Raw genomic sequence first — 115,343 nt, 5'->3', positions numbered from 1 at the left:
GCGTTGGTGCCAAACAGCCAGCCGAAATGCTCGGCCGGTACGCCATAGAGCTTGATGAAAACGAACGGCGAACCGGCGATGTAGGCAAACATGCCGGCGATGGCGATGCCGCCCGTCAAGGCATGACCGAGAAAGATCCGATCCGACAACAGGCGACCGTACTGCCGAAAAGCCCCGGACAACGGCTGACGCGGCATGTGTGCGGGCAGGCTTTCCGGCAACCCGAGCGCCACGGCCAGCGCAGCCAAGGCACTGAAACCGGTCAACGCCAGGAAAATCGACTGCCAGCCCGTGGTGTTGACCAGCAAGCCGCCGAGCATCGGCGCGAGGATCGGCGCCAGGCCCATGACCAGCATGAGTTGCGAATAGACTTTCGCCGAACCCACCGCATCGCATTTATCGCTGACCACCGCACGGGATATCACCATGCCCGCACAACCGCCCAACGCCTGGACAAATCGTGCGCCGATCAGCCATTCCAGGCTCGGTGCATAGGCACAGGCCAGCGACGCAAGGGTGAACAAACCAACCCCGGCCAGCAATGGAATGCGCCGACCGAAACGATCGGCCACCGGGCCGTAAGCCAGTTGGCCAATCGACAAGCCGAGGAAATACGCCGCCAGTGTCAGTTGAACGTGTTGTTCATCGGTGCCGAAGGCGAGTGCCATCGCCGGGAAGGCCGGCAGATAGAAGTCGATCGCCAGCGGACCGAAAGCGCTGAGGGCGCCAAGAATCAAAATGGTACGAAAGTTCATCAGGCATCCAGTTGGGCATGAGTCAGCAGGCCGACAGTCTAGCCTTGCATGAACGCCTTGAACATTCCGATAGCTCGCTAACTATTAAAAAACACTGAATGCCTTGTGTCAGGCGACTTTGACCTCGTAGCCTTCTTCGCTGATCGCGGCGATCACTTGCTCGACCGTCAACGCGCTTTCAACGCCGACTTCCTTGGCCGCCAGATCGACCCGCACGCTGGCCGCCGGATCCATGGCTTGCAGTGCCTGAGTGATGGCTTTGACACAGTGACCGCAAGACATGCCTTGAACGTTGAACACTTGCATGGTGTGGCTCCTTTGTTGAGATTGCGTGCAGTCTCGAGCTTGCCACCATGGCAAGGTCAAGTTCTTGAACAAACTGCCGGGCTGGCAATCGGCGTCGCGCTCGGCCAAGCTGCGTGCATCAATGACTCGACTTCAGGAGATTCAGCCATGCGCTGGTCAGCTCTCAGCCTGTTTGGCTTCCTCAGCCTCTTTGCCGCGACACCTTCGGTTCAAGCCGCCGGGGAGGACTATGGCGTACTGATCATTTCCCGCGAGCGCCTGGAAGTCGCCACCTCCTGCGAAATCGGTGTGTACATCCTGGATCAACTGTCCGCACGACTGTTCCAGGAACAAAGCACCTCGTTCAACCTGCCGCCGGGCAATGTGTCCTTGCGCCTCAAGCTGCTGCCGGGCCAGGCGCCGGGTTGCAACCCGGGCATGCTCGCGCCGGGTTCGCAGATCATCAATCTTAAGGCCGGCGATGTATTGAAATTCCGGATTGCGATGACGCAAGAAGGGATGTACCTCAAACCTGCTGCTCTCGAATACTGAGCAAATCCAACGTGCCCCCCTGTGGGAGCGAGCTTGCTCGCGATGGCGGTGTGTCAGTTACATAGATATTGACTGATACGCCGCCATCGCGAGCAAGCTCGCTCCCACATTGGTCTGCGGCGATTTGCAGATTGGTGCTTGACCTTGCCAACATGGCAAGGTTGATCCTGTAGGTCTCTACTACAGGGAGCGTGACCGATGTCCGAATCCACCACTTTCGATTTGCCGATTGCCGGCATGACGTGCGCCAGTTGCGCTGGGCGTGTCGAGCGAGCCTTGAGCAAAGTCATCGGCGCCTCCGCCGTCAGCGTCAACCTGGCCACTGAACAGGCCCGAGTCCAGGCGCCCAGCGACAGCTTGCCGGCGTTGATGGCGGCGGTTGAACAGGCCGGTTACAGCGTGCCCCGGCACACTCTGGAACTGAGCATCGACGGCATGACCTGCGCCTCGTGCGTGGGCCGGGTCGAACGTGCGCTGGCCAAGGTGCCGGGCGTGAAGAGCGTCAGCGTCAACCTGGCCAACGAGCGCGCCCACCTCGAACTGCTCGGCCACGTCGATCCGCAAACCCTGATCGCGGCGGTGACCAAAGCGGGTTACTCCGCCAGCGTCTGGGAAGTCGAACACCCGCAAACCGACACTCAACAACAGCGCCTGCACCGTGAGCGTTGGGCGTTGATCATGGCCATCGTCCTCGCCTTGCCGCTGGTGTTGCCGATGCTGCTGCAGCCGTTCGGCGTGCACTGGATGCTGCCGGCCTGGGTGCAATTCGCGTTGGCAACGCCTGTGCAATTCATCTTCGGTGCGCGCTTTTATGTCGCGGCCTGGAAAGCCGTGCGCGCCGGGGCCGGCAACATGGATTTGCTGGTCGCACTGGGCACCAGCGCCGGATACGGCTTGAGTGTCTACGAATGGGCCACCGCTGCCGGGCGCATGCCACACCTGTATTTCGAAGCCTCAGCGGTCGTCATCGCCCTCGTACTGCTGGGCAAATACCTGGAAAGCCGCGCCAAACGCCAGACCGCCAGCGCCATTCGTGCCCTCGAAGCCTTGCGCCCGGAACGGGCGATTCAGGTCATCGATGGCCGCGAACAGGAGGTCGCCATCAGTGCCTTGCGTCTCAACGACCTGGTCATGGTCAAACCCGGTGAACGCTTCCCGGTGGACGGCGAAGTGGTCGACGGCCAGAGCCACGCCGACGAAGCACTGATCAGCGGCGAAAGCCTGCCGGTGCCCAAGCAACCGGGCGACAAGGTCACCGGTGGCGCAATCAATGGTGAAGGTCGATTGCTGGTTCGCACCCAGGCCTTGGGGGCGGAAACCGTGCTGGCGCGAATCATTCGCCTGGTCGAAGACGCCCAGGCCGCCAAGGCTCCGATCCAGAAACTGGTGGATAAAGTCAGCCAGGTGTTTGTGCCCACGGTGCTGTTGATCGCGTTGGCCACCTTCATCGGTTGGTGGCTGTATGGCGCGCCGATTGAAACCGCCGTGATTAATGCCGTCGCGGTATTGGTGATCGCCTGCCCATGTGCGCTGGGGTTGGCCACACCGACCGCCATCATGGCCGGAACCGGCGTGGCGGCGCGCTACGGGATTCTGATCAAGGATGCCGAAGCGCTGGAACGCGCACATGAAGTCAGCGCCGTGGTGTTCGACAAGACCGGTACGCTGACCTCGGGAGCCCCGCGTATTGCTCATCTGACCGCTGTCGACGGTGACGAGGCCGCCCTGCTGCAAATGGCAGGCGCCCTGCAACAGGGCAGCGAACATCCGCTGGCCAAGGCTGTGCTGGATGCGTGCAGCGAACGCGGACTGATCGTCGCCGATATCAGTGACAGTCAATCACTGACGGGGCGAGGCATCGCCGGCACGCTGGAGGGTCGTCGACTGGCATTGGGCAATCGTCGTCTATTGGAAGAAAGTGGTTTAAACGCAGGATCATTGGCTGACTCGGCAACCGCCTGGGAAACCGAAGGCCGGACGCTGTCCTGGCTGATCGAACAAAGCCCCGAATCGAAAGTGCTCGGCCTCTTCGCCTTTGGCGACACGCTCAAACCCGGCGCCCTGCAGGCGGTGCAACAACTCAGCGCAAGGAACATCAGCAGCCACCTGCTCACCGGTGACAATCGCGGCAGTGCCAACGTTGTCGCCCAGGCGCTGGGCATCAATGACGTCCACGCCGAAGTGCTGCCCGCCGACAAAGCGGCCACCGTCGCCACCCTGAAACAAACCGGCGTGGTCGCGATGGTCGGCGATGGCATCAACGACGCCCCGGCCCTGGCGGCCGCGGACATCGGCATCGCCATGGGCGGCGGCACTGACGTGGCCATGCACGCGGCCGGGATTACCTTGATGCGCGGTGACCCTCGGCTGGTGCCGGCGGCGCTGGAGATCAGCCGCAAGACCTACGCGAAGATCCGGCAGAACCTGTTCTGGGCCTTCGTCTATAACCTGATCGGCATTCCGCTGGCGGCGTTCGGCTTCCTCAACCCGGTGCTGGCCGGTGCGGCCATGGCATTGTCGAGCGTCAGCGTGGTGAGCAATGCGTTACTGTTGAAAACCTGGAAACCCAAGGACCTGGAGGACAATCGATGAACATCGGTCAAGCAGCCCGCCAAAGCGGCCTGAGCGCGAAGATGATTCGTTACTACGAGTCCATCGGCCTGCTCAAGGCCGCCCATCGTACCGAGAGCGGCTACCGCGTTTACGGTGACGACGACCTGCACACCCTGGCCTTCATCAAGCGTTCCCGGGACCTGGGGTTTTCGCTGGAAGAGGTCGGCAAGTTACTGACCCTCTGGCAGGACCGCCAAAGAGCCAGCGCCGATGTGAAGGCCCTGGCCCGTCAGCACATCGACGAACTGAACCAGAAGATCCGCGAACTCGGCCAACTGCGCGATACCCTGCAAGACCTGGTTGAGCACTGCCAGGGCGACCATCGTCCCGACTGCCCGATCCTCAAGAATCTCGCGTCGGGCTGCTGCGCCGAACCAGTTCGTCCCTGATCGCCAGCCCCTTCACCACCAACAACGTGGTGAGCGGAATGCCGTGGAACAGCAGCACCACGGCCCCCGGCGTCCACCATGAGTAAAACGGCGCGGCGATCAGCATGCCGACGCCGAACCCGGTCATTTGCAGCAGGGTCAGTAAGCTGAAAATCGGCAGACGCAGGCTGTCCGGTTCACGCTGCAGGCGCGACATCAGCCCCACCTCAGAGAAACCGTCGCCCAACCCCGCGGGCAGGGAAAACAGGAGCAAGCCGTACAGGGTCTGCTGCTGAAACATCAGGATGAAGCCGCAGGACATCAGCAACACCCCGAGAAAAAATCGCCGCTCCAGGTGGGCGTTGTCCGAGCCTTTCAGGCGACTGGCAATGCGCGCACCGATGAATTTCCCAAAGGCCCATACCGCCAGCATCAGGCCCAGCGTGGTGCTGGCCGATTCTGGGGTCAGCAGTTTGGAAATTATTGGCAAACCCACGTTGTGCGCGGCGCTGCCCAAGGTGTCGGCCATGGTGACGGCGAGCATCGCGGCCACCACCGGTGCATTGCGCAGCCCTTGGCGCAGCGCCGACCATTCGCCCCGTGGGTGGACGGGTTCGTCACAGGCCGCAGGCGTGGAAAAGCGCAGCGGCAGGATGAACAACGCGGCCAACAGATACGTCACCACGTTCAGCGCAAACACCGTTTCAAAACCAAACGCCGCGACCAGCAGCCCCGCCACCAGACTGCCGCCGACCATCGCGGCCGAGGAGGCAGAGGTGATCCAGGCATTGGTCTTGAGCAGGTGTTCGCCATCGATCAAGTGCGGTAGCTGACTGTTCAGGCCGATGGCGAACATCGAGTTGCCGACTCCAAGGCCGAACGCGATTAACGGCAACAGCAAAGCTTGTTGCGGGACCGGCAGCACCAGCAGCAACCCGAGCAATCCTGCACGCAGCAGGTCGAAGGCGATCAGCGGCATGCGCCCGACCCAGCGGCGATAAAACGCGGTGCTGATGAGGCTGGCGAAAATCCCCCCCGCCCACACGACTGGCGAGGAAGATGCCGACACTCATGGCGCTGTTGCTGAGCAGGTAAACGTAGGTGGCCAGGGCGACCATGTTGAGAAAGGCGCCGAAATCCGAAACCAGACGGGCGGCAATGATCAGTCGGGCGTTGCGGGCGGAGGTGTTCACATTCAATCCTTGAGTGTGGGGAGTATGGCTGTTGTGGATTGTCTGGTCTGACGCCATCGCGGGCAAGCCACGCTCCCACAGGTTTTGTGTCGACCATGGCGTTCGGGACCGACACTAAACTTGTGGGAGCGTGGCTTGCCCGCGATTGAGGCGACGCGGTTACAACAAATGGCACCCACAAAAAACCCGGCCGAAGCCGGGTTTTTGTTTAGCGCATCACTGCATCCAGGGCGGAGGCGGTTCTTCGGCTTTACTCGGTGGCGCATCGTCAGCAGCACGGATCGCTTGCTTGCGCTCTTCGTCCAGCCGTGCGGCCTCGATTTCGCGCATGATCCCGCCCACGTCGGCCAACTCTTCCGGCTCGTCGAACTCGCCGGTGAGGACACTGGCCGGGTGCAAGGTGCCGGCTTCGTACAACGCCCACATTTCCTTGGCGTACTTGGTCTTCTTCAACTCCGGCGCAAAACGTCCGAAGTAGGACGCCATGTTGCCAACATCCCGCTCCAGCATGTTGAACGCATGGTTGTTACCCGCAGCGTCCACCGCCTGAGGCAGGTCGATGATGACCGGGCCGTCCGGGGTCAACAGCACATTGAACTCCGACAGGTCACCGTGCACCAGACCGGTACACAGCATCAGCACGATCTGCGAAATCAGGAACGCGTGATATTCACGGGCCTGGTCCGGCTCCAGCACCACATCGTTCAGACGCGGCGCGGCATCACCGTATTCATCGGCCACCAGTTCCATGAGCAGTACGCCTTCGAGGAAGTCATACGGCTTGGGCACCCGTACACCGGCACCGGCCAGTCGGAACAGGGCCGCCACTTCGGCGTTCTGCCAGGCATCTTCGGTTTCTTTCTTGCCGAACTTGGAGCCCTTGGCCATCGCCCGAGCCTGACGGCTGTTGCGCACCTTGCGGCCTTCCTGGTACTCGGCCGCCTGACGGAAACTGCGTTTATTCGCCTCCTTGTAGACCTTCGCGCAACGTAACTCGTTGCCGCAGCGCACCACATAAACAGCTGCTTCTTTACCACTCATGAGTGGGCGCAGCACCTCGTCGACCAGACCGTCCTCGATCAGGGGTTCAATGCGTTTGGAGTCTTCATCAGCTTTTATTGTGGGTCCTTTATTACCAAACACGCGAAAGTCATTCGTTATACGGCAATCCACCCGTTCGGGGGAGGGGTTGCCGACCTATGAACGTCGTGAAGCACACAATGTGCCGGATTAATCGCTCATCCATCGCCGGTCGTCAATGACCGGCCGAGATCATAGCTGAGCCAGCGAACTTTGTTGGCGAAGGGATTTGAAGGCATTTGCGACAGAAGCTGACATCTTGCGCAAACCCCTGCGTAGGATTTTTCCAATATGGACTCAATTTCTCCCATCAGCAGCCGAAGTCCTCAGGACAAAGGAATTTGTCCGACAATCGTTCTGACAGAAAAACGACGACGCTTCAGGGACCGAAGTACACCAACAACGTTTTCGGCTACCAATATTCCGCGAGTCATCTGCACTGCGTGGGCCTACAAGAAAATCTGGAGCGCGGATGAACATCAAACAGAAGTTGACCTGGGCGTTTGCAATCATCGCCTGCGTGCCCGTGGTGCTGGTCGCCACCCTGGTTGTGATGAACTTGCGCAGTGATGCCAAGGACAGTTTTGTCGATGGCAGTGGCCGTGAGATTCGTCAGGTCAGCAACGCCATGCAATTGTTTTTCGACGGCATCAGCCAGAACGTCGACTACCTGGCCAAACAGCCCCTGATCAAGGACTCCGACGACAGCCTCAAGACCTACATGAGCGCCAACGCCGAGAGCATTCCCCAGGGTGAAGCAGACAAAAAAGTCTTCAGCCTCCTCCAGGACCTGGGCAACAGCCATCCGTCCTACGCCTATGCCATTCTCGGCACTGCGGCCGGCGGTTATGTGTCCTGGCCGGACGATGCGAAGTTGAACAACTACGATCCACGCCAGCGTCCGTGGTACAAAGCGGCCCAGGCCAAACCGGGCAAGCCGTTTCGCACCGAGGCCTATTACTGGGCACAGGACGACGCGACTTACGTCAGTACCGTGCGTACCATCGACAACAAGTTGGGCACTAACGGCGGCGTGGTCAGCATCGACGTGACGCTCAAGCAGCTCACCGAAATCGTCAAGCAGATCAAGCTGGGTGAAACCGGCTACCTGATGCTGCTGGAAAACACCGGCATGGTCCTGGTGGACCCGAAACAACCAGAGCACAACTTCAAGCCACTGAACAGCCTCGGCGAGGGTTACGCGCAACTGGCCAAGGCCGGCAAAGGCCTGGTGGAAGTCGAGCTGAACGGCGAACGCTACATGGCCAACGTCTGGCCGTCGGAGCAACTGGGCTGGACCTTCATCGGCCTGATCAAGCAAAACGACGTGATGAGCTCGGCCACCCAACTGACCTGGCTGATCGCAATCATCGCCGCCGTGCTGGCCGTGTTCTTCGCCATCCTCGGTGCCAGCTTCGCCAGCGTTATCGTGCGCCCGATCCGCAGCGTGGCCAGCGGTCTGGAAGGCATCGCCCAAGGCGAAGGCGACCTGACCAAAAACCTGGAAATCCGTGGCAGCGACGAAACCGCGCAACTGGCCAGTTGGTTCAACCAGTTTTTGACGGCGATCCGCAACCTGATTCAAAGCATCGGCGGCGCGGCGACGAAAATTCTCGCCACCTCCAAAGCTCGACCCAAGTTTCCAGCGACATGGCCGAAGCCGCCGGACGCCAGCGTGAAGCCGTAGACATGGTGTCCACGGCGTTCCACGAAATGGTCGCCACCGCCAACGAAGTCGCGCGCTCCTGCAGCCAGGCGGCGGAGTCGGCCGACAGTGGCCAGCGTCAGGCCCGTGAAGGTCAGCAGCAGATTGATGCGGCGGTGAGCAGCGTTGATCGCTTGAGCCAGGAAATCGAACAGTCGGCGCAATCGATGCAACAGCTGGAACGCGACAGCAACGATATCCAGTCGATCCTGGGGACCATTCGCTCGATCGCCGAGCAGACCAACCTGCTGGCGCTGAACGCGGCCATCGAAGCGGCACGGGCCGGCGAGCAAGGTCGCGGGTTCGCGGTCGTGGCTGACGAAGTACGGGCGCTGGCCAAACGCACGGCGGACTCCACGGCGGAAATCGACGGGCTGCTCGGCAACCTCGCCAAGCGCACCAGCCAGGTGACCCAACAGATGCACGCCAGCCTGGAAGTGTCGCAACAGTCGGTGAGCCGAATCGGCGAAGCGCGTAACAGCTTCGGGCAGATTCGCGAGTCGGTGGACGTGATCCGTGACATGAACACGCAGATTGCGACGGCGGCCGAAGAACAGCATCACGTGGCCGAAGACATCAACCGCCACATCAGCCAGATTCATGGGGATGCGCAATTGGTCGCGGAACTGGCGAACTCCGCGCGCCTGGATTCGCAGAGCCTGGCCGGGCTTTCGAATGAGCTGGACGGGTTGGTTCGACGGTTCAGAACCTGATCCCCGAAACACCGCACATCACTAGGAGTGAGCCTGCTCGCGATAGCTGACTGACATTCAACATCAATGTTGACTGACATGGCCTCATCGCGGGCAAGCCCGCTCCCACAGGGTCATGTGGTGTTACCGCTTGAAGAGTTCGCCGGGGGTAAACCCGAACAGGCTTTTGAAGGCGGCAATGAACGCCGAAGTCGAGTCATACCCACATGCCAGCGCGGTGTTGGTCACGCTGTCGCCCTCCTCCAGCAGACTCAATGACGACAGCAGTCGCATCCGCTGTCGCCAGCCGCGAAAGCTCAACCCGGTCTCGCGCTGAAACAGGCGCATCAGGGTTTTTTCCGACAGGCCCAAGCGCTCCGCCCAGGCCTGCAATGTCACGTTTTGCTCAGGGCTTTCAATCAGTTCGTTGCACAATCCCAGCAACCGTTCATGCCGGGGCAACGGCAGGGAAACCCCACCTCGGGCAAACTCGCCAACTGATCGAGCAACACGCTCACCAGCCGCGCTTCCTGGCTGTCGCCCTGTGGATACTCCACCGCCAGCAGGCAAAAACTCTTGATCAGTTCCCGCGCCAGCGGCGTGACTTCCAGCACCCGGCAACGTCCATCCGCCCACGCACAATCCTTGCGGCGCACATACAAACTGCGCATTTCAGCGCGCATCGAGGTAACGACTTGATGCTCAAGGTCCGCCGGAATCCAGATGCCCCACTGCGGCGGCGCAAAAAAACTGCCCTCGGCGGTATGCACCCCGAGCACGCCACTGATCGCGTAGGAAAACTGCACCCAATCGTGACGATGCGGCGGCGTCCATGAACCGGCATTCAGGCTTTCTACCCGGGCAAACAGCGGACGGGGCAGAGCCGTCAGCGTCGGTATCGTCCGTTCGAGGGAAATTTGTCCGTTAGTCGGCATCAACTAGCCTTATATCGCAAGAGGGTTGATGGAGCCGACGTTAGGCCAAGTAGCAGATCCCTACAAATCTATTTGATGCCGAGATTCCCTGTAGGAGTTCTTCAGCGCTCGATAATCGCGGTGACGCCTTGACCGCCAGCCGCACAGATCGAGATCAGGCCTCGGCCCTTACCGGCCGCGTCCAGCAACTTCGCCAGATTGGCGACGATACGCCCGCCGGTGGCTGCAAACGGATGCCCGGCCGCCAGTGAACTGCCTTTGACGTTGAGGCGGCTGCGGTCGATGGAGCCCAACGGCGCATCAAGCCCCAAGCGGGTTTTGCAATATTGCGGATCTTCCCAGGCCTTCAGCGTGCAGAGCACCTGTGCGGCGAAGGCTTCGTGGATTTCGTAGTAATCGAAGTCTTGCAAGGTCAGGCCATTGCGCGCCAGCAAACGTGGCACCGCGTACAACGGCGCCATCAACAGGCCTTCGGCACCGTTGACGAAATCCACCGCCGCTGCTTCCCCATCACGCAGATAAGCAAGGATCGGCAAGCCACGCGCCCTGGCCCATTCTTCACTGCCCAACAGCACCAGCGAGGCACCGTCTGTGAGTGGCGTCGAGTTGCCGGCGGTCATCGTGCCCTTGGCGCTTTTCTCGAAGGCCGGTTTCAGCTTGGCGAGTTGTTCCAGGGTCAGGTCCAGACGCAAGTTGTTGTCGCGGGTCAGACCGAGGAACGGCGTCATCAGGTCGTTGTGCCAGCCCTCGGCGTAGGCGGCGGTCAGGTTGCGGTGGCTTTGCAGCGCCAGTTGATCCTGTTCTTCGCGGGGGATGTTCCAGGTCTGCGCCATCAGCTCGCAATGTTGCCCCATGGACAAACCGGTGCGGGGTTCGCCATTGCGCGGGAACTCGGGAATGAGATGCCGGGGCCGTAATTGCAGGAATGTTTTCAGTTTGTCGGCGGTGGTCTTGGCGCGATTGGCTTGCAGCAGGATCCGGCGCAGGCCTTCACTGACACTGATTGGCGCATCCGAGGTGGTATCGACGCCGCCGGCAATGCCGCAATCGATCTGCCCCAGGGCGATCTTGTTCGCCACCAGCAACGCCGCTTCCAGCCCGGTGCCGCACGCTTGCTGGATGTCGTAGGCCGGCGTTTCCGGCGACAGCCGCGAACCGAGCACGCACTCGCGGGTCAGGTTCATATCCCGCGACAGTTTGAGCACGGCCCCCGCGACCACTTCGCCCAAGCGCAGGCCGTGCAGGTTGAAGCGTTCGATCAAGCCTTCGAGCGCTGCGGTGAGCATCGCCTGGTTACTGGCAGTGGCATACGCCCCGTTGGAGCGAGCGAAAGGAATTCGGTTACCGCCGATAATCGCGACGCGGCGCAGCTGAGTCATGAAAAGCTCCTTGTGAAATATTCGAACATCAAACCTGAACCCACAGGCTCTGCATTCCCCCGCAAGTCCTGCAGAACCCAGGTTCAACTACTCTGCAATGTTCAAGCGTAGGCCTTATCTCGTGGATCGAACGACTGATTGCCAATCGTGGTCCACACTTTGAACCCCAGCCGCCGGAGCACGTTCCATGTCTGACCGTTATATCGACTTCGCCAATTCGTCCATCGGCCATCGCCTGGTCGGGGCCTTGGGTCTGCCGTCGCCGGTACGCCTGGAGCGCTGGCAGGCCGGCCGATTGCGGCCGGTCGAAGGGGCGTTGTTGATCGGCGGTGGTCCGCTGGCGGAGAAAGTCGGCGCGCTCGCCAATCGCCTGACCGACGCGATTTACAGCTACGGCACCGAGCCCTCGCTGGCCACCGCGTGGATTCCCGGTCACGGCCCGAAACTCAAAGCGGTGGTCTTCGACGCCAGTCATCTGGTGCAGACCGATCAACTCAAACAGTTGCGCGAGTTCTTCCAGCCCTTGATGAAAAACCTCGACCACAGCGCGCACCTGGTCATTCTGGGGCGCGCGCCAGAGACCTTGAGCGACCCGTTTGCCGCCAGCGCCCAGCGTGCCCTGGAAGGGTTCAGCCGTTCTCTGGCCAAGGAACTGCGCAGCGGTGGCACGTTGCAGTTGATCTATGTCGGTGAAGGCGCCGAGGAACAACTGGAAGGTCCGTTGCGGTTTTCCTTTCGCCCAAAAGCGCGTTTGTGTCCGGGCAAGTGATTCGGTTGAAAGCCTGCGACACGCCCGTTCAGGACTGGACGCGGCCGCTGGCAGGGCGCAAGGCGTTGGTGACCGGCGCGGCGCGCGGCATCGGCGCGTCCATCGCCGAAACCCTGGCCCGTGATGGCGCCGAGGTGATTCTGCTGGACGTACCACCGGCCAAAACCGATCTCGAGGCGCTCGCCGCACGGCTTGCCGGGCGCAGCATCACCCTGGATATTTGCGCCGAAGACGCTGCCGCGCAGTTGATCGAACACTTGCCCGACGGGGTCGACATCGTGGTGCACAACGCCGGTATCACCCGGGACAAAACCCTGGCCAACATGACGCCGGAATTCTGGGACGCGGTGTTGGCCGTCAACCTCAATGCGCCGCAGGTGCTGACCAAGGCCCTGCTCGACAGCGCCACCCTGCACGACAACGGTCGCGTGATTTTGCTAGCCTCCATCAGTGGCATCGCCGGCAATCGCGGGCAAACCAATTACGCTGCCAGCAAAGCCGGGCTGATCGGCCTGGCTCAAGCCTGGGCGCCGTTGCTGGGTCAACGCGGCATCAGCATCAATGCCGTGGCGCCAGGATTTATTGAAACGCAAATGACCGCGCACATTCCATTCGGCTTGCGCGAAGCCGGCCGACGCATGAGTTCACTCGGCCAGGGCGGCTTGCCGCAGGACGTCGCCGAAGCCGTGGCATGGTTGGCGCAACCGGGGACGGGTGCGTTTACCGGGCAAGCACTGCGGGTCTGTGGACAAAGTGTTTTGGGGGCCTAGTGATGATGACCCATTGGCACACGCTCAACCGTGAACCGAGCCTGCCGGCGTTGTACGTGCGAGCGGCGACGCGACGCAAGATTACCGGCACCACGTTGCCTCCCACGGGCTTGCACTGTTGGGTCGAGGTCGACCACAAACGCCTGGCGGCTTATCGCAAGGTCTGCGGGTTTGCCGACAACGGGTTGCTGCCGCCGACCTATCCGCACATCCTCGCGTTTGCCTTGCAGATGCAATGGCTCACCGCCAAGGAATTCCCGTTCCCCCTGTTGGGGTTGATTCACCTGAGCAACCGCATTCGCGTCTTGCGTCCCTTGGGCGGGGTGAGTCGTGTACGCGTCAGCGTGCAGGTGCAGAATCTGCAACCGCATGCCAAGGGTGCGACGTTCGACCTGGTGACCTCGCTGAACGATCAATTGGGGCCGCTCTGGGAAGCGCAGAGCCAGATGCTGTGCCGGGGCGTCACACTTGACGGTGATCCGATCGAAGACGTTTTGGCCCCAAGCCTGGAGATGATCGAAGTGAGCCGCTGGCAAGCGCCCGCCGACATTGGTCGCCAGTACGCCAAGGTGTCCGGCGATTACAACCCGATTCACCTGAGTGCCTTCAGCGCCAGGATGTTTGGTTTTCCCGCGGCGATCGCCCACGGGTTGTGGAACAAGGCACGTACCTTGGCGGCGCTGGCCGATCACCTGCCGACGGCGAATATCGAGATTGCCGTGCAGTTTCGCAAACCGGTGCGCTTGCCCAGTGAAGTGACATTGCTGGCGAGCGTGGCGGGGAGCAGTGGTGATTTTCAGCTGGTCGGTGCCGGGGATCTTGAGCACATGGTCGGACATTGGCGGCCGGTGGCCTGATGGTTTGGCAACGCAAAAACCGGAGTCGAAAAAAACCGCTGATGCGTTCACGTCAGCGGTTTTTTATTGACTGGCAACTCGCCAGTTAACATCAGACATCCCATGCAGTGTCAGTGGGTCAATTTGGGTGGGTAGTTGGCCAGGATGCGTACGACGGTTTCATGAATCGCATTGCTGCGATCGGTCGGGTTCGGCGAGCCGCTGAGCAGTTGCTCGTCACTGCCACGCCACACCAGTTTGCCGTCCTTGCCGTCGAGCAGATCGATCTGGATGGTCGCCACTTTGTAGCTGACGTTGCGGGTTTCGTTGTACATCGGCGCGCCCCAGTAACCGTTCCAGGGGTTGCCATAACCGCCGCCATAATTGGTGGTCACTTGTTGCTGGCGCTCTTCGACGATCAAGTAAGTCTGCACACTCAAGTCACCCTTGGTGCCGGCAGCGGCCGGACGCAAGCCTCGCTGGTCCAGTTGATCGGCAACGGATTGGCGGATGCGTTGCTCGGTCAGATCACTCTTGATCCGCGGATCATCGGGACGGTACTGCAGAGCGGGTTCTTTCCAGCTCCAACTGCGGTAGGCGGCAAAATCACGGCTGGCGTCAAAGTCATGATTGACCTGGTTGGCGGCGCAGGCACTGAGCAGCGCGGCCATAGCCAGTACAACGAGACGGCGGAACATGATGGTTCTCCGGTTGAAGGCATAACTCTGCGAAATGCTTCTTATCTACAGAAGCTAACTAGGAGGATACGCCGACATTGCCTTTTCTACAGCCTTTCGCAGGGCATCGGCTTGCTCGCTCTGGCTACCGTTATGGCCGGTTTCGGCGCTGGCACTCCACACCGGTTGACCGGTGCCCGCATCGAACATGTCTACCTGCACCACCAAGACTTGTTCCTGATAGGTACGGATGATCGGCACGCTGCCGTACATCCCGTAACCGTTACCGTAGTGGTTGTACCCGCCATAACCGCCGCCGTAATAACCGTAGTCGTCCTGAACCTGACGCAAGCGGGTTTCCAGGTGCAAGTTGGCGCTGACAAACAGGTCGGCTGGACGGTTATCGTGCAACGGTCGCAGGCCGCGCTGATCCAGGGCATTGCTGACCACTTCGGCCACCTGCGCCGAGTCAGCCCAAGTGGTACCCGGCGGCAGTTGACCATCGAGCCAGGCCCAGCTGCGATAACGCCCGTAGTCACGGGGTGGCGCGGGGTAGGCGCTGCGATCGAAGGTGTTGGCCGCGCCGGGTGGCGCCGGCGGGATAGGGTTGGACGATGCCACATACGGATTGCTGCCCTGACAGGCCGCCAGCCCGAGACAGATCACCAGCAACCCTGAACGACTTTTCATTTCGTGCTCCGATCAGACCGGTCGACAGATCCAGTGCAAATAGCGCCCAAGCCCGGCAAAGCTTGGGTGACGTCGATGGGCCAGTTCCATTTCGAGCAAGTCCACCAGCTCGGCGCGGGCCTGGAATTCCACAGGCATATAGTCGTGAAAAACCCGCACTCCACTCTGGGTTTCGACCTGCCACAGGCCTTCAAGTTGCGCCGCCAGTTCGCGTGGATCAAGGGGCTGTTGCGGGGTCAGGCTCTGCTTCTCGCCGGCCATGTCGTTCTTGCGCATCTTGCGAAAGTGGCCCTTGAGCAGGTTGCGGTAAATCAGCGCATCGCGGTTATAGAAGGCCAGGGACAACCAGCCACCGGGCTTGGTCAATTGATGCAGCACCGGCAGAATCGCGTGAGGCTCCGCCAGCCATTCGAGCACGGCATGGCACAGCACCAGGTCGTAGGGTTCGGTGAGCTGACCGAGCAGATCCTGCCACGGCGCCTGAATGAACGTTGCGCTCTGCCCGGCCTCGGCAAAGCGCTGGCGCGCCCCTTCGAGCATCGGCTCGGCGGGCTCGGCCAGGGTGACGTCATGGCCGCGCTCGGCCAGCCACAACGACATGTGGCCCAGACCGGCGCCGATGTCGAGTACGCGCAATGGTCGGTCCGGCAGGGTTTCGGCCAGGTCGGCCTGAAGCACCGCCAGGCGGATCGCGCCTTTGGCCCCGCCGTAGATTTTTTCGGCGAAGCGGGTCGCCAGTTGATCGAAATGACGATCGCTCATCAGCTGAACCTCTTTTCGCTGTCTGCGAGTTTGCTGCGCACGACTTCATTCATGTCCAGTCCCAACTCGCTGCACAGCAGCAATAGATAGAGCACGATATCGCCGACTTCCTGCCCGGCATGGGCGAGTTTGTCGGCCGGCAACTGACGTGACTGGTCTTCGGTCAACCACTGGAAAATCTCCACCAGCTCGGACATTTCCACACTGGCGGCCATGGCCAGGTTTTTCGGGCTGTGAAATGGCCGCCAGTCGTTGCGGTCACGGATGGCGTGCAGGCGTTCGGTCAGTTCAACAAGGTTCATCGGGCTCTCCTGAAGGCGTATAGCTTCGGGGGGATGCTGCGTGAAGGCAAGCGGCAAGCGCCGCAAAACCACTATGCTTGCAGGGAACTCGCCACCGCGATCAATGGCCCAAGGCTCAACCACTTTCATCAGGACGTTAACGACATGCAGGTAGAAGGTTTTTTCGACTGGCTTGGCCAGGCGCTCGGTTCGGTCATCCGCTTTATCGTTGACGGCCTCAGTGGCTTGTTCAATCTGTTGAGCCACGCCGGCGCAAACTTTGTCGAGGGCTTGTCCCGCACGCTTGGGATGGATACGTCGATCATCAGCATCGTGGCGCTGATTGTGGGGTTGATGTTGTTGTGGTCGGCGATTCGGGCGTTTATGAATGCGTCGGTCATTGCAGGGATTATCTGGTTACTGCTGGGGCTTTGGTTGTTGAGCTGGATCATTCACTAACCCCCCTGTTGCTGATCGTTCCCACGCTCCGCGTGGGAATGCAGCCCTGGACGCTCCGCGTCCCTGATGCCGTGACGCAGAGCGTCACAGGAGTCATTCCCACGCAGAGCGAGGGAACGATCATCACCAACTGTCGCTACAATGCCGGCTTCGCCAAGGAGCCTGCATGTCCAACCTGATTACCGACTGGCGCGACCGCCCGACCCATCGTCGGGTCTGGGCGCTGGCTGCGCCGATGATCCTGTCGAATATTTCCGTACCGCTGGTGGCATTGGTCGACGGTACGGTCATCGGCCACCTGCCCCACGCTCATCAGCTGGGCGCCGTCGCGGTCGGGTCCAGCTTGTATACCTTCCTGGCCTGGGCCATGGGTTTTCTGCGCATGGGCTCAACCGGCTTCGCGGCGCAGGCCGCCGGACGCGGGGATGGTGCGGCTTTGCGGCAGATTTTGCTGCAAGGCCTGTTGTTGGCCTTGGGCCTGTCGATTGTGCTGGGTGCTGCGGGCGTTCCTTTGAGCGGCGTCGCGCTGCACTTCATGCAGCCGTCGGCAGAACTGGATCAACTGACCCGCGAATTTTTCCACACACGTTTGTTCGGCCTGCCGGCGGCACTGGCCAGTTATGCCTTGGTGGGCTGGTTCCTGGGCACCCAGAATGCCCGGGCACCGCTGGCGATTTTGCTGAGCACCAACCTGGTGAACATCGCACTGAACCTGTGGTTTGTCCTCGGTCTGGAATGGGGGGTGGTCGGTGCGGCGCGGGCCTCGGTGATTGCCGAATGGACCGGTGCGCTGATCGGCCTGCTGCTGACGCGCAAAGCCTTGCGTGCCTACCCCGGTCACATCGTTTGGGCCGCGCTGGCGCTGTGGCAGAGTTGGCGGCCATTGCTGGCGGTCAATCGCGACATTTTCATCCGTAGCCTGGCGCTGCAATCGGTGTTTTTCCTGATCACCGTACAGGGTGCTCGCCTCGGCGATGCCACCGTTGCCGCAAACGCGCTGCTGCTTAACGGCTTGCTGCTGACGGCGCACGCACTGGACGGTTTGGCGCATGCCGTTGAAGCCCTGTGCGGGCACGCCATCGGGGCGCGTGATCGAGAGGCATTGCGGCGTTCATTGGTGGTCGCCTGCGGTTGGTCATTGCTGGCGAGCCTGGGCTTTGCCGTGCTGTTTGCATTCGCCGGGCATTTGTTTATCCAGATGCAGACCGACATTCAGAGTGTGCGTGACACCGCCTTCATCTACCTGCCCTACCTCGCCGCGCTGCCGTTGATCGCGGTGTGGAGTTACTTGCTCGACGGGCTGTTCATTGGCGCCACTCGCGCCCGGGAAATGCGCAACGGCATGCTGTTGACCGTGATCCTGCTGCTGCCCTTCGCCTGGGCCCTGCAAGGCTTGGGCAACCATGGGCTGTGGATCACCTTTTTGCTGTTCATGTTATTACGCAGCCTGACCCTGGGTACTTTTGCCTGGTACTTGCGCAAGAACGATGGCTGGTTCACCGGATGATAGGGGCCGGGGCTTCAGGGTTGATCGCCCTGCCACAGATTGCGCAGTCTATCGAGACGTTCCTGCTGAGTGATCCCCGGCAGCGGCAGTTCAGGTACAGCGCCGGGGTATTGCAAGCGTAACCATAACCATCCATCGAGCACCGGCCGCTCGCTGAAACCCAGCGCCAACCCCTCCAGCAGTTGGGACCACAGGTCGGTGTAATCGCTCCCGGTGGATTGGCTCCAGCGCCAGGCGTGCTGTTCCAGCAGGCAGGTTTGCAATGAGTCACGCTGACGTGCACTGAGGGCTTCCTCTATGCCCAGCGGCTCGACGGCAAGCCCCGGATTGAACAACTGCTGCCAGCCCTGACAGCCAATTGCCCGATCAGCCCAGGTTCCACCGAACCAGCGTAACCGGCTGATCGGACCGAGCCAGCGACTCAACTCCCGGGCATCGCACGCATCGAAAAAATAGCTGGCCGTCTGGGGGTTGTAGTAGCTCAGCAAGGCGCGGTGATGCAGGCCAACGGTGACGGTGAGCATGCGTTGCAAATGTTCGAGCAACTGCGACGGTGACGCGTCACTGGCCAGCCACAACCCGTTCCAGAGGTGGGGTTCACGCTGACAACGTTCGGTCAGTGCCGAGTGTCCCTTGAGGTCGATCAACACCGGGCCGTGCTCCCTCAACGGCTGCCATTCGCAGTGGTTGAACAGCCAGAACTGCCGGACCTGGGCAAACTGCTCCCGCAGCGCCTCTGCGGCCCCGGGCTCGCCCGGCACATCGAGCAACAGCCATTGCGGGGTGACGTCGGGAGCCTGGACGGCAATCATGCCGCACCGCTCCGGCCAAGCTGTGTCGCGGCCCGGCACGTGCAAAGGGTTTGCGTGCAATGAAGAAAACTGCCCCCGCCGGGCAACAGGCACAGCAACACCAACGGTTCACTGGACCGCAACAAACGCAACAATCCATCGGCCGACACGGCGTCATCGACCACCGCAGTGGGTTGTCGCTCGGCCGGGACCGGGGCGGCGGAAGGACCGGGGAGAAATCCGGTAATCAACGGTTGATCCGGATCGCCTTCGATAAAGCTCACGAGCACTTCCACGCCCTCAGTCAACGACTTGACGGGCGCATAGCTCAATTCAGGTGAAATCGACAACCAGCAGTGGCTGGGGGCCGCGCCTTCGCCCTGATAGAGCCAGTCAAATTGCACGGCAACGGGTCTGGACGCTTCGGGTTGCGGCTCATCGACCTCGACCACCCAGGCCCGTTGCAGGCCATGCATCCTGGGGCCAACGGCCGAACTCTGCGGTATAGGAGACAACTCTGCGGCCACCGCACGGATTTGGTTGCCATACGTCAATGCAGGGGCTTGTCCCGCGTGATGCTCGACATGGGTCAGCCACCAGAGACGACTCCCGTCGGCATACGGGTGGCCGGACAGCCGGACACGCTGGCCGCTGCGCAGCGTCGCCAGGTTCGAATGACCATCGCTGGCCTGTGTTCGGTCGTGAAGCGTGAACTGATGCACACCCGAGTGTCCGGTGTCGGGCGTAAAGGCCATCGTTGCGTCACACCGAACGCGCCCCGCCCCGTCTCTAATGACCAGGCAGTGACCGCGCCTGTGATGCTCGAAGTGGTAATGCAGGCGTTCCTGCGCGCACAGCCGCTGGAAAAATTGCAGGTCTGATTCCTGATACTGCGTACAGAAATCACGCGGGGGGTAATCGCCACTCACCTCAAAACGCCGATCCGTGCCGGCAATGCCATGCTCCTTGAGCACCTGAGCGAGGATCTGTGGTACCGAACGGTTACTGAACATACGCTGGCTGAACCGCTGGGCCAGGCACGCCAGTTTCGGCCGCAGGCGCACACGACAAAGCCTGGGGGTGGCGTCATGTCCGCCCTGGACCAGTTCATGCAACTGCCCGTGAATCCCGTTCCCCGCAGGCCCGAAATGCAAAAAAACCGGGCGATACATCAGGCTGGCCAAGTCCAAAGCCGGATCATCGACCAACAGATCGACATTGAACTCAAAGGGCTCGCTGATCGCTTCACTGCCGGTAAAGGCCAAGACCTCAAAGGGATCTGGCAGACCCTCTACATCCAGACGAAATGGCGGCTCGTTGACTGGATCGAACATCGGCGATTCTCTACAGGAGGGGCGGCCGGGGATTCTCGCCGAGAGACATGGCCGAGTAGAGAGGCGAAGTACAACTTAGGAAATGACCTACGCGAAAAGAAGACCACATCACGTGGATAGATGTGGTTGTGAGTCATTTCGCTTAAGAAAAAAGAAGCGTCGCACCAGGTCATCTGAAATTTCCGCAGCATGCGGAATATTTTCAGACAACCTGATGAGAGCAGTGACCTACCTTACGAAGACAGGTAAGACGAACGGGTCAGGCCCAGGCGCAGAGCGTCGAGGAACTGGGTGCGCTCGGCAGCGGTGATGCGGGCACTGGCGCACTTGTCGCGGTAGTGGGTCATCAACTCTTCCGGCGACAAGTGCACATAACGCAGCATGTCTTCGATGGTGTCGTGGGTTTCGATACCCGCGTGGTACACGCTGCCGTCGGCGTTCTGGTAGATGTTCACCGAATCGGTGTCACCGAACAGATTGTGCATGTCGCCGAGGATTTCCTGGTAAGCGCCGACCAGGAAGATACCCAGCAGGTAGTCTTCACCGTCATTCAGCGCATGCACCGGCAGGCTGGTTTCGATGCTCTGCTCGTCGACGTATTGCTTGATCTTGCCGTCAGAGTCGCAGGTCAGGTCTTGCAGCACGGCGCGGCGCAGCGGCTCTTCGTCGAGACGGTGCAGCGGCAGGATCGGCAGCACCTGGCCGATGGCCCAGGTGTCCGGCAGGCTCTGGAACACCGAGAAGTTGCAGATGTACTTGTCGGCCAGCTTGTCGTTGAGTTCGTCGAGCACCTGACGGTGCGAACGCTGACGGGCTTTCAACGAGTTGTGCAGGCGACGGCACACGGCGAAGTAGCATTGCTCGGCCAGGGCTTTTTGCGCCAGGGTCAGCTTGCCATCGGCGTACTGGGTGGCCACGTCGCTCATGTAGTGCGTCGCGCGCCAGTAGGTTTCGGTGACCATCTCGATGTCGGTCGGCCCCAGCAGGTCAACCAGCCACTGCACGGTTTCCGGCAGTTCTTCCTTGCTGTCGATCTGCGGTACGTCGTCGTTGTGTTTCTCGACGTCGGTCACCTGCACCACCAGCATGGCGTGGTGAGCGGTCAGGGAGCGGCCGCTTTCAGAGAAGATGTTCGGGTGCGGCAGGTTCTGCGCGTCGCAGAACTCCTTGAGCATCCCGACCACGACACCGGCGTAATCGTCCATGTCGTAGTTGATCGAACTGGCGTTACGCGAGTGCGTACCGTCGTAGTCCACGCCCAGACCACCGCCCACGTCGATGTGATCCACCGGCAGGCCGAGGTTGCGCAGTTCGCCGTAGTAACGGATCGCTTCCTTGAAACCGTGCTGGTAGTCCGCCAGGTTGGCGATCTGCGAGCCCATGTGGAAGTGCAGCAGGCGAATGCCCTGATCCAGGCCAGCGGCACGGAAACGCTCGACCACCGACAGCAACTGCGCCGCCGACAGACCGAATTTGGATTTCTCGCCGCCGGTGTCCGCCCATTTGGACGAGGCCAGGGACGACAGACGCACGCGCAGGCCGACCTGAGGCTTGACCTTCAGCGACGCCGCTTCTTCGATCACCAGGCCGACTTCGGATTCTTTCTCGATCACGATAAACACGTTGTGACCCAGCTTCTGGCCCATCAGCGCCAGACGAATGAACTCGCGGTCCTTGTAACCGTTGCAAACGATGGTGCCGCCCTTCGGCGCCAGCGCCAGCACGGCCAGCAGCTCTGGCTTGGAGCCGGCTTCCAGACCGATGGAGACATCTTGGGTAGCGATGATGTTTTCGATCACCGCTTCTTGCTGGTTAACCTTGATCGGGTACAGCGCGGTGTACTTGCTCTGGTATTCCAGACGCTCGATGTTTGCATCGAAGGCGCCAGTCAACTGACGCACGCGGTCTTGCAGGATATCCGGGAAACGCACCAGCAATGGCAAGGACAAACCGCTTTGGCGCAGTTGGTCGACTTGCTCGAACAGATCAATAGGCGAACTGGTCGGACCGTTCGGACGAACTTCGACGCGACCGGCGTCATTGATCGCGAAATACCCGGCCCCCCAATGGCGAATCCCGTAAACACTGCGGCTGTCCGCAACTGTCCATTGGCTGCCATCGTCTTTGCGTGTGCGTCGTACGGACATTGAAGTCCCCTATAAAGAAGTCATAGAGCGTCGCCTGGGTTCAGGCCGGCGCAGTCTAAAGAATGAAAATGACGATTAGCCTGCATGCAAGGGCGATAGACCGCACATTCAGGTTTGAGTTTAGAAACCGGTCAGAACAGGCTCTGTGAAAACCATGTAGACGACGCCAGCACCGTTGTCAGGACTGGATCAAGCCGAGGGTGGTTTTCACAGAGGCTGCTAGCCGCCGGACTTCTTCGCTTTGAAACCGAGTTTGATCAGTTCGCCCAAGAGTAGCTCGACATGATCGCCCTGGATTTCGATGATCCCGTCTTTCAACGCCCCGCCGGTCCCGCAACGTTTCTTCAACGTGGTGGCCAGCTCCTTGAGCGCGTCTTCGGCCAACGGCACGCCGGTGATGGTCGTCACCGTCTTGCCGCCACGGCCCTTGCTTTCGCGACGCACGCGAGCGATGCCGTCGCCGGCCGGGATAACGGTCTGTTTGCAGATGCAGGCGTCCACCGGTTTACTGCATTCCGGGCAATGACGACCTGCGTCGGTGGAAAATACCAAGCCACCAAGGGCGGCGAAGGATGCGGCTTTTTTGGCCACCGGCAATCCTCTTGGGAGGACAAAGACTGGTCGCAGCACTTGGGAAGGCTATCGACCGCGAAGCCCCACTCAGGCAGGGGCAGCGCTACTGAAACGGTACAGACTTGTAGGAGCAGAGCTTGCTCGCGATGCACGTCAACGATAACGCGCGGCATCAGACAGCACGTGTCGCTCACTCGTCCTTCGCGAGCAAGCTCTGCTCTTACAAAAGGTCGCGCAGTGTAACGGCAAAAAGCCGACTTGCTAAGAGCCAATCAGCGCCAATTTATGCCTTGTTTGCGACGTCGCTTTGCTGAGCCTTCAAATAGCGCTTCAACGCCGCCAAAGAGTCCGGGCAATAAGGCTTTTGCTCGATTTCCAGCATCACCTGTTCGATGGGGATAAAGCGCGCTTCAAGCACCTCTTCCGGCTGCAGGATCAACGGGCCGTCCCACACCGCCGAAAACGCCGAACACCAGAGTCGGTTACCGGTGTCTTCAAAGAAGAAGTGATCGTGGGCGGTCAGCTCCACGCCACTGACACCCAGTTCTTCTTCGAGTTCACGGGCGGCCGACTCGGCGTAGGTTTCGCTGGCGAGCACCATCCCCCCTGCCGCCACATCCCAATACCCCGGATAAATGGCTTTGCTGAAGGTTCGGCGGTGCACGCACAGTTCACCGTCCGAATTGAACAGCATGATGTAGGTACCGCGCCCGATCAGCCCGCGCTCGCGCAAGTCTGACCGGACCAGGGCGCCGAGCAGGTTGTCCTGCTCGTCGACCCAGGCGATCTGTTCGGCATCCGAGGCCGCGCGATGGGCGGCCTCTTTTGAACTATCGACCATGACTCAGCCCTGATTGAGCAATTGACGCAAATCGATCACTGCCGCGTTGGCCCGGGAGATGTAATTGGCCATGACCAGCGAGTGGTTGGCCAGCACGCCGAAGCCGCTGCCATTGAGGATCATCGGGCTCCAGACCGGCTCTTGCGACGCCTCCAGCTCCCGAATGATCTGGCGCACGCTGACCGTGGCGTTTTTCTTGGCCAGGACATCGGCGAAGTCGACTTCAATGGCACGCAACAAGTGGGACAGGGCCCAGGCTTGGCCGCGGGCTTCGTAGAACACGTTGTCGATCTGCAGCCATGGGGTTTCGACGATTTCTTCGTCAACCTGTGGCACTTCGCCGGGCGCGATGACTTCGGTTTTCAGCGCAGTGTTGAGTTTGACCCGGCCGACACTGGCCGACAGGCGTTGCGACAGCGAACCCAGGCGAGTGCCCACGTCACCCAGCCAGTTGTTCAGGTTGTCGGCGCGAGCATAGAACAGCGCGCTTTTCTGGTTCGGATCAGACAAACGCGCCTGATAACGGCTCAGGGAATTGATGCCTTCCTGGTACTCGGACTCACTGGAAGGCAGCACCCAGCTCTTGTTGTCAAAGTTGAAACGCGGCTCGGCCTTGGCCAGATCGGCGTCTTCGGCGGACTGCGACTGGGAGCGGGCGAAGTCTTTACGCAGCGCACGGCTCAGGTCGCGGACCTGGACCAGCACGCCGTATTCCCAGCTCGGCATGTTGTCCATCCACAGGCCCGGCGGAAAACGGTCATTGGAAATATAGCCACCCGGTTTTGTCAGCAACGTACCGGCGACGGTCTTGAGGGTTTCCACCGTGGTGTAGCCGACCACCATCTGCTTGCCTTCTTTCTCGGCGGCAACCTGGGCCGTTTGCTGAACCGGGAACAGTGCAGGCTCCTCGCTCCAATACCAACCCAGCGCAATGGTAACCAGCAGGTAAAGACCGACCAGCGTGGCCAGCGCCCGGCTGAACAGCAGGCCGCCGAAATAACTGCGGGTGGCCGACTTCGGTTCAGCGGCACGTTCAGGCGCGCTGCCCGCGCGGTTCTTCCAGTCCAGCATGGCGATATCCTTTCAATCACTTGAGTTCATCGGTTCGACCACAACCCTACGCCATCGTGCCTCGTTTTGCCGCGTATTAATCGGCGCGCTGCGGTGAGCCAGGATTGCATCGTCGAGGCGCCACTATAAAGGAAGCACATACCTTGTAGCAGCTGGCGAAGCCTGCGTTCGGCTGCGCAGCAGTCGTAAACCTTGAGTGCGAGGTCTTTCTGAAACACCACATCGACTGATTTCACGACTGCTGCGCAGCCGAACGCAGGCTGCTACATGAGCCGATCCGACTGACCGGTCACAAACTGAATGACGTCGCAATACAGATTATTGACGTACGACACTCATCCAATTGGAAAGAGGTGCTAGCATAGAGCCACCAGTCGATCTCAGCATTTACCCTAACTAGTAGTCAGGATATGACCGAGCCAGAAGACCCCAGCCGTGAGCGCCTCAAGCACCACTTTGCCCAGCGGGTAATTCATCAGGCACGTCAAATTCTTGAGATCTGGCAGCGCCTGCAACGCAGCGAGTGGTCCATTACCGACCTGTCGGAACTGAGCGAAGCCAACCTTCGCCTGCTGCGCTTTGCCGAGCGCTTCGAACAACCGGAACACACTCAACTGGCGCGCCATATCGGCCAGTCGCTGGAAGCTGTCGACGCCAATCGCGGACGCCTGAGCAGCGGTCTGATCACCGACCTCAATCGCTTGATGCAGCGTCTGTCGCGCACCGGCCTGCGCCATGGCGATCAGTTCGAACAAACCTTCCTGCCGCCCTTGCGCAAGCCCATCTACGTAATGCTGCAGGATCACGACCGCGCCGAGCGCCTGGCCAAGCAACTGGAATTTTTCGGACTCAGCGCCCAGTCCCTGGACAGCGTTGCAGCGTTTCGCTCCTCGATGGTCGAGCGCTTGCCGGCGGCGATCGTCATGGACGTGGACTTCAGTGGCCCCGGCATTGGCCTGAAACTGGCGGCCGAAGCCCAGGAAGGTCTCGATCATCGGCTGCCGCTGTTGTTCTTCAGCCTGCACGAAACCGACACCCCGACCCGCCTCGCCGCCGTGCGCGCCGGTGGCCAGGAGTTTCTCACCGGCACGCTGGAGGCTTCGAGCCTACTGGAGAAAATCGAAGTCCTGACCTGCGTCGCCCAGTACGAACCTTATAAAGTGCTGATCATCGACGATTCGCGCGCCCAGGCCCTGCACACCGAACGCCTGTTGAACAGCGCCGGGATCGTCACGCGCACACTGATTGATCCGATTCAGGCCATGGCCGAACTGTCGGACTTCCAGCCTGACCTGATCATCCTCGACATGTACATGCCGACCTGCACCGGTACCGAGCTGGCCAAGGTGATCCGACACAACGACCGTTACGTCAGCGTCCCGATCATTTACCTGTCGGCAGAAGACGATCTGGACAAGCAGCTCGATGCCATGAGCGAAGGCGGCGATGACTTCCTGACCAAACCGATCAAGCCGCGCCACCTGATCACCACCGTACGCAACCGCGCAGCACGGGCGCGCAATCTGAAAGCCCGAATGGTCCGCGATAGCCTGACCGGCTTGTACAACCACACGCACATTTTGCAATTGCTCGAAGACTGCAGCTTCCGCTCTCGCCGCGAGAGCAAGCCGTTGAGCTTTGCGATGCTCGACATCGACCACTTCAAGCGAGTCAACGACAGCCACGGCCACCCCATGGGCGACCGGGTGATCAAAAGCCTGGCGCTGTTCCTCAAGCAACGGTTGCGCAAGACTGATTTCATCGGCCGTTACGGCGGTGAAGAGTTTGCGATCGTCATGCCGGACACCGATCTCGAATCCGCTTACACAGTGTTGGATGAAATTCGTCAGCGCTTTGCCGAAATCCACTACCCGGCCCAACCACAGGATCTGTGGTGCACGTTCAGCGCGGGCGTGGTGGAGCTGTGCGAACACTCCGACAGCCTGATGATGGCCAGCCAGGCAGACGAGGCGCTGTACCGCGCCAAGGACGCCGGACGTAACCGTGTCCAGGCGGCGCGAACGTCACAGCAAAGTGCCACTTTTTCATCGGAATCTACCGATTCGGTCATAACCCTGTAACACAAACGCAATAAATTCAGGCGCTTACCATTCTGCCGCTGGTAGACCTGCTATGCGCCTGAAGTTGCTGACCAATCTCAACACCCTCCTTTTAGTCGCCGTGTGCGTGGCCCTTGGCGCCACACTGTGGTGGTCGCAAAAGGCCCTGGAGCGCCCCTATCTTTTGATGGAGCGTTACCTCGGCCTGTCCCAGCAATTTCAGAATGAAGTTGCGCGCAACATCGAGGACTACCTTGGCAGTGGCGATGCCCTGCGCCTTAGTAGCGCCAGCCAGGCCATTGATGCCTTGCAAAAGGAGCTCGGCGAACTGCCCCCGGCGCTGGCCGACACCTTGCGCCCGAGCTTGTCGGGCCTGGATGAATTCAGCAAAACCGACCTGTTGGCCGCCGGCAAACTCGCGGGTGACCCGCAAGCATTGTTGCTGCAAGCCGAACGCGAACTGGGCGCCAGCCTCGACCAGCTCAGCCAATACGCCAGCGCTGACGCAGCCTACCTGACGCCGCTGCTCGCCGCCGCTCAACACTTGGGCAAACTGTCTCTGGCCCGGGACAAACTGGTCAGCAGTGGCCGCAGCGAACTGGCTGCGGACGTCGAGCGCGAAGTGGCCAACATCCGTGCGCAAGCGGAGCTGCTGGGCACCCTGCCGCTGCTCGGCGTCACCGCCAAAAGCGAATCGAACACCGATGATTTCGCGTCGATGATGGGCCTGGAAAACAACGAAAAAACCGCCGCCGAAGATGCCGGTGTCGGCCTCAAGCGTGAACTCAACAGCTTGCTGACGCGCTACCCGGCCGAGCTGGCGCGCACGCGCGACCAGATTCAGAAACGTACTGACCTCAGTGCCGCCACTCACTTGAAAATCGCCGCCGTGCAGCAAGCCATTGCCGGGCTCGAACCGGTGGTCCGCGCCCAGCACGGGCAGATCCAGAGCGAAGTGAGGTTGATGCAGGGTGTGATGATCGGACTCATCCTGTTGATCGCCTTGCTCATCGACACCCTGCAACGACGCCTGGCCCGAACCCTGACGAACCTGGCGCCGGCGCTGTCCACCTGGGCAGAAGGCGACTTCAGCCGCGACATCGAACTGGGCAATACCAATCGCGAACTGCATGACATTCAAGCGTCGCTCAATCGCTTGCGCGCCTACCTGGTGGACCTGGTCGGGACCATTCGCCTCAACGCCGAGCAGGTCGCTGGCAGCAGCCGAACCCTGGCCGATTTGAGTAGCGACCTGCACAGCGGCGCCGAGCATCAGGCCGGCGACACGGCGCTGATCCGCGATTCCCTCGGCGAACTGGAGGCGACCATTCAACAAGTCGCCGGCGATGCCAGCCAAGCGGCCGACGCCAGTCGCAATGCCGGCCTGGCGGTCGAGCATGGGCAAAAAGTCATCGGGCTTAGCCTGACGGGCCTGCACGCGCTGGTGGGTGAAGTGCAGGGCAACGCGCAAATGATCGAGCACCTGGCGGAAGAGTCGGCGACCATCGGCGGTGTGTTGACGGTGATCCGCTCGATTGCCGACCAGACCAACCTGCTGGCCCTGAACGCCGCCATCGAAGCGGCCCGCGCCGGGGAATTGGGTCGCGGGTTTGCGGTAGTGGCTGAAGAGGTTCGCTCGCTGGCGCAACGCACCGCCGGGGCCACAGCCGAAATTCAAACGCTGATTGCCGGCCTGCAAACCGCCGCGCGCCAATCGGTGGAAGGCATGCGCGCCCAGGTCGAACACGCCGAAGCCACGGCCAATCAGGCGCAAGCGGCCGACGGTGCACTGGATAAAATCGTCGGGGCCATCCAGACCATTGCCGACACCGCCGAGCGCATCGCCGATGTCACCGCTCAGCAGAGCGGCGCCGTCAGCGAGATTCGCAACCACAGTGAGCGAATTCACCAATTGGGCGGGGATAACTTGCTGCGCATTGGTGAAGGGCGCGAGCAAGGGGAGAACCTGCTGGTGCTGGGCGGGCGGCTGCGTACGGCCGTTCAGGCCTTCCGGGTCTGACAGACCGCCATCGCGAGCAAGCTCGCTCCCACAGGGATATGCATTCCCCTGTGGGAGCGAGCTTGCTCGCGATGGCGTCGGCACAACCACCACCGAACGCCCCGCACTGCACGCTGGCTCGCCGTCCGCTATCATGCCCCCAATTCCGATACGCGAGATTGTCATGCGCCGCTTGCTCTGCCTGCTGCTTTTAGTGCTCGCCCTGCCGGCCACCGCCGCCGGGTTGCTGGACACAAGGCCCAGTTCCACCCTGGGCTCGATCAACAACAGCGCCGACTTCCTGCCGGTGCGCGAAGCCTTTCAGCTGAGCCTGGTAGACAGCACAGCGCAATCGATCAAGCTGCGACTCGTCGCCACCGAGGGGTATTACCTCTATCGCCATCGTTTCCAGTTTCACGCTGATCCAGCCGAGATAAGCCTGGGCGCTGCACAACTGCCCAAGGGCGAGCAGAAGCACGACGAGTTCTTCGGCGATGTCGAGGTCTATCACGGAATTATCGAGGTCGAGCTGCCGCGCACCGATCCGCGCGCTTTCACCCTGGCCGTGACTTATCAGGGGTGCGCCGATAAAGGCCTGTGCTATCCGCCAGAAACCGAGCGATTGAGCATTGATGGCATTGGCACGCAGGCAACGGTGCAAAACTGGAGCTGGCGCGAACTCGCCCTGTTCTTCCTCGCCGGCCTGGGCTTGACCTTCACGCCGTGCGTGCTGCCGATGTTGCCGATCCTTTCCGGCGTGGTGTTGCGCGATCAGGTCGGCGGGCTGCGGGGTTTCAATCTGTCGTTGGCCTACGTGCTGCCAATGGCCGTCTGCTTTGCCCTGCTCGGCGCCTTGATGGGAATGTTCGGTGCGCAGCTCAATCTCCAGGCACGACTGCAATCAGCCTGGGTGCTGGTGCCGTTCGCCATGTTTTTTGCCGTATTTGCACTGGCGATGTTCGGCATCTTCGAACTGAAACTCCCGCAGTTCATCAACAATCACCTGCATCGCATTGCCGGCCGCACTCAAGGCGGTTCGCTGTGGGGCGCGGCAGTACTCGGGACGGTATCGAGCCTGATCGTTTCGCCTTGCGTGTCCGCGCCATTGGCCGGTGCCTTGCTGTACATCAGCGCCAGTGGCGATGCACTGGGGGGCGCACTGAAACTGTTTGTACTCGGCCTGGGCATGGGCCTGCCGCTGATCCTGGTGGCGACCGGTGGCGCCGCCCTGCTGCCGAAAAGCGGCCCGTGGATGGTCATGGTCAAAAACATCATCGGTGTCCTGCTGCTGGGTACTGCCATCGGCCTGCTGAGCCGCGTGATCCCCGGGCCGATGACGCTGGTCCTGGTGGGCTTGCTGTGGGCCGGGGTCGGCTTGTTTCTTGGCGCGCTGGAGTTCGTCTACAAACCCCTCGAAAACGCCTGGCACAACTGCTCGGCCTGTTTCTGCTGTTTTATGCCATGGCCTGCTGGTACGGCGCCTTCAGCGGCCAGGGCGACCTGTTGAACCCCCTCGCTCGAACGCCCGTCGCGGCCAGTAGCAGCCAACCGCAGCTCACCGATGGCTGGCAAACAATCAGCACGCCCGCAGAACTGGATCGCACGCTCGCCGACGCCAAATCCTCCGGCACTCCCCTGCTGCTCGACTGGTATGCCGACTGGTGCATCAGCTGCAAAGTCATCGAACGCGAAGTCCTCAACGACCCCAACGTCATCGAACGCCTGAAAGGTTATCGACTGATCCGCTTCGACATCACCGCCAGCAATGCCGAACAACGCGCCCTGCTCGACCGCTACACACTGTTCGGCCCTCCGGCCCTGATGTTTTTTGGCAAGGACGGCGTTGAACGCACCTCCATTCGAGTGATCGGAGAGATCAACGCCAAAGACTTCGCCGAACGTGCCGCGAAAGCAAATGACCAGATTTAATTACTTGGTCACATATTTCGCGCAAACATCGGCTATCGTGCTGGCTATTGCATAGAACTGGACAGTCACAAAGGCTTTGCGGCATAGTCGCCGGGTTCTGACAACTGCACACAGATAACCAAGGAACAGCAAATGGCGACTCTACTGGTGCTGCACGGCCCCAACCTGAACTTGCTCGGCACCCGTGAACCGGGCACCTACGGCGCGACGACACTGGCGCAGATCAACCAGGACCTGGAACGCCGCGCCCGTGAAGCCGGCCATCATTTGCTGCACCTGCAAAGCAACGCCGAGTACGAATTGATCGACCGCATCCACGCTGCCCGCGGCGAAGGTGTGGACTTCATTCTGATCAATCCAGCAGCTTTTACGCATACAAGTGTCGCATTACGTGACGCGCTGCTGGCGGTGAGCATCCCATTCATCGAAGTGCATTTGTCTAACGTGCACAAACGCGAACCTTTCCGCCATCACTCTTACTTCTCCGACGTAGCGGTGGGAGTGATCTGCGGCCTTGGCGCCAGCGGTTATCGACTGGCCCTGGAGGCTGCACTAGAACAGCTTGAAACACAGGCAACGACTTGAACTACAAGCGTTAAACGCCCCTGACCGACCCTTGGGAGTTGATGATTCATGGATATCCGTAAAGTTAAGAAACTGATCGAACTGCTGGAAGAGTCCGGCATCGACGAGCTCGAGATCAAGGAAGGCGAAGAGTCCGTACGTATCAGCCGTCACAGCAAGACGCCGGCTCAGCAGTACTACGCACCTGCTCCAATGCACGCTCCGGCTGCCGCGCCTGCCGCTGCTGCTCCGGTTGCCGCAGCCGCTGCTCCGGCAGCACCGGCCGCACCCGTCCTGAACGGCACCGTTGCCCGTTCGCCGATGGTCGGCACCTTCTATCGCAAATCTTCGCCATCCTCGCCTTCGTTCGTTGAAGTTGGCCAGACCGTGAAGAAAGGCGACACCCTGTGCATCGTCGAAGCCATGAAGATGATGAACCACATCGAAGCTGAAACCAGCGGTGTGATCGAATCCATCCTCGTCGAAGACGGCCAGCCGGTTGAGTACGACCAACCGCTGTTCACCATCGTTTGAACCGCGGAGAAACTTTGATGACTGCGAAGTTGGAAAAAGTTCTGATCGCCAACCGCGGTGAGATTGCCCTGCGGATCCTGCGGGCCTGCAAAGAGATGGGCATCAAGACTGTCGCCGTTTACTCCAAGGCTGACAAAGAATTGATGCACCTGGGCCTGGCAGACGAATCCGTCTGCATCGGTCCGGCCTCTGCCGCACACTCTTACCTGCACATTCCGGCAATCATCGCCGCGGCCGAAGTGACTGGCGCTACCGCCATTCACCCGGGCTACGGTTTCCTTGCGGAAAACGCTGATTTTGCTGAACAGGTCGAGAACTCCGGCTTCGCCTTCATTGGCCCGAAAGCCGACACCATTCGCCTGATGGGCGACAAGGTATCGGCCAAGCACGCCATGATCGCTGCGGGCGTTCCAACCGTTCCGGGTTCCGATGGCCCACTGCCTGAAGACGAAGAAACTGCTCTGCGCATTGGTCGCGAAGTCGGTTACCCGGTGATCATCAAGGCCGCTGGCGGCGGTGGTGGTCGCGGCATGCGCGTTGTGCATAAAGAAGAAGACCTGATTTCTTTCGCAAAACTGACCCGCACCGAAGCTGGCGCGGCGTTCGGCAACCCGATGGTCTATCTGGAAAAATTCCTGACCAACCCACGTCACGTGGAAGTCCAGGTGCTTTCCGACGGCCAGGGCCACGCCATCCATCTGGGCGACCGCGACTGCTCGCTGCAACGTCGTCACCAGAAGGTTCTCGAAGAGGCGCCGGCACCGGGCATCGACGAGAAAGCACGCCAGGAAGTCCTCGCTCGCTGCGTCAAGGCCTGCATCGACATCGGCTACCGTGGCGCCGGCACCTTCGAGTTCCTTTACGAGAACGGCCACTTCTACTTCATCGAGATGAACACTCGTGTCCAGGTAGAACACCCGGTTTCGGAAATGGTCACCGGCATCGACATCGTCAAGGAGATGCTCAGCATCGCCGCTGGCAACAAGTTGTCGTACACCCAGGACGACGTGGTGATCCGCGGTCACGCCCTGGAATGCCGAATCAACGCCGAAGACCCGAAAACGTTCATGCCTAGCCCAGGCACGGTCAAGCACTTCCACGCACCAGGCGGCAATGGCGTTCGCGTCGATTCGCACCTGTACAGTGGTTATGCCGTTCCGCCGAACTACGATTCGTTGATCGGCAAGCTGATCACCTACGGCGCAACCCGTGACGAAGCCATGGCGCGGATGCGCAATGCGCTGGACGAAATCGTTGTCGACGGGATCAAGACCAACATCCCGCTGCACCGCGACCTGGTCCGTGATGAAGGCTTCTGCAAAGGGGGCGTGAACATTCACTACCTCGAGCACAAGCTGGCTGGCGAGAAGCACTAAGCTTCGACCCGATCAACAAAGCCGCCTTCGGGCGGCTTTGTTGTTTCTGGGCATTGCAACAGCCCTGTAGCAGCTGGCGAAGCCTGCGTTCGGCTGCGAAGCAGTCGCAAAACCTGATTGCACCGTGTTTCTGAAACACCGCATTGCCGGAATGACGACTGCTTCGCAGCCGAACGCAGGCTTCGCCAGCTGCTACAGGTGCGCGTTGCAACATCGCTGCTGCGTTCGGAGCTACCTCACTCCCACAAAAGCCCCGCGCTCGCGTAAACTTGCGCGCTTCTCGCAGCCCGCTAGGCTGCAATCAATATTTTTCAAAGGTGCCCGCCATGCCTTGGCTGCAAGTCCGTCTCGCCATCAGCCCAGAACAAGCCGAAACCTACGAAGACGCTTTCCTTGAAGTGGGCGCCGTCTCGGTGACCTTCATGGACGCCGAAGATCAGCCGATCTTCGAGCCAGAACTCAACACCACCCCGTTGTGGTCGCACACGCACCTGCTGGCCCTGTTCGAAGGCGGCACCGAAGCCGGCCCGGTACTGGCCCACCTTGAGCTGCTGACCGGTAGCCCGCTGCCCGAGCATCACAGCGAAGTGATCGAAGACCAGGACTGGGAACGCAGCTGGATGGACGGTTTCCAGCCAATGCGTTTCGGCCAGCGCCTGTGGATCGTTCCAAGCTGGCATGCCGCGCCCGAGCCTGACGCCGTCAATCTGCTGCTGGACCCGGGCCTGGCGTTCGGCACCGGCACCCATCCGACCACCGCATTGTGCCTGGAATGGCTCGATGGCCAGGACCTCAAAGACTGCAACGTGCTGGACTTTGGCTGCGGCTCGGGGATTCTGGCGATTGCCGCCCTGCTGCTGGGCGCCAAGGAAGCCGTTGGTACCGACATCGACGTGCAGGCCCTGGAAGCCTCGCGCGACAACGCCGGTCGCAACAACATCGACGACGCGCTGTTCCCGCTGTACCTGCCGCAAGATCTGCCGCAGGTGAAGGCTGACGTTCTGGTCGCCAACATCCTTGCCGGCCCGCTGGTTTCCCTGGCGCCGCAGTTGTCCAGCCTGGTCAAGTCCGGTGGTCGCCTGGCGCTGTCGGGCATTCTCGCCGAACAAGGCGAGGACGTTGCCGCCGCCTACGCTCAAGACTTCGATCTGGACCCGATTGCCAATCGCGATGGCTGGGTGCGCATCACCGGCCGTCGGCGCTAGAATGAACGCCTGCATAGACCGGATCGCCGCATGACCGACAGCTTCGTCACCCAGTGCCCGCATTGCCAAACCAGCTTCCGCGTCAGCCATGCTCAGTTGAGCGTGGCCCGAGGGGTGGTTCGTTGTGGCTCCTGCTTGCAGGTGTTCAACGCCGCCAAACAATTGCTGGACCAACGGGCCGACAAAGAAGCCGTCAAACCGGTAGCCCCAGCCATCGTCGAGCCGCCGGTACAGCGTGCCATCAGCCAAAAGCAATGGACCGCCTCGGAACTGGATCTGGACAGCCTGGACCTGGACAGCCTGGACCTCGACGAAGAGCTCGCCCGGCTCGAACAACGGGAAATCCAGCCGACCACCGAATTTGGCCGGCACCGCGAAGACGGCCTCAGCGCTCGACGCGATTCTATCGAGCACGATGAAGAACCCTGGTCCGACAGCCTCTTCAGTGAGTCGGCGGCCGACCGAGCACCACCCGTAGAAACCGAACAGCCACAAACAGACGCCGAACCGGGCAAACACTCGCGAACCGAGCCTTCGTTTTCGCTGGAACCGGTGGATCTGGACGATGAGAACCAGGTGCCCCATCTGCGCCTGCACGACCCACTCGACTCCCCTCTTAACCGCGACCGCCTGTCGGCGACCGAGACGCTCGACGACGACCTGCCCTCAGTCGAACCGTTGCGCAAACGTCGTGAGCGCAGCGAACCGGGTGTGCGCGCCGAAGTCCTGCAGGACCTGACCGACGACCCGCTGCAACTGGATTGGCAAAAACGTCGATCGCCCTGGGGCCGACGGCTGTTCTGGTTGCTGCTGGTCCTGCTCGGCGCCGCCGCGCTGGCGGGCCAATACATTGCCTACCACTTCGACGAACTGGCGCGTCAGGACCAATACCGCCCCTGGTTCCAGCAACTGTGCCCGCAAATCGGCTGCACGGTGCCCTCCAAAGTCGACATCGCCAAAATCAAAAGCAGCAACCTGGTGGTCCGCAGCCACCCGGACTTCAACGGCGCACTGGTGGTCGACGCGATCATCTACAACCGCGCCCCGTTCTCCCAGCCTTTCCCGCTGCTAGAGTTGCGCTTTGCCGACCTCAATGGCCACTTGATCGCCAGCCGTCGCTTCAAACCCGGCGAATACCTCAACGGCGATCTCGAAGGCATGGCCGAAATGCCGCCGCAAACACCGATCCACATCGCGCTGGACATTCTCGACCCAGGCGCCAAAGCGGTGAACTACAGCCTGAGTTTCCACTCCCCCGAGTGAATCGCATCACCGCTACAGGCTTGACGGCATATTTCTGACTGGGACCGCTCACACCAAACTGCGGGTAATAACAAAATAACTGTTCAGATTTTGTTCAATTCAGCCTTTATCCAGTCATCGAGAGCGGGTATCATGCCAACCCTTTTTCGAACTCTAATGATCCGGCCCCACAACAGGGAAGTCCTATGTCGGCGGTACGCATCGGTCCATACACATTGCAAAACGGCTTGATTCTCGCCCCGATGGCGGGAGTCACCGACCAACCCTTTCGTCAGCTGTGCAAGCGATTGGGTGCGGGGCTAGTAGTCTCGGAAATGGTCACCAGCGACATGAGTTTGTGGAACACCCGCAAGTCGCGGATGCGCATGATCCACGAAGGTGATCCCGAGCCACGCTCGGTACAGATCGCCGGTGGTGATGCGCAGATGCTGGCAGACGCAGCCCGGGCCAACGTCGAGCTGGGTGCGCAGATTATTGATATCAACATGGGCTGTCCGGCGAAGAAGGTCTGCAACAAGGCTGCCGGTTCCGCGCTGTTGAAGGATGAAGCATTGGTTACCGAGATCCTGCAGGCCGTCGTGGCTGCGGTGGATGTGCCGGTGACCCTGAAGATCCGCACTGGCTGGGACCGGGACAACAAGAACGGCCTGACGGTGGCGAAGATTGCCGAACAGGCAGGCATTACGGCGCTGGCGGTCCATGGCCGCACCCGTGCCGATTTGTACACCGGTGAAGCCGAGTACGACACCATTGCCGCGATCAAGCAGGCGGTGTCGATGCCGGTCTTCGCCAACGGCGATATCGACTCGCCCGAGAAGGCCCGGTACGTGCTCGACGCGACCGGTGCCGATGGCTTGTTGATTGGTCGGGCTGCCCAGGGGCGGCCGTGGATTTTTCGCGAGATCGAGCATTTCCTGCGTACCGGCGAGAAACTCCCGGCGCTTGAATTGATCGAGGTGGAACGCATTCTGCTAGAGCATCTGGCTGCCCTGCACGTCTTCTATGGCGATGTCATGGGTGTCCGTATCGCTCGAAAGCATGTGGGCTGGTATCTCGCAACCTTGCCGGGCGCCAGGGAGTTTCGCGCCCACTTCAATCGTTTGGATGGTACGGAAACACAATGCGCCAACGTTCGGGAGTTCTTCGCCGAACGTTACAAGAGCCTGACAGGGGACGGAGAAGGGGTGGCCGCATGACGATGATGACCGAGACTTTAGTGAGTGGAACAACACCCGTGAGCGACAACGTGAATTTGAAACAGCACCTCAATACGCCCAGCGAAGAAGGTCAGACCCTTCGCGGGAGTGTCGAGAAGGCGCTGCACAATTATTTCGCCCACCTTGAGGGCGCTGCCGTCACGGATGTGTACAACCTGGTGCTCTCCGAAGTCGAGGCTCCCCTGCTCGAGTGCGTGATGAACTACGTCAAGGGCAACCAGACCAAGGCCAGCGAGCTGCTCGGGCTCAACCGAGGCACGCTGCGCAAGAAACTCAAGCAGTACGATTTGCTGTAAGCATTCAATCAAACCAGAAAGGCGCCCGCGTAAAACCGGTCGCCTTTTTTGCTGACTCCTTTGCTTTTGATGGAAATTGAAATGACCGACCAGACTACCCGCCTGCCGATCCGCCGCGCCTTGATCAGCGTTTCCGACAAGACCGGGATCCTCGAATTCGCCAAAGAGCTTGAAGCCCTGGGCGTTGAGATCCTTTCTACCGGCGGGACGTTCAAGCTGCTGCGTGACAACGGCGTTGCCGCAGTGGAAGTCGCGGACTACACCGGTTTCGCAGAAATGATGGACGGTCGGGTGAAAACCCTGCACCCGAAAATCCACGGCGGGATCCTCGGTCGTCGCGGTATCGACGACGCGATCATGAACGAGCACGGCATCAAGCCGATCGATCTGGTTGCGGTCAACCTGTACCCGTTCGAAGCCACCATCAACAAGCCAGGCTGCGACCTGCCGACCGCCATCGAGAACATCGACATCGGCGGTCCGACCATGGTCCGCTCGGCAGCAAAAAACCACAAAGACGTGGCCATCGTGGTGAATGCCAGCGATTACGCCAATGTCCTGGAAAGCCTGAAAGCAGGCGGCCTGACCTACGCTCAGCGTTTCGACCTGATGCTCAAGGCGTTCGAACACACCGCCGCCTACGACGGCATGATCGCCAACTACATGGGCACTGTGAACCAGGCGGCTGACACCCTCAGCACAGAAGGTCGTAGCGAATTCCCGCGCACCTTCAACAGCCAGTTCATCAAGGCTCAGGAAATGCGCTACGGCGAGAACCCGCACCAGAGCGCGGCGTTCTACGTGGAAGCCAAGCCTGCCGAAGTGGGCATCGCCACCGCGACCCAACTGCAAGGCAAAGAATTGTCGTACAACAACGTGGCCGACACCGACGCCGCGCTGGAATGCGTGAAGAGCTTCGTCAAGCCAGCCTGCGTGATCGTCAAGCACGCCAACCCGTGCGGCGTTGCCGTAAGCCCGGACGCTGAAGGCGGTATCCGTCAGGCCTACGAACTGGCTTACGCCACCGACACCGAATCGGCCTTCGGCGGCATCATCGCCTTCAACCGTGAACTGGATGCCGAGACCGCCAAAGCCATCGTCGAGCGTCAGTTCGTCGAAGTGATCATCGCCCCGAGCGTCAGCGAAGAAGCTCGCGCCATTGTCGCCGCCAAGGCCAACGTGCGCCTGCTGGCCTGCGGCGAATGGTCGGCTGATCGCGCCGCTGCCTGGGACTACAAGCGCGTCAACGGTGGCCTGTTGGTACAGAGCCGCGACATCGGCATGATCGGCGCCGACGACCTGAAAGTCGTGACCAAACGCGCACCGACCGAACAGGAAATCCACGACCTGATCTTCGCCTGGAAAGTCGCCAAGTACGTCAAGTCCAACGCCATCGTCTACGCCAAGAACCGCCAGACCATCGGTGTCGGCGCTGGCCAGATGAGCCGTGTGAACTCCGCCCGAATCGCTGCGATCAAGGCTGAGCATGCCGGCTTGCAAGTAGCCGGTTCGGTCATGGCATCGGACGCTTTCTTCCCGTTCCGCGACGGTCTGGACAACGCGGCCAAGGTGGGTATCACTGCGGTGATCCAGCCAGGCGGCTCGATGCGTGACAACGAAGTGATTGCTGCTGCTGACGAAGCCGGCATCGCGATGGTGTTCACCGGCATGCGCCACTTCCGTCACTAAGCGAAACGCGGTCGGTGTAGCAGCTGCCGTCAGGCTGCGTCCGGCCGCGAAGCGGTCGTAATCGATTTATCGCCGGAAGGTCGTTCCGACCTTAACGCAGCCTTCGGCAGCTGCTACAGGGGTTGTGCCGCTCTCTAGTGCCAACCCTTCACAGAATTAGCGTCATCCGAGGTTTTTGAAATGAATGTTTTGATCATTGGCAGCGGTGGCCGTGAACACGCCCTGGCCTGGAAAGTGGCTCAGGATCCGCGCGTGCAGACAGTATTCGTCGCGCCCGGCAACGCCGGCACCGCCATCGAAGCCAAGTGCGAAAACGTCGCTATCGATGTTCTGGCCCTTGAGCAACTGGCCGACTTTGCCGAGAAAAACGTTTCCCTGACCATCGTCGGCCCGGAAGTGCCGCTGGTGGCAGGCGTGGTCGATCTGTTCCGCAGCCGCGGCCTTGACTGCTTCGGCCCGACCGCTGGCGCCGCTCAGCTGGAAGGTTCGAAAGCCTTCACCAAAGACTTCCTGGCGCGCCACAAGATCCCGACCGCCGACTACCAGAACTTCACCGAGATCGAGCCAGCCCTGGCTTATCTGCGTGAAAAAGGCGCACCGATCGTGATCAAGGCCGACGGCCTGGCCGCCGGTAAAGGCGTCATCGTTGCCATGACCCTGGCCGAAGCCGAAGACGCCGTGCGCGACATGCTCGCAGGCAACGCGTTTGGCGACGCGGGCTCGCGCGTCGTGATCGAAGAATTCCTGGATGGCGAAGAAGCCAGCTTCATCGTCATGGTCGACGGCAAGAACGTACTGCCAATGGCCACCAGCCAGGACCACAAGCGCGTCGGCGACGGCGACACCGGTCCGAACACCGGCGGCATGGGCGCTTACTCCCCTGCCCCGGTCGTGACCAGCGAGGTGCATCAGCGCGTCATGGACCTGGTGATCTGGCCGACCGTTCGCGGCATGGCCGATGAAGGCAACGTCTACACAGGCTTCCTGTACGCAGGCCTGATGATCGACAAGGCTGGTAATCCAAAAGTCATCGAGTTCAACTGCCGTTTCGGCGATCCTGAGACCCAGCCGGTAATGCTGCGCTTGCAGTCGAGCCTGGTCTTGCTGGTTGAGGCCGCTCTGGCACAAGCGCTGGACAAGGTCGAAGCGCAGTGGGATCCACGTCCGAGCGTCGGTATCGTGCTCGCCGCTGGCGGTTATCCGGGTGATTACGCCAAAGGCGTGGCCATCAACGGTCTGGATGCAGCCGCCGCCCTGGAAGGTAAAGTCTTCCACGCGGGCACTGCACTCAAGGACGGTCAAGTCGTGACAGCCGGTGGCCGGGTGCTCTGCGCAACCGCCATGGGCGCCAGCGTCGATGCGGCTCAACAGCAGGCTTACAAACTGGCGGCTAAAATCGATTGGGAAGGCTGCTTCTACCGCAAGGACATTGGCTACCGAGCCATTGCCCGTGAACGTGGCGAAAGCCAGGAATAAGGCCATTCATTTGGCCGGGCAAGGGCCGCTGGTCCTTGCCGCACTATTCCGGCACCGCGCATAGTTATAATCTGGCATCAACCTACGAAGGGATTTCGCCGTGCGCTGGCTCAGGATTGCCATAAGTCTTACCGTCACGCTGCTGACCCTGCTCTGCATGCTCCCGGCCCAGGCCGCGCAAGGCAGTGGCTGGGCGGTATTGCTCGACGAACAGGGCGACCTGCAGCTTAGCGACATCCGTTCCGCTCGCTACACCAATCAATTCAGTCCCATCGAACTCGAGCGCCTCACGGCGGCCGAGCCCGATGGTGCGTTGTGGCTGCGTTTCAGGCTGGCCCCCGGCAAGCATGAACAATTGCTGCGGGTGTTCGCCCCCGATCTGTCGGCACTCAATCTGTATGTACTCGACGGCGACAAGCTGATCGATCAATTGAACACCGGCACCAGGCAACCCCAGGCTAATCGCCCCCTGCCCAACAGCGACTTCATGTTGCCGCTGCCGCCCCCCCCCCCCCCCCCCCCCCCAAAGTGACAACACCCTCGACGTCTACCTGCGGCTGGTCTCTGAACACCAGTTACGACCTTATATCACCCTGCAATCGGCGGTCATGACCGCGGCCGATCAGAACCAGACGTTGATCTACGGCCTGCTGTTCGGCTGCATCAGCATGCTGATCCTGCACAACTTCGTCCGCTACGCCTACACACGCTCGCGCAGCAGCCTTTGGCTGGCCTGGTGTGAAGGGTTGTTGATGCTCAGCCTGCTGTTGCTGCTGAACCTGGCCGGCCCATGGCTACCCGACTGGCACGCCATCCAGACGCCGGGCGCCTACCTCGCGTTACTGCTGACCGCGCCGAGCGGCCTGATGTTCGCCTACCGCTTCTTTACCCCGCTCGGCCCGCACCCGCTGAACAAATTGTTGCTGGCGGACATTCTGTTCATTGTCGTCTGCGGCTTGTTGCTGTTGTTCGTCAACACACTGCCGCTGAACATCATCACCTACGTCTTGGTGGCTCTGGCCGGCTTGAGCATGTTGTTCGTCAGCGCCTATCACTGGCAAAAAGGTTATCGCCCGGCACGCTTTTTCGTCGCGGCCATGGTGGTGTTCAACATTGGCGCACTGGTCATCCTGCCCGCGCTGCTGGGACTGACTCAGCTCGCACCACAAGATCTGATCATCACGCTGTTGGTGGTTATCTGTATCAGCGGCCTGCTGATGAGCATCGCCCTGAGTGAACGTCAGCGCCGCATCACCGAAGACCGCTTCAGCGTCAGCCGTGACCTGGCCGCCAGCAATGCCGAAATCAATGCAAAAGCCGAGTTCCTGGCGAAAATCAGCCATGAAATCCGCACCCCCATGAACGGTGTACTGGGCATGACCGAACTGTTGTTGGGCACGCCCCTGTCGGTCAAGCAACGCGACTATGTGCAAACCATCCACAGCGCCGGCAATGAGCTGCTGACCTTGATCAACGAGATACTCGACATCTCCAAGCTCGAGTCAGGGCAGATCGAACTGGACGACGTGCAGTTCGACCTCAACGCCTTGATCGAAGACTGCATGAGTATCTTCCGCGCCAAGGCCGAGCAGCAGAATGTCGAGCTGATCAGCTTTATCCAGCCGCAAGTGCCGCGCGTCATCAGTGGCGACCCTACACGCCTGCGTCAGACCCTGCTGAGCCTGCTGGAAAACGCGCTGAAGAAAACCGACGAAGGCGAAATCCTGATCGTCGTCGCCCTCGATGAACGCAGTGCAAAACCGCGACTGCGCATTGCGGTGCAGGACAGCGGTGTGCCGATGGAGGCAGAAGAGCGCGATGCCCTGATGCACGCCGAACTGCACAGCAAGCACTTCCTTTCGGCAACGAGTCTGGGCGGCAACCTGGGGCTGGTGATCGCCCGTCAACTGATCCGCCTGATGCAGGGCGAGTTCGGCATCAAGACCGGCGCCAACCAGGGCAGCACCTTGTGGCTGACGCTGCCCCTGGACCCGGACCGGCTTGAACACCCGACCTCTGACCTCGACGGACCGCTGCAAGGCGCGCGCGTGCTGGTGGTGGACGATAACGACACTTGCCGCAAAGTGTTGGTGCAGCAATGCAGCGCCTGGGGCCTGAACGTCAGCGCCGTGCCGTCCGGCAAGGAAGCCCTGGCACTACTGCGCACCAAGGCTCACTTGCGCGATTACTTCGACGTGGTCCTGCTGGACCAGAACATGCCTGGCATGACCGGCATGCAACTGGCGGCCAAGATCAAGGAAGACCCGAGCCTCAATCACGACATTCTGCTGATCATGCTGACCGGCATCAGCAATGCACCGAGCAAGATCATTGCACGCAACAGCGGGATCAAACGCATCCTCGCCAAGCCCGTGGCCGGCTATACCCTCAAGACCACCCTCGCGGACGAACTGAGTCAGCGCAACAAAGGCCCGGCCGCTTCGCATCACCTGTCGCCCGGCTCGGCGCTTCCGGTCAAGGTTCCAAGCGATTTCCGCATCCTGGTGGCCGAGGACAACACGATCTCGACCAAGGTGATTCGCGGCATGCTCGGCAAGCTCAACCTGCAACCAGACACCGCCAGCAATGGTGAAGAGGCGTTGCAGGCGATGAAAGCCCAACGCTACGACCTGGTGTTGATGGACTGCGAAATGCCGATCCTCGATGGCTTCTCTGCCACCCAGCAACTACGCGCCTGGGAAGTCGGCAATCAACGCACACGCACCCCCGTGGTGGCATTGACCGCGCATATCCTCGCCGAGCACAAAGAGCGTGCGCGCCAGGCCGGTATGGACGGGCATATGGCCAAGCCGGTCGAACTGTCGCAGTTGCGTGACCTGATCGAGCATTGGGTTGCCCAGCGTGATCAGCAGAATCGGGCAGCCGCTCCGACCTCCTGACTGAACCTCAATCAGGTAACACGCTGCCTATATATCCAGTTCATGCAAATGACGGGTGGTTTCGGCCACCACCGCGGCCGCCACTTTTTTTTCTGAAGGTCACGTAGTGAAGCGTGCTGAACGTAATGATCGCCATTTCTTCCCGACTGTTTTCCACGATTTCTTCAATTGGCCAAAACAGGAACTGCGAGACGTTTCGGCGGGTGCTGAACTGTTTGTGGTACAGGGCGATTTCGATCTTTCCAGGGGCTTTCAGGCAACAGGGAATCATTTGAAAGAGCCCCGTTTCACGTTGCAGGCTAAGCCTTTCGAATACCTCAAGTGCATTGGCATTGCGCTTGAGCGACTTGAGCGCATGTTCTGCCGGACTCGAAAAACGCTCGCCGGCCGCCCCTGATATTTGCTGCGCAACGCTTTCCGACATCTGCCCCTGTCCAGCAGGACCTGGACTGACCGCGCGCGACATATCCCAGCCCAGAAACCTGAGTTTGTTTTTGTAGTAATCAAACCAATTGCCGACCAAGCCGTCTTTTTGCGCTGAACGAGTGGCCAACTGCGCATATAGATTACTCAGATAGATATCTTCCCTGTCCTGCGACGACATCCCTTCGTTGAATGAAACAACACTGTTGCCCACCACCGCCGCACGTGGGGAATAACTGCTACTGAGCACTTGACCGGCGGCAAATCTGGAGTCCTTTGCAGTCATGACGGTGCCCCCCGCTGTCGATGGCAATCCAACTGGCTTAATGTCAGAAATGTACAGGATGTTTTTCGCCGCCTTATCCCCCAGTTTCTTTACGATGGCATCGCGAAGGGAGACATAAAGGACAGACGACAAGTTGGCTTGAAACCATCTGAGTCGGATATTGCCCAGCACGTTATCTGAGGAAAACAAATGGCCCAAAGGATCAGTTAAGGTATGCACATTGGTTTCGAACTCTATAAAGAGACTGCTCATTACAGCCCCTTGGCCGACGACAATGATTTGCAACCTGACGTCACTCACTGCCTCTGCGGGTGTGCCCGACACCTCGATATTTTTTTGCCTGGACATCTGCTCGCGCAGTAGCTCAGTTGCCGGATGATTGCAGGGTAATTGAGCGATATCGTTAAAGACTCCGGCGATCCCGGCAATCGTAATGTTACCTGCTTGATCTTCCAGTCGGCTCTCGACCCACTGCACCATGGCACGCTTCGATTCGGCATCGGTTCCGAAACTGTCCCACGCCACCGCCCTCTGCAACCAACTATCCTTAAGTACCCCCTGACAGGTGTCATACCACCCATCACCAAGCGTAAATTCCGGGTATTTCTTATTAGCCACCAATTGCGCGAACAACACCGAATTCAACACATCCTGCCTCTCCTGCTCCAGCAGGGCGGAGGACAGTAAGACAACGGCACCGGCATTAACGAAAACTGAATACTGCGCACCCATCAATAACTCCTGACTCATTCAAAATTGGCGACTACAACGTAGTCGCCAAACGATCACACAGGATCAGATTTCGTATTCGTCAATTTTGGTTTGTGCACGATCACCCAACTTCGCGATGATGGTGGCGCGAGTGCGCTCAATAATGGAAGGCACAATGGTCATATGACTTTCGCCTTTGTACAGATCGACGGAACTGCTGTCCCAATCCACAAACAGGACTTTGGTCTGGTTGGTCCGTTTAATGAAACGGACGGCACCCAGCGCCATGATCACTTCGCCGTGCTGGCTTTCCTTACAGCTGGCCACACCAAACCCACCCGTCCCCGAATCCTTGATGTTCTGGTCGAAAAGTTGAAGGGGCTTGCCACTGGTTTGTAGCGCAGCCAGCGCATCACCAGCGACTTTCAGCATCAGAACCGAGGTCGGCCCCGGAACGGCAGCGGCAGCGACGGCAGAGCCGAGGATCTTCAGCACCAACTGATCCATCTTGAAGCTCTTGCCGGAAGCGGCAACAGTGTCGTAATACTTCTGCAAGATGGTCCAACCCGAATCCTGCATTACTTGCAGAAAAAGCTGATACCACTCTTTACCTTGATCATCGCGCGGGTATTTTTTATTAGCCACCAACGAAGCGAAGAGATAAGTGTGTTGAATATCGGTTTTATTTTGCTCGCTCATTCCCGATACAAAAGACAAGATGCCGTCTCCCACAATCGAGGCGCGATCCGGTTGATCGACATCGCCACTATTGATGGTCATGGCACGCGGAACAATAATGATACTCTCTGGCATCACGTCATATGCGTTCAAACGCTCAAGACGATCAGACAAAGTTACTACGGAATTAGATTCAATATTCATAACACTTCCTTTATTTAACAAAAGCCCTCCATGGGCCCGAGCGACAAAGTTACACAAACCACTTAAATACAACAAGATCACAACTGTAACGCCATATAGTTCACAACCATGCCACAACTAAAATACGCCAGCAGACCAACTAACAAAAACTAATACGCCGTACAAACCAAGTAGTTTTCTGCACGCAAAACTATCGTGGCCTCAAGCCGACAGACGCCCCCGCGCCTGATAGACTCCACTTCAATTTCAATCGCCGTGAGCTCCGACCATGCTCCAAGAGTTATTCAGCGTTTACCTGAAGATGCTGGTGCTCTACAGCCCATTCTTCGTGTTGTCCTGCTTCATCAGCTTGACTCGCGGTTACTCGCGCAAAGAACAACGACGCCTGGCCTGGAAAGTGGCCATCGCCACGCTGGTGTCGAGCGTCTTGCTGTACTTGTTCGGGCGGGTGATTTTCACTGTGTTCGGCATCACCGTGGACGCGTTCCGCATCGGTGCCGGCAGCGTGTTGTTCATTTCGGCGCTGGGCATGGCCCAAGGCAAGTCGGCGGTGCAAACCGACAACGTGCAGCAGGACGTGACCATCGTCCCGCTGACCATTCCCCTGACAGTCGGCCCCGGTACCATCGGTGCATTGCTGGTGATGGGCATCGGCCAGCCGCATTGGGACGACAAACTCACGGCGATTCTCAGTATTGCCCTGGCCAGTTTCACCGTGGGTGTCGTGCTTTATCTGTCCAACCACATCGAGCGAATTCTTGGCGATCAGGGGTTGCAGATCGTCAGCCGGCTAATGGGGTTGTTCGTCTGCGCACTGGCCGCGCAAATCATCTTTACCGGGGTGAAGGGCTACCTGGTGCCCTGACCTTCAAGGCCGCAGAGTCGAAAAAACCTGCGGCCTTGTGTCAACCGGACTCAGCTCAACCCGTTGCCCGAAACCTCCTCTGCGGTCGGCAGATCGATGCGCTGCGCCGGTACAACCTCGCTCAACAAGACGTTGTCCTCGTTACCGAGCTTGATCAGCAACGCTTTCACCAACGCGGACACGGCAAAGGATCGATACCCTTCTACGGCCAGGAACACTTCGCCCTGCAAGGTGACGTCCGCTGAGAACACGTCGCGAAAGATCAGGCTGTGCCCACAGTCGGGATCGACAATGACCAAGTGTTCCTGAACCTTGCTCAGCGTCAGTTTCTCCGTGTTGTCCAGCGCCCAGATCAACTTGCCGGGAATTGACGCCTCACGTCCCGGTATTGCCCGGCAGTCGACAATGACCGACTCCAACCTGAACCAGACGGCCTTCGACAAGCAGTAAGTAACGGCGCCCTGGCCCAGTCGAAGGACCAATGTGTGCACGTCGTCGGGAATCAACGGCATCAGGTCACTGACGGTCATCTGCCCTTCGAGGGTCAGCACTTCAGCATTGCGCTGAACATAACGCACGGGGCCGGCCTGCTCCTTGCCCGGGTAGGTATGCAGCAGCCCGTCCTTGCGCTCATGAAGCAACACATTGATTTGCTGCTGTGTCCCCAACAGTTCGAAGTCGTCGGTATTCGAAGCTTTCGAAACCCGAATCAATCGGCCGGTTTCAGACACATACCATTGCAGGCTGTCGGGTGCCTCAACCGCAAGGAACGCCGCGTGCCGGTGGTTTTCGACCAGCCTCTTGAGACCGTCTTGCAACGGCGCGGTCTGAACAGCCACCCATTGGCTATCAACGCCCGTGATCAACACCGACTCCTGATAGCGCAACTCCACGTTGATCCCTTCAAGCGTCGTAGCGCGAAGTCCTGCGCCTGCTGCTGTTACTTCGGCAAACCGCCAGGGCCCCCACTCTCGCACCGGTGCCGGTATCACGCCGGCCTGCAACAATTGCAAACCCTGGCCAAATGCACTGTCGAGTTGCGCAGGATCGATAAAGCCCTGACGGTAGATTTCACCGGTGGAAAGCGCCAGCAACCAGGCTGCGCTGCTGTCCGGCGTAACGCTCAGCAAGCGTACTTCCTCGCCACGTCCCAGATCGGATAACAGCAGCCGATCGTTCACGTACCAGGCGCTTAACCGGGCATGGTCGTGCAAGTGGCTCAAGCCCACGATGGCAAAACTCGCGACGGGGTATTGGTCGGCCACGCTGTCCAGCGCCAGCCACCAACGTGCTCGATCCTTGAGCCAGTCATCGGTCAGCCCACCCAACTGCAGGCGACCGTCGGTAGTCACATTGAAAAACAGACCTTTATCTGTCAGCGCCAGATATTCCTCTTCAATGGCAACCACATTCACCAGCCCTTCGGGTTCAATCTGTTCAACAGACCAGGCCCCGTTGATTCGTTGCTGGCGTGACAGATGCCCGGCAGCCTTGTCGTAGACGACGAACACGTCACCCTCATCGTTCGTCGGCGGGACAAGCGTAAGCTCGTTCAGGTTTTTGATGGAGTCGGGCCAGCCTCGCTCCCGGTGTCGCGGCGCGGCAGGGCGGACAATCAGGCGGTCGCGGCGGCGGATCCAGGCCAGGTCGCGCAGCGTCGAATTCACCTTCCAGCAAATCGAGACGTACGCCGCAGGCTGCCAGTCGACAGTGGTTACCACACCGTTTGCCGGCACTGGCGCAAACACAACATGCCCACCCAATACTTGAGCCCAGTCATCGAGTGTCTCGCGCTTGCTCACGACTGCGTCCAGCGTCGGGTCCAGGTCGCGCGTCATCGAACTCAAGAACAGTTCGCCGTCATGCAGTTGGTAGACAAACTCATCCACCGTCCGGTCTTTACGAGTGACCTTCTGCACGATAGTGATCACCCCGTGCGTCGCTTCCTGGCAGTGGGTAATGAGGCTATCGGCAGCCTCGGCGAGCAACAGCCGGTAACGTCGGTGGAGCAGGCCAGTCACTGCGTCGACTTGCCAGACAAGGTAATTCAGCGGGTGATAGAAATACGCATACCCATCGACCACCGCGCCCAATAATGCCCCATCGGCCTCCCCCGGATCATCGTCACGAAAATACAGAAAGCGATCGACAGCCGAGTCATACCAGGCGGTCGTAAACCTGGGTTCATCGGGTTTTTCGAACGGGACCGGAAACTGATGTACCGGCGTGTAGGGCATGCCCAGGCGATGCGCTCGGGCCAACGTCTTGAAGTGATCCTGCAATGCCTGGGCATCCATGCCCGGGGTCGCGTCCTGCTCGATAACCATCAACGTCAACTGGGTGAAGTCGACCTTGAACACTTGATCCTTGCCGATTTTTATCAGGACCTCATTGCGCCCCCTGCCGCTCAACTCAACGTTGATTGAGCCAATAAAGAGTTCGCCAAAACGCTCCACTCGAACATCGCTTTCCTTCGCCCACGGGGCTTGCAGCAACCAACGCGAGGTCTCCTGGCTCGGCGACTCCAGTTCGATCTTCACCCCGGGATTGAGCACCAGCGAGCAGTTCGCCCCTGCGCCTTCGATTTTATAAGTGATCTTGTCGTGCCACGATGTCGGCAGCGCAGGCACCACCAGCGTGCGTGCGATTGCGTCCAGCCGAACATTGATCATCGTGGGCTGATAGACCGGGCTCAGGCGATAGACAATGTAGTCACCGGGAAACGAATAGAACGAGAACAGAAACAGACGCTTGCCATCCGGTGTCCTCTTCTCGAGGCGACGCGCCGTATCAAACCCGACGCTGTGGCGCAGTGTCGAAAAGGGCAGCCATTTGTATTCATAGCCGTAAACCGTCTTAGGCGTGCAAGGCAGCACGATGGCCTGACCCGCAGCGGGTGCAAACGCGGCGCGCCCTGGTAAACCGAGTTCACGACGAATATCAATCGTTCGCTCGTAATCCACATCAAAGTCAGGGACCCCGAAATGATCACGCAGGGGGAACAGTTCAGGGCTGCCGAACGCCAGGGTTCGGGCCTTCAGGTCCAACGTCTGGAAGACCAGGGCCGATTGAGGCAGCCACGCGCTGGCGGCCTCATCGAACCGATAACCGCCTTCGCGATGCGCACGTTCCAACCCGTCAAAAAACAATCCGACTTGTTTGACCTCTTCGGCAATCACGGCAAAACCTTGTGCGAGCGCTGCCGCACCAATCGCCAGGCCACCCAGAATCACACCGGCACCACCCAGCACCGCGGCCGCTGTACTCGCCCCCACCACCCCGGCGCCAATTCCGGCCCCTGCCAGCATTACGCTGGCGGAATCGAATGCCAGTTGAGTACCGTATTGCGCGCGCTCGACGTCGTTTTCGGCCGTGGATAACTGATAGATATCGAAACCTGCGTTGGCCAGGCCCAACACCGCACCCACGCCTTCATTGGCGACATGGCCCAAGGCCTCGCTCACCACCGGCGCACAGGTTTGAGCGATCACCTTCTCTTCAGCCAGCGCTTGTCGCACCAGTTTGACCAGCCCAAGAACATCGACCGCATTGCCATGTACCAACTGCGCGTAATTGACGTAAGCGTGCAACCGAACGGCCATCGTCAATGGTTTTCCAGCACCTTCCTGGTTGCGCAACGCGTTCATCAGCGCCTGGATGGTGAACCCTGCGTTCAAGGTATGGACGCTGCCGGCGCCCGTCGGGTCCAGCTCATTGACCGGCGCCCGGGGTTTTGTCGCCAGCGTCGAGAATTGCTCTGACAAATAGGTTTTGATGCGCAGCAAGCGCTGATCGTTAGTGATGACTTGTACCAGGTGCTCGGGCTTTTCGGGATCGATCAGGCTCAAGCGATACTCGCCGACCGGGGTAATTTCCAACGTCTCGAATAACGGGACAAGCCTCTGCGCCAGCTGATTTTTCTCCAGAAGTTCAGTGGTCGCCTCGCGTATCTGCTGGCTCCACCCATAACTGTCGAGTTCCAACAGACTGCTGCCCAGACGCGGATTACTCATCAGCGAGTCGCCATGAGCACTGGCCAGGCGCTGCCTGAGCGCAGGCAATGACTGCTCCTTCAACGGGCCGGGCTGCAGCAATTCCGCCACACGAATACCGGAAGGCAACGCCGTTTCGGACAGACGCGTACCGTCCAGCTCGATCAGGTCAAACGTTGGCCGCAAGGCGTCGCCATAGGCGGCGTACTGTTTGGCCATTTCATGTTCCAGAAAGAACTGCTCCAACGCTTCACGAAACAGCAGTGGTTGCTCAAACTCGAACACACCGAAGTTCGGATCGTAGAAGTGATAGAGGCCGCGCTCGCCGACAAAGGTTTTCGCCACCAGCATCGAGTGGTTATTGGAGTTGAGCATCAAGGTGCTGGTGGACGTCTTGGTTTCCAGTAGCGCCACCACCTGCGCCACGTCAGAACGAGCGAGGGAGGTACCCACCTCGTTGAGTTGCACGCCGCGCATTTCTTCCACCGCGTGCAGAAAGACCGCGGAGTCGTTTTCCTTTGGATCAATGACCCCAAGGTAGAAACGTTCGCGCAGGGTATTGGCGGCGGCAGGGCCGTGTACCAGCGCCGCGGCCATCGCCAGTGCCAATGGATAACAACGGCCACCCACCCGCTCACCGGCCCCCTGTAACAACAAATCCTGTGGCACCAGTTTCGTCGTACCCGCCTGGAAGCTTTCCAGAACAATCCCCACTCGCTCGACAACCCGGTCACGAAATTCAAGCTTCGCGACCTCTTGGATTCGGGCGACGTGCTGCCCCCATTGGCGCAAGGTCAACGGTTGCGCGAGGGCATTTTTCTTGAGTTCAAGTGCGTGCTCAAAGAACGCTGGCGGTTCGCCGGGAGCGCTATTCATTCCCGCCAGGAAGGCCGGCGAATTGTGTTTGAAGAGTTGACGCTCAATGGCCGCATAACGCCCCGAAACGCCCAGTTCGCGAACGGTGTTGGCCAGGTTATCCAGCTCGGCACTCACCGCCTCGAAGCTACGGTTATCCAGTGCCTTGGCGCCCAATAAAGCACCGAGCAAGAGTCGCTGCGCGGGGCTCAATTGCGCCGTCAGGAGCGAGCCGCTGGCAATGGCGGTCAAGACTTCATCGATGGATAAACGTTGCGTCTTCGTGTCGCTCAGCGAAGCCGGAGGCAGCGCTTTTCCGTCCTGGGCGATGATCGATTGCCGGTCATCAAAGCTCAACGGCACGGCCTTTTCAAACGTCAGCTCATCGCTGCGCTGTTCATTCATCGCCTGCAGAAACGGCTCACCCAGTTCATCAGCCAAGCGCTGCAACAGGTCGGTCGACAACACATGGCGCCCCTCGATGACCGGCCAGCCTTCCTCGAAATCAATGGTCTGGTACTTGAGCAGTTCCCCCATGTCACCCATGAAACGGTTTTTGAATCGCCCCTCCTGCCAGCGCTTTTGCTCACTGGCGAGCCATTGGGAGGTGTCACTCGTGTTCTCTTTCCAGGAGTGATCCAGCTCCTCCTCGGTCGACCGGTTGACCGTCGCGATGGGGGCAATAGCAACGTCGTCTCGCCAGGCTTCAGCCGCCTGTGGGGTGAAGTGCATTCTGACGTAGGCCGTGACCGCATCACGCATCGCAGCGGGTCCGGTCAGGTAGATCGTCACTTCGCTCTGGGGGCGAATCCCGTCGCTGTAATAGGTGGCGGCTGCTTCTGTCAGAAAAGCGAGCGACAACTCTTCTTCCATCGGTAGTTCGCCCAAGGAACCGAATCTGTTCTCGACAACCTCTCGCGCAACACCGCTCATGGCCTCGGCGTCGATAAACGCTACCTTTCTCTGCAAGGCCAACCGGGTCGTGGCATCGACTATTTCATAGTTGAGCCTGAAACGTTCGATCACGGCGCTCAGCATCGCCGACCCGGGATGAGCCATGATGAATGCATTACTCAAACTGCTTTGTTCGGCGACGGCTCGCAGTCCGTCCGGACGCACCAGACGCTCTGCCGGCGGGCGAAAAACGCTGTTCAACGCCGGATGACTTTTGGCAAAACGTTCCAGCGCAGGAAGATGCTCCTCGGGAATCACCTGGGCATAGTTTGTGTACCTGCTGCGCAGCGCCTGGCGGCCCGGCATCCATTCGGGATTGTGATCAAGCAACAATTGCAGGACGCCCAGACGCGCATCGGGGGCAAATTGGCTGATGTCCACCTCGCCCAGGATGTTCGGAAGAGGCGGCAGGTTATCGACATCCGCGTAACGGCCCCCTTCAGCCATCAAAGCCTCGATGCGTACCACATCGGAGGCCGCGGCAAAGTTGCCGCGCAGTCTGATTTCTCGTTCGTAGATGGCCTGCAAGCGCAGCGGTGTGGCATCGCTGGCCAGGTCACGAAGTTCCAGGTCGCCCTCGACCAGTGCCGAAAGACTCTCACTGTTTTTGACCTTCAAGGCTTTCAAGTGCGCTTCGTGCTGCCCATAAGCGCGGACCAGCAGATCAATGCGGGCATCGTCGGCTTTTTCGCCACGACTTACAGCGTTGGTGATGTGCGCGTTCATCTGCTGTTTGAGGACAATCGCTCGCTCTTCGTATTTGTCACCCAGTTCAAGCGCGGTCTCGCTGGTCGCCCCACCCTTAATCATCGCATCAGCCTTGGCGGCCTCGACAATAATCCGGTGGGTCTCGTAGGCCAGCAACGCGTCACTGTCATACCAGAGTTTCAGGTTATAGCCTTCCCCCGCGAGGGCCTGTTTCCAGACATTGATGTAATCGCGCTGAATATCCCCAATGCCACCGCCTAGCCATACAAAGTGCAGGTTTTTCGGTACTTCGGTGGCGGCGACCGTTAATTGTTTAACACTGTTGGACAACCGCGCCTGAAAAGTTTCTACCCGATTGCAAATGTCCATCAGCGTGGGGGACTGACCTTCACCAGGTTCTTTCAATTCTTTGATCTCCGCGGAACGCCGGCGGCGCCTGGAAGGTTCCAGAAAAGATCCAAGTGCCTGGAGCAACAACCCCAGCGGCACACGCATCCGTGGAAAATCGAGTTGACCAATACAACCGAAGTAATACCGAAACACCGCCTCGTATTCATCAGTCCCTTTATGTTCATGTAACGCCTGCTCAAGATCAGACAGTTTGAAAAGATCGATGAAACTTACATACCCATCAGCACGACATTTATCTTGCTCATGCATAAACACACTTCCCTGTAGAGTAACAATTGACGATTTTATTAAAACGTTAAATCAACACTAACCGAATTGATTTTCCGCCTCAAAAAACAAAACAGACAATTGATTACCAACAAAACATTCAGAAATGCGAAAACCGCAACAACAACCCGCCGCACCGACAGTTAAAAATATTAACTTACAGCAGCACTTTTAATAACAGTGTTGCAAGAGATTGATATTAATTGAACAGCAGCCGATAGAGTGCGGCCTCCAGAATGAGGCCGCTGACTATTATGACGTTGGCTTGTCGCCATACCAGCGCGGCGTATACACCCACTCGCCACCCTCGGCACGCGGGAACACACAGGTGGTGGAGGAGCCGATCAGCACCATCGTGCGCATGTCCACTTGATCCGGGGTCAATAGCCCCAGCGTGGTGACGCGCAAGGTCTGGCCCGGACGCCCGATGTCTCGTCCCAACACCACCGGCGTTTGCGCGGTGCGGTGTTGCGCGACGATCTCCAGTGCCCGCCCCAACTGCCAGGGACGCGAACGCGAGATCGGGTTGTAGAACGCCAGCGCCAGGTCCGCCTGAGACGCCAGGTCCAGACGTTTCTCGATGATTGCCCAAGGCTTGAGGTTGTCCGACAGGGACATCACGCAGAAGTCGTGCCCCAACGGCGCGCCGGCCTGAGCCGCGGTTGCCAGGGAAGCAGAAACACCCGGAAGGATCTCCAGATCAACGCGGTGCCATGTGGGCTCATTCGATTCGTGTAGCGCTTCGAGCACCGCGGCCGCCATGGCGAACACGCCGGGATCGCCGGACGAGACGACCACCACCGAACGCCCCTGGGCTGCCAGTTCAAACGCATGGCGAGCGCGCTGCATTTCCTCACGGTTATCGGTGCAGTGCAGCACCTGATCGTCGCGAAACGGCCCGGCCATGCGCACGTAGGTTTCATAACCGAGCACATCATTGGCACGCGCCAGTTCGGCCTTGACCGCCGGCACCATCAGTTCGGCGGCGCCAGGGCCCAGGCCGATCACCGCCAGACGACCGCGCGCACGACCGATCCGGGCGGGGTCCAGCGGTTGGCTGGCCACTGCAATAGCAAGACCCAAGTCTGCCGAAACGACGGCAGCGTCCGGCACGGTGTGGCGGGCCAGTTCGCCGATGCTGCCGCTGAACGTCGCAAAACGCAGCGGCACGCCCAGTTCAAGCGCCGCTTCACGCAAGGCCGGGTTGGCCATGTGCAGCTCGCTGGCCACCAGGCACGCCAGCGATTGCACGGCGATGTTCGCCTGATGCAGCGCCGCGCGAATCGCATTCGGCAGCTCCGCCACATCGCCATTCACCGCCACCAGAACGCTGCGCGGGTAGATCAGCAATTCATTAGCCGCAGGCAGGCGCTCGGCACTGCCGACGTGAATCGACAACTGCGCCTGCGGATCCTCGGGCAATTGCGCCTGCGCCAACCATGGCGCCGCGCCTTCGATGCGCACGCTCTGGCCGGCGAGTAAATCCGAGACAAAGCGTTTACCCAGTTCCAGATCACCCAGCGCGTAACCACTTGGCGGATTGAGCAGGCACGTGCCAAAGCGCAATTCACCGCTGGTGGTAATCGCTGCCGCAACGTCGAGACCGTCAGCGATCTCCCGGGCCATGACGTTCACACCACCGAGCCCGCCGAGCAGCGGCACCACGGCGCTGCCGTCTTCGGCCACCGCCAGCACCGGCGGCTCGGCGCCTTTTTCGAGCAACAACGGTGCGAGCGTGCGAATGACAATGCCCGCCGCACACAGGGCGATGATCGGCGTGTCCTGTTGATAGAACTCACGCAAGGTTGCGCCGAACTCGTGATAGACACGGTCTGCGCCTTCAACCCGTTCAGCCAGGCCGTGGATCAATGCGCCGGGGTAAACCTGCTGAATCTTGCGCGCGGTCGCAAGGCTGCCGTTGCCCAGAATGACAATCGCCGGAACGGGACGGGCCATCAGCCTTGCCACCGTTCGCCGGGCACGATAATCAGCGAGAAGTACGGCGAGGACATCGGCTCGACCTCATTGAGCGGCACTATTTTCTGATTGGCCATGGTCGCGCGTTCGACGTACAGCGCGCGGTCTGCCAGACCGAGTTCTTCGAGCACCTGGCGAACCTTGGGGAAATTGCGCCCCAGCTTCATGATCACCGCCGCATCGGCATCGGCCAGCCGACGCTTGAGGTCGTCGTGAGGCAGCACACCGGACAGCACCGACAAACTCTGATTGCGGTACACCAGCGGCGCGCCCAGCACCGAAGCGCCGCCGAGCATCGAGCAGACACCCGGCACGACTTCGGCTTCATAGCGCTCGGCCAGTCGATCGTGCAGGTACATGTAAGAGCCGTAGAAGAACGGATCACCTTCGCAGATCACCGCTACGTCACGGCCCGCGTCCAGATGCGCGGCGAGTTCTTCGCCGGCCGCATCGTAGAAATCGCTGATCACTTGCTCATAGGACAGCGGTGCCGGCAATGCCTCGGTGGTTACCGGGTACACCAACGGCAGCAGCGTTTGTGCGTCTTGCAGATGCGCTTCGATGATGCCGAAGGCATTGCCCTTTTTGCCCTTGGCGACGAAGTACGCCACCACCGGGGATTCGCGCAACAGGCGCAGGGCTTTGACGGTAATCAGCTCCGGATCACCGGGGCCGACGCCCAGGCCAATCAAGCGTCCAGGTTGCTGCATCATTCGATCTCCGTGGCGAGGGCATTAACAGCGGCGGCGGCCATGGCACTGCCACCCAGGCGACCTTGCATGATGACAAACGGCACGCCGCGACTGTCGGCGGCGAGCGCGGCCTTGGACTCGGCAGCGCCGACGAAGCCCACCGGGAAGCCGAGGATCAGGGCCGGTTTTGGCGCGCCGGCGTCGAGCATTTCCAGCAGATAGAACAGCGCGGTCGGCGCATTGCCGATGACCACGACGCTGCCTTCCAGGTGCGGGCGCCACAGTTCCAGCGCGGCGGCGGAGCGGGTGTTGCCCAACTCGCGGGCAAGCTCTGGAACGCTGTCGTCGCGCAGTGTGCAAATCACCTGATTGTTGGCTGGCAGGCGCGCGCGGGTCACGCCTTCGCTGACCATCCGCGCGTCGCACAGAATCGGCGCACCGGCCGCCAGCGCATCGCGCCCGGCCTTGCCCGCGCCTTCGGAAAACTGCAAGCCGTCGATGGCATCGACCATGCCGCAGGCGTGGATCACGCGCACCGCGAGTTTCTCCAGGTCGGCGGGGATTCGTGCCAGGTTGGCCTCGGCGCGAATGATCGCGAAGGAGTTGCGATAGATCTCCTGACCGTCGCGTATGTAATCAAGCATCCAGGGGGCTCCGTGAGCGGTCGTCGAGCAAGGCTGCGACCGCTTCAATAGTAAGACTGCGGGCGTGCAGCGCGCCGAAACCGGGCTGTGCTGCATCGCGAAAATAGAGGTCGTAGCGACCGGCAGAAACCGCCAGCAAGGTGATCGGCGCCCGGTGCGCCGCCGCGCAGGAACGCGTGCAACCGGACAGATGAACGTTCAACGCATGCCCGTGACGTTGCAGCAGCGCCGCCAGTTGCCGGGCATCGCCCTTGGTGTCGGCCAGGCCTTTGCCGCACCCGGTCGAACCGGTGCAGGCAATCAGTCGGGCCAAGGCATCATCGGCCGAGCATTGCAGGCCCAGTTGTTCAAGACTGTGGATAACGTACGGCGCATCGACGCGCTGGACAGCGGGCAGCAACAGGCTTTGCCACGGGGTAAAGCGCACGCTGCCATCGCCCTTCTCCCGAGCCAGTCGGGCGACGCCCCGGAGCATGGCGGGGTCGAGGCGTCCCAGCGGCGGTACGGCGCCGACACTACACCTGCCCGGGGTCACGCTGCGGATGAGCGCCGATGTGCAGGATGCCGGCACTCGCGTCACGCTGCCACTCGGTGACGGGCATCAGCGGAACGCGTTCGGCCAGATGCGCGAGAAACTCGTCGAGCGGACATTCGGCGAGCAAATGACGCATGCGCGTCTGATCCGGGCGCGCCCGTTCCAGAAACACTTCAAGCACCGCAACAACCAGCGCATGGCCCTGATCCAGCGCCACCGAACTGACGGGCACGTCTGTCGGGCAACCGGCCAGACCAAACGCCCAGCGCTGTTCGCCGTTCCACTCGACCGCAGAAAGCCACAGGTCATGCGGATGTTCGAGCATGGCCAAGGCTTCGCCGCCATCGAGTTGCACGGCAAATTTGGCGCTGAGGTCATGGAAGGGTTCGTGGTTTTGCAGGGTTGCGAGAATCTGCCCGGCCAACGGACGTGTGTCGATCAACATGTGCTGATCGATCCCGGCGCTCGGGCTGAGCATCAGGTTGCGCACATCATCGCCAGCGACAGTGCTCGGGCCCAGCCCGGCCGCCATCAGGCTGTCGATCAACGCCCCGTGCTGCGTACCGATCCCGCGAATTTGCAGGTTGGCGCGGTTGGTCGCCTCGATCACGCCGCCAGCAAAGCGCTCGGCTGCACAAGCCACCGCCTCAGCCTGATCGGCACTGATCGAACCGCCATTCAATTTGATCCGGCAGATACCGCCATCCAATGCCTGAACGATACGTAGCAACCCCGGGCAAGCCGAGGGGCGTAAGGCAGTGGACATCGGACGTTCGTTCAAAGGGGCGACTGGCTCTGTGGGAAAGGCGCTTCGCGGGCGAAGGCGCGGTATTATGCCTGCTTTGTCAGGCGGCATGAAAAGCCTGCCCGTCGGAACTGTCCGATTGCGAACTATTTTGAGGGCTGCAGATGTCACCCTGGCTGACAGTAGTGGGAATCGGTGAAGACGGCTTCAAAGGCCTGGGCAGAAATGCCCGGCACGCGCTGCTGCGTGCTTCGCGGATTATTGGCGGTCAGCGTCAACTGGATTTGTTGCCCGTGTGCATTCGTGGCGAGCGGCAGTTGTGGCCGAGTCCTTTTTCCCTGGAGCCGATGTTGGCCCATCGAGGCGAGCCGGTGTGCGTGCTGGCCAGCGGCGATCCGATGTTCTTTGGCGTCGGCGCCAGCCTGGCGCGGCAAGTGCCGGCAGCTGAAATGCAGATTCTGCCCGCCCCCTCCTCCTGCTCGCTGGCGGCGGCGCGAATGGGCTGGCCCTTGCAAGAGGTCGTGACGCTGTCGGTGGTGGCCCGCCCGGTCGCCGCACTGAACGCCCATCTGTCCAGCGGCGTGCGCCTGCTGGTCTTGAGCAACGACGGCCACAGCCCTGCCGTTATTGCCCGGTTACTGCGTGAACGCGGTTTCGGTCTGAGCCGCCTCACGGTGCTGGAGCATCTGGGCGGTGAGGCCGAACGGCGCATCGAAGGCGTTGCCAATGACTGGAATGATCCGGCGGTCGCCGATCTGAACCTGATCGCCATCGAGTGCATCGCCGAACCGAACACTCCGCGCCTTTCGCGTCTGGCCGGGCTGCCAGACTCTGCGTTCAAGCACGATGGGCAACTGACCAAGCGTGATATTCGCGCCATCACCCTCGCGCGCCTGGCGCCGGTGCCCGGTGAACTGCTGTGGGATGTCGGCGCGGGCAGCGGCTCGATTGGCATCGAGTGGATGCGCGCGCACCCCGGTTGCCGTGCACTGGCGATCGAAGCCGATGCGGGTCGCCAACAGTTGATCGAATTGAACCGCGACGCCCTTGGCGTTCCCGGCTTGCAGCTGATCCGTGGCAGTGCGCCACAGGCGCTGGCCGGGCTCGAACGCCCGGACGCGATTTTCATCGGTGGCGGTGTCACCCGCGAAGGCGTGCTCGACACCTGCTGGGCACAACTCAAACCCGGTGGGCGACTGATTGCCAACGCCGTGACGCTGCAAAGTGAAATGACCCTGATGGCCTGGCGCGAACAGCACGGCGGTGAATTGACCCGCATCCACATTGCTCAGGCCCAGCCGTTGGGAGAGTTCGACACCTGGCGTCAGGCGTTGCCGATTACCTTGCTGGACGTGACGAAGCCCTGCGATGCGTGACGAAACCGCCGAGCAACCCGCCCCGCTGCGCAGCGGCCTGACCACCGGCAGCTGCGCCACCGCCACCAGCCTGGCGGCCGCACGCTTGTTGTTGGCCGGGATGAGTGCTGACGCGGTAGAGATCGTTTTGCCCAAGGGCAAGCAGGTGCAGATGCGCCTGGAGTTTTGTCGCCTGACGGACGACGGCGCCGAAGCCGGGACGATCAAGGATGCCGGCGATGACCCTGACGTGACCCACGGCGCCCTGCTGTTTACGCAAGTGCGTCTGAGCGCCGAGCCGGGCATACGCTTCAACGCCGGTCGCGGCGTCGGCACGGTGACTCGGCCTGGGCTGGTGCTCGGCGTCGGCGAGCCGGCGATCAACCCGGTGCCACGCAAAATGATCAGCGATCACCTGAGGTTGTTGGCCGAAGAGTTCGGTTACAGCGGCGGTTTCGAGGTCACCGTTAATGTCGAGGACGGCGAAGCCCTGGCGCTGAAAACCATGAACCCACGACTGGGGATTCTTGGCGGGCTTTCGATTCTCGGTACCAGCGGCATCGTCCGGCCGTTCTCCTGTGCGGCGTATATCGCCTCGATCCACCAAGGCATCGACGTCGCCAAAACCAATGGTTACCTGCACATCGCCGCGTGCACCGGCAACGCCAGCGAAGACACCATGCGCCGGGTCTACGACCTGCCGGAAATCGCCCTGATCGAAATGGGCGACTTCGTGGGCGCCGTGCTCAAACACCTGCGCAAAGTGCCTGTGGATAAACTCAGCCTGTGCGGCGGCTTCGGCAAGATCAGCAAACTGGCGGCCGGGCACATGGATTTGCACAGCCGGCACTCCAGCATCGACCTGCCGCAACTGGCGGAATGGGCAGCGGCGGTTGGCGCCGATAACGCGTTGCAACAGGCCATTCGCGAGGCCAACACCAGCCAGCAAGCCTTGGCCATGGCCAGCGCGGCAGGCATCGCGCTGGGTGATGCGGTGTGCCAGCACGCCCTGGATTTTGCTCGCAGCGTGGTGCCGGCGCAGGTTCAGGTCGAAGTGTTTGCCATCGACCGCCAGGGCGGGATCGTCGGTCATGCGGGGGCTTTTCAATGAAGCGCATTTTGCTGCTCGGCGGCGTGACGGAAGCCCTGGCCATCGCTCGAACCCTCGGATCGCAACACCTCTATAGCCTGGCCGGCGTGGGTCGCGTGCCGACCGATTTGACCTGCCAGGTGCGCGTCGGCGGCTACGGCGGCGCGGAGGGTCTGGCGCAGTTCATTCGCGATGAAGGCATTGACCTGCTGCTGGACGCCACTCATCCCTACGCCGCACAAATCAGCCAGAACGCCGCCACTGCCGCGCAGTTGACCGGCATCGCCTGCTGGGCACTGCGCCGTCCGGCCTGGCAACCTCAGGCCGGGGATGACTGGCGCGAAGTCGGCGACTGGGCCGAACTGATCGACGCCCTGAAACCCTTCCACCGCCCCCTGTTCACCCTCGGCCGCGAACCCTTGCAGCACCTGCACGAAATCCCGCCGGAGCAATTCTGGACCTTGCGTGCGCTGGACGTTTACCCCGGCAACGAGCGCTGCGAAGTGATCGGCGCACGCGGGCCGTTTCTGCTTGGCGATGAACGCGAGCTGTTCGAACGTCGGCAGATCGATGTGCTGATCAGCAAAAACAGCGGCAGCACCGCCACCGAGCCGAAGCTGGACGTGGCACGGGAGCGCGGGGTGCCGGTGATTGTCTTGAAGCGACCGGTGTTGCCAGGAGTTGATCGGGAGTTCGGGGTGGTGGCAGACGTGCTGGCTGCCCTGACAGCTGAGATCAACACATAACCCGTAGCAGCTGGCGAAGCCTGCGTCCGGCTGCGAAGCAGTCGTAAATCCTGCATCCACGGTTAACCTGAAAAATCGAGGTGCCTGATTTTACGACTGCTTCGCAGCCGGACGCAGGCTTCGCCAGCTGCTACAAAAAATGCGTGATCGGCGCTGGACGGCACTGGCAATCTGAAATTCGCGACTGTCATAAATTTATAGATGCATGGCACTGCGACACCACACCGCACGCCGCTTTTTTACTTATCGGCCCTGATCGGGCTAAATAGCCGCGCTTGATCTTCCACTCAACCGGATTTGTCCCATGTCCCGACATCGGCTTGCAATTGCCTGGATCGCCTGCTTCGCAGTGCTGTTCAACATGCTCGCCATGCTGATGAGCAACGCGATGGCACAAACGGCGAAATCGCCGGCCGAGCAGTTGTTGTGGGCAGTTTCTGCACGTCCAGCGGCACCAAAATGGTGGCGATTTCCATGGGCACGCTGGAGCAGAAAGCGCCGCAGAGCGACGATCATTCCAACATGCAGCATTGCTGGTGTTGTTCGGGTTCCGCGCCACTGGTGGCGTTGCCGGGGCACGAACCACAGTTGTCACTTCGCACAGTTCGAATCCAATCGAAGCTTGCCCGCCACCACACTCGATACCCCTACACCGCGCCAGCAATGGCCCAGCCTCAACCCCCGCGCTTCCCCTCTGGTGTGATTCCTTCTCGCAATTGACCTGCGTTTTGAATCGCTCTGGAGAACTGCCATGTTGAACAAACTCATCGTTCTGGCCGCGTTGCTGCTGCCTGCCTGCTTTGCCAATGCCCACGAATATAAAGTCGGCGAACTGGAAATCGCTCATCCGTGGTCGCAAGAATTGCCGCCCAACGCGCCGACCGTTGCTGCGTATTTTGTGATCGACAACAAAGGCAAAACGGCTGACCGACTGCTCAGCGTTGACTCGCCCATTGCCGGCGAAGCCCAGTTGCATGAACACATCATGCAAAAGGATCTGATGAAAATGCAGCAGGTGCCGAGCGTCGACATCCCTGCCGGCGGCAACGTCACGTTTGCGCCGATGGCCTATCACGTGATGCTGGTAAACCTGAAAGACCGCAGCCTGCTGAGCGATGGCAAACACTTCCCGCTGACAATGCACTTCGAAAAAGCCGGTGACGTGACCGTCGAAGTCGCGGTGCAGAAGAAGCCACAGGAAGATACGCAGATGCACGCCCACGCCCAGTAATCGACTGAGCTGAACACGCCCATGCGCCCGCTTAGCGCCAGGTCATCCGCGTCACGTCGTCAGTCCTTGAGCCTGACGCGCGGCAGCTGGATCAGCCTGTTCGCCATGCTGATGATCTTTATCGGACCGCTGATTTCTCAGTCGATGCCGATGGATCAACGCGCCTCTTCAATGACCATGAACATGTCGATGGACATGAGCATGGACATGGATATGTCGGCAATGGAGCACGCCGACCACGGCGCGCAACCCACTGCCGAGCATTGCCCGCCTACCACGTCGCACCACGCGATCTGGGAAAAATGCGGCTATTGCAGCCTGCTGTTCAATTGCCCGGCGCTGACCGGCGGTGTTTCGTTTACCGCCTTCGATACCCCGCCAGCCCCCACGTTCACCACCCCGTCCACCCGCCTGGGCCACGCCCGGCAAACCGTCTTCCCCGGCGCCCGAACCCGCGCCCCACCCGTCGTCGCGTAAACACCCACCGCTGATTTCACACGGTTTAGAAGACAGCCAAAGGCTGCCGGCCGTGTCGTTTACGACTGTTCGATGGAAATTGTCATGTCCAGGTTTTCTGCTGACTCACGCTTGAGCGCTGCCCAAGCAACTTTCGCCCTGAACGAATCCAGTGTTCGTTTCAGGCACGCCACCGCATTGCTGTGTGGCGCCTTATTGACCCCGATGGCGATGGCTAATGAACACGCCGGCCACGCTGAAGAACTGAGCCCGACGGTGATCACCGCGATCGCCCCGAGTTCACCGCTGACCATCGTCACCAACCCTAAGGACCCGCGCCAACCCGTGCCGGCCAGCGACGGTGCCGACTACCTGAAAACCATCCCCGGCTTCGCCCTCGTGCGCAACGGCGGCACCAATGGCGACCCGGTGCTGCGCGGCATGTTCGGCTCGCGGATGAACATCCTCACCAACGGCGGCCAGTTACTCGGCGCCTGCCCCGGCCGGATGGATGCCCCCACCTCCTACCTTTCGCCGGAAACCTACGACAAACTCACCGTCATCAAAGGCCCGCAAACCGTGCTCTGGGGCCCGGGTGCTTCGGCCGGGACCATCCTGTTCGACCGTGAACCGGAAAGCTTCGGCGAACTCGGCTCGCGGGTGAACGCCAGCGTATTGGGCGGTTCCAACGGTCGTTTCGACAAAGTGGTGGACGCCGCTGCCGGTGGCTCGCTGGGGTACGTGCGGGTGATCGGCAACACCGCGCATTCCGACGACTACCGCGACGGCAACAACGACACCGTGCCGTCGCGCTACGACAAGTGGAACGGTGACGTCGTGCTCGGCTGGACCCCGGACGCCGACACCCTGCTGGAATTGACCGCCGGCAAAGGCGACGGTGAAGCGCGTTACGCCGGGCGCGGCATGGACGGTTCGCAGTTCAAGCGCGAAAGCCTGGGCCTGCGTTTCGAGAAGTCGAACATCGGCGACGTGCTGGACAAGGTCGAGGCGCAGATTTACTACAACTACGCCGACCACGTGATGGACAACTACACCCTGCGCACGCCCTCCGGCACCGGGATGATGTCCGGGCCGATGGCGTCGAACGTGGACCGCCGAACCCTCGGCGCACGAATCAAGGCACCTGGCGCTGGGCCGACATTCAGTTGATCAGCGGCATCGACGCGCAAACCAGCGAACACCGCCAGCGCGGCAGCATGGGCATCGACACCTACAAAAACCTGCCATACACCGAGGACGCCGACTTCCACAACTACGGCGTCTTCGGCGAACTGACCTGGTACGCCGCCGACCGTGACCGGCTGATTACCGGCGCACGCCTGGATCGCGCGACGGTCAAGGATTACCGGCAAACCATCGGCTCGGGGATGATGACGCGCCCCAACCCGACTGCCGACGACACCCGCGCCGACACCCTGCCCAGCGGCTTCGTGCGTTATGAACATGACCTGGCTAACAGCCCGACCACCCTGTATGCGGGCCTCGGCCACACCGAGCGTTTCCCGGATTACTGGGAACTCTTTTCACCCAAGAACGGCCCCGCCGGCTCGGTGAATGCCTTCGATTCGATCAAGCCCGAGAAAACCACGCAGATCGACTTCGGCCTGCAATACAAAAACCAAGACCTCGAAGCCTGGGCCTCGGGTTACATCGGCAAAGTGCACGACTACATCCTGTTCAACTACACCCCGACCATGATGGGCACCACCTCTCAGGCACAGAACATCGACGCGCGAATCATGGGCGGCGAGCTCGGTGCGGCGTATCAACTGACGTCCAACTGGAAAACCGACGCCACCCTGGCCTACGCCTGGGGCAAGAACAGCAGCGACGGCAACGCGCTGCCGCAAATGCCGCCACTGGATGCGCGTTTCGGCCTGACCTACAGCGAAGACAACTGGAGCGCCGGGGCCTTGTGGCGCGTGGTCGCGGCGCAAAACCGCATCGACCTGAACAAGGGCAATGTGGTCGGCAAGGACTTCGGCAAGACCCCGGGTTTTGGCGTGTTCTCGCTCAACGGTGCCTACCGGATCAACCAGAACTGGAAGGTCAGCACGGGCGTCGACAACCTGTTCGGCAAGGCGTACGCCGAGCATTTGAACCTGGCCGGCAACGCCGGTTTTGGCTACCCGGCCAATGACCCGCAAGCCATTAAAGAACCGGGGCGAACGCTCTGGACCAAGGTGGACATGAGCTTCTAAAAGCATCGCGAGCAAGCTCGCTCCCACAGGAACACCACCGTCCATGTGGGAGCGGGCTTGCCCGCGATCGGTTGCGAAGCAACCGCAAACAAAACAACTAAAAGACCCAAGCCAAAGCGGAGCACACGTGATGAAACAGCCCAAAGTGAATTTCTACAACCTGGCCTGGCGCTGGCATTTCTATGCCGGTCTGTTCGTGGCGCCTTTTATGGTGATGCTGGCCCTGACCGGCACTCTCTACCTGTTCAAACCGCAACTCGATCCGTTGATGTACGGCAGCCTGATGAACGTCCCGGCCGGCCACCACACCGTGTCCGCCGATGACCTGCTCAAGCGCGTGAAAGAGGCTTATCCACAGGCAACGATCAAACAGTACCTGCCGCCGGTCAACGCCGAACGCAGCGCTCAGTTCGTCGTGATCAACGGCGGCACCGAATTGAACGTGTTCATTGATCCGTACCACGGCGACATCCTCGGTGAGCAAGACGCCAAGAAGAACCTGCAAGCCATTGCACGGGCGATTCACGGCGAGCTGATGATCGGCACCGTCGGTGATCGACTGATCGAAATGGCCGCCGGTTGGGGCATCGTGCTGGTGGTGTCCGGTGTGTTCCTGTGGTGGCCGCGCGGCCAGGCAGCGGGCATTTTGTGGCCGCGCCTGAGCAGTCGCGGACGTGTGCTGTGGCGTGACCTGCACGCCGTGACCGGTTTCTGGGGCGCGTCGTTGCTGTTGGTGATGTTGCTCAGCGGCATGACCTGGACCGGTTTCTGGGGAGAGAAATACGCAGGCGTCTGGAACGTGTTCCCGGCCGCCATGTGGGACAACGTGCCCAAATCCGATGAACAGGCCCGCAGCCTCAACACCGCCACGCGCCAGACCGTGCCGTGGGCGATGGAAAACACGCCGATGCCGATGTCTGGCGACCACGCCCAACACATGGCCCACGGCGGCACGCAAGCCGGCCCCGCCGCACCGACCATCAGCCTGCAAGACGTGCAGGACATCGCCGAGCAACGCAACGTCGAGCCGGGTTACAGCATCACCTTCCCGAAAACCGCGACGGGCGTGTTCACCATCGCCGTGTTCGCCGACGACCCGCGCAACGACGCCACGCTGCATGTCGATCAATACAGCGGTGAAGTCCTCGCCGATGTGCGTTTCGAACAGTACGGCACCGTCGCCCGCGCCACCGAAATCGGCGTGATGCTGCATGAAGGCAAGATGTTCGGCGTGGTCAACCAGATCATCGTCCTGCTGATTTGCCTGATGATTCTGCTCAGCGCCGTCAGCGGCGTGGTGATCTGGTGGAAGCGCCGTCCGCAAGGCAAGTTCGGCGTTCCACCGCTGCGCCACGACCTGCCGAAGTGGAAAACCGCGACGGTCATCATGCTCGCACTGGGCGTGATGTTCCCGCTGGTGGGGGCTTCCATGGTGGTGGTCTGGGCGCTGGACCGGGTGCTGCTGGCACGCCTGACTCGACAAACTGAAACGGGCCCGGTTGTCTGAGTAATGAACGGATACCGAACCGTGCAAGCAACATGAGGAACAGGGGCTGGTGCTCGCTCTGGCCCCGTTCAAGTTACCCGCCTCAGCAAGGATCAACCTGAAGGTAGCCGTTGCAATTGTGGACACTACTCAATGCGTCCATGTCGATGTCCCGGGACAGATTGGGTACGCCACCACCGTACTGATTCTCGCAAGTAACGGTCATTCGACACTGGCCATTCTGCAGGTCGATGACCATCGGCACGACCTGATCTGGCGAGGTAGCATTTGAGTACTCCTTGCAGCTTTGGCTAACAGGATTCTGCTTCCAGGCGCTGATGCAGTCTTGTCCGGCAGTGGCCGCGGCAGCGCTCCATAGAACCAGCACACAGGCCAATGTTGTGATGGTGAAGATCGGCATGATCAGTATCTCTCTGCCCATGAAGAGATTTAACGCTAACGCTCGCGAGGACCACGGTCTACTGTCACAAATGACAGTCCGGCATAACCTTTGGCGATTGAATGAATCTCAAACCAGCAAACTGAATCGGTCTCATCTTCATCATGAAACAGGCGAGATGCGCGGATTAGAGAGGTCTGTAGACTCCCCGCGCTTATCTTGCGGTCATTTTTAGTGTTACTGTGTAACGCAAAATGACGCTCTGACCCTAAGACCCTAAGACCCCATCGCGAGCAAGCTCGGCTCCTACAGGAATTGCATGAACCCGTATCGCGATGGCGCTGCGTGACCCTGTAGGAGCCGAGCTTGCTCGCGATGGCGCCATCAGCAAAACCCAATATCTCCGAGCAAACGCATGACCTCGCTGAACCTCTCCCACCTTGCCTGGACACCCTTGGGCCACGGCCATTGTCATCACCAGTTCCAGCTGCGTGATGCCTCCTTGCACGTGGCCGCCGGTGAGTTCGTCGGGTTGATCGGCCCCAATGGCAGCGGCAAGACCAGCCTGCTGCGGTGTGCCTGGCGCTTCAGCAAACCCGAAAGCGGCGAGGTCAGGCTCGACCATCAAAACGTCTGGAAACAGTCCTCGCGCTGGTGCGCGCAACGCATCGCCGTGGTGCTGCAAGAATTCCCGGACGCGTTCGGCCTGACCGTCGACGAAGTTGTCGCCATGGGCCGCACGCCACACAAAGGCCTGTTCGATGGCGACACCCTGGATGACCGGAACCTCGTGACCCAGGCGCTGGAATCGGTAGGCCTAAAAGGCTTCGAAGACCACGCCTTCGCCACCCTCTCCGGCGGCGAAAAACAACGCGTGATCCTCGCCCGCGCCCTGGCCCAGCAACCGCAACTGCTGATCCTCGACGAGCCGACCAATCACCTCGACCCGCGCTATCAGCTCCAATTGCTGCAACTGGTCAAACGCCTGCAAATCGGCACCCTGGCGAGCATCCACGACCTCAACCTGGCCGCCGCTTTCTGTGACCGGTTGTACGTGATCAATCACGGCCGCATCGTCGCCAGCGGCACACCCCGGGAAGTGCTCACCGAGGCATTGCTGCGCAACGTCTTCGGCGTCGACGCCTTGATCGATGAACACCCCCTGCACGGCTACCCACGAATCACCTGGATAACCCAACCATGACTTTGCGTTCCCTGCTGTGCGCCGCCCTGTTGCTGGGCAGCGCCCAGGCATTGGCCGAGGCCACTCATTACCCGTTGACGATTCAAAGCTGCAATCGCGAAGTCACCTTCCAGCACGCGCCGAAACACGCGGTCAGCCACGACATCAACATGACCCAGATGATGCTCGCCCTCGGCCTCAAGCCGAGCATGGCCGGTTACAGCGGCGTGACTGGCTGGAAGTCGGTGACGCCCGAGATGCAGAGCATCCTCGACGGCTTGCCAGAGCTGGCGGCCAAGTACCCGTCGGTGGAAACCCTGCTCAACGCCAACGTCGATTTCTTCTTCGCCGGTTGGGATTACGGCATGCGCGTGGGCGGCGACCTGACGCCGCAAACCCTGCAACCGCTGGGCATCAACGTCTATGAACTGACCGAGTCCTGCGCGTTCGTGATGAGGCGCCCCGCCGCCAGCCTGGAAGACACCTACAACGACCTGCGCAACCTCGGCAAAATCTTCGACGTGCAGGACCGCGCCAACGCCTTGATCGCGCAGATGCAGGCGCAAGTCGACGAGGTGCGCCAGGACCTGCCGGCGGACAAACCGCGCGTGTTCCTTTACGACAGCGGTGAAGACCGCGCCATGACCTCCGGCCGCCTCGGCATGCCGCAAGCGCTGATCGATGCGGCGGGCGGGCGCAACATTCTCGATGACGTCGACGCGAGCTGGACCCGGGTCAACTGGGAGAACGTGGTCGAGCGCAATCCGCAGGTGATCGTGATCGTCGACTACGGCGAAGTCACCGCCGAACAGAAGGTGCAATTCCTGCTCAACAATCAAGCGCTGCAATCAGTGGACGCGATCAAGCACCAGCGCTTCATCATCATTCCCTACGTGCAGGCGACGCCGGGCATCGACAACGTGTTGGCGGTCGCAAGCCTGGCCAAAGGTTTCCACGGCAAATGATCAACCATCGTTACACGTTGTTGCTGCTGGCCCTCGGCGCGTTGTTACTGGTGTCGTGCGTGGTGTCGCTGGGCTTCGGCCCGGCGCGGGTGCCGGTGGACGTGGTGTGGCGGATTTTGCTGCACAAGGCATTCGGTGTTGGCGACGTGAACTGGAGCGCCGGGCAGGAGCACATTGTGTGGTTGATCCGTGTGCCGCGCATGTTGCTCGGTGCGTTGGTCGGCGCTGGGTTGGCGTTGATTGGCGCGGTGTTGCAAGCGGTGACGCGCAATCCACTGGCCGACCCGCACCTGCTCGGCGTGACCTCGGGTGCCACCCTCGGCGCGGTGATTGTGGTGCTGCATGTCGGTGAAATCGTCGGCCTGCTGACCTTACCGATGGCCGCGTTTATCGGCGCGCTGGTGAGCATGTTGCTGGTACTGATGATCGCCAACCGCAATGGGCGACTGGACAGTGACCGGTTGCTGCTGTGCGGTGTGGCGGTGTCGTTCGTGATGATGGCGATCGCCAACTTGCTGCTGTTTCTGGGCGATCACCGTGCCAGTTCCGCGGTGATGTTCTGGATGCTCGGCGGGCTCGGGCTGGCGCGTTGGGAATTACTGGCGGTGCCGGCGGCCAGTGTGTTGCTGGGGCTGGTATTGCTGTTGGGCATGGCCCGACCGTTGAATGCGTTGATGGCGGGCGAACAGACGGCGGTGACCCTGGGGCTCAATGCGCGCACCGTGCGGTTGCGGGTGTTTTTGATTGCATCACTGATGACCGGGGTGCTGGTGTCGATCAGCGGGTCCATCGGCTTTGTCGGGCTGATGGTGCCGCACATTGCGCGGCGCCTGGTCGGGGCCGAACACCGGCGATTGTTGCCGGTGTGCGTGTTGCTCGGCAGCGTGTTTCTGGTCTGGGTCGACGTCGCCGCCCGCACCCTGATCGCCCCCGAGGACTTGCCCATCGGCGTGGCCACGGCGGCGATTGGCGGGTTGTTCTTCATCGGTCTGATGCGCCGCCGTTGACGTTCAAAAGAACACCACTGAACTCTGTGGGAGCGAGCCTGCTCGCGAAGACGACGGCACATCAATCGGGGACTGGCCAACCAGACGTATGACTCCGTAGCGGGAGGCGTGACCGAGGAGTGGATCCGACAGCAGATGCGACTGCTGGGCGTGGTCGCCACCTTGATCACCGTCGACTCCACCACCGCAGGCCTCAAGCTGGCGGCCAAAGGCAAGGCCGATGCGATGCTCGCCGAGCGGATGACACTCAAGAACTTCCTCGACAACCAGTACCCCAACGGCCCGCGCTTTGCTTCAGGGCGCTGGAACCACAACGTAGTTCACGTTGCTCCCTTGATACTGTGGCTGATACCAGGTCGACCCGCACTGTAAATACGTCGTGTTGTTGCGCATGACCTGCGAGCAATCGTTGGGCATTTCGTCAGGCTCCATGATTGACCCGATAGCCGCTGCGGTGACCGCTACCGTAGCGCCTACCACTAATGCCGCCGCGAGCGGATTATCGAAGTCATCATCGTCGTCATAGTGGCCGTAACCATCCGCATTGACGTTGACGTTACGGTTGATGTTGCCATTGTTGACGTTGCGGTTGACGTTGCCATTGTTGACGTTGGCCCGGTTGCCCACGTTGTTCCCGGCAGCGGTGCGGTTGCCGGCATTCACATTATTGCCAGTACGGTTGGTCGCATTGAGGTTGTTCGCCGTATCGCCGCGGTTCTCGGCGTTGACGTTATTCCCCGCATTGGCACGGTTCTCGGCCTTGACGTTATTCCCCGCATTGGCGCGTTGACCCGTATTGGCTTTGTCCCCTGCGTTGGCGCGATTACTCGGTTTGGCAGTGTTCGCGCGTTGCTGTGGCGGATTGACCCGTTGAGCCCTTTGCGCGTTGGCTGGCGGTGGCCGGTTCACCGAAGTCTTGGCCTGCCCTTGAGCACGTTGTGGTCTGGCATCGGCCATGGGGATTGCACCGACGGTGAGTACCGATGCGGTTGCGAACGCAAACAACAGGTTCCACGCCAATGTGCGTTTCATGTCATTGCCCTCCCTGCTCAGCCACTTTTTTCAACGGAATAGCTGCATCGCCTTTACCCGGTTTGAAGGTGAACATTGACTCCTTCAACTGCGGTTTCAGATTCCAGCGATATACCGCGCTGTATTCCGGAAAACTGGGTGCATCGGTGGTGGTAATCACCAGCTTGCACGGTAGCGGTGTTTGCGAACGAGTGATCCACAGCTGCCAGTCGACGCCCTCCTGCCTGAACGCCAAATGGTCACACAGCTTGCCGTCGATCGTCGAAGGCCCAACGTAGGCCGCTTCCTTGAGTGCATCAATTTGCGACTGATCGCTGCCGAACAGGAACAGGTCCTCCATGGGCACTTGAATACCGTAATGTTCCTCGAACAGGTGCAGGGCTTCGGACAGTGTTGGCGGCGCGTCTACTGTTGTGTAGTACTTGAGGAACGGGGCGTATTGGGTCAGCTGCTTGCCGTTGTAGAACAGCTCCCGGTTGCGCACGTCGCCGTCTGCCTTAGCGTAAAACCGATTGTGGTCGAGGACTTTCAGCGTATTGGTGGATTGGGTTTTGATCTTCTGCCCAGACTCAAGAACCGAGTCCCGCGTCACTTCGGCGTCCACCTGAAACTTCGGCAAACTGCGCAGGTAATTGCCCATATCAATGAGCTTGTCGACAACACGCGTGTTGATTAGCGGGTTGCTCGGCGTCGCGGGCGGATCCTCTGCATGGGCCACGGATGCCAGGGCCACGGAGAACATCAGGCAGAAAACACGCGTGCTGGCTTTCATACATCCCACTCCTGGCTCGACGTTGATGTGAAACAACGCCCTATTCACATGACTGCTGGCTGAGCCTAGTTCGCCATTGACCACAACGCCACTAAGGCGGGTCTCGTCGGTTTGCGGGTTTGAATGTTGTTTGGTGTTGGCCTCGTCACCGGCTCAACCCGCGCTGTCCGAGTGCCATCGGAGTCATCCCGGCATGGGGCGACAGCTGTTTACAGCGCTGAAAACCACCGGCACCTCAGTTTCGTTTACCGGTGTTTTTTGCATCAAGCAATAAAAAGCCATCAGTCCACCGGATGTCCCTGTTATCAATTCGCATAGCATTTGACCAACCGCTTAATAGGATTACAGTCTAAGTGAAAGGTCGACCCCGTCGGTCTTTGAGCCGCAACGGCTGTCGCCACGCAGGTTCCTCAACGGCAGGTACAGAAACGGAGTATTGCTCATGACCAAATACCTTCGAATGATCGCAATGATTTCAATCTTCGCGATCGCTGCGGGCTGCCAAATGAATCAATCAACTTCCGCCTCTAGTGCGAAGGCTGCTAACGCGGAAATGGACCGCGACGCGAAGGCGGCGTTACAGAGTTTGTATACCAAAACGCCGCAAGCGCGCGCCCTCGCGCAGCGAGCCAAGGGTATCCTCGTTTTCCCTGATGTGCTGAAAGCGGGCCTCATCGCCGGCGCACATCATGGCGAAGGCGAATTGATCGAGAACGGAAAAGTCACGGGATACTACGCCACCACAGCAGCCTCATACGGCCTTCAGGCGGGCGTGCAGAGGTTTGGTTACGTGATGTTCTTCATGACCTATTCAGCGATGAACGATCTGAAAAATGTTAATGGATTTGAGGTCGGCGTGGGCCCAAGCATCGTGGTCGTAGATTCAGGCATGGCCAAGTCGATGACTACCTCAACGGCTCAGTCCGATGTCTATGCGTTCATCTTTGATCAAAAGGGCTTAATGGCCGGGCTGGGATTGCAGGGTTCAAAAATTACCAAGCTCAGTCGCTAACCAGCATGTCCTGCGTACCGGAGGGGCTTAGTTGAACTGACACCCCCTGTTTGCGCCAAGATGCGCTGTATCGATGAATGGTTTCGATCAAATAGTTGGGCGATCTGCTGGAGAGCAGTCGCCTTACTGCCAGTGATCCCACATCAGTTTTTTCTGGCTTTCGGTGTAATAGATCCGAGGTCTCTTTCATCTGCAACACGCCTTCTACTTACACAGCATTTAGTTGTGTTGCATCGACCTGCTGAATCCACAGTCCCTGGCTGCCCTTAGCGGAGGGCAGCAATGGGGCGTTCTCTGCCGGTCGTCACTACGGCGTGTGCTGGTCAAGTCGAATACAAACAATTGGTCAGCACGGATGCAATTGACCGGTCAGGGGCAAAGCAAATGGGTGGTCAAGTCCATGCCAATACACACAAGCCCCTTCCCGCAGGGGATTTGTAGTTCCGGGCTTGTTTATGTGTGTTTATTCGAATGCAAAAATACCAGACGTTTCCCACGGGTTTTTCAGGTTGTTCGTCGGACGTGAGCTGTCTAGTCTGGGGCTGTCACTGAAGACTCAGTGATCGGGTGTGAGAACCCGGCCAGGTTTCAATCTAACGCTAGCTCCACCATAATTGCCGCCAGCTTATCCGCTGCCGGCAATGACTATGGCGGCTGTGTGCGGGCGGACTTCGGTTCGGCCGGGTTGATTCCTACCGGTTTCTCACTCCGCACATAGCTGCCACCCCTTCGTCGCGTGAGAAACGACAAGTGATGGCTCCAATTGCTTCAAGGGAATCATTGCCATGAATAAGAAGATTGTTCCAGATCCACCCATCGACACCACCATCTCCGATCCCGAAACATCTCGCGACGAAGATCTGCTCAGGGACCGCGACGCCATCAAGCGCGCCCTCGACTACTACCTCGATCCCCCGGCGCACTACACCGAAAAACCCCGCCGCCCCAGCACCATGTTCATGATCGCCCCGAACAACGACACCGAAAGCCTGTTGGTCAACGCCTGTGAATCCCTGGCATCCGCCAGCGTCATGGCCAGCGATTTCGCCACCGACCTGATCGGCCCGCAACGCCACAAGGCGATGGCGATCCAGCAGATCATCATGCTCGCGGAACTGGCCGTGAACCGCGCGGTGGATAACGTCGTCCCCACCTGATACACCGCACAAAAAAATGTGGGAGCGAGCTTGCTCGCTCCCACAGGGGTTGATCGTCGCCCACAGATCCCGCGTCCGACACAAATCAAAATCACCGCGATGTTGAATATACTCGTTCCCACCCGGGCCCAACATTCCCTACACTGCCTGTCTCACGACTCTCAGGATGAGCCTCATGTTGAAAACTGTTTTCCTATCATTACTGGTATTCGGCTCCAACGCTGCATTAGCCGGCACTACCGTCGATGTCTCGAATATTTACGGCAAGATCCAATTCGTCGACAGCTACCCGGACTACAAAGTGCAGGTGGTGAACTCCTATCCTGATCTGGAGGTGCAGACCGTCAACTCTTACGCGAACTCGCCGGGTGAGTGGGAAATCGTCGATAGCTACCCTGATTACAAAATACAGATCGTCGATTCATATCCCGACTTCACCATCCAGTACGTCAACTAATATCCCGGCCCTAACTGAGCCCTTCTGCATCACCGCTGCCGCCAAGCGGCAGCACCACAATGACGCATACCCTCGCACCACCGCCCCGCCCTCGTCCCTTCGTGGTGCGCCGTCACCACGCGCGACCGCTCTAAACCGACATTCCCTGCCTTTCGCCGACCGGGCACAGCCCTTGCAAAACACCCTTCAGTAGTCCGCATCTGCCCACCAAGAAAATTCATAAGTTCATGGAGATCGCACAATGAAGCGTCGTAGCTTGATCAAGGCTTTCACACTCTCGGCATCCATTGCCGCGATGGGCATGACCTGGACCGTCCAGGCCGCCGAGACCATCAAGGTCGGTATTCTGCATTCGTTGTCCGGCACCATGGCGATCTCTGAAACATCGCTCAAAGACATGGCGTTGATGACCATCGACGAGATCAACGCCAAGGGCGGCGTGAACGGCAAGATGCTGGAGCCCGTGGTCGTGGACCCGGCGTCGAACTGGCCGCTGTTTGCCGAAAAGGGCCGGCAGTTGCTGACCCAGGACAAAGTGGCCGTGGTGTTTGGTTGCTGGACTTCCGTGTCGCGTAAATCGGTATTGCCGGTGTTCGAAGAACTCAACGGCTTGCTGTTCTACCCGGTGCAATACGAAGGCGAAGAGATGTCGCCGAACGTGTTCTACACCGGCGCCGCACCGAACCAGCAGGCGATCCCCGCCGTTGAATACCTGATGAGCGAAGAAGGCGGCAGCGCCAAGCGCTACTTCTTGCTGGGCACTGACTACGTCTACCCGCGCACCACCAACAAAATCCTGCGTTCGTTCCTGCACTCCAAAGGTGTGGCCGACAAGGACATCGAAGAGGTCTACACCCCGTTCGGCCACGCCGATTACCAGACCATCGTTGCCAACATCAAAAAATTCCTCGGCCGGTGGCAAGACTGCCGTCATCTCGACCGTCAACGGCGACTCCAACGTGCCGTTCTATAAAGAGCTGGCCAACCAGGGCCTGAAAGCCACCGACGTGCCGGTCGTGGCGTTCTCGGTGGGTGAAGAAGAACTGCGCGGCATCGACACCAAGCCGTTGGTGGGCAACCTCGCGGCGTGGAACTACTTCGAGTCCGTCGAGAACCCGCAGAACAAAAAATTCGTCGCCGACTGGAAAGCCTACGCCAAGAGCACAACCTGCCGGGCGCCGACAAAGCGGTGACCAACGACCCGATGGAAGCCACCTACGTCGGCATTCATATGTGGGCGCAAGCGGCTGAGAAAGCCAAGTCCACCGACGTCGACAAAGTCCGCGAAGCCCTCGCCGGCCAGACTTTTGCCGCGCCGTCCGGCTACACCCTGACCATGGACAAGACCAATCACCACCTGCACAAACCGGTGATGATCGGCGAGATACAGGCCGACGGTCAGTTCAACGTGGTGTGGCAGACCGAAGGGCCGATCCGCGCCCAGCCGTGGAGCCCGTTTATCGATGGCAACGACAAAAAGCCTGACTACGCGATGAAGAGCAACTGATTCCCGGGAATAAGCCCTAACCCTGTAGGAGCCGAGCTTGCTCGCGATTGCGGTACGTCAGACACACCGCCATCGCGAGCAATCTCGGCTCCTACAGGGTCCATCGTCGCCTTTCAGGACGTAGCTATGTCCCTTTATCGCCTGCTTCTCACCATAACTTTTTTGCTGTTGCCGATGGTTTCCCACGCCAGCGACGCCGAAGACTTCGTCGCCGCCAACCCCGTGCAGCAAGCCAAACTGCTGGAAGCCTGGGCCGCGCAGCCCGATTCGGCCCGTGTCGAACTGATCAACGCCCTGCAACAAGGTGAGTTGACCGTCGACGGCCAAGCCAAAACCCTGCGCCTGAATAACCGCCTGCGGGGTCTGATCGACACCGCACTGGCCAGCCACCAATTGCTCGCCGCCGACGCCAAAACCCGTCTGGCCGCCGCGCAGCAATTGCAGAAAAGCGCCAAACCCGCGCAGCTGAAATTCCTCGATCAGCAACTGGCCGGCGAAAAGGACGAAAGCGTCCATGCCGCACTCAGCCTGGCGCTGGCCAACCTTCAACTGGTCGACACCGACCCGGCTGTACGCCTCGCCGCCATTCGGCTGCTGGGTGAAACCGGCGACCCGTTGGCCCGCACTCGCCTCGAAAGCCTGCTGGAACCGGGTGTCGAAGCCGACGCCACGGTGCGCACCGCCGCCGAAACCAGCCTGGCCCAAGTCAAACGCAAACTGCTGATCGGCGAGATGCTCGGTCAGGCGTTCAGCGGCATGTCCCTCGGTTCGATTTTGCTGCTCGCCGCCCTGGGCCTGGCGATCACCTTCGGCCTGCTCGGCGTGATCAACATGGCGCACGGCGAGATGCTGATGCTCGGTGCGTACTCGACGTACGTCGTGCAGATGCTGTTCCAGCGCTTCGCTCCGCAGGCCATCGAGTTCTACCCGCTGATTGCCTTGCCGGTGGCGTTTTTCGTCACCGCCGCCATCGGCATGGCGCTGGAGCGTACGGTGATTCGTCACCTCTACGGCCGCCCATTGGAAACGCTACTCGCCACGTGGGGCATCAGCCTGATGTTGATTCAACTGGTGCGCCTGGTGTTCGGTGCGCAGAACGTTGAAGTGGCCAACCCGGCGTGGTTGTCGGGCGGGATTCAAGTGCTGCCGAATCTGGTGCTGCCGTACAACCGCATCGTCATCATCGCCTTCGCGCTGTTTGTGGTGGTGCTGACCTGGCTGTTGTTGAACAAGACACGACTGGGCCTGAACGTGCGCGCCGTCACCCAGAATCGCAACATGGCCGCGTGCTGCGGCGTACCCACCGGGCGCGTGGACATGCTCGCCTTCGGCCTCGGCTCGGGCATTGCAGGCCTTGGTGGCGTGGCCCTCAGCCAGATCGGCAACGTCGGCCCGGACCTCGGCCAGAGCTACATCATCGACTCGTTCCTGGTGGTGGTGCTCGGCGGTGTCGGTCAGTTGGCCGGTAGCGTATTGGCCGCGTTCGGCCTGGGGATTGCCAACAAGATTCTCGAACCGCAAATCGGCGCCGTACTCGGCAAAATCCTCATCCTCGCGCTGATCATTTTGTTCATCCAGAAGCGTCCGCAAGGCCTCTTCGCACTGAAAGGACGGGTGATCGACTGATGAACCAGCCCCTGCTCGTTACTGCCACACAAAAGGCCGGCCCCACCGCCACGATTGCCGTCGGTGCGGTCGTCCTCGTTCTGTTGCTGGCATTGCCACTGCTGTCGTTGTTGCCGGCGGACAGTGCATTTCACGTGTCGGCTTACACGCTGACGCTGGTGGGCAAAATCCTCTGCTACGCCATCGTCGCCCTCGCACTCGATCTGGTCTGGGGATACGCCGGACTGCTGTCCCTCGGCCACGGCCTGTTCTTCGCCCTCGGCGGTTACGCGATGGGCATGTACCTGATGCGCCAGGCCTCGGGCGATGGCTTGCCGGCGTTCATGACGTTCCTGTCGTGGACTGAATTGCCGTGGTACTGGACCGGCACCAGCAGCTTCCTCTGGGCGATGTGCCTGGTGGTGTTGGCCCCGGGGTTGCTGGCGTTGGTGTTCGGCTTCTTCGCCTTCCGCTCGCGGATCAAGGGCGTGTATTTCTCGATCATGACCCAAGCCCTGACCTTCGCCGGGATGCTGTTGTTCTTCCGCAACGAAACGGGGTTTGGCGGCAACAACGGCTTCACCAATTTCCGCACCATTCTCGGTTTCGGCATTACTGAACCGGGCACCCGCGCCGTGTTGTTTTTTGCCACGGTGGTGTTGCTGGTCGCCAGTTTGTTCATCGGCTGGCGCCTGGCGCAGAGCAAGTTCGGCCGGGTGCTGACGGCGCTGCGCGATGCGGAAAACCGCCTGATGTTCTGCGGCTACGACCCGCGCGGTTTCAAGCTGTTTGTGTGGGTGGTGAGCGCGGTGTTGTGTGGACTGGCCGGGGCGCTGTACGTGCCGCAGGTCGGGATCATCAACCCGAGTGAAATGTCGCCGACCAACTCCATCGAAGCGGCGGTGTGGGTCGCTTTGGGTGGTCGCGGAACCTTGATCGGCCCGCTGCTGGGCGCCGGCGTGGTCAACGGTATGAAGAGCTGGTTCACCGTGGCGTTCCCGGAATACTGGCTGTTTTTCCTCGGCGCCCTGTTCATCGTCGTGACCATGTATCTGCCTAAAGGCGTGATCGGTCTGCTGAAGAAAAGGGGCGAACAATGAGAATCACACCGACGGCGGAATTCATGCTCAAACCTGCTTTTTTTCCTGTGGAACCGAATAAGGATGCCGGCACCAGCCGCGATTCCATTGGTCTTGGCCAACGCGTCGGTCCGGGCCTCGATACCCGCCACGGCACGATCCTGACCCTGGAAGACATCAGCGTCAGCTTCGACGGTTTTAAAGCGCTGAACGCGCTGAACCTGTACATCGGCGTCGGCGAACTGCGCTGCATCATCGGCCCCAACGGCGCGGGCAAGACCACGCTGATGGACGTGATCACCGGCAAGACCCGCCCGAGTCACGGCAAGGCCTGGTTTGGCGAAACCCTGGACCTGACGCAGATGAGCGAAGTGCAGATCGCCCAGGCCGGCATCGGGCGCAAGTTTCAGAAGCCAACGGTGTTCGAGGCTTTGAGCGTGTTCGAGAACCTGGAGCTGGCGCAGAAAACCGACAAGTCGGTGTGGGCCAGCCTGCGCGCGCGCCTGAGTGGCGAACAGAAAGATCGCATCACTGACGTGCTGGAAACCATTCGCCTGACCACGTCGGTCAATCGTCCGGCGGGTTTGTTGTCCCATGGTCAGAAGCAGTTTCTGGAAATCGGCATGCTGCTGATGCAAGACCCGCAACTGCTGCTGCTCGACGAACCGGTGGCGGGCATGACCGACGCCGAAACCGAATTCACCGCCGAGCTGTTCAAAAGCCTGGCCGGCAAGCATTCGCTGATGGTGGTGGAGCACGACATGGGTTTCGTCGGCTCGATTGCCGACCACGTCACCGTGTTGCACCAGGGCAGCGTGCTGGCCGAAGGGTCGCTGGAACAGGTGCAGGAGAACGAACGCGTCATCGAGGTTTATCTCGGTCGCTGATTCGGTGGGATTGCTTTATGTGGGAGCGAGCTTGCTCGCGATAGCGGTGTATCAGTCGACATCAATATTGAATGTACCGGCGCTATCGCGAGCAAGCTCGCTCCCACAGGGTTCTGTGTGAAACAGAAGGAATTCAGAAATGCTGCAAGTCGACAAGCTGCACCAGTATTACGGCGGTAGTCACATCCTGCGGGGCCTGACGTTTGAGGTGAAGGTGGGTGAAGTGACTTGCCTGCTCGGCCGCAACGGGGTGGGCAAGACCACGCTGCTCAAGTGCCTGATGGGTCTGCTGCCAGCCAAGGAAGGTGCGGTGAATTGGGAAGGCAAACCGATCACCTCCTTCAAGCCGCACCAACGCGTGCATGCCGGCATCGCCTACGTGCCGCAGGGCCGTGAAATCTTCGGCCGGCTGACCGTGGAAGAAAACTTGTTGATGGGGCTGTCGCGTTTTCCCGGCAGCGAAGCCAAGGAAGTCCCGGCGTTCATCTACGAGCTGTTCCCGGTGCTGCTGCAAATGAAACAGCGGCGCGGCGGCGACTTGTCCGGCGGGCAACAGCAGCAGCTGGCTATCGGCAGGGCCTTGGCCAGCCGCCCACGGTTGCTGATTCTCGACGAGCCCACCGAAGGCATCCAGCCGTCGGTGATCAAGGAGATTGGCGCGGTGATCAAGAAACTCGCGGCCCGCGGCGACATGGCGATTTTGCTGGTGGAGCAGTTTTACGATTTCGCCGCTGAACTGGCCGATCAATATTTGGTGATGTCCAGGGGTGAAATCGTGCAGCAAGGTCGCGGAGAAAATATGGAAGCCGAAGGTGTACGCGGTCTGGTAACGATCTAATCTGTAGCGTCCTAACGATAATTAAAAAATATGAACTTACCTGCCTCAACTGCCCTGTTTACCCCAAGCTGGCACGCCGAACTGGAGCTGGGTTACGCCCGATTCGGCGACAGCACGCGCCCGGTTCAGCGCCGCCACAAAGGCCCGCTGCGGGTGCAAAAGCACCTGTATGCCGAAGGTCCCGAGGTGTGCCAGCACATTATCGTTCATCCGCCGGGCGGGATTGCCGGCGGTGATCGGCTGGACATTTCGGCCAGTGTCGGCACCGATGCCTGGGCGCAAATCACCAGCCCCGGCGCGGCCAAGTGGTATCGCGCGGCGGGGGCCGCCTATCAGACGCTCGACTTGAAAGTAGGCGCTGGCGCGACACTGGAATGGTTGCCGCAAGAGACGATTATCTTCAGCGATGCACAGGCCGAACTCAGCACCTCGATTGACCTGCAAGGCGACGCCCGGTTGTTCTACTGGGACGTGGTGGCGCTGGGCCGTCCGGCCAGCGGCGAGCGTTTTGACCTTGGGCATTTCCAGGCACAGCTGGACATCCGTCGCGACGGTCAGTTGCTCTGGCACGAACGCCAGCGCATTGTCGGCAATGACGGCTTGCTGGATTCACCGATCGGGCTGGACGGGCAACCGGTGTTTGCGACGTTGTTGGTGACGGGGGAGATCGACAGTGAGCTGCTGGAAACCTGTCGCTCGCTGCCCAATGCCGTGCGCGGGGATTTGACCCAGTTGCCAGGGCTGTTGGTCGCGCGTTGCCTGGCCAGTGAAGCGCTGTTGGCGCGCGGCTGGTTGATCGAATTATGGCGACTGCTCCGGCCTGCCTTGCTTGGCCGGGAAGCGGTCCCCCCCAAGAATATGGAGCACCTGAAACACCATCCAAATGTGGGAGCGGGCCTGCTCGCGAATGCGGTGTGTCATTCAAATTGATGTTGGCTGACCCACCGCATTCGCGAGCAAGCCCGCTCCCACAGGGGTTTTGTGTTTACAGGCTCAAATACTTTTTATCTGCCCAGATGGATTCCAACGATGGACCTGACCCCACGCGAAAAAGACAAGCTGCTGATCTTCACCGCCGGCCTCGTGGCCGAGCGGCGTTTGGCGCGCGGCGTGAAACTCAATTACCCGGAAGCCATGGCCTACATCTCCGCGGCCCTGCTCGAAGGCGCCCGTGACGGCCAGACCGTGGCCGAGCTGATGCACTTCGGCACCACGCTGCTCAGCCGCGAACAAGTCATGGAAGGCATCCCGGAAATGATTCCGGAAATCCAGGTGGAAGCGACGTTCCCCGACGGTACCAAACTGGTCACCGTCCACCAACCCATCGCCTGAGGAACCGCCATGACTTACCACATCCGCGATGCGGTGCACGCCGACCTGCCGGCGATCCGCGACATCTACAACGATGCCGTGCTCAACACCACGGCGATCTGGAACGAACAAGCCGTCGACCTGGGCAACCGTCAGGCCTGGTTCAGCGCCCGGCAAGCCCAGAATTACCCGATCCTGGTGATCGTCGACGCTGAAAACAACGTGCTCGGCTACGCTTCCTTTGGTGACTGGCGGCCATTCGACGGCTTCCGCCACACCGTCGAGCACTCGGTTTATGTGCGCAGCGACCAGCGTGGCAACGGCCTCGGTCCGCAATTGATGAGCGTACTGATCGAGCGCGCCAAGGGCTGCGACAAACACGTGATGGTTGCGGCCATCGAAAGCGGTAACGCGGCGTCCATTCGCCTGCACGAACACGCCGGTTTCATCACCACCGGGCAGATGCCGCAAGTTGGTACCAAGTTCGGTCGCTGGCTGGACCTGACCTTCATGCAACTGACCCTCAATCCTGGCGCGGAGCCGCCTGTCGCCAGCAAGGAGTAACGCCCGATGAACGCCGCCCAACTGCGACGCGTCAATGTTGAAAGCTTTGCGCACTACCGCCAGGGTTTGATTGATCTGCTGCTCGACGCCGTCGGTTATGGCGCCAGCGTCGGCTTCATGGCGAATCTGGATGCCACCCAGGCACGCGCCTATTTCGATGACGTTCAGGAGAACCTGAACAAGGGCAACGTGCTGCTGTGGGTGGTGGTCAAGGACGAACAAGTGCAGGCCAGCGTGCAGCTGACCTTGTGTCAGAAAGCCAATGGCCTGAACCGCGCCGAAGTGCAAAAACTGCTGGTGCGTGAGCACGCGCGCCGTCGCGGCTAGGTCAGCAATTGATGAGCGCGCTGGAGGCGGCGGCCTTGCAGCACAAGCGCGGCATGCTTTACCTCGACACCGAAGCGGGGTCGCCGGCGGAAGATTTCTACAAGGCGCTGGGTTACACCCGGGCGGGGGAAATCCCCGACTACGCCTGCGATCCGAGCGGGCGCTACAAACCCACCGCCCTCTACTACAAGATTCTCAAGGAGCCCATTGATGATCCCCGGTGAATACCAGATCCAGTCCGGCGACATCGAACTCAACGCGGGTCGTCGCACCGTCAGTTTGAAAGTGGCCAACAGCGGCGACCGGCCGATCCAGGTCGGCTCGCATTACCACTTTTTCGAAGCCAACGACGCCTTGACCTTCGACCGCGCCGCCAGCCGCGGCATGCGCCTGAGCATCCCGGCCGGCACCGCCGTGCGCTTCGAACCGGGGCAGAGTCGCGACGTCGAACTGGTCGACCTGGCCGGGCATCGCCGGGTGTTCGGGTTTGCCGGGCGGATCATGGGTGACCTCGACTGATTTCTGCAGTGCGTCCAAAAAATCGCAGCCTCGCTTCGCTCGACAGCTCCTACAGGGACCGCGTGCGCACAGGCTGCGTGAACACCTGTAGGAGCTGTCGAGCGCAGCGAGGCTGCGATAGCGAGCTATGCGAGCGGTCTCAAAAACAATTGAATCCCAAGGCAAGCCCATGAAAATTTCCAAACAGGCCTACGCCGACATGTTCGGCCCCACCGTCGGCGACAAGGTCCGCCTGGCCGATACCGAACTGTGGATCGAGGTCGAAAAAGACTTCACCACCTACGGCGAAGAAGTGAAGTTCGGTGGCGGCAAAGTCATCCGTGACGGTCAGGGCCAGAGCCAACTGCTGGCCGCGGACGTCGTCGACACCGGTGATCACCAACGCACTAATCATCGACCACTGGGGCATCGTCAAAGCCGACGTCGGCCTCAAGGACGGCCGCGTCGCGGGCATCGGCAAGGCCGGCAACCCGGACGTGCAACCCAACGTCACCATCGCCATCGGCGCCGGCACCGAAGTCATCGCCGGTGAAGGCATGATCCTCACCGCTGGCGGCATCGACACGCACATCCACTTCATCTGCCCGCAGCAGATCGAAGAAGCCCTGATGAGCGGCGTCACCACCATGATCGGCGGCGGCACCGGCCCGGCGACGGGCACCAACGCGACAACCTGCACCTCCGGGCCGTGGCACCTGGCGCGCATGCTTCAGGCCGCCGACGCGTTCCCGATGAACATCGGCCTCACCGGCAAGGGCAGCGCCAGCCTGCCGGAACCGTTGATCGAACAGGTCAAGGCCGGCGCCATCGGCCTCAAGCTGCACGAAGACTGGGGCACGACCCCGGCGAGCATCGACAACTGCCTGAGCGTTGCCGACCAGTACGACGTCCAGGTGGCGATCCCACCGACACGCTCAACGAATCCGGTTTCGTCGAAACCACCCTCGCCGCGTTCAAGGGCCGCACCATCCACACCTATCACACCGAAGGCGCGGGTGGCGGACATGCCCCGGACATCATCAAGGCCTGCGGCTCTGCCAACGTGCTGCCGAGTTCGACCAACCCGACCCGGCCGTTCACCCGCAACACCATCGACGAACACCTCGACATGCTGATGGTCTGCCACCACCTGGACCCGAGCATTGCCGAAGACGTGGCCTTCGCCGAAAGCCGCATCCGTCGCGAAACGATTGCCGCCGAAGACATCCTCCACGACCTCGGTGCGTTCTCGATGATCAGCTCCGACAGCCAGGCCATGGGCCGCGTTGGCGAAGTCATCACGCGCACCTGCGCAGACCGCCGACAAGATGAAAAAGCAACGTGGCCCGTTGCCCGGTGATGGCGAGGGCAACGACAACTTCCGCGCCAAACGCTACATCGCCAAGTACACCATCAACCCGGCGATCACCCATGGCATCAGCCATGAAGTGGGCTCGGTCGAAGTGGGTAAATGGGCCGACCTGGTGCTGTGGCGCCCGGCGTTTTTCGGGGTCAAGCCGACGCTGATCCTCAAGGGCGGCGCCATCGCGGCCAGCCTGATGGGCGATGCCAATGCCTCGATCCCGACACCGCAACCGGTGCACTACCGTCCAATGTTCGCCAGTTATGGCGGCTCGCTGCACGCTACCAGCCTGACCTTCATCAGCCAGGCCGCTTCGGACGCCGGGTTGCCCGAAGCCTTGGGCCTGAAGAAGAAATCGCCGTGGTCAAAGGCTGTCGCGAGGTGCAGAAAACCGACCTGATCCACAACGACTATCTGCCGAACATTGATGTCGATCCGCAGACGTATCGGGTCAAGGCCGACGGCGTTTTGCTGTGGTGCGAACCCGCCGATCGTGCTGCCGATGGCCCAGCGGTATTTCCTGTTCTGATGAGTTGAGCCGCACAAAAAAGGCCTGGATGCTCGCGCAGATCCAGGCGCTTTCTTTTTATGGTTTGTCAGACATTACTGTCCGTCAGTACGGGTGTTTGGCCAACGCCTCACGAGTGAATTGCTCGATCAGTGCAGCCTCTTCAATTTGCAGTTGAGCACCCAAGTCTTCGGACTGCGTCTTGTATTGCGCCTCGGACAGCAGGCCCTTCTGCTGGCTTTCACGCAGACTGGCCAGGCGGTCCTGATAGGGTTCACGCTGCGCTTCGAATTGCGGCCGGTAGGTGTTGGTCACGTAGTCTTTCCAGAAATCTTTCGCCACCAGTGACTGGAATTCCGCGGCAGAGTCATTGAGTTTGACGACGCTATCGTAGGCCTTGTTCAGCGTTGTTGACGTGACGTTACCCAAGCCAATGAACCTGACTTGGCGAGGTTGCCCTGGCAGCTCGAGCCGGATCGCTTGAGACCAAACCGGTAGGCCAGTTTTACTTCGACATCTTCCAGCCGGTCGATCAGATCGGTTTTTTGCGCCGCCGACAGATCCCTCCTGGCATTGATCGCAGCGACTCGTTTGTTGATATCGGCCAGGGCGATTTTTTCGACCTCGTCCAGCCGGAACAAGCCTCTGGACAGTTTCAGCAGGGCCGCGCCCTGCTCCGCGTCCAGTGCCAGCGTGCGGGCCCGGTAGACCAGCGCCATAATCTCCAGATTACTGAATGACAATGCCGCACGATCACAACAGGCCGGTCTTCCTGCCCACTCGAACATCTCCCCTCGCGGGGCTTCGGACTCGGGGCTGCCTTCGGTGATGGTGTCGATGACGTCCCAGACGCGACGTTGCAGGTCGGCGTGACCGGCACCGGCAGCTTCGAGGTCGTTGAGCACCTGGAAAAAGCCATTGGCGCCCTCTTGTGCGGACAGGGCCTGCCACTGTAATTGCCGGGGCACAGCCTGGTCAGGGGGCAGGTCCGTGACCCAGCGCTGCACGCCCGATTGTCGTTGGGCGATTCCGAGCCTGACCCGTTCAGTAGGCATGGCCGGGGCTTGATACTCGAAGAAACCCGGTCGCCTGAGCCCCCACACATCCGGACGCTCTTGCTCAAGGCGACTCCAGTAAGCGCTCAGCTGTTGTTGCGCGGCCTCGGACAACGGGTTGCCGCTGATAATCGTGAAATTGTTGCGGCGGGCCACATGTTCCAGGCGTTCGGCGGGAGGCGCGATAACGGAATCCGGCAACGTCGTGATCTGGTTGTTACGCAAATCGATGACATCCAGCAGAGAGTTGCGCATCCAGCCCTTGCGGCCAGGTATCAATGCCGATGGTGTTCAGCTGGAGCGAACGCATATCTGCAATCTGAGAGAAGTCCGGCGTCATACCCAACGGGTTCTGAGACAGGTTCATCGCCCGCAGCGTCGTGCGTCGAGCCAGTATCCCGGCCGTTTCAGCCGTCAGGCGAATGCGGTTGCGTTGCAGAAACAGACGCGTCAGGCCGTTCATTTCGTCCAGCGCTGGCGGTATGGCGGTCAGTTGGTTGTTCGACATATCCAGCCAGCGCACGCCCCTGAAATGCGCCAGAAATCCCTCTGGTGAAACACTCAGCCCCATGCCGCTGAGCTTGAGCGAACCCACATGGCTGAAGTCGGCTTCCAGATCCGGCACGCTGTCGAGTGTCTGGCCACTTAAATCGAGCTCAAACCCGATCGGGCTGCCGTCGACGGCATTTCTTTGCGGAGCTTGGCGTCGCCAGCATTCGCGAATGCGGTCAGCGGCGGTGTATCGCTCTCCCCGCTCCGATACCCCCTCCGAAATCTGGCCCGCCCGAACGTGGCGTTGACGCGCGCCGCCACCCGAAAAAGCCCACGCCGACAATTGCCGATTCAGCGACTCATACTCGCGTTCAAGGCGTTCAAGCTCCACTTCGACCCCGCTCCCATGGGTTTGCAGGAATTCGGCCACTTCAAACTCGTCGAAGGCCGGGTAGAGGTAGCGAACCCGGGTGCTCAACGTGTCCTGCCCCTTGAACGCCCCGGCGAACTTCCTTCCAGCAGGTCGGGCCTGATCGCTTGCAGTCGCTCTCGGTAATCCATCAGCCGCTGCCTGCCCTGACGGGTAAACGGATTACCCTCCAGAAGCGTGACCCGATTGACCCTGGCGTTCGATTCGAGCTGATCAGCCTCCGTAGAGAGCAATGCCTGAGGTACTTCGGTCAGCGCGTTATCGCGCAAGTCCAGCAATTGCAGATCAGGAAGACGATCGGTGCCGAGTGGCCACTCGTCTATGCCCGTGCCGCTGAGGTTGATTTTTTTCAGTCGAGTCATCGCGCTGAAGTCCGGCGTGATCCCCAACGGAGTATTCAGCAAGTTGAGTTCCTCAAGGGCACTCAACTTTTCGAGCAGTGCGCCATTGTGAGCGTTAAACCCGATACGACTGCCCCGCAGGCTCAGGCAAGTCAGGGTCTGCATATCGGCGAATGCCTCAGGCACCTGACTCAGCCGGGACATCCCCTCCAGGCTGAGCGTTTTTAACCCGGTGAAACACTTCAGGAAGGCATTGAGATTGCGTACGCCCGACCACGTCAGCGCCAATGTCTGGACATGGCTGAACTGTGCACTGAGCACTGGCAGCTCAACGGGCGAATCTATGCTCAGCTCCGAGCCGCTCTGCCGGCGCCAGCAGCGCTTGAGGGTGTCGGCTATCTGACGTTCGCGCGCGCCCGGAATTTGCCCGCGACAACCTGGCTGCTTTCGGCGGTGACGCGGCCTTGCACCCAGGAATTCAACTCGTTTTTGAGCGTCGTGTACTCGGCTTCGGTGCGGGTCAATCCGCCGCGTACATCGTCACCCAATGAATGCAGGAACCCTTCAACCTCGGCTTCGCTGAAGTCGGGATACAGCGTGAGTACCCGTGCGCGCGGCGTTCGGAAAAATTCGCTACCTGTTGGCCCGCGGGCAGTGAAGGGCCAACACCACCGAGCAGTTTCATGCCTGGCTCGAGGCTGGGCTTGAGCACTCGATGCCGCTGCAGTACGGCCCGGAACACCCCTCGCGACAGCGGCCGCTGTTGCACCGTTTGCTTCATTCGCTCGGCCTCTTCGAGTGTGAAGCCCATCGCCTGGTGTTCCCCGAACGTCAGTGCTTGCAGGACGGATGAATAGAGACTGGAGGACGATGCCCCGGTGAATCCCGAGTTTTCATCCACCACCAGCACCGCACGCGCCGGGGTCTGCGACGGGCCGATCGCCTCCAGCAATTTGCCTTGCGGCCCGTATTCGCGCAGTTCCAGGCGCACATCCTTCGGCCAGCCTGGCAACGTTTCAAGACTGCGCAGGGCCAGGCGTTCGCTGTCGATACCCGATGAGTTCTCCAGATAGAGCCCTTCGTAGGCGTGGGTCAGCCGTCGTTCCTGGCGGGCCCATTCGGCCTGCTCGTAAACGCGCTGGGGCAATAGCCCGGATTTACCCAGTGCCAACCGTTCCGATTGTGTCGCGCCTGCCAGAATTTGCTCCACCACCACGCTGGGCAGCGAAGGGAAAAATACCTTGATTCGGCCTACGGCACCGTCGGTACCGCCGTCCTGTTCCCGGTACAAGGATTCGAACAATGAGCGCTGCCTGTTCGTTACGGTTCGAGCGATCTCCTTGCGCAACTCTGTGGCGCGTTGCTCCAGTGTCATGTCCGATGTACCCGGCACCCTGTCAATATTGACCTCGCGTGCCCGATACATTTCCAGCAGTGACTTGAGCATCGTGCCGTTGGCGGCGTCCTGATCACTCATGACGAACGTCGCCCCGGAGGACTGATTGCCGACGGCTTCGGGATCTTTCCAGATGAGCTTCGCCTTGCTGTCCAGAACATTGATCGCAGGATTGGCCGGCAACAGTTCCTGGCTGCGCATGAGCCTGAACTGCATGGACACATCAGCGTTGGCGTAGACCTGCGGATCAAGGCTGCTGATCTGTGCCTTGAAGGTGTCGAGGTCCCGGTTGAGTCGAAACCGGGTCAGGGTGTCGGTCAACTGCGCCGCGGGTGGCTGTTGGTCAACATGCAGCTGCCGCAACTGGTCGGGTTCCATGCCGCTGGCAATTCGTACCTGTTCCAGCTCGGCATCGGTGAACGCATCGGTGCGATAGCCCAACCTGCGCATCAGGATCGGCCCGTCCCAACTCAAGGGTTCTTCACCCTCGTGGCTCCAGGCACCCGCACCGTTGTACTCCAGTTTCGGTGCATAAGCCTCTGGACGGGTCGGATGCTGGATACGGTGCTCCCCGCTGGCCGGGTCTTGTCTGACGACATAATCATTGTTGTCCAGCGTCAGGATGTCCTGACCGTTGAAACGGTGCAGCCCCAGCTCATTGGGCGGTGAGTCCGCCGGCAGCCGGACCGCGCTTTTGTACGGTTCGATATCCGGTTTCCACAGGCGCTGCTTGCCTGTCGGTAGCGTGACGGGTTTCAAGGCCTCGATCACGGGTTCGGGTTTGACAGCCCTCAGCCCGGCGACGCCCTTGCCCACGCCATGCATGACGGCAATCAGTGCCAGGTTTTCCGCAACATCGACCAGGTGTGACAGTGCCGCCCTTCGATCCCCCTCGCTCCATTCGATCGCGCCTTCGAATGCCTCGTTCAAAAGCTGACCGGCCATGACACCGATCATGATTTCACCCAGCACCGGCACGAACATCGAGACACCATTGAGCACCAGCATCCCGACACTCATTAACACGGCGATTTTCTGCGCGCGAACCTTCGCATCCACATCCGCCGTGGGCACCGCATGGGCCCGGGCATCCTTGATGATCTTATCGAGGCTCTTCTCAAACAGATGCGCCCAAAGGTCGGGGTTCGGCGCCCAAAGCCCATGGTCGCTGAAGCTTGAGGGTGCTCACGTACGGATCGTCGACCGGCTCCAGTTTTGGCGGCTGCTCAGGTGGCAGCTCCTGGGGTGTGACCAGCGCCGAAAACGGGTTGACGGCTTCAAACACTTTCGCCCCGGGGGAGCGCAGCAAGGCGAACGGGTCCGAAGGCGAGTCCGCCGCGGCACGGGTGAACTGGCTGAAATAATAGGGATGATCGGCATAGGCCACAAACTGACTGAAAAAGCGTTGGTACGCCGTCGGGCGGCCATCTGCGGGTTTCGCAGGCTCCCTGGCGGTGAACTGGCGCTTGAGCTCCTCGTCCATCGCCTGCCCCTTGTAGCGCTTGAACGGGTGCTGCGGATCATTGGGAACGTAAAGAATGATCTCGTCGGAGTAACGATACTTTTCGCCAATAAGAAACAGCACACAGCCCGTCATTCTTTTTTTCATCAGGCCCAGGTCACGAAACCAGACCGGCTTGCCATCGACCTTGGGATTCATCTCCCCGCCGATCACCGACAGAATCATCGCGTAGTCGTTCGGCTCGATGTCTTTTTGCAACAAGGCCTGCTCGGCCGCCGCGCGCATTGCAGCTTTTTGACTGACTACAAACCGGTGACGCAGCATGGCCACCGCAACCGGATTCGCCGGTCGCAAAAAGTCCTTGAGGTAAACCTGATACTGCGCACCGATGTCCAGCTCCCGGCACAGGTTCAGAAGTTGCACCACGGTCAACGCGGTGTTCACTTTGCTGAATTGACCCGGTGCCGATTCAACAACGAAGCCCGAAGAGGAATGAAAGTGACCGATCGCGCACTCGTCCTCCTCGAAGTTGTGCAATGCGGCTTGCAGCAGCGGCAGTTTCAACACGTCGAAGGTACTGACCTCGACTTCAAAAACCCCCAACGCCAGAGGCTTTTTAAGCTGCACAAATGTCTTGTTGACGTCCAGGTCCACGGCGAATCGATCCCTGAGTGCCTTGACCAGCAAGGGCGCTGCAAAAGCATCGATGTCCTGCAGGCGCGCCATGGTTTTATCCAGCAGGGTCTGGGACGCCAGGCTGGCCTCATAGCTTTTGTTTATAGACTGGCGCTGCGCCGCAGAATGCCGTCAGATACCAGTCGGCAAGCCTGAACGGGGCCTGTTTGATGGCCTCTCGCCGTTCGGGCAAGGCATCCACCAGCCAGGCCGGGATGGACCCGGCAATGAATTCGGCGTGAACACCGGGTTGATCGGCGGCGGTCAATGGCGCTGCCGTTTCTTGGGGAGACGCGTTTGGGTTTCGCAAGGTACATATCCTTATGTACGACTTATTTGGACCCTCAGCTTATTCACCCCCGGCTAAAACAAAAACTCAGTAAAACTGCTGAAAAATCGCCATAAAACCACAAACAGCATTCAACTTGAGAACCTGAAAAATAATTAAATACCACCGCCCCCACGCAACACCTGATCCGGATTCCCGGCGGTAGTGTTTACCCCACCGCTAAAGAGGCTAAGATCCCCTGACATTCCTGGCAGGACACCGGACATGCGCCTCCCCGAATTCATCAGGCAAAACGTGGACCGCATCGTCGATGAATGGGAGCAGTTCGCCAGCACGATTACCCCGGCTGCCGACCACATGGACAGCATCACCCTGCGCGATCACGCCAAAGCGATTCTGCTGGCGGCCGCTCGGGACATGACCACGACGCAAACCGCCACCGAACAGGTCGCGAAGGCGAAGGGTGAAGGCGCGGAAAAAACCCCGAGTCTCGATGAGGCCGGCGCCAGCCATGGCGAGCTGCGCCATACCGTAGGGTTTGATCTGGTGCAGATGACCAGTGAGTTTCGCCATTTGCGCGCCTGTGTGATTCGGTTGTGGGTCAACAACCTGGATTCGCCGGACCTGGCCTACTTCCAGGACATGATCCGCTTCAATGAAGCCATCGACGAAGCGCTTGCCGAGTCGACTGCAGCCTATGCCGAACAGGTCAATCACTCGCGCGATCTTTTTCTGGCGATACTCGGCCATGACCTGCGCGCCCCCTTGCAAGCCGTGACCATGTCCACCGAGTTACTGCTGCGCAAAACCAGGCTGGAGGGCGACGCACAGGCCTGCGCGATCAATATCAAGCGCGGTGCACGGCACATGGCGGTGATGGTCAGCGATTTACTGGAACTGGTTCGCAGTCGCCTGGGTAAAAGCCTGCCGATTGAACCCAAGCCGATGAACCTGGCCGATGCCGTGCAGGAAGCCATCACTCAGGCGTGCGTCGGGAACCCGGAATGTGATCCGACCTTGAGGGTCGAGGGCGATACGCAAGGCGTTTGGGATGGCGCAAGGCTTGATCAGCTATTACAGAACCTGATTGGCAATGCGTTGCAGCACGGGGCGAATAAACGGGATGTGACCGTCGTCCTCAGTGGCGAGCCCGATGCGGTTCGCCTGACGGTGCATAACTTTGGCGTGCCTATTCCCGAAGAGGCGATCGGCACAATCTTCGATCCACTGGTGCGCAGCGCCGATGAAGAACTCGGCCAGCCGTCGACCAGCCTGGGATTGGGTTTGTTTATCGTCAAGGAGGTAGTTGACGCGCACGGCGGGATGATCGAGGTCAGCTCGAATGAGACGGATGGGACGCTGTTTACGGTGATGTTGCCTCGTAGGCGGTAGATCTGGAAACCGCGTTATCGTTCTTCGCGAGCAAGCCCGCTCCCACATTCGACCGAGTTCTTCCAGTTGGAATGCAGTCGAATGTGGGAGCGGGCTTGTTCGCGAAGAGGCCCCCTGCCAGGCAATACAAAAACCTCAGAAAACTACTCGACCACCAACCGTCCCAACCGCTGCTTGAGCATGCGATTCTCGGCCCGCAGTTGCTGGACTTCTTCCAGCAGGTCCAGCGCCAAAGCGACGCCTTCCCATTCCAGTTCCAGGTCGCGCCGCAGCTTGGCGGCGCGCTTGGCCAGGGCCAGTTCGTAATCGTTGAAACGCCAATCCTTGGGCTGCTGGCCCTGAGGTTCGAGGATGCCGTGTTCGACGATTTCGATCACGTACACGTCCGACAGGTCGGTCGCCTCACAGAATTCTGCCAGGTCCAGTTGAACGATCAGGGGACTGCTCATCGTCAGTAACTCCTTGGTGCCAAGCGATCAAAAATGTTCTCTGGGATCAAATGCCGCTTTTTTTGCCAGTTCCTGCCACAGAGCCTTGACGTCATCGTCCGATTTCTTCGGCATGACCGCCTTCAGTTGAACAAACAGATAACCGCGCTCACCGGCCTTGTTCAGCAAACCATGGCCCTTGGCGCGCATGCGCTGGCCGTTCTGGCTGCCTGCCGGCACCTTGAGGTTGATCTTGCCGGTCAAGGTCGGTACGGCGACTTCGGCGCCCAGCGCCAACTCCACGGTGCCAGTGGCAAAGTGATGATCAGGTTCTCGCCTTCGACATCAAATTTAGGGTGCGGCGCAAAGCGGATGGTCAGGTACAGGTCGCCATTGGCACCCCCACCTACGCCCGGAGCCCCTTGGCCTTTGAGGCGGATGCGCTCGCCGTCGGTCACGCCGGCGGGGATCTTCACGTTCAGGCTTTTGCTGGTATTGCTGACGTGCTGGCCGGCAGCGTTGTACTGCGGCACCTGGAAGGTGACCTTCTTCGATTCGTTCGAGAGGGTTTCTTCCAGAAATATCCCGAGTTCCATTTCCACGTCTTGCCCTCGACGTCCGGTACTGCGACGCGACTGTCCACCACCAAAACCAGGGCCACGGTTGCCGAAGATCGAACTGAAAAAGTCCGAAAAATCGCCCGAGTCCTGACCACCACCGAAACCGCCTGCGCCACGCCCTTGCCACCCTGGCGGGCCCTGGAACGGCTGGCCGTGCTGGCCGTACTTGCGCAAGTCGTCATATTCGGCGCGTTTGTCAGCGCTTTTCAGTGCTTCATAGGCTTCCGAGGCGTCCTTGAACTTGGACTCGGCGTCCTTTTCCTTGCTGACATCAGGGTGGTATTTGCGCGCCAGCTTGCGATAGGCGGCCTTGATCGCCTTATCGTCAGCCGTCGGCTCCACACCGAGAATCTTGTAATAGTCTTTGAAGTCCATCGCGGGAATCACCATCCGTTATCAAAGTCGCGCCACCCGCCACAGCATGCGCTTGTTCGCAGCATTGAGGTTGACCGATCTCAAGGTTGTGACCGGGCGTCGCATCAGAAGTTTATCGGCAGCGGGCGGGGCTTCTTGCGACGGCCCCGCGGCTGTCCGGTTGATGCAGGGTAGTTTGGGGGTGATGGGGCGTCTTTCAAGACACAGGCGGGCGAGATTTAGCAGATAGTCGGCCTTCGAATATTCGCCTTCCTGACATACACTGCGCGGCCGTTTTTTAACCGGAACTTGAAAGACATGAAAAACGCATCTCCAGCCCGTGCCTGCGGTATCGACTTCGGCAGTCCAACTCCACCGTCGGCTGGCTGCGCCCCGGCATGGAAACGCTGATCGCGCTGGAGGACGACAAGATCACCCTGCCCTCGGTGGTCTTCTTCAATATGGAAGAACGCCGCCCGGTGTACGGCCGGCTGGCGCTGCACGAGTACCTGGAAGGCTACGAAGGCCGGCTGATGCGCTCGCTCAAGAGCCTGCTGGGTTCCAAGCTGATCAAGCACGACACCAGCGTCCTGGGCACGGCGATGCCGTTCAAGGACCTGCTCGGGCTGTTTATCGGGCAGTTGAAGAAGCGTGCTGAAACCACCGCCGGTCGGGAATTCGACGAAGTCGTGCTGGGCCGTCCGGTGTTTTTCGTCGATGACGATGAACTGGCCGACCAGGAAGCGGAAAACACCTTGGTCGACGTGGCTCGCGCCATTGGCTTCAAGGATGTCTCGTTCCAGTACGAACCGATTGCAGCGGCATTCGACTATGAGTCGACCATCGAAAAAGAAGAGCTGGTACTGATCGTCGACATCGGCGGTGGTACGTCTGACTTCTCGCTGGTGCGCCTGTCGCCTGAGCGCCGCAACCACGATAACCGTCACGACGACATCCTCGCCACCGGCGGCGTGCACATCGGCGGGACCGATTTCGACAAGCAGTTGAGCCTGCAAGGCCTGATGCCACTGTTCGGCTACGGCAGCCGCATGAAGAGTGGCGCCTATATGCCGACCAGTCACCACATGAACCTGGCGACCTGGCACACCATCAACTCGGTGTACTCGCAAAAGTCGACCCTGGCCTTGGGCAGCATGCGTTACGACATCGAAGACACCGGCGGCATCGATCGCCTGTTCAAGCTGATCGACCAGCGCGCCGGGCATTGGCTGGCCATGGAAGTGGAAGAAACCAAGATCCAGCTGACCCACGCCGACAGCCGTCACGTACCGCTGGACCGGATCGAGCCGGGGCTGAGTGTGGAATTGAGCCGCGCGCTGTTTGAATCCGCCATCGAAGCACTGCTGGAGCGCGTGCGCACCAGCGTGACCCAGATGCTCAACGACGCCGATGTGCGCGTAGATCAGGTGGATACGGTGTTCTTCACCGGCGGTTCGAGCGGGATTCCGGCGCTGCGTAACAGCGTTTCGGCGATGTTGCCCAATGCGCGGCATGTCGAAGGGAACATTTTCGGCAGCATTGGCAGCGGTTTGGCGATTGAAGCGTCCAAGCGTTACGGCATGATGGACTGATCCGAAACCTCGTGATGATCGTTCCCACGCTCTGCGTGGGAATGCCGCCATGGACGCTCTGCGTCCGCTGTTGAAGCTGTGACGCGGAGCGTCACGGGATGCATTCCCACGCAGAGCGTGGGAATGAACGGGTGGTAGTTAAACCATCCCGATCTGCTTCAACTCACTCTTCAAATACGCGTAGTAAATCGGCCCCGCCACTACCCCCGGCAGGCCGAACGCGGCTTCGAACACCAGCATCGCCAGCAGCAACTCCCACGACTTGGCACTGATCTGCCCGCCGACAATGCGCGCGTTGAGGAAGTATTCGAGCTTGTGGATAAAAATCAGATAACCCAGCGCTGCCAAGGCGACCCAGATCGACAGTGACAAACCGACAATCGTGATCAGGGTGTTCGACATCAGGTTGCCGATCACCGGCAACAGGCCGAGCAGAAAAGGTCAGCACGATCAGGGTTTTGGTCAGCGGCAACTTGATCCCGAACATCGGCAGCACCACCGCCAGGAATATCCCGGTAAAGAAGGTGTTGAGCAGGGAAATCTTGATCTGTGCGAACACGATGTTGCGAAAGGCCTGGACCAGCAGGTGCAACCGGTCGAACAGTGCGGCGGCAAGCGGTTTGCGCTTGGTCAGGTCGGGGATGCGTTGCAAGGCGATGATCGCCCCCAGCACCATGCCGATCAGCAGCGTCACGAACATGTGCGCCGCGTCCTTGCCCACCAGTTGCAGATCACTCAGGTGTTTGCTCACCCACTCGCCGATCGCCACACGAAACTCGGCGGCACTGGCGGGCAAATAGGCGTCGATGAACGGCGGCAATTGCCCTCGCGCCCGATCAACCACACCCATGAATTTGTCGAGGAAGCTCCGGGGTTTTCCGCTTCGTGCAGCAGAAAACTGAAAGCACCGGCAAAAATCAGAGTCAACACGCTGACCACCAAAGTGCCCAACAGTGCGACCGCCAACCAGCGCGCACGCCGTCCTTCGATCAGACGCTGCAATTGTGGCGTGAGCATGTTGACCAGCTCGAACACCAACAAACCGGCCAACAGGCTCGGCAGCAGTCGCAGAGGGAGCACCAACAGCAAACCACCAAAAATGATGATCCAACTGGTGAACAGCAAGTGGCGTTGAGAAAACGTTGGCATACAGCCTCAAAACGAACGACGTAAAAAGGATTGGCAGTCTGCCAGCGTTCCGATGTCAGCACTAGGGATTGTGTAGGTCGACCTTAGTGGGGGCACCGGCCATTTTTTTTGCTGAGCCCCTACCCGGTTCATTGCTTGTTATTTCTTCAGGCAATTGCTCATAAACACTTTACGCGCATCACCCTTCATAGCCTGAGTGGTGGCTGTTTCATTGCAGGTTTTCATCTTCTCTTGCTGGGAGGTCATCGGTTTGGCGGCTTCGGCGGCCGGGGCGGCCGGTTCAGCTTTCAGGCAATTGCTCATAAATGCTTTGCGTTCATCGCCCTTGAGGCTTTTGGTCGTAGCGTCAGCATTGCAACGGGTCATCTTCTCTTGCTGAGGGGTCTTGGGTTTGGTCACATCGACCGCATCGGTCGCCGGCTTAGCTGACAGGCAGGTGCTCATGAATGCATTGCGTTCATCGCCCTTGAGGCTTTTGGCCGTAGCGTCGGCATTGCAGGTGGTCATTTTGTCCTGCTGCGCAGTGGCAGCGAAGCCTTGGGAGCAGAGCAGCAAACCGATCATCAAAAAGGGACACGCAACATTGTCATGGAGTTTTCTCCTTGTTGCCGTACCGATGGGCACGGCCATGTTTTGCAGTGTAGACAATGCCTGTTACACCTTCACCGACTCTCGAGGTGACTGCGCCGGTATTGCTCCGGCGTACACCCGGCCTGGCGTTGAAACATCGCGATAAAAGCCGAGCCGGTGCTGTACCCCATGTCGAAGGCGATGTCCTGAACGCTGCGGTGACTGTCCAGCGCTTCGATCGCGGCCAGAAACCGCAAGCGCTGCCGCCACTCCCCAAAGCTCATCCCCAGCTCGCGGACACACTGGCGCGCCAGCGTCCGCTCGCTGACATGGATTTGTTCCGCCCAGTGGGCCAGTGGCCGGTTATCCCCAGGCGCGGCTTGCAAGGCGTCCAGTATTCCAAGCAAGCCCGGGCTGCTGGCGTAGGGCAAGTAACACTCTTGCACCGGCGCCTGTTGCAGTTGATCCACCAGCACTGGGCCAGGCGCTTGTCTGCCTCTTGCTCGGGGATCTTCACATCGCGCGCGGCGAAGTCCTTGAGGATGGCTTTAAGAATGTCGCTGATGGCCAGGGTGCAGGCCTGCGCAGGCAAATCCTGGCACAGCGACGGCGCGAGACAGACCGCACGATAGTTGATCGGCTGGTTGCTGTAGAAACTGTGCTCGGTGTGCGGCGGCACCCACACCGCGTATTGCGGCGGCGACATGAAACGGCTGCTGCCGATTTCCATGTGCAAGACACCGTTGGCCGAATACTCCAGCGTGCCCCACGGATGACGGTGGGCCGAGGCGTATTCATGGGTGTTGAAATCGGCGTAGCGAAAATAGACCGGGGCCGGCAGTTCGCTGAATGCCAGCAGGTCGATGTGTTTACTGCTCATGCTGTCCGGAATCCGCCGTGTGTTGTCTGGATCGAAGTATAGGCTTGCATCCAGACAGAGGATAATTGCGCTTCATTAACGTTCTGGTTTTTCCTGATGCAATACGCTTATCCCCTGCTGGCCATTTTCATTTGGGCTGGCAACACTGTGATCACCAAAATGTCAGCCGGGGCGATCTTCCCCGCCGAGATCGGTTTCTACCGCTGGCTGCTGGCCGCCATCCTGTTCACGCCATTCATGCTCAAACCGGTGATCGCACATTGGCCGCAGATCCGCCCGAACCTGGGCAAGATTTTCGTCCTCGGCGTGCTGGGCATGGCGGTCTATCAGAGCCTCGCCTACTTCGCCGCCTCCCTGACCTCGGCCACCAACATGGGCATCATTCTGTCGCTGATGCCATTGATGTCCTTGGCCATGGCCATTATCAGCCTCGGCCAGCGCCTGACCCTGGGGGCCTTGGCCGGTGCGGTGCTGTCGTTTGCCGGGGTGGCGGTGGTGGTCTCGTCCGGCAGCCTTGGCGCGCTGCTGGAGCATGGGGTGAACCTGGGCGATGCGATGATGCTGATCGCCACGTTGGCCTACGCGATCTACAGCACCTTGTTGAAAAAATGGCAGTTGCGGCTGCCACCATTGGTGTTGCTGTATTTGCAGGTACTGGTCGCGGTGTTGGTGCTGTTTCCGATGTTCCTCGCCTCACCGAAGATCGGCCCGACGCTGCAGAACATTCCGCTGGTGTTGTATGCCTGCCTGCTGGCCTCGATGGTTGCACCGCTGGCGTGGATGCAAGCGGTGGTGCGCCTGGGGCCGAGCCGGACCACGCTGTTTTTCAATCTTTTGCCGTTGATTACCGCACTGATTGCGGCGGTGGTGCTGCATGAACAGTTGGCGCTGTATCACTTGGTGGGCGGGGTGTTGACGCTGGGCGGGGTGATTGTTTCGGAGCGTTGGACCACCGTTTTGGGCCGCGCATAGTCCTTTGTGGTGAGGGAGCAAGCTCCCTCACCACAGAGACGCTTCTACGCCGGCTGCTTTTAGCCGTGCCGCATGCTCGACAAACAACCGGATCGGCTCGGCGCCCTTGCCCACCCATCCCAACGATTGATTGACGATGTCGAAGTGGTCCAGCGGATACTCATCGCCAATCACCGTGCCCAGGTGCGAACTGTACCGCCCGACCATCCCGTCGCAATACCCGGCCTCGTTCACAAACGTTTGGGCAAATAGCCGGCAACTGCGATTGGTCCCGTCAAACAGATTGCGCCCACGATCGGTCTTGCCCGGCTGTAACGTCCCGGACCACGAGTAATAACGCACGCCGTAGACCTCCTCCGGTCCATGCCCGCCCCAGGTTTCAGGCAGGCCTTGTGGATAACGCTGATTGAACAGCGCCACGCCTTCGCAGGTGAGTGAGTGATGGGACGCATGGATATCCACCGGCAGTTTCGGCCCGCGATAGCCGGTGTCGAGCAGGCACATCAAGGCATTGATCATCCGCAACAGACCGCTCAACAGGCGGCCCTTTACGCTGTCGTGCGGGTAGTGCTTGTGCAGGTAATCGGCCAGTTCCGAACCGTGATTCGGCCCGGCCACCGAGGTCACCGACGCCACCAGGTCCGGTCGTTTGGCAGCAGCGTAACGTGCGGTGAGCGAACCCTGGCTGGCCGATCAGGTTGACCTTCGCGGCCCCGGTCTCGTGCAGGATTTGTTCGATACGCGCCAGCAGTTGCTCGCCGCGCACCTCATTGGAATTGAGCGGCGAGACCTGCACCGCAAACACGGTCGCCCCACCCTGGCGCAGGGCCAGAGACGATGCCGTACCAATACGGATAGAGCACAAGTCGGATAAACCCGAGCATTCCCGGGACCAACACCAGCGGGTAGCGCGTAGCGGAACCTTGCGACATGGGCGAACGTCCTTGTGGTCGAGGAGATGAAGCAAGGCGCGAGGCAAGACGTCAGCCAAGCATCGTCACCGAACATGACAACTCGACGACCAGTTTATGACATCCACCCTACTTCAACCCCACCACGCCCGCCACGATCAGCCCGACCGACACCACTTTGATCGCCGTCAGGCTTTCGCCCAGCAGCGCAAACCCGAGAAACACCGTGCCCAGTGAACCGATGGCGGTCCAGATCGGATACGCGATGCTCACCGGCAACTCGCGCATGGCCAGGGTCAGGAAGTAAATCCCGCCCACTGCCGCCACGACTGTGATCAGCGACGGCCAGGGCCGGGTGAAACCTTCGGCGTACTTCATGCCCATCGCGAAGGTGACTTCGAACCCGGCGGCGATCAGCAGAAACAGCCAGGCCATCTAAAACTCCCTGGCCAGCGCCAGCAAACGCTGCTCGGCCTCTGCGGCAGAGACCTGGAACGTACGCGCCTCGGACTCTTCGCCCTCGGCGGCGACCACGGTGATGTCGGTAATACCGATGAATCCCAGCGCCGTGCGCAACAACGGATCGGCATGGTTCATGGCTTCCAGCTCACCGCCCGGGCCGAACCCGAAGCCGCCGCGACTGGTGACGATCAAGGCTTTTTGCCTTGAACCAGCGGTTCGTATTGGGCCACGCCATTGTCCAGCGTGTGATTGAACGTCAACCCGAGCCGCACAATTTGATCGATCCAGGCCTTGAGGCCACTGGGTACGCTGAAGTTGTGCATCGGCGTGGAAATCACCAGCAGGTCGTGCCCGAGCAATTCGCCGACCAGTTCATCGCTGAACGCCAGGTCGGCCTGCATCGACAGCGGTCGTGCCTGGGGTTCGGGGTAAAACGCGGCGGCCACAAAGGCTTCATTGACCGGCGGAATCAGCGCCCGCCCGACTTCACGTCGGGTCAACCGCGCCTGCGGATGGTGCGCCTGCCAAGCTGCAAGAAACACTTCGGCCAAACGCCGGGAGTGCGAACGATCGCCACGGGGCTGGCGTGAACGGCAAGAATTGTACTCATCTGAATCTCCTTGGGATTACACTCAAACGGCTTGTGGCTTGCAGCTTGATGCTCCCAGCCAACCGCTTCAAATGAGCAGAAATCAGTCTGGATGAATCCATTTCATCCATGGAGTTTCTCAATGTTTGCTTCGCTGCCGTTGACCGCCCTGCGCGCGTTCGAATCCGCCTCCCGCTTGCTGAGCTTCAAGGCGGCCGCACAAGAACTCTCGGTGACGCCGACGGCGGTGTCCCATCAAATTCGCTCGCTGGAAACCTGGCTCGGCGTGCCGCTGTTTGAACGCCTTCCACGGCAGGTGCGCCTGACCGACGGCGGTGAGCGGTTGTTCCACAGCCTGCACGGTGCTTTTCTGGACGTGGCGCAAAGCGTCGACACCTTGCGCCCGCAACGCAGCGGCACACACCTGACCCTCTCCACCACCGCCGCCTTCGCCGCGTTGTGGCTGGTGCCGCGCCTCGGACGCTTTTACGCACGCCACCCCGGCATCAGCCTGCGCCTGGACACCCATTGCGAAGTCATCGATTTGCATCAGGACGCCAGTGTCGATCTGGTCCTGCGCTACAGCCTCGACGACTACCCTAACCTGTATGGCTTGTGCCTGTTTGATGAGTCCTTCGGCGTGTATGGCTCACCCGAGCAAGTGGCGCTGGCGGCCCAGCGGACACCCGCGCTGATCAGCGTGCGTTGGCACAATTCCGAAGTTGTATGCCCATGGCTGGGAGGCCTGGTGCATCAAATCCGGCGAGACCTGGCTGAAGGAACAGCCTGCGGTGCGTGAATACGACGAAGAGCATTACGCCCTGCAAGCGGCGATTGCCGGGCAAGGGCTGGTGCTGGCGAGCAATATTCTGGTGTCAGAAAGCGTGGCCAGCGGTTTGCTGGTGCCCTACAAGGGCGACATTCAAGTCGACGGGGCCGGGTATAGCGCACTGTGTGTGCCGGGTCGCGAGCGTCATCCGCCGGTGCGGGCATTTTTGCGTGGTTGCGTGAGGAAGCGTTGTTGTCCGGGCATGCGGGCATTCTGAAGGACCTGTAGCGCCCGACATACCGCCATCGCGGGCAAGCCCGGCTCCCACAGGTTGTGCGGTGAAATCGACTGCTGTGATCGACTCAAATCCCTGTGGGAGCGGGCTTGCCCACGATGGCGGCTCCCACAGGTTGCGCGGTGAAATCGACTGCTGTGATCGACTCAAATCCCTGTGGGAGCGGGCTTGCCCGCGATGGCGTCTCCCACAGGTTGCGCAGTGAAATCGACTGCTGTGATCGACTCAAATCCCTGTGGGAGCGGGCTTGCCCGCGATGGCGTCTCCACAGGTTGCGCGGTGAAATCGACTGCTGTGATCGACTCAAATCCCTGTGGGAGCATGGCTTGCCCGCGATCACGTCTTTACAGACGCCGCAATTCACTTGGTGGGTTTGACGGTCACCGGCGCTTTCCCCGCCTTCATCTGTTCCAGCAACGGCGCACACTGGTTTGGCGCGTCACCACTGGGTGCCACCAACGCCAGCAACCCCGCCGCCGGAGCGGCGATCACGCCCAGGGCGACCATTCCCGCCCCGCGCAGCATCAGCGGCACCGCTTTCACCCCGGCATCCGGCTTGATGAACGGGCCCTGCACACTACAGTGGCGAGCGCAACGAAATCAGGCGCCAGCCCTTCGACTCCGGCGTGATGGTCAGGTCCAGTTGTTCCGTGGCCATGTTCGCGGTGCCATCGATATAGATGATCGCGTTCTCGGTATCGAAGACGAACAGCCGCGTGGCCGCCAACCCGGTCTTGATATCGAAGTCGGCCGCCGCGCAATTGATCTTCACTTCCTTGTCGCCAAAGATTTTGCCGACCACATAGTTACCGACGTTCAGCCCGGCCAATTCCATCAACTCGCGGCTGATCGCCCCGTCATTGATGAGCATTTTCAGATTGCCGTTGGCACTGCCCAACAGCTTGGCCACCGAGTTGCCGCGCCCCGAAATGTCGGCATCGCCATTGAGCTCGCCGAAACTGGTTTTCATCGGCTCGAACGTCGGGAACAGTTGCTTGAGTTTGAACTTGCGGGCCGTGAGTTTCGCTTGGCCTTCCAACGGTTCGGTCCGGCCATTCAAGCGAATCTGCGCCTCCAGGTTGCCCCCGGCCACGCCAAAACGCAGGGGCTCAAGTCGCAGCTCCCCGTCGGTCAGGACCAGGTGCGTATACAGGTCGTTGAACGGCAATTTTTCGCTGTGGACGATGCGCTTGCCGGTGAATTCGACATCGGCGTCCATGTCACGCCAGCGCTCGGTCTTGAACTCTTCGACCGGCAGCACTTTGTCCGGCGGCTGTTTACCGTCGCCACCGCGCTCCTTTTGTTTGGCGTTGGAGTCGGCGCCAATCAACGGTGCAAGGTCGGCAAACAGCAATTGATTGGAGAGCAATGAACCGCTGAGCTTCGGCCGAGGCTGGCTGGCGACATAAGCCAGGCTGCCATGGATGTCGCTCTCACCGATCTTGCCGTTGAATTCTTCATAGCGGAACACTGCGCCGCTGGGCTCATGCAGCCTGGCGATCAAGTGCCCGTCGGTGGCGTAAGGCGGTGTATCCGGCAGCGTCACGCCGGTCAGCGGATACAAATTGCCCAGGCTGGTGCCAGCCAATTTCAGTCGCAGATCCAGCGCGCCGAGGTTCAGGGGATCGGTCAACGTGCCGGCCAACTCGACGCTGGTATCGGCAATTTTCACCTGGGCCTGCAGTGGAAACGGCTTGGCCGCATCCTGCAGGGCCAGCAACCCACCGATCTTGCCGGAACCTTCGAGTTTCTGCGCGTGGTACTGGCCTTTGACCTTGAGCGCGAAGGCGTAGTCCGTGGCGCGGCCCCCTTTTCCTGTGCGGTTTTCGCCGCTTTGTCACCGACGATGTCACTGAACGGAACGGGTTTGCCCAGCGGGTCGATCAGCACATCCAGTTGAGTCTTCAAGCTCTGATCGTCGAGGGTGACATGGCCTTTGTCGAAGCCGATCGCGCCGATATCCACCCCCAGTTCGAAGGTTCGGCGTTCGGGTCCTTGGGGTCGAATTTGAACGTCCAGTTGGCGCGACCATCGGCCAGGCGCTGCAGGTTGGCGTTCGGCTCGGTCAGGTCGATGCGCGGGATCACCACCCGCTGCGCCAGCAAGGCCAGCGGTGAAATACGCAGCTCTACGCGTTTAAGGGTGACCATCTGCGGCTGCTTCAACCAGTCCGGGTTGCCCAGGCTCAAGTCTTCGGCGACCACATGCGGCCACGGCACCCAGGCCCGCCAGCCAGCCTCGTCGAGCTCGCGCTGCCAGACCACCGCGAGGTTGCCATTGATGGCGAATGCTCGGTGCAGTTCTTCGGTGACTTTGTTGTTTATCGCGGGTTTGATCCGGTTCCAATCGAAGAACACGATGACCAGTACGAGTATCGCCAGCAGAACAACCAGGCTGGCAAAGATCCAGGCAACAATTTTAGGGGGCGCGTCATTGCACAGGGCTCCTTGAAACGACTGAGCGTCCTGACCGCGACGCACGTGTGAAACGTTAGGCCAGAACCGGCCTGCCATGAAATCTAGGACTGGGAAAAGGTGCGCAGGTTTAACCGAAAAGCCAATTAACGTTCAAATAATCGGGCGCGATCAACCTGCGCGCTCTAAACGGTGTTACCCCACCCGCACTTTTGTGCGGCGCGAGTGAGTCGGAAGTACCCACCGCGGTGCAAAAAACACTCGCCGGAAACGCCCGGTTTAGAGCCTCTCAGCAGAACAATCAATTCTGTTGATTATTACCATTGCGGTTATGAACTTTCATATCGATTTATCGAGAGTAGCATTGCCCTCGTACCCACTTTATCGCCCCCAAGGAGCAACCCATCATGAAACGCCAATTACTGCTTAGCCTGACCCTCTCGATGCTAGCCAGCACCGCTTTCGCTTTGCCAGCCGCTGATCAGGCCACTCCGCAAGTCAAAGACAGCCACTCGGTGTTCAGCCAAACCGTTGCCGCCGATGGTTCCAGCCGCACCCCACAAGGCCAGACACTTGCCGAAGGCGGTAACGATCGCCTGAAAGAAAAAGGCCTGATCACCCAAGATGGTTCGGACCGTACTCCACAAGGCCAAACCCTGGCTGAAGGTGGTTCCGACCGCACCCCACAAGGCCAGACCCTGGCTGAAGGCGGTTCCGACCGCACCCCACAAGGCCAAACCCTGGCTGAAGGCGGCGGTGACCGTGTGATCGAACGCAACAGCGCTGTGAGCTAAGCCCATGGCGGCCCTGAAAAAAAGCCCAATCCCCGGATTGGGCTTTGACTTATAGAGAAGCCACTGTTTCCCCGCTTGATCCCCCGATAGTCGTTCGACGCCAGCGAAGCCGATTTGCTAGAGTGCGCCGCTGTCTTGTCCAGAAAACACCCTTGCGATGCTGCCCCGCGCCGAACAGAAACAACAGACCCGCAACGCCCTGATGGACGCTGCCCGCCACCTGATGGAATGCGGCCGAGGATTCGGCAGTCTCAGCCTGCGCGAAGTAGCGATGAACCGCCGGCATCGTGCCCACCGGTTTCTACCGGCATTTCGCCGATATGGACGAACTGGGGCTGGTGCTGGTGAGCGAAGTCGGTCAGACCTTCCGTGAAACCATTCGCCTGGTGCGCCATAACGAATTCGTCATGGGCGGCATTATTGATGCGTCGGTACGGATCTTTCTCGACGTGGTCAGCGCCAATCGCTCGCAATTCCTGTTTCTGGCCCGCGAGCAGTACGGTGGATCACTGCCGGTACGCCAGGCCATCGCACGTTTGCGCGAAGACATCAGCTCGGATCTCGCGGCCGACCTGTCGTTGATGCCAAAGCTGCAACACCTCGACATGGGCGGCCTGAGCGTCATGGCTGACCTGATCGTCAAAAGTGTGTTTGCAACTTTGCCCGAGATCATTGATCCGCCGGCCGAGGCGCTGCCCGAACACTTGACGCCTCAAGCGAAGATCACGCAGCAACTGCGGTTTATCTTTATCGGGTTGAAGCATTGGCAAGGACTCGGCAGTACCGAATGACCGCCTGAATTGATCGCCTCAATGGCGATCTTTTTTTGTGCGCCGCAAATTGGTGCACCACACCCCTCCTCGCACCAACTTCAACCAACTTTGCACACCACCCCCTGCACTCCGACAGGTATTTCCTACGTATTGCCCGATTGGCAAGCCCCTTGCTCTAGCCTCAACAATGTCCATTGCTGGAAGCCTTCCGATGCTGGTGATTCATCGCAGAATCGACCCTCAACCCGTCTGGGCCGCCGAATTGCACCTGACCTTCGAAGCCCGGAGCAAAAGCCGTTTGCGCTGTTTCAGTGCCGAAGGTGAAGACGTCGGGTTGTTTTTGGAGCGCGGACAGCCGCCCCTGTATGACGGCGAATGCCTGCAAGCCGAAGACGGGCGCATCGTGCGTGTCTGCGCCCGCCCCGAACAATTGCTGCACGTTACCTGCTCCAATGCCTTCGAGCTGACTCGCGCCGCCTATCACCTCGGCAATCGCCATGTCGCCCTGCAGGTCGGTGATGGCTGGCTGCGCCTGCTCGACGATTACGTGCTCAAAGCCATGCTCGAACAGCTGGATGCCAAGGTCGAAAGCCTCGAAGCACCTTTCCAGCCGGAACACGGCGCCTATGGCGGAGGCCACCACCACTCCCGGCACGGTGACGAAGATTTCAACTATCCGCCGAAACTGCACCAGTTCGGCGTCCGCTTATGAACCCGGCCTGGGCGCTGCTGCGCCTGGCCAGCCCGCAGCTGCCGATTGGCGGCTACAGCTATTCCCAGGGTCTGGAAATGGCGGTGGAAAACGGTCGCGTAAGCAATGCGGACGGCGCACGACGCTGGATCAGTGATCAATTGCTGCTCAACCTGGCACGGTTCGAGGCGCCGCTGCTGCTTGCCCATTGCACGGCGGCGGCCGAAGAGAACTGGCCCGAATTGCTCCGACGCTGTGAACAACACCGTGCCAGTCGGGAAACCCGCGAGCTGCATCAAGAGAGCCGACAGATGGGCTATTCCTTGCAGCAACTGCTCAACGGTTTACCGGAGCTGGACGCGCCGGCTCGCGCCTTCCTCGACCAACGCCCCGAACCGCATCTGGCCCTCGGTTGGGCGCTGGCGGCACGGGCCTGGGGAATCTGTCCCCAGGATGCGCTGGCCGCGTGGCTCTGGAGCTGGCTGGAAAACCAATTGGCCGTACTGATGAAAACCCTGCCGCTGGGCCAGCAAGCCGCCCAACGCCTGACCAGTGAATTGCTGCCGCTGCTGCAACAAGCCCAGCAGGACGCCACCCGAATCAACCCCGAACACTATGGCAGCGCCGCTTTCGGCCTGTCCCTGGCGTGCATGGCCCATGAGCGCCAGTACAGCCGTCTGTTCCGTTCCTAGGGCGCTTTAGCTTGGAGAATCACATGAACACACAACCTCTACGTGTCGGTATCGGCGGCCCGGTCGGTTCCGGGAAAACCGCCCTGACGCTGGCCCTGTGCCTGGCCCTGCGCGAGCGCTACAACCTGGCGGTCGTCACCAACGACATCTACACCCGCGAAGACGCCGATTTTCTGGTGCGCAACGAAGCCCTGGCGCCCGAGCGAATCATCGGCGTGGAAACCGGCGGCTGCCCGCACACGGCGATCCGCGAAGACGCCTCGATCAACCTCGAAGCCGTGGATCAACTCAACCGCCGCTTCCCGGGGCTGGACCTGATTCTGGTGGAGTCCGGTGGCGACAACCTGTCGGCAACGTTCAGCCCGGAATTGTCCGACCTGACCATCTACGTGATCGACGTGTCGGCCGGCGACAAACTCCCGCGCAAGGGCGGGCCGGGGATCTGCAAATCCGATCTGCTGGTGATCAACAAGGTCGACCTCGCGCCGCTGGTGGGTGCCTCGCTGGAGATGATGGACAGCGACACAAAACGCATGCGCAACGGCAAACCGTTTGTGTTCAGCAACCAGAAAACCGGACTGGGCCTTGAAGAGATCATCGCCTTCATCGAACGCCAGGGCCTGCTGACAGCCGCCTGATCACGACTTATCAACAAGGAAGCTTATCCATGACACTGAAACGCATTCTGGGCGCCATGGCCCTGCTGTTGACCCCGGCCATCGCCTTCGCCCATCCGGGTCATGGTGACAACGGCTTGATCGCCGGCATCAGCCACCCGATTGGCGGCCTCGACCACTTGCTGGCGATGGTTGCGGTCGGCTTGTGGGCCGCTCAGCAAAAAGGTGCGGCGCGCTGGGCGCTGCCCGGCACCTTCGTCGGTACTATGCTGATCGGCGGCCTGCTGGGCTTTGAAGGGCTGAACCTGCCGGCGCTGGAAGGCGCGATTGCCGCGTCGGTGCTGGCGCTGGGGCTGGCGGTGGCGTTGGCCGTTCGTCCGCCATTGAGCGTAGCGGTGGGGGCGACGGCGCTGTTTGCGCTATTCCACGGTGTGGCGCATGGGTTGGAGTTGCCGGACATGTCGAGCCCTTGGGCTTATGCGGCAGGTTTTGTGGCGGCAACGGCGGCGTTGCATGCGGCCGGGTATGCGGTCGTTCGCTTGCTGCCGCAAGCGGCTGCGCCATTGGTTCGATTGGCGGGCGCGGCTTCGGCGGCGACTGGCGTGTGGTTGTTGGCGGGCTGATTTTTTTATCGCCGGTGATGGCCTCATCGCGAGCAAGCTCGGCTCCTACATCTATGGTTACCCCTTTTCTGCAATACTGTTTTTGATGTCGTGTTTGGCTTGCTTTCATCTATCCGGCGTCTGAGTGGGGCTGTCACCCCGCGCCTCGATGAGAATCGATGCCCAACGACCCTAATTAGTGGAACGGCCTTACAGCCGTGTAGGAGCTCAGGGTTGTCGTCAGGCCGGTTGGCCGTTCACGTCATCAGTTATCCAGCATCGCAAAACCAGGTGGGTGGTGCTCGGGTGACAGCGGGGTCAGGCGTTCATCGCGGCTGGCCCCGCATCGAATTCAGTGTGGTGTGCGGCTATCGCCCAGGCGATTCTTGCCAGCTTGTTGGCCAGCGCGCAGACCACGAGATTGGAGTGATGGCGGGAGGCTAATAGTTGACGGACCCAGTCCGCCAGAGCGCCTTTCTGTCGTTCCAGCTGTATCAAGTAAACCCGGGCGCACTGGATGAGCAGGCGCCTCTGATTTCGATCGCCGCGCTTGCTGATGCCCAGCAACACGATCTTGTCGCCCGTGCCGTGCTGTTTGGGTACCAGCCCGATCGACGCCGCATAACCTCGGCCGCATTTGAACTGTTTGCCATCGCCCAACTCGGCAGCCAGGGCGCTGGAGGTGATCGGGCCGACGCATGGCATGGTCATCAAACGAGCCGCCAGATCATCTTCAGCGGCCCGGCATTCCACCTCCTTGTCCAGCGCTTTGACCTTCCCATCCAGATAGTTGAAGTGCTCATGCAGCCCCATCAGAATTTTTTTGATGGAGCCGGAAAATGAACTCATCTCAAGCAACGCTGGAAGTTCTTTGATGGATTTGAAGCCGGGAGCCAGGCTGATACCCACCTCCAGCAGGGCGGCGTGAATGCGATTGACAGTGGCGGTGCGATCTTTGATGAACGACTCACGCACCGAATTGAGCATCGCCAGCGCCTGCTGAGCCTGGGTTTTGGGGGGCACGAAGCGCATTGTGGGGCGAGACGCCGCCTCGCAGATCGCTTCGGCATCAGCGAAGTCGTTCTTGTTGCTTTTCACGTAAGGGCGTACCAGATGTGGCGCAATAAGCTTGGGCGTATGCCCCAGCTTGGCGACCTCCTGTGCCATGAAGTGGGCACCGCCACAGGCTTCCATCACGACGGTGCAGGGCTCCAGTTTCGCCAGATATTGGGTGAGCGCTGCCCGCGTAAACTTTTGCGGTAAAGCTCATGACCATGATCATCTTGAGCATGCAGATGAAAGGAGTGTTTTCCCAAGTCGATGGCGGCAATAGCTACTTTGTTCATGGCAACGATCTCCGATGAGCCCCTGTGAAAGCTTAGTGGGCGATCACAGGGGGCAGCGGGGTAGCCATTTCATTAGTGGAATGCGTGCTCTTGTAGGAGCCGAGCTTGCTCGCGATGGCGGCCTGACAGACACCGCATCTCTCAGGCCTGCTAACATGTCGCGCAATCGACCCTGCCGTGACGACGCCAGCCAATGCCACCTGTTTCCCGCTCCGCCTCCCTGCCTGAATTGACCGCCCTGTTCGCCTCGGTGCAACAGCACTTCCAGGACGTGATCGTGCCGCTCTGGCAAGGCCCCGGCTGGAATGCCGACATGGCGTTGCCCTATGAAGCACTGGACGCAGAGCATCAACCACTGCCGCCTCAACGTTATCGGGCCATGGCCTGCGCACGGCAGTTGTATCTGTTTTCCAGCCTGATCGGCCAGGTGCCAGGCGCGCAGGAGCGCTGCGCCAAGCTGTTCCGCTCCTTGCAACAGCACTTCCACGACGCCGAACACGGTGGCTGGTTCTACAGCATCGACCCGCACGGCGCGCCGCTGGATCAGCGCAAAGACCTGTATACCCACGCGTTCATTCTGTTCGCCTGCGCCCATTACTGGGACAAGTCGCGCGAACCGCTGGTGGAATCCGCGCTCAACGCGGCACTGGAAGTGATCGGTCAGCGCTTCGCCACAGGCGACGGTCTGTACGACGCCAGCCTCGACCGCGACTGGTCCTCACTCGACTCCGGGCCGCTGCAAAACCCTCTGATGCACCTGGCCGAAGCCTTCCTCGCGACCCTGTCGGTACGCGAAGACATCGCGGTGCAACGTGCACTCGTCGCGTTATGCACAGCCATGCACAAGCGCTTCATTGACCCGCAACACAGCGTGTTGATGGAGAAACCGCTGGGAGCTGTGGATAACTGGTTCGAACCCGGGCATCAGTTCTGAGTGGTATTTTTTGCTCGAATCTTCGTCGCTGCTGCGCGGTTCGCCACTTCATGCATCGCTGGACCGTGCGTTCGCATTCACCGAACAACAAGGCGTCGATGCGCAGACCGGTGCAGCGCAGGCGATGCTTGATCTGGAGGGCAACGCCAAAGATGCCACCCAACGCATCTGGGCTCAGGCGGAATACTTGAGGGCGCTGACGTTGCGCCCGAACGCCGAAGCGGTGGTGCAACGCCAGCTACAAGCGCTGCAACAGCGCTTTCTGCATGCGGGCGGCTGGTATGAGTGTCGGGATGAGCTGGGCGAAGTCAGCCGCAAAGACATGCCGTCAACCACCCCTTATCACTTGGCAACCTGCTATCGCGGGTTGGCCGACTATCTGCGCTGACTGACCGATAGCTATCGCGGGCAAGCCCGGCTCCCACAGGGCTTGTAGCGCTCGCCAATTGGCGATCCAACACATTACCTGTCGAGCGCCGGGCTTGCCCGCGATTGGCCGTTACGCGGTCTTAAACCTTCGCGTTCCGCTCAATCGCAAACCCGCTCCAGGTCTGGCTCACTGGCATCAGTTCCAGGCTGTTGATGTTGATGTGCGCCGGCGCGTTTAGCACCCAGAAAATGGTCTCGGCGATGTCTTGCGGCTGGATCGGCTCGGCACCGGCGTACGTCGCGTTGTAACGCTCCTGGTCACCGGCAAAACGCACCAGCGAGAACTCACTCTCACACAGACCCGGCTCAATGTTGCTGACGCGCACGCCGGTGCCTTGCAGGTCGCAGCGCAGGTTCAGGGAGAACTGTTTGACGAACGCCTTGCTCGCGCCATACACGTGGCTGCCCGGGTACGGATAATTGCCGGCGATGGAGCCGAGGTTAACGATGCCGGCACCACGACCATGAGCAATCAGGCGCGGTAACAGCAAACGAGTGCTGTACATCAGGCCCTTGATGTTGGTGTCGACCATGGTGTCCCAATCGTCGAGATCGCACTTGGGCGCCGGGTCCACACCGAGCGCCAGGCCAGCATTGTTGATCAGCCCGCGTAGCTTGGCGAAGGATGGTGGCAGGTTGGCAATCGCGTCCTCCATGGCTTTGCGGTCACGTACGTCGAGCACCAGGCCATGCACCTCGGTCTGCTTCGACAATTCGGCGCACAGGGCATTGAGGCGCTCTTCACGACGGCCTGTCAGTACCAACTTCCAGCCTGCCTCGGCAAAACGGCGGGCACAGGCTTCACCAAAACCGGACGTCGCGCCGGTAATAAACAGGGTGTTGGACATCGTGTTCTCCTTGCTTCGGCTGACGGGCAGCCCTTGGAATAGAAAATCAGCTGGCAGCATGCCCGGCCTTGCACACAGCGGCAACCACCGCAAATCTGCTCAAAAACGCTCAGCCCTGGCAACGCCATGTCCGCCGCGGCTTGTAGCCATGTGCGCGCATGTTATCCACAGGCCGGCCCACAGTTTCCGGGGCAAGTGGAAAGGTTGAAAGCCGCTGTGGACAAGGCTTTGCGGGGAGTTTTGAAAGTTTTTTGCTTGACCCTCGGATGCTCGCAGTGTAGCCCCATGCATTTTGCACGATTTCTCCTACAGACCAGCAGTGGCGCCAAGCCAGTAACTACGGCCCTCAGCCGAGTCTTTCCAGAGTTTAATCACAGACTTATCCACAGGCTTGCCCTGTCCGTTTTGTGCTAGTTCTATCGCCAATAAAAAGGTTGACAACTGCGGTTCAGAGTCGCTCCAAAACGCCTGATCAAAAAACAACCACCACGCCACAAGCCACGGTTTTAAAGGCGTCCAGGCAGCTACTCCCACGTTATTCACAGCCAGTTCCACAGTAAACGGGGACAAGTCAAAACCGTGACAAAACAACTATTTGCAGCGGCTTTATGTCGCGCTTTCAGAGCTTGTGAATATTGTTTTCCACAATTTCAAGAATGCGCCCGACAGCCCCTGTGGGAACGAGCAGGCTCTGGGCGGCGTTCCGACGATCGGAGTGGGTCAGTGAACAGGATATCGACTGACACTCTGCAATCGCGAGCAGGCTCCCACAGGGAATGGTGATGAATTGGGAGTCGATAATGAGGTGATTTAATCCACCATCCTAATTACACCGGCGTGACGACGACGCGCTCACATTGCAGGTGGATATTCGACTGGCAGCAATCGGCTCTAGAGAATCAGATCAGGGAAATGGTTCAACCAACGCTGCCCATCATATTAATCGGACTCGAGAGGTATAACGCTCGCCGGCATTAAAACGCCGACAAGCGCCTCAGGTTCGTGATGACATCACTCAGAACAGTTTCTTCAGTTCCTCTGTAAAACCAGATACTTTTTCTCTGGATTCTTCTTGCACAGCTTCACGAACTCAGGAAGAACTTGGGCTTTAACTTTTCTTTAGTGAAAGACCCCCCATTTGAATTAATATTCTCGTCGACTGAAACCCAAAGTACGACTGGGCCCTGGGCTGACGGTGGCGTTACAAGGAACTCCTTACACGTCATATCATTGGTATCAGTCGACGCGGCATAAACACCACTGACGGCTGAGAGAATCAAGCTAGCCAAGGCAACATTGCAAAAACCTTATAGGTCATTTTAAGCATCTCCACAGACTTGGATAATACCTCTGTATACAAGAGGCAAAATCAGCATTGATTTACGCTAAAACAAGAAACTTAAATTTAGCGGCACTACCAGTTTACGCCGAACAAGTATAGACGGTTTCGCATAGTGTCAATGTCTATTTTCAGAACATGATAATCACACTCCGAATAAACCACTAGCATTGATATATAAAACACCAACTAGCGCTAAATTAAATTAGTTACAATTTACAGTTGGACTGTCTAATATCAGATTTGCGCGACCCAGCGCCTGAACACCTAAAATCAGCTCTTTCCAACATAAAAAAGCCCCGGCGATTGCTCGCCAGGGCTTGCTGCATAACCACGCAGACTCAGTGACCGCCGAGGTAGGCGTTACGCACATCCTCGTTAACCAGCAGCTCCTTGCCGGTGCCGGTCATGCGAATCTCACCGTTGACCATCACGTACGCCCGGTCTGACAACCGAAGCGCATGGTTGGCGTTCTGCTCGACCAGGAAGATCGTCATGCCGGTTTTGGCCAGTTCCCGAAGGGTGGCGAAGATCTGTTTCACCACAATCGGCGCCAACCCCAGGCTTGGCTCGTCGAGCAACAGCAGTTTCGGCCGACTCATCAATGCGCGCGCGATGGCGAGCATTTGCTGCTCGCCGCCAGACATGGTCATCGCCCGCTGAGTGCGCCGCTCTTCGAGTCGCGGAAACAACTCGAACATGCGCTGCATGTCTTCCTTGGCGTACTTGTCACCGATCGGGATGGTGCCCATCAGCAGGTTTTCCTCGACGGTCATGTCGGGGAATACTCGCCGGCCTTCCGGCGATTGAGCGATGCCGTTCGACGCAATGTAGTGGGACGACTTGTGGGTAATGTCCACGCCCTGGTAGACGATCTGCCCGTCAGCCGCCCGCGGCTGGCCGAAGATCGACATCAGCAGCGTCGACTTGCCGGCACCGTTGGAGCCAATCAGGCTGACCGTTTCACCTTCATTGATATGCAGCGAGACTTTTTTCAGGGCCTGGATCGGCCCGTAAAACACGTCCAGTTCCTTGAGTTCGAGGATGGGTTGCGTCATGCCACTTCCTCTTCGTCGGCGCCCAGATAGGCCGCAATCACTTTCGGATCATTACGGATCGCGTCGGGACCGCCCTCGGCGATCACGACACCGTGGTCCAGCACC

At 60.1% G+C, this 115,343-nt stretch carries 79 protein-coding genes and 29 pseudogenes (2 of these 108 cut by a window edge); 60 read left to right on the top strand and 48 right to left on the bottom strand.

The features are described from left to right. Together AB4N76_RS17385 and AB4N76_RS17380 are read right to left on the bottom strand one after the other, a co-directional pair. Positions 1-755: the 5' portion of a multidrug effflux MFS transporter gene (locus AB4N76_RS17385; protein ID WP_077432429.1), read on the bottom strand. Its footprint begins 442 nt before the window's first position; 755 of the gene's 1,197 nt are visible here — the first part of the coding sequence; the start codon lies at positions 753-755; its stop codon lies off the left edge, out of view. 108 nt (positions 756-863) lie between these two features. Further along, positions 864-1,061, bottom strand: coding sequence for a cation transporter (locus AB4N76_RS17380; protein WP_046032967.1), 198 nt, complete (start codon positions 1,059-1,061; stop codon positions 864-866). Between the two features lie 147 nt (positions 1,062-1,208). Between AB4N76_RS17380 and AB4N76_RS17375 the strand changes: the two genes are divergently transcribed. The 3 genes from AB4N76_RS17375 (at position 1,209) to cueR (ending at position 4,594) form a co-directional block, all read left to right on the top strand. Then, the gene (locus AB4N76_RS17375) at positions 1,209-1,592 is read left to right on the top strand and encodes a hypothetical protein (RefSeq protein ID WP_046032968.1); all 384 of its coding nucleotides are present in this window, start codon (positions 1,209-1,211) and stop codon (positions 1,590-1,592) included. Between the two features lie 198 nt (positions 1,593-1,790). After that, positions 1,791-4,184 (top strand): heavy metal translocating P-type ATPase, encoded by a 2,394-nt coding sequence (locus AB4N76_RS17370; protein WP_460163290.1) that lies wholly within the window; start codon positions 1,791-1,793, stop codon positions 4,182-4,184. Beyond that, entirely contained in the window at positions 4,181-4,594 is a 414-nt protein-coding gene (gene cueR, locus AB4N76_RS17365) for a Cu(I)-responsive transcriptional regulator (RefSeq protein ID WP_046032970.1), read from the top strand. Before AB4N76_RS17370 ends, cueR begins: the two co-directional genes overlap by 4 nt. Here cueR and AB4N76_RS17360 read toward each other — a convergent pair. After that, a pseudogene (locus AB4N76_RS17360) lies at positions 4,548-5,766 on the bottom strand (MFS transporter). The gene cueR and the pseudogene AB4N76_RS17360 sit on opposite strands and share 47 nt — an antisense overlap. A gap of 216 nt (positions 5,767-5,982) precedes the next feature. Then, positions 5,983-6,875 (bottom strand): annotated as a pseudogene (locus AB4N76_RS17355) (PA4780 family RIO1-like protein kinase). Between the two features lie 443 nt (positions 6,876-7,318). Between AB4N76_RS17355 and AB4N76_RS17350 the strand changes: the two are divergent. After that, the gene (locus AB4N76_RS17350; RefSeq protein WP_460163289.1) at positions 7,319-8,533 is read left to right on the top strand and encodes a cache domain-containing protein; all 1,215 of its coding nucleotides are present in this window, start codon (positions 7,319-7,321) and stop codon (positions 8,531-8,533) included. Next, a complete protein-coding gene (locus AB4N76_RS17345) occupies positions 8,497-9,264 on the top strand; it encodes a methyl-accepting chemotaxis protein (RefSeq protein WP_371916749.1) in 768 nt (255 codons plus the stop codon). The genes AB4N76_RS17350 and AB4N76_RS17345 overlap by 37 nt, the downstream gene beginning before the upstream one ends. Before the next feature lie 123 nt (positions 9,265-9,387). Here the strand turns inward: AB4N76_RS17345 and AB4N76_RS17340 are convergent. Together AB4N76_RS17340 and AB4N76_RS17335 are read right to left on the bottom strand one after the other, a co-directional pair. Beyond that, a pseudogene (locus tag AB4N76_RS17340) lies at positions 9,388-10,178 on the bottom strand (AraC family transcriptional regulator). A gap of 101 nt (positions 10,179-10,279) precedes the next feature. Then, positions 10,280-11,557, bottom strand: coding sequence for an acetyl-CoA C-acetyltransferase (locus tag AB4N76_RS17335; protein WP_077432425.1), 1,278 nt, complete (start codon positions 11,555-11,557; stop codon positions 10,280-10,282). A gap of 187 nt (positions 11,558-11,744) precedes the next feature. Between AB4N76_RS17335 and AB4N76_RS17330 the strand changes: the two are divergent. Then, positions 11,745-13,096, top strand: a pseudogene (locus AB4N76_RS17330) (3-oxoacyl-ACP reductase). A 2-nt stretch (positions 13,097-13,098) separates the two neighbouring features. Beyond that, entirely contained in the window at positions 13,099-13,953 is an 855-nt protein-coding gene (locus AB4N76_RS17325) for a MaoC family dehydratase (RefSeq protein ID WP_460163288.1), read from the top strand. A gap of 110 nt (positions 13,954-14,063) precedes the next feature. Here the strand turns inward: AB4N76_RS17325 and AB4N76_RS17320 are convergent, their stop codons facing one another. From AB4N76_RS17320 to AB4N76_RS17305, 4 genes are read right to left on the bottom strand one after another with little or no spacing between them, the layout of a single operon-like run. After that, a complete protein-coding gene (locus AB4N76_RS17320; protein ID WP_046032978.1) occupies positions 14,064-14,630 on the bottom strand; it encodes a DUF4136 domain-containing protein in 567 nt (188 codons plus the stop codon). A gap of 54 nt (positions 14,631-14,684) precedes the next feature. Then, positions 14,685-15,299 (bottom strand): DUF4136 domain-containing protein, encoded by a 615-nt coding sequence (locus tag AB4N76_RS17315; RefSeq protein WP_046032979.1) that lies wholly within the window; start codon positions 15,297-15,299, stop codon positions 14,685-14,687. Positions 15,300-15,311: 12 nt separating this feature from the next. After that, a complete protein-coding gene (locus tag AB4N76_RS17310) occupies positions 15,312-16,061 on the bottom strand; it encodes a methyltransferase domain-containing protein (RefSeq protein WP_046032980.1) in 750 nt (249 codons plus the stop codon). Then, complete coding sequence (locus AB4N76_RS17305) at positions 16,061-16,363, bottom strand: MazG-like family protein (RefSeq protein WP_046032981.1); 303 nt, start codon at positions 16,361-16,363, stop codon at positions 16,061-16,063. The genes AB4N76_RS17310 and AB4N76_RS17305 overlap by 1 nt, the downstream gene beginning before the upstream one ends. A gap of 144 nt (positions 16,364-16,507) precedes the next feature. Here AB4N76_RS17305 and AB4N76_RS17300 point away from each other — a divergent pair, with 144 nt between their 5' ends. Both AB4N76_RS17300 and AB4N76_RS17295 read left to right on the top strand, forming a co-directional pair. Next, a complete protein-coding gene (locus AB4N76_RS17300) occupies positions 16,508-16,801 on the top strand; it encodes a hypothetical protein (protein ID WP_046033056.1) in 294 nt (97 codons plus the stop codon). A 166-nt stretch (positions 16,802-16,967) separates the two neighbouring features. Beyond that, on the top strand, positions 16,968-18,308 hold the full coding sequence (locus AB4N76_RS17295; protein ID WP_460163287.1) for an MATE family efflux transporter: 1,341 nt from the start codon (positions 16,968-16,970) through the stop codon (positions 18,306-18,308). Between the two features lie 14 nt (positions 18,309-18,322). On the opposite strand, the gene AB4N76_RS17290 is transcribed toward AB4N76_RS17295, so the two are convergent. From AB4N76_RS17290 to AB4N76_RS17265, 6 genes are all read right to left on the bottom strand, one after another. After that, positions 18,323-19,120 (bottom strand): DUF4123 domain-containing protein, encoded by a 798-nt coding sequence (locus AB4N76_RS17290; RefSeq protein ID WP_077432421.1) that lies wholly within the window; start codon positions 19,118-19,120, stop codon positions 18,323-18,325. Further along, on the bottom strand, positions 19,117-20,433 hold the full coding sequence (locus AB4N76_RS17285) for a type VI secretion system Vgr family protein (RefSeq protein ID WP_460163286.1): 1,317 nt from the start codon (positions 20,431-20,433) through the stop codon (positions 19,117-19,119). Before AB4N76_RS17285 ends, AB4N76_RS17290 begins: the two co-directional genes overlap by 4 nt. A 233-nt stretch (positions 20,434-20,666) precedes the next feature. Continuing rightward, positions 20,667-22,580 (bottom strand): arginine decarboxylase, encoded by a 1,914-nt coding sequence (gene speA, locus AB4N76_RS17280; protein WP_046032985.1) that lies wholly within the window; start codon positions 22,578-22,580, stop codon positions 20,667-20,669. Between the two features lie 219 nt (positions 22,581-22,799). Beyond that, positions 22,800-23,171: a translation initiation factor Sui1 gene (locus AB4N76_RS17275; protein ID WP_046032986.1), complete on the bottom strand. Its 372-nt coding sequence runs from the start codon at positions 23,169-23,171 to the stop codon at positions 22,800-22,802. Positions 23,172-23,436: 265 nt separating this feature from the next. Continuing rightward, the gene (locus AB4N76_RS17270) at positions 23,437-23,994 is read right to left on the bottom strand and encodes an NUDIX hydrolase (RefSeq protein ID WP_046032987.1); all 558 of its coding nucleotides are present in this window, start codon (positions 23,992-23,994) and stop codon (positions 23,437-23,439) included. A 3-nt stretch (positions 23,995-23,997) separates the two neighbouring features. After that, positions 23,998-25,065: a DUF2333 family protein gene (locus AB4N76_RS17265; protein ID WP_046032988.1), complete on the bottom strand. Its 1,068-nt coding sequence runs from the start codon at positions 25,063-25,065 to the stop codon at positions 23,998-24,000. A gap of 410 nt (positions 25,066-25,475) precedes the next feature. On the opposite strand from AB4N76_RS17265, the gene AB4N76_RS17260 reads away from it, so the two are divergent. The 13 genes and pseudogenes from AB4N76_RS17260 (at position 25,476) to AB4N76_RS17200 (ending at position 43,573) form a co-directional block, all read left to right on the top strand. Beyond that, positions 25,476-27,146, top strand: a complete 1,671-nt coding sequence (locus AB4N76_RS17260) for a response regulator (RefSeq protein WP_046032989.1) — start codon at positions 25,476-25,478, stop codon at positions 27,144-27,146. Between the two features lie 1,492 nt (positions 27,147-28,638). Next, positions 28,639-29,145 (top strand): annotated as a pseudogene (locus AB4N76_RS17255) (methyl-accepting chemotaxis protein); the annotation flags it as partial. 163 nt (positions 29,146-29,308) lie between these two features. Then, positions 29,309-31,053 (top strand): annotated as a pseudogene (locus AB4N76_RS17250) (protein-disulfide reductase DsbD). Positions 31,054-31,185: 132 nt separating this feature from the next. Next, positions 31,186-31,638 (top strand): type II 3-dehydroquinate dehydratase, encoded by a 453-nt coding sequence (gene aroQ / locus AB4N76_RS17245; protein WP_046032992.1) that lies wholly within the window; start codon positions 31,186-31,188, stop codon positions 31,636-31,638. A 48-nt stretch (positions 31,639-31,686) separates the two neighbouring features. After that, entirely contained in the window at positions 31,687-32,151 is a 465-nt protein-coding gene (accB, locus tag AB4N76_RS17240; protein ID WP_046032993.1) for an acetyl-CoA carboxylase biotin carboxyl carrier protein, read from the top strand. 17 nt (positions 32,152-32,168) lie between these two features. Then, the gene (gene accC / locus AB4N76_RS17235) at positions 32,169-33,527 is read left to right on the top strand and encodes an acetyl-CoA carboxylase biotin carboxylase subunit (protein ID WP_027921899.1); all 1,359 of its coding nucleotides are present in this window, start codon (positions 32,169-32,171) and stop codon (positions 33,525-33,527) included. Between the two features lie 326 nt (positions 33,528-33,853). Beyond that, positions 33,854-34,732 carry a 50S ribosomal protein L11 methyltransferase gene (gene prmA, locus AB4N76_RS17230; protein ID WP_046032994.1) on the top strand — a complete coding sequence of 293 codons (879 nt, stop codon included), beginning with the start codon at positions 33,854-33,856 and terminating at the stop codon, positions 34,730-34,732. A gap of 30 nt (positions 34,733-34,762) precedes the next feature. Then, entirely contained in the window at positions 34,763-35,995 is a 1,233-nt protein-coding gene (locus AB4N76_RS17225) for a DUF3426 domain-containing protein (protein ID WP_046032995.1), read from the top strand. A gap of 185 nt (positions 35,996-36,180) precedes the next feature. Continuing rightward, complete coding sequence (gene dusB, locus AB4N76_RS17220; protein ID WP_046032996.1) at positions 36,181-37,191, top strand: tRNA dihydrouridine synthase DusB; 1,011 nt, start codon at positions 36,181-36,183, stop codon at positions 37,189-37,191. Then, positions 37,188-37,508 carry a DNA-binding transcriptional regulator Fis gene (gene fis / locus AB4N76_RS17215; RefSeq protein WP_007907419.1) on the top strand — a complete coding sequence of 107 codons (321 nt, stop codon included), beginning with the start codon at positions 37,188-37,190 and terminating at the stop codon, positions 37,506-37,508. Before dusB ends, fis begins: the two co-directional genes overlap by 4 nt. 81 nt (positions 37,509-37,589) lie before the next feature. Beyond that, the gene (gene purH / locus AB4N76_RS17210) at positions 37,590-39,197 is read left to right on the top strand and encodes a bifunctional phosphoribosylaminoimidazolecarboxamide formyltransferase/IMP cyclohydrolase (protein ID WP_046032997.1); all 1,608 of its coding nucleotides are present in this window, start codon (positions 37,590-37,592) and stop codon (positions 39,195-39,197) included. A gap of 180 nt (positions 39,198-39,377) precedes the next feature. Continuing rightward, positions 39,378-40,673 (top strand): phosphoribosylamine--glycine ligase, encoded by a 1,296-nt coding sequence (purD, locus tag AB4N76_RS17205; RefSeq protein ID WP_046032998.1) that lies wholly within the window; start codon positions 39,378-39,380, stop codon positions 40,671-40,673. 100 nt (positions 40,674-40,773) lie between these two features. Next, positions 40,774-43,573: pseudogene (locus AB4N76_RS17200) on the top strand (hybrid sensor histidine kinase/response regulator). Positions 43,574-43,613: 40 nt separating this feature from the next. On the opposite strand, the gene AB4N76_RS17195 reads toward AB4N76_RS17200, so the two are convergent. Next, on the bottom strand, positions 43,614-45,014 hold the full coding sequence (locus tag AB4N76_RS17195; RefSeq protein ID WP_460163285.1) for a hypothetical protein: 1,401 nt from the start codon (positions 45,012-45,014) through the stop codon (positions 43,614-43,616). Between the two features lie 63 nt (positions 45,015-45,077). After that, complete coding sequence (locus AB4N76_RS17190; protein ID WP_046033002.1) at positions 45,078-45,875, bottom strand: hypothetical protein; 798 nt, start codon at positions 45,873-45,875, stop codon at positions 45,078-45,080. Positions 45,876-46,143: 268 nt separating this feature from the next. Between AB4N76_RS17190 and AB4N76_RS17185 the strand changes: the two genes are divergently transcribed. After that, positions 46,144-46,740, top strand: coding sequence for a MarC family protein (locus AB4N76_RS17185; protein WP_046033003.1), 597 nt, complete (start codon positions 46,144-46,146; stop codon positions 46,738-46,740). A gap of 50 nt (positions 46,741-46,790) precedes the next feature. On the opposite strand, the gene AB4N76_RS17180 is transcribed toward AB4N76_RS17185, so the two are convergent. The 5 genes and pseudogenes from AB4N76_RS17180 to cobG form a co-directional block, all read right to left on the bottom strand. After that, complete coding sequence (locus tag AB4N76_RS17180) at positions 46,791-53,909, bottom strand: TcdA/TcdB pore-forming domain-containing protein (RefSeq protein WP_460163284.1); 7,119 nt, start codon at positions 53,907-53,909, stop codon at positions 46,791-46,793. A gap of 270 nt (positions 53,910-54,179) precedes the next feature. Further along, positions 54,180-55,883 (bottom strand): precorrin-3B C(17)-methyltransferase, encoded by a 1,704-nt coding sequence (gene cobJ / locus AB4N76_RS17175; protein ID WP_460163283.1) that lies wholly within the window; start codon positions 55,881-55,883, stop codon positions 54,180-54,182. After that, a complete protein-coding gene (locus AB4N76_RS17170) occupies positions 55,883-56,614 on the bottom strand; it encodes a precorrin-2 C(20)-methyltransferase (RefSeq protein ID WP_046033006.1) in 732 nt (243 codons plus the stop codon). Before AB4N76_RS17170 ends, cobJ begins: the two co-directional genes overlap by 1 nt. Then, positions 56,614-57,240 (bottom strand): precorrin-8X methylmutase, encoded by a 627-nt coding sequence (locus AB4N76_RS17165; RefSeq protein WP_046033007.1) that lies wholly within the window; start codon positions 57,238-57,240, stop codon positions 56,614-56,616. Before AB4N76_RS17165 ends, AB4N76_RS17170 begins: the two co-directional genes overlap by 1 nt. After that, positions 57,233-58,541, bottom strand: a pseudogene (cobG, locus tag AB4N76_RS17160) (precorrin-3B synthase). Before cobG ends, AB4N76_RS17165 begins: the two are co-directional and overlap by 8 nt. 143 nt (positions 58,542-58,684) lie before the next feature. Between cobG and AB4N76_RS17155 the strand changes: the two are divergent. From AB4N76_RS17155 to AB4N76_RS17120, 8 genes and pseudogenes are all read left to right on the top strand, one after another. Further along, positions 58,685-59,896: a bifunctional cobalt-precorrin-7 (C(5))-methyltransferase/cobalt-precorrin-6B (C(15))-methyltransferase gene (locus AB4N76_RS17155; RefSeq protein ID WP_046033009.1), complete on the top strand. Its 1,212-nt coding sequence runs from the start codon at positions 58,685-58,687 to the stop codon at positions 59,894-59,896. Then, positions 59,889-60,986 carry a cobalt-precorrin-5B (C(1))-methyltransferase gene (locus AB4N76_RS17150; RefSeq protein ID WP_046033010.1) on the top strand — a complete coding sequence of 366 codons (1,098 nt, stop codon included), beginning with the start codon at positions 59,889-59,891 and terminating at the stop codon, positions 60,984-60,986. The genes AB4N76_RS17155 and AB4N76_RS17150 overlap by 8 nt, the downstream gene beginning before the upstream one ends. Further along, positions 60,983-61,711: a cobalt-precorrin-6A reductase gene (locus AB4N76_RS17145; protein WP_077432413.1), complete on the top strand. Its 729-nt coding sequence runs from the start codon at positions 60,983-60,985 to the stop codon at positions 61,709-61,711. The genes AB4N76_RS17150 and AB4N76_RS17145 overlap by 4 nt, the downstream gene beginning before the upstream one ends. Before the next feature lie 304 nt (positions 61,712-62,015). Then, positions 62,016-62,414 (top strand): annotated as a pseudogene (locus tag AB4N76_RS17140) (DUF2946 domain-containing protein). A 48-nt stretch (positions 62,415-62,462) separates the two neighbouring features. Continuing rightward, a complete protein-coding gene (locus tag AB4N76_RS17135; protein ID WP_077432412.1) occupies positions 62,463-62,942 on the top strand; it encodes a copper chaperone PCu(A)C in 480 nt (159 codons plus the stop codon). Positions 62,943-62,963: 21 nt separating this feature from the next. Next, positions 62,964-63,419 (top strand): DUF2946 domain-containing protein, encoded by a 456-nt coding sequence (locus AB4N76_RS17130; RefSeq protein ID WP_077432411.1) that lies wholly within the window; start codon positions 62,964-62,966, stop codon positions 63,417-63,419. Between the two features lie 84 nt (positions 63,420-63,503). Further along, positions 63,504-65,620: pseudogene (locus tag AB4N76_RS17125) on the top strand (TonB-dependent copper receptor). 130 nt (positions 65,621-65,750) lie between these two features. Then, positions 65,751-67,127, top strand: coding sequence for a PepSY-associated TM helix domain-containing protein (locus tag AB4N76_RS17120; RefSeq protein ID WP_077432409.1), 1,377 nt, complete (start codon positions 65,751-65,753; stop codon positions 67,125-67,127). 82 nt (positions 67,128-67,209) lie between these two features. On the opposite strand, the gene AB4N76_RS17115 is transcribed toward AB4N76_RS17120, so the two are convergent. Beyond that, on the bottom strand, positions 67,210-67,527 hold the full coding sequence (locus AB4N76_RS17115) for a hypothetical protein (protein WP_077432408.1): 318 nt from the start codon (positions 67,525-67,527) through the stop codon (positions 67,210-67,212). Between the two features lie 394 nt (positions 67,528-67,921). On the opposite strand from AB4N76_RS17115, the gene AB4N76_RS17110 reads away from it, so the two are divergent. From AB4N76_RS17110 to AB4N76_RS17095, 4 genes and pseudogenes are all read left to right on the top strand, one after another. Next, the gene (locus AB4N76_RS17110) at positions 67,922-68,710 is read left to right on the top strand and encodes an ABC transporter ATP-binding protein (protein ID WP_223525388.1); all 789 of its coding nucleotides are present in this window, start codon (positions 67,922-67,924) and stop codon (positions 68,708-68,710) included. After that, complete coding sequence (locus AB4N76_RS17105; protein ID WP_460163282.1) at positions 68,707-69,654, top strand: ABC transporter substrate-binding protein; 948 nt, start codon at positions 68,707-68,709, stop codon at positions 69,652-69,654. Before AB4N76_RS17110 ends, AB4N76_RS17105 begins: the two co-directional genes overlap by 4 nt. Beyond that, the gene (locus AB4N76_RS17100; protein ID WP_046033020.1) at positions 69,651-70,661 is read left to right on the top strand and encodes a FecCD family ABC transporter permease; all 1,011 of its coding nucleotides are present in this window, start codon (positions 69,651-69,653) and stop codon (positions 70,659-70,661) included. The genes AB4N76_RS17105 and AB4N76_RS17100 overlap by 4 nt, the downstream gene beginning before the upstream one ends. A 51-nt stretch (positions 70,662-70,712) precedes the next feature. Continuing rightward, positions 70,713-70,916 (top strand): annotated as a pseudogene (locus AB4N76_RS17095) (amino acid ABC transporter substrate-binding protein); the annotation flags it as partial. A 39-nt stretch (positions 70,917-70,955) separates the two neighbouring features. Here the strand turns inward: AB4N76_RS17095 and AB4N76_RS17090 are convergent. Both AB4N76_RS17090 and AB4N76_RS17085 read right to left on the bottom strand, forming a co-directional pair. Next, positions 70,956-71,693: a hypothetical protein gene (locus AB4N76_RS17090; RefSeq protein WP_460163281.1), complete on the bottom strand. Its 738-nt coding sequence runs from the start codon at positions 71,691-71,693 to the stop codon at positions 70,956-70,958. A gap of 1 nt (position 71,694) precedes the next feature. Further along, positions 71,695-72,465, bottom strand: a complete 771-nt coding sequence (locus AB4N76_RS17085; RefSeq protein ID WP_046033022.1) for a DUF2092 domain-containing protein — start codon at positions 72,463-72,465, stop codon at positions 71,695-71,697. Positions 72,466-72,907: 442 nt separating this feature from the next. On the opposite strand from AB4N76_RS17085, the gene AB4N76_RS17080 reads away from it, so the two are divergent. The 14 genes and pseudogenes from AB4N76_RS17080 to ureC all read left to right on the top strand — a co-directional run bounded on the left by AB4N76_RS17080 (position 72,908) and on the right by ureC (position 85,599). Next, positions 72,908-73,477 carry a lipid-binding SYLF domain-containing protein gene (locus AB4N76_RS17080; RefSeq protein ID WP_046033023.1) on the top strand — a complete coding sequence of 190 codons (570 nt, stop codon included), beginning with the start codon at positions 72,908-72,910 and terminating at the stop codon, positions 73,475-73,477. Between the two features lie 785 nt (positions 73,478-74,262). Further along, positions 74,263-74,634, top strand: a complete 372-nt coding sequence (locus AB4N76_RS17075; protein ID WP_046033024.1) for a DUF6124 family protein — start codon at positions 74,263-74,265, stop codon at positions 74,632-74,634. 175 nt (positions 74,635-74,809) lie between these two features. Further along, positions 74,810-75,091: a hypothetical protein gene (locus tag AB4N76_RS17070; RefSeq protein WP_046033025.1), complete on the top strand. Its 282-nt coding sequence runs from the start codon at positions 74,810-74,812 to the stop codon at positions 75,089-75,091. A gap of 241 nt (positions 75,092-75,332) precedes the next feature. Continuing rightward, positions 75,333-76,598, top strand: a pseudogene (gene urtA / locus AB4N76_RS17065) (urea ABC transporter substrate-binding protein). 126 nt (positions 76,599-76,724) lie between these two features. Continuing rightward, complete coding sequence (gene urtB, locus AB4N76_RS17060) at positions 76,725-78,224, top strand: urea ABC transporter permease subunit UrtB (RefSeq protein ID WP_046033027.1); 1,500 nt, start codon at positions 76,725-76,727, stop codon at positions 78,222-78,224. After that, positions 78,224-79,303 (top strand): urea ABC transporter permease subunit UrtC, encoded by a 1,080-nt coding sequence (gene urtC, locus AB4N76_RS17055; RefSeq protein WP_460163280.1) that lies wholly within the window; start codon positions 78,224-78,226, stop codon positions 79,301-79,303. Before urtB ends, urtC begins: the two co-directional genes overlap by 1 nt. After that, positions 79,300-80,169: an urea ABC transporter ATP-binding protein UrtD gene (urtD, locus tag AB4N76_RS17050; protein WP_460163279.1), complete on the top strand. Its 870-nt coding sequence runs from the start codon at positions 79,300-79,302 to the stop codon at positions 80,167-80,169. The genes urtC and urtD overlap by 4 nt, the downstream gene beginning before the upstream one ends. A gap of 139 nt (positions 80,170-80,308) precedes the next feature. After that, positions 80,309-81,007 (top strand): urea ABC transporter ATP-binding subunit UrtE, encoded by a 699-nt coding sequence (urtE, locus tag AB4N76_RS17045; RefSeq protein ID WP_046033030.1) that lies wholly within the window; start codon positions 80,309-80,311, stop codon positions 81,005-81,007. 30 nt (positions 81,008-81,037) lie between these two features. Further along, positions 81,038-81,878: pseudogene (locus AB4N76_RS17040) on the top strand (urease accessory protein UreD). 158 nt (positions 81,879-82,036) lie between these two features. Continuing rightward, the gene (ureA, locus tag AB4N76_RS17035; protein ID WP_007907366.1) at positions 82,037-82,339 is read left to right on the top strand and encodes an urease subunit gamma; all 303 of its coding nucleotides are present in this window, start codon (positions 82,037-82,039) and stop codon (positions 82,337-82,339) included. A 9-nt stretch (positions 82,340-82,348) separates the two neighbouring features. Continuing rightward, positions 82,349-82,882 carry an N-acetyltransferase family protein gene (locus tag AB4N76_RS17030; protein WP_460163278.1) on the top strand — a complete coding sequence of 178 codons (534 nt, stop codon included), beginning with the start codon at positions 82,349-82,351 and terminating at the stop codon, positions 82,880-82,882. 6 nt (positions 82,883-82,888) lie between these two features. Next, positions 82,889-83,433, top strand: a pseudogene (locus AB4N76_RS17025) (GNAT family N-acetyltransferase). Next, positions 83,420-83,728 carry an urease subunit beta gene (locus AB4N76_RS17020; RefSeq protein WP_460163277.1) on the top strand — a complete coding sequence of 103 codons (309 nt, stop codon included), beginning with the start codon at positions 83,420-83,422 and terminating at the stop codon, positions 83,726-83,728. The pseudogene AB4N76_RS17025 and the gene AB4N76_RS17020 overlap by 14 nt, the downstream one beginning before the upstream one ends. A 169-nt stretch (positions 83,729-83,897) precedes the next feature. Next, positions 83,898-85,599: pseudogene (gene ureC, locus AB4N76_RS17015) on the top strand (urease subunit alpha). Between the two features lie 84 nt (positions 85,600-85,683). Here ureC and AB4N76_RS17010 read toward each other — a convergent pair. From AB4N76_RS17010 to AB4N76_RS16980, 7 genes are all read right to left on the bottom strand, one after another. After that, positions 85,684-86,007, bottom strand: coding sequence for a hypothetical protein (locus AB4N76_RS17010; protein WP_460163276.1), 324 nt, complete (start codon positions 86,005-86,007; stop codon positions 85,684-85,686). After that, positions 85,980-86,888 (bottom strand): NEL-type E3 ubiquitin ligase domain-containing protein, encoded by a 909-nt coding sequence (locus AB4N76_RS17005; protein ID WP_460163275.1) that lies wholly within the window; start codon positions 86,886-86,888, stop codon positions 85,980-85,982. Before AB4N76_RS17005 ends, AB4N76_RS17010 begins: the two co-directional genes overlap by 28 nt. Next, the gene (locus tag AB4N76_RS17000) at positions 86,851-87,603 is read right to left on the bottom strand and encodes a leucine-rich repeat domain-containing protein (protein ID WP_460163274.1); all 753 of its coding nucleotides are present in this window, start codon (positions 87,601-87,603) and stop codon (positions 86,851-86,853) included. The genes AB4N76_RS17005 and AB4N76_RS17000 overlap by 38 nt, the downstream gene beginning before the upstream one ends. Further along, complete coding sequence (locus AB4N76_RS16995) at positions 87,600-88,217, bottom strand: leucine-rich repeat domain-containing protein (RefSeq protein WP_460163273.1); 618 nt, start codon at positions 88,215-88,217, stop codon at positions 87,600-87,602. Before AB4N76_RS16995 ends, AB4N76_RS17000 begins: the two co-directional genes overlap by 4 nt. A gap of 199 nt (positions 88,218-88,416) precedes the next feature. Beyond that, on the bottom strand, positions 88,417-90,300 hold the full coding sequence (locus AB4N76_RS16990; protein ID WP_460163272.1) for a hypothetical protein: 1,884 nt from the start codon (positions 90,298-90,300) through the stop codon (positions 88,417-88,419). A gap of 109 nt (positions 90,301-90,409) precedes the next feature. Continuing rightward, complete coding sequence (locus AB4N76_RS16985; protein WP_460163271.1) at positions 90,410-91,480, bottom strand: dermonecrotic toxin domain-containing protein; 1,071 nt, start codon at positions 91,478-91,480, stop codon at positions 90,410-90,412. A 37-nt stretch (positions 91,481-91,517) separates the two neighbouring features. Then, positions 91,518-91,739: a hypothetical protein gene (locus tag AB4N76_RS16980; RefSeq protein ID WP_460163270.1), complete on the bottom strand. Its 222-nt coding sequence runs from the start codon at positions 91,737-91,739 to the stop codon at positions 91,518-91,520. A 243-nt stretch (positions 91,740-91,982) separates the two neighbouring features. Here AB4N76_RS16980 and AB4N76_RS16975 point away from each other — a divergent pair, with 243 nt between their 5' ends. Continuing rightward, positions 91,983-93,110, top strand: a complete 1,128-nt coding sequence (locus AB4N76_RS16975; protein ID WP_046033038.1) for a sensor histidine kinase — start codon at positions 91,983-91,985, stop codon at positions 93,108-93,110. Positions 93,111-93,253: 143 nt separating this feature from the next. On the opposite strand, the gene AB4N76_RS16970 is transcribed toward AB4N76_RS16975, so the two are convergent. Further along, on the bottom strand, positions 93,254-93,559 hold the full coding sequence (locus tag AB4N76_RS16970; RefSeq protein WP_046033039.1) for a chaperone modulator CbpM: 306 nt from the start codon (positions 93,557-93,559) through the stop codon (positions 93,254-93,256). A 27-nt stretch (positions 93,560-93,586) separates the two neighbouring features. After that, a pseudogene (locus AB4N76_RS16965) lies at positions 93,587-94,533 on the bottom strand (DnaJ C-terminal domain-containing protein). Between the two features lie 297 nt (positions 94,534-94,830). Between AB4N76_RS16965 and AB4N76_RS16960 the strand changes: the two are divergent. Beyond that, positions 94,831-96,104: pseudogene (locus AB4N76_RS16960) on the top strand (Hsp70 family protein). Between the two features lie 138 nt (positions 96,105-96,242). Here AB4N76_RS16960 and AB4N76_RS16955 read toward each other — a convergent pair. From AB4N76_RS16955 to AB4N76_RS16940, 4 pseudogenes are all read right to left on the bottom strand, one after another. After that, positions 96,243-97,253, bottom strand: a pseudogene (locus AB4N76_RS16955) (AI-2E family transporter). Between the two features lie 138 nt (positions 97,254-97,391). After that, positions 97,392-97,451 (bottom strand): annotated as a pseudogene (locus AB4N76_RS16950) (PsiF family protein); the annotation flags it as partial. An 87-nt stretch (positions 97,452-97,538) separates the two neighbouring features. Beyond that, positions 97,539-97,883: pseudogene (locus AB4N76_RS16945) on the bottom strand (PsiF family protein); the annotation flags it as partial. 32 nt (positions 97,884-97,915) lie between these two features. Then, positions 97,916-98,703, bottom strand: a pseudogene (locus AB4N76_RS16940) (AraC family transcriptional regulator). Between the two features lie 96 nt (positions 98,704-98,799). On the opposite strand from AB4N76_RS16940, the gene AB4N76_RS16935 reads away from it, so the two are divergent. Continuing rightward, positions 98,800-99,675 (top strand): DMT family transporter, encoded by an 876-nt coding sequence (locus tag AB4N76_RS16935; RefSeq protein ID WP_077432391.1) that lies wholly within the window; start codon positions 98,800-98,802, stop codon positions 99,673-99,675. Positions 99,676-99,702: 27 nt separating this feature from the next. On the opposite strand, the pseudogene AB4N76_RS16930 reads toward AB4N76_RS16935, so the two are convergent. From AB4N76_RS16930 to AB4N76_RS16920, 3 genes and pseudogenes are all read right to left on the bottom strand, one after another. Further along, positions 99,703-100,607 (bottom strand): annotated as a pseudogene (locus tag AB4N76_RS16930) (lipase family alpha/beta hydrolase). A 108-nt stretch (positions 100,608-100,715) separates the two neighbouring features. Then, positions 100,716-101,021 carry a DMT family transporter gene (locus AB4N76_RS16925; RefSeq protein WP_046033046.1) on the bottom strand — a complete coding sequence of 102 codons (306 nt, stop codon included), beginning with the start codon at positions 101,019-101,021 and terminating at the stop codon, positions 100,716-100,718. Then, a pseudogene (locus AB4N76_RS16920) lies at positions 101,022-101,658 on the bottom strand (FMN-dependent NADH-azoreductase). A 121-nt stretch (positions 101,659-101,779) separates the two neighbouring features. Here AB4N76_RS16920 and AB4N76_RS16915 point away from each other — a divergent pair. Further along, positions 101,780-102,694: pseudogene (locus AB4N76_RS16915) on the top strand (LysR substrate-binding domain-containing protein). A 367-nt stretch (positions 102,695-103,061) separates the two neighbouring features. Here AB4N76_RS16915 and AB4N76_RS16910 read toward each other — a convergent pair. Beyond that, positions 103,062-105,142 (bottom strand): annotated as a pseudogene (locus tag AB4N76_RS16910) (AsmA family protein). A 380-nt stretch (positions 105,143-105,522) separates the two neighbouring features. Between AB4N76_RS16910 and AB4N76_RS16905 the strand changes: the two are divergent. The 6 genes and pseudogenes from AB4N76_RS16905 to AB4N76_RS16880 all read left to right on the top strand — a co-directional run bounded on the left by AB4N76_RS16905 (position 105,523) and on the right by AB4N76_RS16880 (position 109,305). Beyond that, positions 105,523-105,909 carry a hypothetical protein gene (locus AB4N76_RS16905; protein WP_046033050.1) on the top strand — a complete coding sequence of 129 codons (387 nt, stop codon included), beginning with the start codon at positions 105,523-105,525 and terminating at the stop codon, positions 105,907-105,909. A gap of 157 nt (positions 105,910-106,066) precedes the next feature. After that, positions 106,067-106,700, top strand: a pseudogene (locus AB4N76_RS16900) (TetR family transcriptional regulator). Between the two features lie 193 nt (positions 106,701-106,893). Then, entirely contained in the window at positions 106,894-107,394 is a 501-nt protein-coding gene (ureE, locus tag AB4N76_RS16895; protein ID WP_046033052.1) for an urease accessory protein UreE, read from the top strand. Then, positions 107,391-108,065 carry an urease accessory protein UreF gene (locus AB4N76_RS16890; protein WP_046033053.1) on the top strand — a complete coding sequence of 225 codons (675 nt, stop codon included), beginning with the start codon at positions 107,391-107,393 and terminating at the stop codon, positions 108,063-108,065. The genes ureE and AB4N76_RS16890 overlap by 4 nt, the downstream gene beginning before the upstream one ends. A gap of 23 nt (positions 108,066-108,088) precedes the next feature. After that, a complete protein-coding gene (ureG, locus tag AB4N76_RS16885) occupies positions 108,089-108,703 on the top strand; it encodes an urease accessory protein UreG (RefSeq protein WP_007947546.1) in 615 nt (204 codons plus the stop codon). Positions 108,704-108,732: 29 nt separating this feature from the next. Next, on the top strand, positions 108,733-109,305 hold the full coding sequence (locus tag AB4N76_RS16880) for a HupE/UreJ family protein (protein ID WP_046033054.1): 573 nt from the start codon (positions 108,733-108,735) through the stop codon (positions 109,303-109,305). Between the two features lie 297 nt (positions 109,306-109,602). On the opposite strand, the pseudogene AB4N76_RS16875 reads toward AB4N76_RS16880, so the two are convergent. After that, positions 109,603-110,630 (bottom strand): annotated as a pseudogene (locus AB4N76_RS16875) (IS110 family RNA-guided transposase). Between the two features lie 193 nt (positions 110,631-110,823). On the opposite strand from AB4N76_RS16875, the pseudogene AB4N76_RS16870 reads away from it, so the two are divergent. Then, positions 110,824-111,952: pseudogene (locus tag AB4N76_RS16870) on the top strand (AGE family epimerase/isomerase). Between the two features lie 121 nt (positions 111,953-112,073). Here AB4N76_RS16870 and AB4N76_RS16865 read toward each other — a convergent pair. From AB4N76_RS16865 to AB4N76_RS16850, 4 genes and pseudogenes are all read right to left on the bottom strand, one after another. Next, positions 112,074-112,841, bottom strand: coding sequence for an SDR family oxidoreductase (locus AB4N76_RS16865; RefSeq protein WP_046028444.1), 768 nt, complete (start codon positions 112,839-112,841; stop codon positions 112,074-112,076). Between the two features lie 1,082 nt (positions 112,842-113,923). Next, positions 113,924-114,121, bottom strand: a complete 198-nt coding sequence (locus AB4N76_RS16860; RefSeq protein ID WP_460164618.1) for an HdeA/HdeB family chaperone — start codon at positions 114,119-114,121, stop codon at positions 113,924-113,926. Between the two features lie 400 nt (positions 114,122-114,521). Then, the gene (locus AB4N76_RS16855) at positions 114,522-115,238 is read right to left on the bottom strand and encodes an ABC transporter ATP-binding protein (protein ID WP_046028441.1); all 717 of its coding nucleotides are present in this window, start codon (positions 115,236-115,238) and stop codon (positions 114,522-114,524) included. Beyond that, positions 115,235-115,343, bottom strand: a pseudogene (locus AB4N76_RS16850) (ATP-binding cassette domain-containing protein) (it continues 764 nt past the right edge of the window). Before AB4N76_RS16850 ends, AB4N76_RS16855 begins: the two are co-directional and overlap by 4 nt.

The organism is Pseudomonas sp. S2_F03 (assembly GCF_054668335.1).
This window is presented reverse-complemented; position numbering and strand designations above follow the sequence as displayed.

Bases quoted from the DNA above. Each gene is read 5' to 3' on its own strand.
- AB4N76_RS17350 (WP_460163289.1), top strand. From the start codon at position 7,319: ATGAACATCAAACAGAAGTTGACCTGGGCGTTTGCAATCATCGCCTGC.
- AB4N76_RS17345 (WP_371916749.1), top strand. From the start codon at position 8,497: ATGGCCGAAGCCGCCGGACGCCAGCGTGAAGCCGTAGACATGGTGTCC.
- ureE (WP_046033052.1), top strand. From the start codon at position 106,894: ATGCTGGTGATTCATCGCAGAATCGACCCTCAACCCGTCTGGGCCGCC.
- AB4N76_RS17325 (WP_460163288.1), top strand. From the start codon at position 13,099: ATGATGACCCATTGGCACACGCTCAACCGTGAACCGAGCCTGCCGGCG.
- purD (WP_046032998.1), top strand. From the start codon at position 39,378: ATGAATGTTTTGATCATTGGCAGCGGTGGCCGTGAACACGCCCTGGCC.
- prmA (WP_046032994.1), top strand. From the start codon at position 33,854: ATGCCTTGGCTGCAAGTCCGTCTCGCCATCAGCCCAGAACAAGCCGAA.
- AB4N76_RS17135 (WP_077432412.1), top strand. From the start codon at position 62,463: ATGTTGAACAAACTCATCGTTCTGGCCGCGTTGCTGCTGCCTGCCTGC.
- dusB (WP_046032996.1), top strand. From the start codon at position 36,181: ATGTCGGCGGTACGCATCGGTCCATACACATTGCAAAACGGCTTGATT.
- AB4N76_RS16905 (WP_046033050.1), top strand. From the start codon at position 105,523: ATGAAACGCCAATTACTGCTTAGCCTGACCCTCTCGATGCTAGCCAGC.
- AB4N76_RS16975 (WP_046033038.1), top strand. From the start codon at position 91,983: ATGCGCCTCCCCGAATTCATCAGGCAAAACGTGGACCGCATCGTCGAT.
- AB4N76_RS17225 (WP_046032995.1), top strand. From the start codon at position 34,763: ATGACCGACAGCTTCGTCACCCAGTGCCCGCATTGCCAAACCAGCTTC.
- ureG (WP_007947546.1), top strand. From the start codon at position 108,089: ATGAACACACAACCTCTACGTGTCGGTATCGGCGGCCCGGTCGGTTCC.
- urtC (WP_460163280.1), top strand. From the start codon at position 78,224: ATGAACCAGCCCCTGCTCGTTACTGCCACACAAAAGGCCGGCCCCACC.
- AB4N76_RS17260 (WP_046032989.1), top strand. From the start codon at position 25,476: ATGACCGAGCCAGAAGACCCCAGCCGTGAGCGCCTCAAGCACCACTTT.
- AB4N76_RS17145 (WP_077432413.1), top strand. From the start codon at position 60,983: ATGAAGCGCATTTTGCTGCTCGGCGGCGTGACGGAAGCCCTGGCCATC.
- AB4N76_RS16925 (WP_046033046.1), bottom strand. From the start codon at position 101,021: ATGGCCTGGCTGTTTCTGCTGATCGCCGCCGGGTTCGAAGTCACCTTC.
- urtE (WP_046033030.1), top strand. From the start codon at position 80,309: ATGCTGCAAGTCGACAAGCTGCACCAGTATTACGGCGGTAGTCACATC.
- AB4N76_RS17190 (WP_046033002.1), bottom strand. From the start codon at position 45,875: ATGAATATTGAATCTAATTCCGTAGTAACTTTGTCTGATCGTCTTGAG.
- AB4N76_RS17185 (WP_046033003.1), top strand. From the start codon at position 46,144: ATGCTCCAAGAGTTATTCAGCGTTTACCTGAAGATGCTGGTGCTCTAC.
- AB4N76_RS17285 (WP_460163286.1), bottom strand. From the start codon at position 20,433: ATGTTCGATCCAGTCAACGAGCCGCCATTTCGTCTGGATGTAGAGGGT.
- AB4N76_RS17265 (WP_046032988.1), bottom strand. From the start codon at position 25,065: ATGCTGGACTGGAAGAACCGCGCGGGCAGCGCGCCTGAACGTGCCGCT.
- urtD (WP_460163279.1), top strand. From the start codon at position 79,300: ATGAGAATCACACCGACGGCGGAATTCATGCTCAAACCTGCTTTTTTT.
- AB4N76_RS17270 (WP_046032987.1), bottom strand. From the start codon at position 23,994: ATGGTCGATAGTTCAAAAGAGGCCGCCCATCGCGCGGCCTCGGATGCC.
- AB4N76_RS17295 (WP_460163287.1), top strand. From the start codon at position 16,968: ATGTCCAACCTGATTACCGACTGGCGCGACCGCCCGACCCATCGTCGG.
- cueR (WP_046032970.1), top strand. From the start codon at position 4,181: ATGAACATCGGTCAAGCAGCCCGCCAAAGCGGCCTGAGCGCGAAGATG.
- fis (WP_007907419.1), top strand. From the start codon at position 37,188: ATGACGATGATGACCGAGACTTTAGTGAGTGGAACAACACCCGTGAGC.
- AB4N76_RS17100 (WP_046033020.1), top strand. From the start codon at position 69,651: ATGATCAACCATCGTTACACGTTGTTGCTGCTGGCCCTCGGCGCGTTG.
- AB4N76_RS17320 (WP_046032978.1), bottom strand. From the start codon at position 14,630: ATGTTCCGCCGTCTCGTTGTACTGGCTATGGCCGCGCTGCTCAGTGCC.
- AB4N76_RS17380 (WP_046032967.1), bottom strand. From the start codon at position 1,061: ATGCAAGTGTTCAACGTTCAAGGCATGTCTTGCGGTCACTGTGTCAAA.
- AB4N76_RS17170 (WP_046033006.1), bottom strand. From the start codon at position 56,614: ATGCAGCAACCTGGACGCTTGATTGGCCTGGGCGTCGGCCCCGGTGAT.
- purH (WP_046032997.1), top strand. From the start codon at position 37,590: ATGACCGACCAGACTACCCGCCTGCCGATCCGCCGCGCCTTGATCAGC.
- AB4N76_RS17155 (WP_046033009.1), top strand. From the start codon at position 58,685: ATGTCACCCTGGCTGACAGTAGTGGGAATCGGTGAAGACGGCTTCAAA.
- speA (WP_046032985.1), bottom strand. From the start codon at position 22,580: ATGTCCGTACGACGCACACGCAAAGACGATGGCAGCCAATGGACAGTT.
- AB4N76_RS17335 (WP_077432425.1), bottom strand. From the start codon at position 11,557: ATGACTCAGCTGCGCCGCGTCGCGATTATCGGCGGTAACCGAATTCCT.
- AB4N76_RS17310 (WP_046032980.1), bottom strand. From the start codon at position 16,061: ATGAGCGATCGTCATTTCGATCAACTGGCGACCCGCTTCGCCGAAAAA.
- AB4N76_RS16865 (WP_046028444.1), bottom strand. From the start codon at position 112,841: ATGTCCAACACCCTGTTTATTACCGGCGCGACGTCCGGTTTTGGTGAA.
- accC (WP_027921899.1), top strand. From the start codon at position 32,169: ATGACTGCGAAGTTGGAAAAAGTTCTGATCGCCAACCGCGGTGAGATT.
- AB4N76_RS17370 (WP_460163290.1), top strand. From the start codon at position 1,791: ATGTCCGAATCCACCACTTTCGATTTGCCGATTGCCGGCATGACGTGC.
- AB4N76_RS16935 (WP_077432391.1), top strand. From the start codon at position 98,800: ATGCAATACGCTTATCCCCTGCTGGCCATTTTCATTTGGGCTGGCAAC.
- AB4N76_RS17005 (WP_460163275.1), bottom strand. From the start codon at position 86,888: ATGCGCAACTCTCTGCTGGATGTCATCGATTTGCGTAACAACCAGATC.
- AB4N76_RS17195 (WP_460163285.1), bottom strand. From the start codon at position 45,014: ATGGGTGCGCAGTATTCAGTTTTCGTTAATGCCGGTGCCGTTGTCTTA.
- AB4N76_RS17030 (WP_460163278.1), top strand. From the start codon at position 82,349: ATGACTTACCACATCCGCGATGCGGTGCACGCCGACCTGCCGGCGATC.
- AB4N76_RS17110 (WP_223525388.1), top strand. From the start codon at position 67,922: ATGACCTCGCTGAACCTCTCCCACCTTGCCTGGACACCCTTGGGCCAC.
- aroQ (WP_046032992.1), top strand. From the start codon at position 31,186: ATGGCGACTCTACTGGTGCTGCACGGCCCCAACCTGAACTTGCTCGGC.
- accB (WP_046032993.1), top strand. From the start codon at position 31,687: ATGGATATCCGTAAAGTTAAGAAACTGATCGAACTGCTGGAAGAGTCC.
- AB4N76_RS17070 (WP_046033025.1), top strand. From the start codon at position 74,810: ATGTTGAAAACTGTTTTCCTATCATTACTGGTATTCGGCTCCAACGCT.
- AB4N76_RS17180 (WP_460163284.1), bottom strand. From the start codon at position 53,909: ATGCATGAGCAAGATAAATGTCGTGCTGATGGGTATGTAAGTTTCATC.
- ureA (WP_007907366.1), top strand. From the start codon at position 82,037: ATGGACCTGACCCCACGCGAAAAAGACAAGCTGCTGATCTTCACCGCC.
- AB4N76_RS16880 (WP_046033054.1), top strand. From the start codon at position 108,733: ATGACACTGAAACGCATTCTGGGCGCCATGGCCCTGCTGTTGACCCCG.
- AB4N76_RS17120 (WP_077432409.1), top strand. From the start codon at position 65,751: ATGAAACAGCCCAAAGTGAATTTCTACAACCTGGCCTGGCGCTGGCAT.
- AB4N76_RS17105 (WP_460163282.1), top strand. From the start codon at position 68,707: ATGACTTTGCGTTCCCTGCTGTGCGCCGCCCTGTTGCTGGGCAGCGCC.
- AB4N76_RS17165 (WP_046033007.1), bottom strand. From the start codon at position 57,240: ATGCTTGATTACATACGCGACGGTCAGGAGATCTATCGCAACTCCTTC.
- AB4N76_RS17290 (WP_077432421.1), bottom strand. From the start codon at position 19,120: ATGATTGCCGTCCAGGCTCCCGACGTCACCCCGCAATGGCTGTTGCTC.
- AB4N76_RS17130 (WP_077432411.1), top strand. From the start codon at position 62,964: ATGCGCCCGCTTAGCGCCAGGTCATCCGCGTCACGTCGTCAGTCCTTG.
- AB4N76_RS17315 (WP_046032979.1), bottom strand. From the start codon at position 15,299: ATGAAAAGTCGTTCAGGGTTGCTGGTGATCTGTCTCGGGCTGGCGGCC.
- AB4N76_RS17375 (WP_046032968.1), top strand. From the start codon at position 1,209: ATGCGCTGGTCAGCTCTCAGCCTGTTTGGCTTCCTCAGCCTCTTTGCC.
- AB4N76_RS16890 (WP_046033053.1), top strand. From the start codon at position 107,391: ATGAACCCGGCCTGGGCGCTGCTGCGCCTGGCCAGCCCGCAGCTGCCG.
- urtB (WP_046033027.1), top strand. From the start codon at position 76,725: ATGTCCCTTTATCGCCTGCTTCTCACCATAACTTTTTTGCTGTTGCCG.
- AB4N76_RS17305 (WP_046032981.1), bottom strand. From the start codon at position 16,363: ATGAACCTTGTTGAACTGACCGAACGCCTGCACGCCATCCGTGACCGC.
- AB4N76_RS17300 (WP_046033056.1), top strand. From the start codon at position 16,508: ATGCAGGTAGAAGGTTTTTTCGACTGGCTTGGCCAGGCGCTCGGTTCG.
- AB4N76_RS16970 (WP_046033039.1), bottom strand. From the start codon at position 93,559: ATGAGCAGTCCCCTGATCGTTCAACTGGACCTGGCAGAATTCTGTGAG.
- AB4N76_RS17150 (WP_046033010.1), top strand. From the start codon at position 59,889: ATGCGTGACGAAACCGCCGAGCAACCCGCCCCGCTGCGCAGCGGCCTG.
- AB4N76_RS16985 (WP_460163271.1), bottom strand. From the start codon at position 91,480: ATGGCGCGCCTGCAGGACATCGATGCTTTTGCAGCGCCCTTGCTGGTC.
- AB4N76_RS16855 (WP_046028441.1), bottom strand. From the start codon at position 115,238: ATGACGCAACCCATCCTCGAACTCAAGGAACTGGACGTGTTTTACGGG.
- AB4N76_RS17080 (WP_046033023.1), top strand. From the start codon at position 72,908: ATGACCAAATACCTTCGAATGATCGCAATGATTTCAATCTTCGCGATC.
- AB4N76_RS17085 (WP_046033022.1), bottom strand. From the start codon at position 72,465: ATGAAAGCCAGCACGCGTGTTTTCTGCCTGATGTTCTCCGTGGCCCTG.
- AB4N76_RS17020 (WP_460163277.1), top strand. From the start codon at position 83,420: ATGATCCCCGGTGAATACCAGATCCAGTCCGGCGACATCGAACTCAAC.
- AB4N76_RS17115 (WP_077432408.1), bottom strand. From the start codon at position 67,527: ATGCCGATCTTCACCATCACAACATTGGCCTGTGTGCTGGTTCTATGG.
- cobJ (WP_460163283.1), bottom strand. From the start codon at position 55,883: ATGGCCCGTCCCGTTCCGGCGATTGTCATTCTGGGCAACGGCAGCCTT.
- AB4N76_RS17090 (WP_460163281.1), bottom strand. From the start codon at position 71,693: ATGAAACGCACATTGGCGTGGAACCTGTTGTTTGCGTTCGCAACCGCA.
- AB4N76_RS16990 (WP_460163272.1), bottom strand. From the start codon at position 90,300: ATGCTGGTGCTCAATGGTGTCTCGATGTTCGTGCCGGTGCTGGGTGAA.
- AB4N76_RS17075 (WP_046033024.1), top strand. From the start codon at position 74,263: ATGAATAAGAAGATTGTTCCAGATCCACCCATCGACACCACCATCTCC.